Below are 112,134 nucleotides of genomic sequence, written 5' to 3' on the forward strand. Positions count from 1 at the left end.
AAACCCAGCACGCCAAAAGCGGCCCCCATGAAGAGGAACAGCCAGAGCGCCCTGAGAGCCGGCGCATCGTAGTGAGGCAGGCTGATCACCGCCCCCTGCCCCTTCATGTTCTGCAGCATCAGGGTCGCCATGATGGCGGAGATGCCCACCGCCTTGATGGCCAGAAAGGAGTAGCGAAACTGCGGGCGCATCTCCTCCATCACGAACAGGATCCCCGCCAGCGGCGCATTGAAGGCCGCGGCCAGACCGCCCGCAGCCCCGGCTGCCAGCAGGGCGTGCCCATGCTCCTTCGGCAGTCGGAAGATATCCGCCACCATCTTGCCGAGGTTACCGCCGATCTGCACCGACGGGCCTTCCCGCCCCAGCACCATGCCGGAGCTCAGGGTGCAGATGCCACCGAAGAACTTGACCGGCAACACCCGCCACCAGCGTACCGGACGCAGCTCGTCCATGGCCCCCTCAATCTCGGGAATGCCGGAGCCACCCGCCTCCGGCGCAAAGGTATGGGTCAGGAAACAACCAATACAACCCAGCAAGGCGCTGAAACCAAAGCCGAGCAGGCCGAGCTGCCACCAGGGGCGATCGGCCAGCAGGTCGACACGCTGCTGTGCCAGCCAGTGCACGCCGGACTCGAACAGTCCGCAGACCAACCCGGCCAGGGTGCCGACCAGCGCCGCCAACAGCAGCACCAGCAGGGGCATCTTGTCTTGATGAATGATCCGCCGCAGGACAGGGCCGCGGGGAGGCGAGAGCGGTTCGGAGGAGGAGAGAGCTTGTTGCGACATGAAAAAACCACATTCGTTTGCTGACGGAGGTGACGATCATCCGGCCTGCTGTCCGGCTGCCCAGCACCGGGCCTTTCTGCTATAGTCGGCCCGTTTCATTTAACACGGGGCAGTCCTTGGCCGGGGTCAAGAGCGCAAGCATACTCCAGCGCCCCCTGACTGCCGAGCCGCAATCGGCCACCTGCGCCTGTGTGACGACCAAAATCCCATTAAGGATGATCCATGTCAAAATCAGATCAGCTGTTTGAACAGGCCCGCCAGACCATTCCGGGCGGCGTCAACTCACCGGTCCGCGCCTTCAATGGGGTCGGCGGCACACCCCGCTTCATCGATCACGCCGATGGCGCCTACCTCTATGACGTGGATGGCCAGGCCTATGTGGATTACATCGGTTCCTGGGGCCCCATGTTGCTGGGTCACAACCACCCGGCCATCAAGGCCGCCGTCATCAAGGCGGTGGAGAAAGGGCTGAGCTACGGCGCCCCGACCGAGATCGAAGTGCTGATGGCCGAGAAGGTGCGCCAGATCGTGCCCTCCATGGAGCAGGTGCGGATGGTCAACTCCGGCACCGAGGCGACCATGAGCGCCATCCGGCTGGCCCGCGGCTACACCGGTCGCGACAAGATCGTTAAATTCGAAGGCTGCTACCACGGCCACGCCGACTCCCTGCTGGTCAAGGCCGGCTCCGGCGCCCTGACCCTGGGTCAGCCCAACAGCCCGGGCGTCCCGGCTGACTTTGCCAAGCACACCCTCACCTGCGTGTTCAACGATCTGGACTCGGTACGCGAAGCCTTCACCCAATACGGCAGCGAGATCGCCTGCATCATCGTCGAGCCGGTGGCCGGCAACATGAACTGCATCCCGCCGGTACCCGGCTTCCTGGAGGGGCTGCGCGCCATCTGTGACGAGTTTGGCGCCCTGCTGATCCTGGATGAGGTGATGACCGGCTTCCGCGTCTCCCTGCGCGGCGCCCAGGGCCACTACAACATCGACCCGGATCTCACCACCCTCGGCAAGATCATCGGTGCCGGCATGCCGGTCGGTGCCTTCGGCGGCAAGAAGAAGGTGATGCAGCACATCGCCCCGACCGGCCCTGTCTATCAGGCCGGCACCCTCTCCGGCAACCCGGTGGCCATGGCCGCCGGCCTCACCATGCTGGATCTGCTGCTGGAGCCGGGCCTCTATGAGCAGCTGAGCGCCAAGACCGCCCGGGTTGCAGAAGGGCTGAAAGCCGCTGCCGCCAAGCACGGCATCCCGCTTGCCATCAACTACGTCGGCGGCATGTTCGGCTTCTTCTTCACCGACGAGAGCGAGATCACCCGCTACGAGCAGGTGACCCGCTGCGACATGGAACGCTTCAAGCGCTTCTATCACCTGATGCTGGAAGAGGGCGTCTACCTGGCGCCGAGTGCCTACGAGGCGGGCTTCCTGTCGCTGGCGCACGGCGACGAGGAGATCGAACACACTCTGGCCGCCGCCGAGCGCAGCTTCGCCAAGCTGGCCGGCTAAGCCGCCGCGTGTCGCAAAAGGGCCCTTCACGGGCCCTTTTTCATTGCCGTTTCGGCGCCCTTCGGCCTCCCCCGGTGCGCCCGATGTTGGTGCAGACTTTGCGCAAATGGCACGGCTCTGTCACCAAACGGTGCATATCCCGCCCCTCCGTCCGTCATAAAACGGGCCCACAATTTGCACCCTGCAAGTTGGATGCAAACCCGTTTGAGCGAGGTGTATATGGCGGAAATGAGCCCCATCGATGTGCTGCGACGCTATCAGGAGTACGAAGCCGAACTGGCCCCCCTGCTGCTGGGACTGCTCACGGCATCACCCGATTCACTCAGCAGTTATCCCTTCATCCTGAACCAGGCACCCAGCCGGGAACCGCTCGGGATCCTGCCGCCGGTGCCGGCACCGCAAGCCCGTTTGCATCTAATCGTGAGAGGCCAGGGCCGTGAGCTGACCCTCTGCCTGAACCAGCTCATCGCCTGGCTGATGGGAGACAGGGAGCGACGCCGGGCCATGCCTTGGTTCAAGGGGGTTTATGTGGTGCTGAGTCTGGCGCTGTTTCTGATCGTCGCGACGCTCATCTGGCACGGGCTGGAGCAGCTCTATCTGCTGCTGTGCGGGGCGCAGCAGAACCGATTGGGGGCCTTCAGCGCCATCATCTTCCTGACCCTGGCGCTCGCAGTATTCGACTTGGGCAAGACCATTCTGGAAGAGGAGGTGCTGCTGCATAAGGACATCTTTCGCCACAGCGCGATTCGCCGCACCATTACCCGCTTCATCGCCGCCATCCTGATCGCGGTCTCCATCGAGGGGCTGTTGCTGCTGTTCAAGGGCTCGCTCGGCCAGAGCGAACTGCTCTGGCCGGCGGTGGGTGTGATGGGGTGTGCCGTGGGGCTGCTGCTGGCCCTCGGGCTCTATGTGTTTCTCGGGGCCAGGGCCGAAGCGGCGCTGGTGCAGGCCAGCCTGCGACCTCTGCCAGCCGGGGTTGTGGTACCCACCGCGCCGCCCGCCAAGAAGCGTACCTGGTCCAGGAGGTATAGATGACGATGAAGGCCTGCAATCACGTCAATACTCCACGGCCAGCACCGATACGCGCCGTACTGGCTAACCAGTGACGCCTGCCAGTCGGGGTTGCAGTTCCCGCCGCGCCGCCCGCCAGGAGGCGTACATGGTCCAGGAGGTATAGATGACGATGAAGGCCACCAGCCATTTGAGCATCGCCATGTCCATCGACTTGACCAGCATGGCCGCCAGCACCACGCCGACAGGGCCGAAGATGGCCACCGCCAGCACCGCCTTGGCATCGAAGGCCCCTTTGCGGATGAAGGTGCCCGCCGAGAAGACGCTGAGCACGGCGGTGGAGCCCATCATGATGGGAAACGCCGCCAGCGGATTCATGCCGAGCAGATAGACCAGGGTCATACAGGGGGCGAACAGGCCGATGCCCACGTTCATCAGCACGCCGAAGATGAAGTTGCCGAGCAGCGCGATCCCAAGCTTGTAACCGGTCAGCCCCATGGCATCGCCACCGAGGGGGAACAGCCCCAGCAGGCCCGCAAAGATGAGGCCGGCTACCACCAGCAGGGAGACCGCCATCACCAGCCGGATGGTCTGGCGATCGAACGAGGCGACGTGGCGCGCCCCCCAGGCCGCCCCGGCAGCCGCGGCCACCATCATGCCGATGAGGGTGAGCGGATCCACCTGCACGGCGCCGATGAAGATCAGCGACTGGGTGACCGTCGGCAACACGCACTGGCCGTTGAGGGTGCCCGGCAACAGCCGGTCGTCGATCAGCTTGAACTGCTTGTAGCAGGCAGTCTTCACCGCGAAGCTGCCGACCCCCAGGGTATCGAGAAAATTGGCGACAAAACCGATGGCCGCCACCGGCCAGAAGGGGGTCGATTCCAGCTCCCCCTGTTGCCGTTTGTGCCACCAGGCCCGTACCAGCATGAAGATGAACACCAGGGCGCAGATGATGAATATCAGGCGCAAAAGATTAATTAACATACAGAGTTCTCCAGCAACGGGCGGCGATTCTAAGGCAGCAAAAATAAAAAATCTTGGTCAGGATCAAGCATTCAGCCCATGCAAACGATTATCTGGAGAAACTCATGACGAGCACGCCCGAACGAATCTGCTAATACTTGTCTATGAGGGCCAGCAGGCCTGGGGCCACCGGTGGTAGTCATGGTCATTTCGCGACGACCACAGTCACCGGCGGGAAGTAGCCAAAAAGAAGGCCGGTATGCACCGACCTTCTTTTTTTATTGCTGACTCACCGGCGTTTTACCCGCCAGCCACTGCCAACCCGGCAGACGTGGCAGTCGCTGGGCGATCCAGCCGATCAGCGCATCCGACAGCCCGGTCAACAACAGCAGCGGCAGGCAAAGCAGGGTCAACGACAGGGCCCCCACATAGACATCCGTCAGCCAGTGGGCGCCGGAGAGGATGCGGGGCGCCGAGAACAGCGGCACCATCAGCAGCGCGGTCACCCCGGCCCAGCGCGGCAGATGGCGCAGGGCAAAGCCGGCGAAGATCATCAGGAACAGGGCGTGATCGCCGGGGAAGCTGTCGCTGGAGGAGTCCTTGGTCGGGATCCCGCTGAGCTGGGTCACCCGCAGCGCGTCCGCCACAGTCAGGGTCGGGCTGGGCCGACTGACCGGCAGCAGATGACCGAACTGGTTGATTACCAGAGCCCCCAGCAGCATGACGATCCCCATGGCCACCAGCCGGCGGCGTCCCTGCTCGTCCGCACGCCAGAAGCAGCGAGAGAGGATCAGCCCCATGCAGGAGAGCACCGCCAGATCGAACAGCCGGTTGTTGGTCACGGCCACCAGATTTGCCCACCACTGGGCCTGACCCAGCCAACCATTGACCAGATGGAAGACGGCGAGATCCCACTGATCCCAGGGGCCGTGATTGGGCAGAGCAGCCCAACTGATGGCGATGAGACCCCCCAACAGATAACAGGGTATAAATTTGCGCATACGAACTCTCCTCCCCGAAAAATGGGCCCGTATTTTAAGGTTCATCGCGTCTTTCCGGGGAAGGCGGCCTTGATTTTCAGGAAAAAGTATTCTGAGTCCCGAAACCCATAGGCCATGCGTTTTATCACCTTGATTCGATTATTCACCCCCTCCAACTGGCTGGTGTGCATTGGAAAGAGGGCGCTCGCTAAGATGCCTCGGATGTAACGCCGGAGGTTTCTGGCAAAATCCTTCAAGGGTGCCAGACCACTTTCCCTGGCGTGCCGCGTCCAGCCCCTCCACCGTCGCCAGCCTTCCCGGATGTCGGGGGCGTACCAAATTTCCTTCAAGGCATCCTTGAGTACATAGGCTGTGGCCAAGGGCTGATTGGCGGCCAGTAGTTCCTGCAATTGCACCTCTTGCCCTTCCTTGAGGTTCTCCCGATTGCGCAGCAGCAGCCAACGCGCTTGCTTGACCACCTTGCGAGCTGGCTTGTCATGCTGCAATGCGTTGGCCTGATCCACCCGGATACGGTCTATCACCTTCCGACCGTAGCCCGCCACGACATGGAACAAGTCATAAACCACCTCGGCTTGCGGACAGTGCTCTTTCACCTCCAGATCGAAGGCGGAGTTCATGTCCATGGCAACGGCTTCAATCTGTTGGCATTGTTCGCCCAACAGCTTGAAAAAGGGGCGAATGGCCTCCCGGCTATTACCGTGGCCCACCCACAACACACGAGTCCGTTCAGCATCCATGATCACAGTGGCATAACGATGGCCTTTATGCAGGGCGAACTCGTCCATCACCAGCCGTCGCACAGCGCCAGGTTCAAAGGTGCCAACACTGGCTTGGAGTCGGCGTATGTCGATGGTCTTGATGGTATGCCAATGCAGTCCGGTGAGCAGGTTGACATGACTGATGGGCATCAACTCAAGCAAGGCCTCAACCCAGCTCTGCAATCGTTGTGTGATGCGTGAACTGGGAGGCAACCACGCGATATGTTCAGACACCCGGCCGCAGTGCAGGCAGTCAACGCGACGGATGGGGACTTGCAGGCGAACCCGCAGTTCAAACAGATCGCGGTCACGGACTAGGCGGGTGCGACGATCGTGGACCAATGGGCAGGGCTGATGACACTTGCCACAAAGAGGCAGGTGGTTAGAACGAGGTTCAAGAGCGAAAGTAATTTGTGTGGCACAGCGGCTATGGACAGAAACGTCGTAGCCTGGCCAGAACGAGGCAAAATTAATATCATGCATAGTGACAGCAGGGTGAAGGAACCGGTTTGTTTGGCGACTACCAGTTTACCCGATCCCTGTCTGTCAACTTACCTTTCCCCACGCTTGCGCGAAGAACCTATTTTAAAGCATAAAAATAGTGACGTGAATCGCACAAACGGGGGAGGAAGGCGTCATGCCTCCTATCCGGAAAGTCGGCGCGTCCCCTGCCGGCTTGGCCTGTTGCAGCCTTGCGGCTAGTATGGAGTCCCTCTATTTCGCGAGATGACGAGAGCTATGCGCAGCTACCTTCGGATGATGCTGTTTGCCCTGGGCCTGCTGGCCGGCGCGCAGATCCCGGGTCTGATCGACCTCTACTACCAGCGGCTGGATGCCCGCCTGCAGCAGGCCAGCCTCAGCCTGGCCCCTTTTCAGGAGACGGCGGACCAGCACTTCAACGGCGATCTGACGGCCCTGGTCAACCACTACCGCACCAACCCGGATCCGGTATTCGCCAAAGATGCTGCCAGCCTGCAGCTGCTGGTCAGCCAGCGCCAGACCCTGCAGCAGGAGAGCGTCTACAAGCACCATCCCTGGTACCGGCAACTCTCCCACCTGCTGCTGCGCGCCGAGCCCCAGCTCTGGCAGGATACCCTGCAAAACTACAGCTACGTGGTGCCGCTCAAGCAGGCCGCCATCGTCTGCGGCATGGCGGCAGGCCTGCTGGCAGCCCTGCTTGGCGATCTGTTGCTCAGCCTGGTGCTGTTGCCGTTTCGCCGGCAGCAGCCCCGCACACGCTACGCGCCGCGCTGACGAGATCGATGCGGTGGCGCAGGCAGCCGGAAACAACAAAGGGGCCAGTGGCCCCTTTGTTGTTTCCGTCCGGTGTCACAGCTCGTATGGCAGCCGCGACTGGCTGACCAAACGCTGGAGCGCCTGCACCACCAGGGGATCGAACTGGCTGCCGGAGCGTGACAGGATATATTCCATGGTCTGGGCCAGCGACCAGGGCTCCTTGTAGGGCCGCTTGCTGAGCAGGGCATCGAACACGTCGACCACGGCCACGATGCGGGCCGACAGCGGGATCTGCTGGCCGGCCAGCTGCTCCGGGTAACCCTTGCCATCGAAGTGTTCATGATGGCCGCGAGCAATCTCGGCCCCCAGCGACAGATAGCTGGTGCCCTCCACCATCTCCCCCGCCTTGTGCAATATGCTGGCGCCGATGTCCGCGTGCTGCTCCATGATGACCCGCTCATCCGGTTCGAACCGGCCCGGCTTGTGCAGGATGTGGTCCGGCGTGCCCACCTTGCCCACGTCGTGCAGTATGCTGGCCATGCCGATCATGTCGACGAAGCCCGGTGTCAGCTCATCGGGATAGGCCCCCGCCTGCTGCAGCTCGGCCACGATGGCATCGGAGAGCTTCTGCACCCGCAGCACGTGATCACCTGTATCCGAATCGCGGAACTCCGCCAGCGCCGCCAGTGCCACCACGGTCGCCTCCTGGGCGCGCAGCAGCTGGTTGTAGAGATAGAGGTTGTCGTACGCCGCCGAGATGCGCTGACAAAACACGTCCAGCAGATCGCACTCGAGCGGATCGAGCGGCTGGGTGGGGGTAAAATTGAGCACGAACTCACGCCCGTTCTGGGCGGCGATATAGAGCGCATCCTGGGGATGCTCGAAGCGGTTGCAGCGGTTGGCCAGCGCACTCATCACCGAATCGTGCAGGGCCGGGAAGGCGCTGAGCGGCACATCGCTCAGCAAGGATTCATAGTCGCCGGTGGCTGCCAGGATCTCCAGCTCCTGCGAGCCGGGCCGGCGTTCGGCGCAGATGGCGCCTTCGGTGCCCACGTCGAGAATGGCGCTGATCTGCTTGAGCACGCCGGAGGCAAACTCCCGCAGCGAATGCAGATGATAGAGATCCCCCGCCCCCTCCAGTATCTTGCCGAGCCCCTGCCGACTCTTGTCGATGGCGCAGAGGGTCTCATAGGAGCGCAGGGAGGCGATGACGGTGGTATAGAGCTTCTGCACCGTCAGCTCGGTCTTGGTCTTGTAGTCGTTGATGTCGTAATCGAGGATCACCCGCTGCTCCGGGGCCTGCCCCGGTTGGCCGGTGCGCAGCACGATACGCACCAGACTGTTGTGCATCTCGTTACGGATCTGGTGCACCAGCCGCAGGCCGGCATCTTCGGTCTCCATCACCACGTCGAGCAGGATCAGGGCGATGCGCGGATTGGCCAGCAGCATGCGGGCCGCTTCGGCGCCGCTGTAGGCGTTGAGCAGTTCAAGCGGGCGGGATTTGTACTGAATGTTGGAAAGTGCCAGCCGGGTGGCATGATGAATGTCCGGCTCATCATCGACGATCAACACCTGCCAGGGGTTGATCGCCTTGGTCACCACGGCCTCATCGTCATCCAGCTCGATGATGTCGTCATCCAGCCAGAGCTCGTCCTTGTCTTGGGCACTGCTCATATCGTTCACGCCTCCAGGCGCTGCATGAGGGTACTGACAGTATGTACCATCAGGCAGCGATGGATCACAAGCCCCTGCACTTGCCCCCTCGTGCCCGCCCAGCGCCGGCCGACTTATTCGAACGGTTCGAGATAGGCCTGGATTGCCTTCCTCAGCCACGCCAACACCTTGCCATGATAGGCATTTTCCGACAGATAGACGCCATAGTCGCGCCACTGCAGGCTGAACTTGTGCTTCAAGGTCAGCAGCTCCCCTTGCCGCAGCTGGCTCTGGATCAGCGGTGACGGCAGCACGGCCCAGCCGAGGCCATCGAGCACCGCATCGCGCATCAGCTCGAAGCTCGACAGCCCGATGTGGTGGCCGCCGATGGGCAACAGGCTCTTGACCGAAAATTCGTCCACATAGGAGAGGGTGACCTGGGTATGACCGGTCAGATCCTGCTGCAATACCCGCTTCAGGCTGGCCAGCGGGTGGCTCGGGGCCACCACCATCAGGGTGCGGATCGGGTTGAGCACCTCGATGTTGAGACCGCTGCGCTCCTGCTCCTCGGTGATGAGACCGAAGGCGGCGTCGACAAACCCCTCCTCCACCAGCGCGGGTAGCTCCGGCGGCGAGGCCAGCACCAGCGAGATGCTGGTGCCGGGAAACTGGTGACGCAGCGCCCCCAGCATCTCCCGCCACACCGCCTCGGGAATGGCGTCATCCCGCGCCACCCGCAGCGCTACCTCGGCGCCGGAGGCGTAGTGTTCGCACTTGAGCTTGAGGCTGTTGGCGGCCTGCAGCAGCCGCTTGCAGTCATCCAGCACCTGCTCGCCGATCTCGGTCAATCGGCTCTGGTTGGCACCTCGTTCAAAAAGTTCGACGCCAAGCTCAACCTCAAGCGCCGCTATCGCCGTGCTGACTGCGCTGCGACTCTTGCCAAGCCGGCGCGCCGTATTGGCAATGGAGCCACTGCTGGCTGATTCCACAAAGAGTTGTATCTGGTAGAGCTTCATGATCTGGGTCGCGAGCAGGGTATCCGATATTCACCTTACCTTGCCCCCTTCTAGCAAGGCAAACCGTCAGCGTCTGAATTGTCGACGCTCAGCGATTCTGCCGCCTGAGCGGGCTGCGGCTATCATGGCCCCGTCGCAGCAACAAAAGGACATTTTATGTTATTCAATCGCATGCTCCTGGCCCGCATCTTTCTGACGGGCGCCATCCTGACCGAGGTCGCCGGGACCTCCAGCATGGCCATGATCCCGGAGAACGAGGCCGGCTGGCTCAACTATCTGCCGATGTGGCTGCTCATCTCTTTCTCCTATCTGTTGTTGGCCAAAGCCGCCAAAACAATCTCCATTGGTATTGCCTTCGCGCTCTGGGAGGGGCTGGGGATCGCGCTGATCACCGTCGTCTCCGTGCTGTTCCTCGACTACCACCTGAATGCTCAGGAGTTGATCGGACTGGCGTTGGCCATAGTGGGTATTGTTCTGGTGACAATGGGTGAAACCCATGACGAACCGACCACAGGTACCGGCAGCATCCGCCGTCTTGGCGCTGCCCATGACAAACCGGCCGCAGGCACTGGCAGTACTCGCAGCCTTGGCGCTGCCAAGGAGGCTGTATGCACCCGTTGATCATCGTACTGGGGGCGGCCCTGCTGGATATCGGTGCCAACATGGCGATCAACCGCTCGGTTGGTTTTCGTCACAAAGGCTGGGGATTTCTCGGCATCCTGCTGGTGCTGTGTGCCTTCACCCTGCTGTCGGAAGCGGTGAGCACCGGCAAGATCGATCTGGCCGTGGCCTACGCCACCTGGGGTGCCATCGGCATCCTGGGTACCGCCCTCGGTGGCTTGCTGCTGTTTGGCGAGCGGCTCAAGCCCATCGGCTGGGTCGGCATGCTGGTGATGGCCGTCGCGGTGACCCTGCTCACCACTGCCTGATAGCCCCGTTACGCACTGCACACCATGCAAAGAAGCCGCCCGGCTAACCGGGCGGCTTCTGCTTTTTATGGGCGATGCAGGCTTGCGGCAGGTCTGCCTCAGCGGCCCACTTCGTAGAGCTCCAGCGGCAGGCCGTCGGGGTCGGCGAAGAAGGTAAAGCGCTTGCCGGTCAGCTCGTCCACCCGCACCGGCTCCACCTCGATACCATGCCCCTGCAGATGGGCGATGACCCGGTCGAGCTCAGCGACCCGAAAGGCCAGGTGGCGCAAGCCGCACGCCTCCGGCCGGGAGGGGCGCAGGGGCGGCGCCGGGAAGCTGAACAGCTCCAGCTGGCTGCCGTCCGGCAGCGCCAGATCCAGCTTCCACGACTGGCGCTCCTCGCGCAGCGTCTCGGCGATGATGGGCAGCCCCAGCACCTGGTGGTAGAAGTGGCGCGAGCGCGCATAATCGCTGGCAATGATGGCCACGTGGTGGATGGCATCAAACAGGGGATGTGACATGAGCACTCCGGGCAAGCGGGCAGCCAGGGCTGCCCGCCGCGGTCAGTTGAAGAAACCGTTGAACCAGTTGTCCAGTGCATTGGCCGGGCTGGACACCGGACTGGCGCAGCCCATGGGCTCGGCCAGCCCGGCCAGCTTGGCCGGCACCTGCAGACTGCCGGGGCAGTCGCTGGTGACCCGGGTGCCGCTGGCGCGGGAGAAGCTGGCCCAGCTCACCCCTTGCGGCATGTTCATGGCCAGGCTGTTGACCCCGCGCTGGCTCATGTAGCCGCTGAACAGCTGCAGGGCACCGCTGGCACCGGTCAGGCCGGCCGGGGTGTTGTCGTCGCGACCGACCCAGATGCTGACCAGCTCGTTGTTGTCGAGCCCGGTGAACCAGGAGTCGCGCAGCTCGTTGGTGGTGCCCGTCTTGGCCGCCATGGTGGCGCCGGGGAACTTGGCACCGAGTGCGCGCGCCGTGCCCTGGCTCACCGTCTTGGTCATGGCGAACAGGGTCAGCCAGCTGGCCTGCTCATCGGTCACCCGCTTGGCCGCTTCATCATGCTGATAGAGCTTGCTGCCGTCGCTGTTGACCACCGCCCGGATCGCCGACAGCGGCTGGGTCAGCCCCTGGTTGGCGATGGGCAGGTACATCTGGTTCACCTCCATCGGCGAGAGCGCCACCGCCCCCAGCACCAGCGAGGGATAGGGCTGGATCTCCTGCTCCACCCCCAGCTTGTGCAGGGTGTCCACCACCTTGTCCAGCCCCACCTGCAGCCCCAGATTGACGGTCGGCACGTTGAGGGAGCTGGCCAGCGCATCCATCAGCGGCACGCTCTGGCGGAACTTGCGGTCGTAGTTTTGCGGGGTCCAGATCTGGCCATCCTTGCCGCGAATGCGGATTGGCTGGTCCTTGAGCGGCGTCCCCAGGGTCAGGCCGTTGGAGAGGCCGGTCAGGTAGACCGCCGGCTTCACCAGCGAGCCTATCTGGCGACGGGCATCCAGCGCCCGGTTGAAGCCGGCGTAGCGCGGATCCCGGCCACCCACCATGGCCACCACCTCGCCCTTGTGCCAGTCGGAGACCACCATGGCCGCCTCCAGCTTCTTCTTGCCGCGCAGCTTCTCGATCTGGGCCAGACCCGACTCCACCGCCTGCTCGGCGGCGTGCTGGGCGATGGGATCCAGACTGGTGAAGATCTTGAGGCCGGACTGCTTGAGCAGATCCGGGCCGAAGCGGCTCTGGATCTCCCGCTTGAGCAGGCCCATGAAGGCCGGGGTGCGGCCATAGCTCATCTGACCGCGGGTGATGATGCCGAGCGGCTGTTTGCTGGCCAGTTCATACTCGGCCGGTTGCAGGCTGCCGTGATCCATCAGCAGCTTGAGCACCAGATCACGACGCGCCTTGGCCCGCTCCGGGAAGCGCCAGGGATCGTAATAGGAGGGCCCCTTCACCATGCCCACCAGCAGGGCCACCTGATCGATGTCCAGCTCGTTGACCGGAATGCCGAAGTAGAAGTAGGAGGCGAGCCCGAAGCCATAGACCCCCTGGGAGAAGTTCTGCCCCAGATAGACCTCGTTGAGGTAGGCCTCCAGGATCTCGTCCTTGCTGTAGCGATAGTCGATCAGCACCGCCATGTAGGCTTCCTGCGCCTTGCGCCACAGGCTGCGCTCCCGGGTCAGGAAGAAGTTCTTGGCCAGCTGCTGGGTCAGGGTACTGCCCCCCTGCACGGTGCGACCCGCCAGCAGGTTGGCCGCCATGGCGCGCATGATGGCCACCGGCGAGACGCCGCCGTGCTGGTAGAAGTCGCGATCCTCGGTGGTGAGCAGGGTGATCAGCAGGCTGTCCGGCACCTCGGCGATGCGCACCAGCAGGCGGTCCTCTCGATCTTCGGTGTTGAGGCGATCGAGCAGCACCGGGTCCATCTGGGCGTAGCCGAGCTGACGCTGATTCTCCAGCGACTGGATCCCCTCCAGCCGCGCACCGTTGAAGGTGAGGCGCAGGCCACGGGCGGCATCGGCCCCGTCATGGAATTCGAACGGCCGGCGGATAAGCTCGATGCGGTTGCCGCTCACTGCATACTCGCCCGGGGTGTGGGGCTGGCGCACCTGCTTGTAACTCAGCATGTTGAGCTCGCGCAGCATCTGGGCCTGGGAGAGGCGCTGGCTGGGATAGAGTTCCAGCGGCCGGCTGTAGACCATCACCGGCAACTGCCACTTCTCGCCGTCGAAGCGTTCACGCACCTTGGTATCGAGGTAGATGCCAAACACCACCATGAAGGCCGCTCCCACCAGGGAGAGCTTGAAGCCCAGCCAGAACAGCGTGCGCCAGATGGTGCGTTTGGGCGCCGCCTTCTTGGGGGTGCGCTTGCGTCGTTGCGTTGCCATAAATCCTCTTTGCTTTCCTTTCTACTTGTTATGTCGCGTTCGCGAACGTCCGATCGGGCTTAACCAATTGGATCTGGATTCCGGGTTCGCTCCGCCAGACAGATGGATGTATCCCCCCTCATCCCCGGCCCTTCTCCCACAAGGGGAGAAGGGAGCAAACACCAACCTCGATCAGTTCCCTCTCCCTCTGGGAGAGGGCCAGGGTGAGGGTCATCTGCTGGAGTAGGGCTACGTTATTCCCTGCACCAACCTACATCCCCATCTTCTTCTTGGTGACCCTGGTTGGCATCGCCTCCAGCGGATTGTCCGGCCAGTAGTGGCGGGGGTAGCGTCCCTTCATCTCTTTTTTCACCAGCTCGTAGGAGCCGGCCCAGAAGGCGGCCAGATCGGCGGTGATCTGCAGCGGCCGCTGGGCCGGGGAGAGCAGCTCCACCACCAGCGCCACCCGGCCATCGGCCACGCACGGGGTCGCGGCCTGGCCGAACATCTCCTGAATGCGCACCGGGATCACCGGCGCCTGGCCCGGCTGATAGCGGATCCGCACCCGGCTGCCGGTCGGCGCGGTAAAGTGGCCAGGTAGCGCCTCGTCCAGCCGCTTGGGCAATGGCCAGGGCAGAGACTGGCGCAGGATGTCGCTCATATCGAGCTTTTTCAACTGCTCCAGCCGGGTCATGCCGCTCACCGCCGGCAGCAGCCACTGCTCGAGGTCGGCCAGCAGGCTCGCCTCGTCCATGGCTGGCCACCCTTCGTCGGGCAACCAGTCGCGGGCGCAGCGCAATCGGGCCAGCAGCCCCTCGCTGGCGTCATCCCAGGGCAGCACATGCAGCCCCTTGCGCCGGATGCCCTGCAGCAGGCAACGCCCCTTCTGTTCATCGGAGAGATCCGTCAGCGGCCGCTGGCTCAGCACCAGCTCGCCGAGCACCTGCTGGCGTTCGGCCCGCACCCGCTCCTCGCGCTCATCCCAGTCGAACCACTGGCGCTCACTCACCAACTCGGGCAGCTGGCGCACCAGTTCATCCAGCTCCACCGGCTCGGCGATGAAGATGCGGCTGCCGCGCTCGTTCTGGCCCATCTCAATGGCAATGAGCGCCCCCTGCCCCTGACAGGGGTGACCTTCTACCAGATCGCAACTCACCCCGCCACTGAGCTGATAGCGGCTGCCGCTGCGCAGCTTGCCGATGCGATCGGGCCAGGCGAGAGCGCACAGCAGCCCCAGCCATTGCCCCTGCGCACTGGTGGGGCGAGTGCCGAGCCGCTCGAACCAGCGGGCTGCACTCTGGCGCAGGGCCCCCTGGCGGCGGTGGAACAGCACGGAGAGGCGCTCCGATCCTCGCAGATCTTCTTCCAGCAGCGCCACCAGGAAAGCCGCATCGGCGACAATCCCTGTCAGACCCTCCGCCTCCAGCTCGCGCGCACGCAGCAGCATGCGGGCAAGCCGGGGATGAGTACCGAAGGCTGCCATGGCGCGGCCAGCCGGGGTAAGTTGTTGCTCACCCTCCTGCTTCATGGCGCCGAGGCTCACCAGCAGTCGCTGGGCGCTGGCGACGGCGGCGGCCGGCGGCATGTCCAGCAGCGGCAGCTCTTCGACCTTGGCCCCCCATTGGGCGGCGTCCAGCAGCAGACCGGTCAGCTCCTGGGTGAGGATGTCGGGCGGGCTCTGCTCGGCGAGGCGCTCCTGCACCTCGCTGCTCCAGAGCCGGTAGCAGACACCGGGGCCGAGACGACCTGCGCGGCCCGCCCGCTGGGTAGCGGAGGCCTTGGCGATGGGGCGGGTCTCCAGCCGGGTGACGCCGCTCTTGATGTCGAAGGAGGCACACCGCTCCAGCCCGCTGTCGACCACCACGGAGATCCCCTCGATGGTGAGCGAGGTCTCCGCCACATTGGTGGTGAGCACCAGCTTACGGCGCCCCGCAGGTGCCGGCTCGATGGCCGCTTGCTGGGCCGCCATGTCGAGGCGGCCGTAGAGGGGGGCGAGGGTCACCTCGTCCGGCAGCCGCCCTTCCAGCCACTGCGCCAGCCGCTCGATCTCTCCCTGGCCCGGCAAGAAGACCAGCAGGCTGCCGGCGTGAGCGGCCAGCGCCTCCAGCACCACGGCGCCGACCTGGGGCTCCAGCCACTGCTGGCGATTGGCGGGACGATAGTGGTAGTCGATGGGAAAAACGCGCCCCTCCGAGCGAACCACCGGGGCCTCCGGCAAAAGCCGCTCCAGCGCCATGCCATCCAGGGTGGCAGACATCACCAAGAGCTTGAGATCATCGCGCAATCCCTGCTGGCTCTCGATGGCGAAGGCCAGCGCGGTATCGGCGTGCAGACTGCGCTCGTGGAACTCATCGAAGATGACCAGGGAGACGCCGGTGAGCTCGGGATCCTGCTGCAGCATCCGGGTCAACACCCCTTCGGTGACGATCTCGAGCCGGGTGGCTGCGCTGGTGCGGCTCTCACCGCGCACCCGCAGACCGATGCGCTCACCCACCTTCTCCCCGAGCTGGCACGCCAGAAAGCCGGCGATGTTGCGTGCCGCCAGACGCCTGGGCTCCAGCATGATGATGCGGCCGGGCAGCCGGTTTTGGCGTACCAGCTCCAGCGGCAGCAGGGTCGATTTGCCCGCGCCGGGCGGCGCCTGCAGGATCACGCTGGCATGGTTGTCGATGGCGGCAAAGAGTGCGGGCAGCACCGACACTATGGGGAGGGAAGACAAAGGGATCTGCACCTTCTTGTTGCAAGTCGTAAAACGGCGCCTATTCTGCCACAGCCTGCCCGGCCACCGTGAGCGGATGTCGGCCGGCGAGACAGGATGCAGTGGCTGCCATAGAATGGGCCACCTTGTCTGCATGAAAGAGGCATGCTCACCCGAATGGCCAAACTCTTCTTTGCCCTGCCCGCCGAGGCGCTGGCACCCGATCTCGTCGCCTGGCGCGACCAACTGCCCTGGCCGGGTCAACCGGTACCCGCCGCCAATCTCCACCTGACGCTGGCCTTCCTCGGCGAAGCGGATCAGCTCACCACCACCCGCCTGATGGCCGCCGTTGAGCGCCAGCACTGCCCGCCGCTCACCATAGCGCTCAATGAAACCGGCTGGTTCGGCCGCGCCAAGGCCGCCTGGGTCGGCCCGACGGAGTGGCCCAACGAGCTCACCGTGCTGGCCAGGGCGCTGCGTCGCCACGGCGAGAAGCTGGGGCTTGGCAACGGCGAGCAGGGCTATCGCCCCCACGTCACCCTGTCGCGCAAGGCGAGCGAACCGCCGGCGCTGCTGCCCGCCCCCTATTTCGTGCTGCAGGCCGACCGCTTCTGCCTCTATCAATCCCTCTCCACCCCGGACGGGGTGCGCTACGAGCCCCTCGCCTGCTGGCCGCTGCGGGCCAGAGAGAAAATGGCATCCTGACCGGCGGCCATGCCCAGACTCATCGATTAAGAGAGCCATACCATGATCTTCGATCCCCCCCTGCAATCCGGGCTGCTGATCTCCCGTTACAAGCGCTTCCTGACCGACGTGCAGCTCGACAACGGCGAGGTGATTACCATCCACTGCGCCAATACCGGCGCCATGACCGGCTGTGCCGAACCGGGCACCCGGGTCTGGTACTCCACCTCAGACAATCCCAAGCGCAAGCTGCCCCACAGCTGGGAGATCGCCGAGAGCCCGGCCGGTCACTTCATCTGCGTCAACACCGCCCGCGCCAACCAGCTGGCCCGGGAGCTGATCGAACAGGATGCCCTCGCCCCGCTGCGCGGCTATGCCAGGCTGCGCACCGAGGTGAAATACGGCGAAGAGAACAGTCGCATCGATCTGCTGCTGGAGGATGACCACCGGCCTGCCTGTTATATCGAGGTGAAATCGGTGACCCTGCTCGACGAGCGGGAGCAACCCGGCATGGGCTACTTCCCCGATGCGGTCACCACCCGTGGTGCCAAGCACTTGCGTGAATTAATGGCCATGAAGGCGGCAGGCCACAGAGCCGTGCTGTTATTTATGGTTTTGCACTCCGGAATCGTGAGAATGCGCCCGGCAGCGCATATAGATCCGCACTATAGTCTGCTTATTGAGCAAGCAATTACGGCAGGGGTTGAAATTTTATGCTATCGACCCCATGTTGGGGTGCAGAGCATGGTGGCCCAAGATTTTATCCCGTTTGAATCTTGTCACCTGCTACCCGAGGGCAGCGAATAAATGTTGGAGTGGGTAACATTATTGGTACGGCTTGTTTGCCTCCAAGTTACCCTTCTGCTATAGATGTCGCCCTCAATTTATGGATGGCACGGGTAGCGTGCTGAATTAGGAGACAGGGCATGCCAACAGGCGAAAACAGGAAATCTCTGGGCCCCCTGGCCATTGCGGGTGTGGCGCCTTACCAGGAAAAACCGGGTGAGGAGTACATGAATGACCAACAAAAGGCACATTTTCGCAAGATCCTGGGAGCCTGGCGCAACCAACTGATGCAGGAAGTTGACCGCACCGTTGACCATATGAAGGATGAGGCTGCCAACTTTCCGGATCCCGTGGATCGCGCCGCGCAAGAAGAAGAGTTCGCTCTTGAACTGCGTACCCGCGACCGTGAGCGCAAGCTGATCAAGAAGATCGAGAAAACCTTGCTGCTGCTCGAAGACGATGACTTCGGTTACTGCGAACACTGCGGTATCGAGATCGGTATCCGCCGTCTGGAAGCCAGACCCACCGCCGACCTCTGTGTCGACTGCAAGACCCTGGCTGAAATCAAGGAAAAACAGATGGCCGGTTGATACCGACCTCTGGCATAGCAGAAAAAAGGGAGCTCGCGGGCTCCCTTTTTTATTGAGCTTTTGGCCGGGCCGTCCCAGAATGCAGCCTCAATGTCCCGTTTGCCCGAATCCGCATGCCCGTGAATACCATCCCCTCGTCCCAGACCCGCCCTTATATCGGCCGCTTTGCCCCCTCCCCCTCAGGCCCGCTTCACTTCGGTTCCCTGATCGCGGCGCTCGGCAGCTTCCTGCAGGCCAGGGCACGGCAGGGGCGCTGGCTGGTGCGTATCGAAGATATCGATCCACCGCGGGAGATGGCGGGGGCCGCCCCGCTCATTTTGCAGACCCTGGAGGCCCATGGCCTGCAGTGGGATGGCGAGGTGATGTACCAGAGCCGGCGCCACGGCCGCTATGACGAGATCATTGACCAGCTCTACCGGGCCGGCGATCTCTACTGGTGTCGCTGTACCCGGCGCGAAATCATGGCGAGCGGCGGCTTTTACAACGGTCACTGCCGCACCCTTGGTCTCACGGCGGAGGGTTGTGCCGCCCGCGTGCGCCAACACCACCCGGTGTACGATTTCGAGGATGGGCTGCAGGGCCGCATTACGGTGCCGGCGGCGCTGGCCGAGGAAGATTTCATCGTGCGCCGGCGCGATGGGCTCTATGCCTACAACCTGGCGGTGGTGGTAGACGACATGGATTGCGGCATCACCGAGATAGTGCGCGGTGCCGATCTGCTGGAGCCGACGGTGCGCCAGATCGCCCTCTACCAGACCCTGGGCGCCCCCGTGCCCGCTTGGGTGCATCTGCCGCTGGCGGTGCAGGCCGACGGTAACAAGCTCTCCAAGCAGAATCACGCACCGGCGCTAGCACAGGACGAGGTGCGCCCGGCCCTGTGGCAGGCGCTGCACTTTCTCGGCCAGTGCCCGCCCCCCGACCTGATGGCAAGCCGGGTGGACGAGGTCATCGACTGGGGCATCGCCCATTGGCAGCTGGCCCGGGTGCCTGCCAGCGAGAAGATTGCGCTGACAGCTGGCGTAAACGAATAGGCAGTTCAGGGGGGATTTGGGTGGAATCAGCGCGGTTTGCGATGATTTAGCCGGGATAATCCGCTTCAAACGAGATCAATTGCCAGCACGGTTTTTCATTTGGTTAGGCGTGAGCTATGATAGGCCGCTATTTTTTTGGCCTCCCGTCAATTTGAAGTCATAACGAGGTGTACCATTTTTTCCCAGATCGCAAACTTTTGCCGCAAAGTGCTCGGCAAGGAAGACGGCGAGCAGTCGGCGGAGTCCCCCATTCCGGCCCGCGTCGCCGGACAACGTCGTACCTTGAGCCGTGACCAGCACCCGATTTCGCGCAAAGAGATCAGCGAGAATGCACTCAAGGTGCTCTATCGCCTGAACAAGGGCGGCTACGAAGCCTACCTGGTCGGCGGCGGAGTCCGGGATCTGCTGCTCGGGAAGACGCCCAAGGATTTCGACATCGCCACCGATGCGACGCCGGAGCAGATCAAGTCACTGTTCAGCAACTGCCGCCTGATCGGCCGCCGTTTCCGGCTGGCCCACATCGTCTTTGGTCGTGACGTGATCGAAGTGGCCACCTTCCGCGGTCACCACCATCAGGTCAATACCAGCAAACATGTGTCGGCCCAATCCGATGAAGGTATGCTGCTGCGCGACAACGTCTACGGCACCATCGAAGAGGATGCCGAGCGTCGCGACTTTACCGTCAACGCCCTCTACTACAGCGCCAAGGATTTCACCCTGCACGATTTCGAGGGCGGGCTGGAAGACTTGGCCGAGCGCAAGCTGGAGCTCATTGGCGATCCCGAGACCCGCTACCGCGAAGATCCGGTGCGGATGCTGCGCGCCGTGCGCTTCGCCGCCAAGCTGGACATGACCATCAGCCCGCGTACCGCCGCCCCCATCAAGGAGCTGGCGCCGCTGCTGCAGGATATTCCGGCGGCCCGCCTGTTCGAGGAAACCCTCAAGCTGTTCCTGGCTGGCGATGGCCTGGCCACCTACAAGCTGCTGCGCGAATACGGCCTGTTCCAACAGCTGTTCCCGCAGGTGGCGGCGCTGTTTACTCCGCACGGCAACTCGCCCTACGAGCAGTTCATCGAGCAGGCGCTGATCGATACCGACACCCGGGTACGGGAAGACAAGCGCGTCACCCCCGCCTTCCTCTATGCCACCCTGCTGTGGGGCTGTGTCGAGGCCCGCGGCCGGGTGCTGGAGAACGAGAGCGGCCTGCCCTGGTATGACGCCTTCATGCTGGCGATCAACGAGGTGCTGGACAACCAGGTACGGATCATAGCCGTCCCGCGCCGCTTCACCACCGATGTGCGCGACATCTGGGCCCTGCAACAGCGGCTGACCCGCCGTCAGGGCCGCCACCCCGAGCGGGCCATGGAGCATCCCAAGTTCCGCGCGGCGTTTGATTTCCTGTTGCTACGCAACCGGGTCGAGCGCGGTCTGGGCGAGCTGGCCAGCTGGTGGGAACGCTACGTGGAGTCCAATCCGGACGTGCGCCCGCAGCTGCAACGGGAGGCGACCCGCCGCCCGGCAAGCGGTGAGCGCGGTCAGGCCGGTGAGGCCCGCAGCAACGATGGCGAGAAGCGCAGCAGCAACAGCCGCAACCGTCGTCGCCCCCGTCGCCGCAAACCGAAAGCGGCCGAGTGACAACTGACGTGATGACCGAGGTCTTCATCGCCATTGGTTCCAACCTGTCTGACCCGCTCGGTCAGGCTCGTCGCGCCGTCGCCGCCCTGGCAAGGTTGCCGGGATCCGTGCTGGTGCAGGCCTCGTCGTTTTACAGCAGCCGCCCCATGGGCCCTGCTGACCAGCCGGACTACGTCAATGCCGTGGCCCGGCTCAACACCCGGCTGACGCCGCTGGCGCTGCTGGATCAACTACAAAGCATCGAGCTGGAACAAGGACGTGTGCGCAAGGATGAGCGATGGGGGCCAAGAACCCTGGATCTCGATCTGCTGCTGTTTGGCGATCAGATCATCAGGCATGAACGCCTCATCGTTCCCCATTACGGCATGAAGGAGCGGGAGTTCGTGCTGCTGCCCCTGGCCGAGATTGCACCCGCTCTGGTACTGCCTTGCGGCACCCCACTCGCAGAACTGGTTGCCCGCTGCCCGCACAATGATCTTGCCATCATTGCCCCCGGTGCAGACGAACAGGAGCCTCTATGAGCAAGATCACCACCACCAACCTGTTGAAGATGAAGCAGGAAGGCCAACGAATCACCGCCATCACCGCCTATGATGCCACCTTTGCCAAGCTGTTCGACGACGAGGGCGCCCACGTGCTGCTCATCGGCGACTCGCTGGGCATGGTGCTGCAGGGGGGTCAGGATACCCTGGGCGTCAGCATGGATGAGATGGTCTATCACACCCGTTGCGTGGTGCGCGGCACCACCAATGCACTGGTGGTGACCGACATGCCGTTCATGAGCTATGCCACCCCGGAGCAGACCTATCAGAATGCCGCCCGGCTGATGGCGGCCGGTGCCCGCATGGTGAAGATGGAAGGGGGCGACTGGCTGTGCGACTCCATTCGCCACCTGACCCGCAACGGCGTGCCGGTGTGTGGCCACCTCGGCCTCACCCCGCAATCCGTGCACGTATTCGGCGGCTTCAAGGTGCAGGGACGCGACGAGTTCCAGGCTCAGGAGATCTACCGTCAGGCCCTCGAACTGCAGGCTGCCGGCATCCAGTTGCTGGTGCTCGAGTGCGTGCCCACTTCGCTGGCCGAGCGCATCAGCAAGGCACTGCGCATTCCGGTGATCGGCATCGGTGCCGGCCCCGCCACCGACGGCCAGATCCTGGTGATGCACGATGCCTTCGGCATCACCTCCGGCTATGTGCCCAAATTCACCAAGAACTTCCTGGCCGAGACCGGCGACATGCGCGCCGCCATCCGGCTCTATGTGAAGCAGGTAAGCGAAGGCACCTTCCCGGGCCCGGAACACTGCTTCAACTGATCCGATAGCGTGACGAGAGCGGGGGCCTGCGCCCCCGCTTCGCCCTCTGGTGCTGACTGAGCAACCCGTCTCTTGATGACTCATCCCAAGGTGACCTGTCGATGATGCTGCCCGTTGACACTCCTCTCTTACCCATGCGGGCCCATACCGCCCGCCTCTCTTTGATCTTTTCGAAGGTGAACTGCTGATGTTGGTCGTTAACAATCCCGCCGCTCTGCGTGAACAGATCGGCCAATGGCGCCGTGAAGGGCTCACAATCGCATTCGTGCCCACCATGGGCAACCTGCATCAGGGCCATCTGACCCTGGTGAAAGAGGCGCACCACCACGCCGACAAGGTGGTGGCCAGCATCTTCGTCAACCCGATGCAGTTCGACAAGGCCGAGGATCTCGCCAACTACCCACGCACCCTGGAGCAGGACTGCGCCGCGCTGGAAACGGCCGGGGTGGACATGGTGTTCACGCCGACCCCGGAGATCATGTATCCGCAGGGGCTGGCCAGCCACACCTTCGTCGAGGTGCCGGGCCTCTCCGGTCTGCTGGAAGGGGCGCTGCGTCCGGGCCACTTCCGCGGCGTCAGCACCGTGGTGACCAAGCTGTTCAATCTGGTGCAACCGGATGTGGCCTGCTTCGGCCAGAAGGATTACCAGCAGCTGGCGCTCATTCGCAAGATGGTGACCGACATGGCAATGCCCATCCAGATCGTCGGCGTGCCCACCGTGCGGGCCGAAGACGGGCTGGCGCTCTCCTCGCGCAACGGCTACCTGACCGCCGCTGAACGGGCCCTGGCCCCTGAGCTGGCGCGCACCATGAACTGGATCGCCGAGCAGATTGAAGAGGGTGACCATCACCTGCCCTCCCTGGTGGCCCAGGCCAGCCAGCGCCTCGACAAGGCCGGTTTTCGGACCGACGCCATCGACATCGTCGATGCCGCCACCCTGGAAGCGGCTACCGACCAGAGCGAGCAGCTGGTGATCCTGATGGCGGCGTATCTCGGCAAGGCCCGCCTCATCGACAACCGGGTGGTGACGCTGGCCCGCTCCTGAGCCGCTGCGCCACTGACAACAAAGCCCGCATGTGCGGGCTTTGTTGTTTCTGAGCGTTTCCAGCCTACTCGGCGGTGACCGGGTAACCCGCCCCTTTCCAGGCGAAGATGCCGCCCGGCACCCGATAGACCTGCTGATAGCCCTGGGTGACTGCCCAGGCGGCCCCGTTGTGGCTGCGGCCGCACTTGACGAAGCCGCAGTAGAACACCACCGGACGGGTCTTGTCGTCGCCCAGCAGGGCCAGCAGCTGCTCGGGCGTGCCGCTCCCCTCGACGATCTGGCTCCAGTCATCGCCGGACTTGGCCTCCTTCACGAAGGCAAAATTCTTGGCCCCCTGAATGTGCTCCTTCTTGTAGGAGTCCTCGAACGGCATGGTGTCGATGATCACCAGCGCCTCGCCTTTATCCATCCGGGTCTTCAGCTCCGCCACGGTCAGCAGCTGATAGCCACCCTGCTGGGTCTCCTGGGAGAGCTGTACCGCCGCCTGCTCCAGCTTGGTCTCCTGCTCGAACTGGTTGTCGCCACAGCCACCGAGGGCAAAGCTGGCCGCAATCAGTGAGGCCATCGGGGTGCGGGATTGCAATCTCATCATGTCACTGCTCCTTGGGAACGGTAAAAACGGGGCGGGAGTGGCGCAGCAAGGCGCCCGCAAGCGTCAACAGCAGCAGATCCCGCACGAGGGCCTGTGGCAGCGAGCTGAGATCAGCCCTGCCAAGACAGCCGCAAGAGATGTCGAGCCCGATGGCGATGCCATAGCCCAACACCGGAATAAACAGGGCGAGCAGCCCGATCACCAGCCAGAGCCCCCAGCGCCGGTTGGCGATCACCGCGAGCCCGGCGCAGAGCTCCAGCCCGATAAGGCCCCAGACGGCAAGGGGAATGAACGGCGACCAGAGCAGGCCGAAGGCGCCGATCTGCTCGGCGAACAGATCCGGCGCCGCCAGCTTGAACCCGGCGGAAGCGACGAAAAATCCCCCCAGCGCCAGCCTGACCAGCAGCCGCAGATACACGGCCATGGGATAGCTCTTTATCATCCATGCCCCCCACTGCCAACTCCCCGACCAGGCGTCACCATGCCCTAGCCGGCGGCCGGATAACGGGCCAGTTCGCAATACTCACCGTCTTCGTCACAACGAAAGACGGCGGCGGTTTCGCCGCGCTGGCACCACTGCTGCCACTCCTCGGGCGGGCAGTGCAGACGGATGGCGAGGCCGCAGCCGGCGCTGAGCCGGCGCGGTACGTCGCAGACCCGAAAGGCGTGGGGCTGCAGCTCCAGCCGCTTGCGCAGCCTGACCGTGCCGAGGGTGGAGTGGAACAGGTAGAGGAACTCTGCGTTCATGATTTGCCTCCCGTGCGAGCACGCGCACCGAACAGGGCCGCCCCCAGCGCACCGGCAAACTGGGCGTCCGGGTGGGTGGCCACGTCGCAGCCCAATCCTTGCGCCAGATAGTGGCGGAAGGTGGCGCAGTGGCTGACGCCGCCAGTGAAGAGCACGGTGGGTCTGGCACCAAGGCGGCCGATGAAGTTGGCGCTGCGCCGGGCCATGGCGCGGACGATGCCGGCCAGGATCGACTCAGCCGGAATGCCCGCCGAGCGTAGGCTGATCGCCTCCGACTCGGCAAACACGGTGCACATGCTGCTGATATCGTGGGGCTCGGCCCCTTGCAGCAGTTCGTCAAGCTGCTCGACCCGCGCTCCCAGAGTACGGGTGATCACTTCGAGAAAGCGGCCGGTGCCGGCGGCGCACTTGTCATTCATCAGAAAGTCGGTGAGATTGCCCTCGCCATCGAGCTGGATCACCTTGCTGTCCTGGCCGCCGATGTCGATGACGGTGTGTACCGACGGGCAGAGCAGGCGCGCCCCCAGCCCGTGGCAGGAGATCTCGGTAACCCGCCGATCGGCGAACGACGCCAGATCGCGGCCATAACCGGTCAGGGTCAGATGGGGGCGCTCTGGCAGCGCGGCCGAGAGCGTCTCCCAGCCTTGCTCGATGGCGGCCAGCGGACGAAAGGGGGTCGGCACCAGAAAGCGGCGGACGATACGCCCGCCGTCCCTGTGGTCGAACAGGATCCCCTTGGTCGCGGTGGAGCCCGAGTCAATCCCGATGGTGAGTGACACGGCACCTCCTCACAGCATTTCGATAAAGGCCGCCAGCCGGGTGGCCAGTTGTCCCTTGTCGGCGCTGGAGTAGTCGGTCTCCACCGCCATGTAGGGAATGCCGTGGCGATCGCGTACGTTGCGCTTGATGGCCAGCGACTCCACCGCATAGGTGTGACAGGCCTGCAGGATCACGTCGATCACCCCGTCCGCCTGATACTCCTCCACCATCTGGCTCAGCAGATTCATGCGCTGATGGTTGGGGGAGATGCAGGAGCAGCCGATGGCCAGATACTTGTCGGTCAACGCATCGAACAAGTCGCCCTCCTCGCTGACGCACTGCTCGGTCGCCTTGGCGCCGGTGCAGTTCTCGTAGCCTACCACCCAGCCGCCATGCTCCTCGATGAGACGCACCACCTTGTCAGCGGCGCCGCCGATGGGGCAGCCAGTGATGAGGATGCGCGGGCGGGCATCGAGCCGTTTGCCGTCGGCGTACTCGGCCTTGATGCGGCGGGTCATCTCCTGCAGCTCGCTGATGAGCTGCTCCTTGTCGAAGCGGAAGGTGGCGCCATAGACCACCTTGAGGATGTCGGTGCCGCTCAGGGCCGGCGGATTGAGCTGGCCCAGCCGGTAGAAGTCGGCCAGCGCGCGGCGCTCGCGGTTCTTCAGCACGATGGCGTCGCGCAGCGCCTGCTCGCTGATGGGTTGGCCAAACTGCTGCTCCAGCAACGCCTTGAAGCGGACGATCTCGCTGCGCCACAGGGTACGGGAGGCCTCGTCATCGGCGCGGTTGGGCAGCTGCATCACGTGCACCGGTTTGAACTCGGCCATGTACTCGTACATCTTCTTCTTGCCGTCGCAGGTGGTTTCCCCCACCACCAGATCGGAGAAGTAGAAGTAGGGGCACTTGTCGGTCTTGCCGAAACCGTAGCTGCTCTTGATCAGCGGGCAGAGGTTGCGGGGCAAGTCTTTCTCGGCCTCCTCGATGGTCTCGTCGCTGGTGGAGCAGAGCGATACCACCACGGCGCCGGCAGCCATCGCCACCTCCTGCGGCATGAAGGTGCAGTAGGTGCCGACCAGGGGGATCTGTCGCTCCTTAAGTGCCATCACGGCCAGAAAGCCCTGACGGCGGGCATCTGAAAAACTGTCGAAAATGGCTGGCAACTCGGTGATCAGTGACATAGGCGATCCTGCCCTGGTGAGAAAAAGAAGAGACGGAGGGCCTCCATTGCGCAGACCTTCCAACCGCGGGAATTATACCTTTGGGGGTAATCTGAAAATTGCGGTGGATCACAAGGTGCCGGATAAAACCTTGATAATAGGATGGTTATTTACCCTGTGCGAGATGGGGCCAGCGCAGGAGAGGGAAAAGAGGCAACAAAAAAACGGGCACCCCAGGGTGCCCGTTGCATTCTATCAGTGGCGCAGCCCGGTGCCGCGGGAGATGAGCCACCAGGCCAGACCGTAGAGAGCCACGATGAAGCCGATGATGATGAGATAGGCGGTGCCGAGCGGCACGTCGGAGATCCCGAGAAAGCCGTAACGGAACGCGTTCACCATGTAGATGATCGGGTTCACCTGGGAGACCCCCTGCCAGAAGGGTGGCAGCAGGCTGATGGAGTAGAACACCCCGCCGAGATAGGTGAGCGGCGTCAGCACGAAGGTGGGGATGATGCTGATATCGTCGAAGGTCTTGGCAAACACCGCGTTGATGAGGCCGCCCAGCGAGAAGAGGATGGCGGTCAGCAGCACGGTGAAGCAGACGCTGAACAGGTGGTGGATCTGCAGCGGCACGAAGAACAGCGACACCAGGGTGACGATGAGACCGACGCAGAGTCCACGCGCCACGCCGCCGCCCACGTAGCCGGCGATGATGACGTAGTTGGGCACCGGCGCCACCAGCAGCTCCTCGACGTTGCGCTGGAACTTGGCGCTGAAGAAGGAGGAGGCGACGTTGGAGTAGGAATTGGTGATCACCGACATCATGATGAGGCCGGGTACGATGAACTCCATGTAGGTGAAGCCGCCCATATTACCGATACGCGAACCGATCAGGTTGCCGAAGATGACGAAGTAGAGGCTCATGGTGATGGCGGGCGGCACCAGGGTCTGGATCCAGATCCGGGTGAAGCGGCTGATCTCCTTGGCCAGAATGCTCTTGAAGGCGATGTAGTAAGTGGTCAGGTTCATGCTTTTCTCCCCTCCTCGACCAGGGTGACGAACAGCTCTTCCAGCCGGTTGGCCTTGTTGCGCATGCTCAATACCTGCACCTGCTGGCTCGACAGCTGCTCGAACAGGCTGTTGAGCGACTGGCTCTTGTCCAGATCCACCTCCAGGGTGCGTTCGTCCTGCATACGGCCGTTGAACTCGGGCACGTTCGGCACGGCGGAGCCCGGCGCCAGATCCAGCATGAAGGTCTCGCGGCCCAGCTTGCCCAGCAGATTCTTCATGCTGGTGTTCTCGATCAGGCGGCCCTTGTCGATGATGCCGATGTTGCGGCACAGCATCTCGGCCTCTTCCAGATAGTGGGTGGTGAGGATGATGGTGACACCCTGCTCGTTGAGATCCTTGAGGAAACTCCACATGGAACGGCGGATTTCGATGTCCACCCCGGCGGTCGGTTCGTCGAGGATCAACAGCCTGGGTTCGTGCATCAGGGCGCGGGCGATCATCAGCCGGCGCTTCATGCCACCGGAGAGAGTGCGGGCCGGCATGTCGCGCTTGTCCCACAGGTCGAGCTGGCGCAGATACTTCTCGGCACGGATCTTGGCCTCGGCACGCGGCACGCCATAGAAGCCGGCCTGATGGGTGACTATCTGGATCACCTTCTCGAACTGGCTGAAGTTGAACTCCTGCGGCACCAGACCGAGCTGGGCCTTGGCCTCTTCCAGGTGAGTGTCGATGTCGTAACCGAACACCTTCACCTTGCCGGCGCTCTTGTTCACCAGCGAGCTGATGATGCCGATGGTGGTGGACTTGCCCGCCCCGTTGGGGCCGAGCAGCGCGAAGAAATCCCCCTGCTTGACGGTGAGATCGATGCCTTTAAGGGCTTCGACGCCCCCCTGATAGGTCTTTTTCAGGCCGCTGATTTCCAGTGCGTTCATTGCAACCCCTGTGATGGCGCATCCCATCTCGAGACAGAAAAGGCGGCCAAGGCCGCCTGCAGACAGAAAATGGCGCTCTGCCACCTCGCCCGTGATATTCCTGAACCTTGCTTACTCTTGCGGTACTACCTTGCCGATGAACTTCAGATTGCGGTACTTCTGGGCATAGTCGATGCCGCAGCCCACCACGAATTCATCGGGAATGGAGAAACCGATCCAGTCTACCGGCACCTGCACTTCGCGGCGGGACGGCTTGTCCAGCAGGGTGCAGATGGCCAGGGATTTCGGCTCGCGCAGAGAGAGGATCTCGCGCACCTTGTTGAGGGTGTAGCCGGTATCGATGATGTCTTCGACGATCACCACGTCCTTCCCTTTGATGTCGTCATCCAGATCTTTGAGGATGCGCACGTCACGGGTGCTGTGCATGCCGGAGCCATAGCTGGAGGCGGTCATAAAATCCAGGGTGATGGGCAGCTGGGTCTGGCGGCACAGGTCGGCCAGGAAGATGCAGGAACCACGCAGCAGGCCGATCATGACCACTTCGTCAGAGCCCTGATAACGGGCGGTGATCTCTTCACCCAATTTGGCGATCCGGGCGGCGACTTCAGCCTCGGAGATCATCACCTCGACAGTGTGTTTCATCACTTACTCCATAATGGCCAAAGCGAATTTGGCCGTTCATTAACGTCAAAACCGATGATTCTACCATTCAAGCCGAAGGGCGTCAGGCATACGTGATGCTTTTATCGGCTTATTTTAATTGATAGAGTTAGCAGGCCCTCGGGCATTATCGGTGACAATACTATAAACACCATAATCAATAACTATTAGATGAAAAAACTATGGAACCACGCGCAGAAATAAGACGTCGAACCCGGCTTTCGCCGGAGGCCCGACGCAATCAATTGATGGAATGTGCCATCGAGGTGTTCTCCCGTCGCGGCATTGGCCGTGCGGGTCATGCCGAAATCGCAGAACAGGCCAAGGTCTCGGTTGCTACCGTGTTCAACTATTTCAACACCCGTGAAGAGCTGGTGGATGAAGTGTTGGCCGAGATCGAACGTTTCGTGCATCAGATGCTGGAACAGGCCTACACCGGCCAGGGCCCGGTCAGCGACAGCATTCGCCGCCACGTGAAGCTGTTTGTAGACGCCGCCTACGATCAGCCTGACCACGCCAGCATCTGGCTGGAGTGGAGCTCATCGGTGCGGGAAGAGGTCTGGCCCCGTTACGCCAAGCTGCTGGACAAGGCTCTGGAGCGCATTGCACCCCACCTGCAACGCGCCATGGATGCCGGCGAGATCCAGAGCGTGCTGTCCGCCCAGGACTTGGCCCGCTCCCTGACCGGTTTTGGTTACGTCATGATGCAGATGATCAATCAGCCACAACGCCCGGACCGGGAAGAAGTGACCGATTTTCTGTTCAAGTACGTGACGGCCCCGATCCAGGCAGCCTAACCCGCTCCGTCAAAATAAAGCGGCGCCGAACTGTTCAGGTCGGCGCCGCTTTTGTTTGTCCGCTATCTCTCAGCTCACCCTTTGGCGTAGCCCCAGCGGCGAGTCAGATCGTGCTCGATCCCCAGATGGTCGAGGATCCTCGCCACCATGAAGTCCACCAGATCCGCGATGCTCTTTGGCTCATGATAGAAGCCCGGCGCCGCCGGCATGATGGTCACCCCGAGCCGCGCCAGCTTCAGCATGTTCTCCAGGTGGATCGCCGAGAAGGGGCTCTCGCGGGGCACCAGAATGAGCTGGCCGCGCTCCTTGATCACCACGTCCGCCGCCCGCTCCAGCAGGTTGTCGGAGGTGCCGTTGGCAATGGCCGAGACGGTCCCCATGGAGCAGGGGCAGACCACCATCTGTCTGGGTGCCGCCGAACCGGAAGCCACCGGCGAGAACCACTCCTCCTTGCCGCAGGCCACTATCTGCCCCTCGCTGGCGCCATATTGACGACAGAGATAGGCAGAGAGCTCTTTCGGCGAGCCGGGCCACTCCTGCTGCTGCTCGGTCTTGAGCACCACACGAGCCGCCGAGGAGGCGAGCAGGTAGACCCGATAATCCGCCTGCACCAGGCATTCCAGCAAGCGCATGGCATAAGGGGCGCCGGAGGCGCCGGTCAGCGCCAAGGTGATCGCTTTGTTCATAGCTGGCCGTGATAGTCCTTGAGGCGGGCGATCAGCTTGTCATGAATGCCGCCGAAGCCACCGTTGCTCATGATCAGAATATGATCGCCATCGCGGCACTCGGCCACCAGCCGGTTGATCAGGGTTTCCAGATCGTTGAACACCTTGGCCGGTCGGGTCATGTGGGCGGTCACCTCGCCAAGATCCCAGCCGATGTTGGGCGGCTGGAAGAAGAACACCTCGTCGGCGCCATCGAAGCAGCCGGCCAGCTCCTCCTTGTGGACCCCCAGCTTCATGGTGTTGGAGCGGGGCTCCAGCACTGCCAGGATACGGGCCTTGCCCACCTTGGCGCGCAGTCCGCCGAGGGTGGTCTCGATGGCGGTGGGGTGATGGGCGAAGTCGTCATAGACGCTGATGCCGGCTACCTCGCCTTTGAGCTCCATCCGCCTCTTGGGGGACTTGAACCGGCAGAGGGCCGCAATGCCGTGCTCCACCATCACGCCGGCATGGCGGGCGGCGGCAATGGCCATCAGGCCGTTGTTGACGTTGTGCTCGCCGATGCACTCCCAGTGCACTTCGCCCTGCTTCGCGCCGTCCAGCCACACCTCGAAGGCAGAGCCGTCGTCGGCCAGCTTGACCGCCTTCCACTGGGCGTCGTCCTGACCCACCAGCTCCACTTCGCTCCAGCAGCCCATCTTGCGCACGGCGGCGAGGTTCTCATCCCCCTTGGGGAAGAGCACCCGACCGTTGCTCGGCACGGTGCGCATCAGGTGGTGGAACTGGCGCTGGATGGCGGCGAGATCCGGGAAGATATCCGCATGGTCGAACTCCAGGTTGTTCATCACCAGAGTGCGCGGGTGGTAGTGGACGAACTTGGAGCGCTTGTCGAAGAAGGCGCAGTCATACTCGTCCGCCTCAATGACGAAGAAGGGGGCGGAGCCGAGACGGGCGGAGACCGGGAAGTTGCCGGGCACGCCGCCGATGAGGAAACCGGGCTCCAGCTTGGCGTATTCGAGCACCCAGGCCAGCATGCTGGCGGTGGTGGTCTTGCCGTGGGTGCCAGCGACGGCCAGCACCCAGCGATCCTGCAGCACGTGCTCCAGCAGCCACTGGGGGCCGGAGATGTAGGGCAGATTGCGGTCCAGCACATACTCCACACAGGGGTTGCCGCGGCTCATGGCATTGCCGACTACCACCAGATCCGGCGCCGGATCAAGCTGGGAAGGGTCATAACCTTCGGTCAGTTCGATGCCCTGTTGCTCGAGCTGAGTACTCATGGGGGGATAGACGTTGGCATCCGAACCGGTCACCCGGTAACCAAGCTGTTTTGCCAATACCGCCAGACCACCCATGAAGGTGCCGCAGATCCCGAGGATGTGAATGTGCATACCGCTGCCTTTTCCAGTAAAGGGAAGTGCGCATTCTAGCAAGGTGACGGCAATTTGGCAGACCCAAGCTGTGCGGTATCCACCAACTCTGTCGCAGTGGCCCTGAAATATGGTCATTTGACGCGACATCGCTATAATATCGGCCTGCAAACTTGACTCCAACACTCAAAGGAAACGTCATGAGCCTGAACCTGGTCCCGGCTGGCAAGAGCCTGCCCGACGACATCTACGTCATCATCGAAATCCCGCAGAATGCCGACCCGATCAAATACGAAGTCGACAAGGACAGCGGTGCCATCTTCGTTGATCGCTTCATGTCTACCCCGATGTTCTACCCGTGCAACTACGGTTACGTGAACGCTACCCTGTCTCTGGATGGTGATCCGGTCGACGTGCTGGTGCCGACTCCCTACCCGCTGCTGGCTGGCTCCGTCATTCGCTGCCGCCCGGTTGGCGTGCTGAAGATGACCGACGAATCCGGTGAAGATGCCAAGATCGTGGCCGTTCCGCACTCCAAGCTGACCAAACAGTACGATCACATCAAGGATGTGAACGACCTGCCCGAGCTGCTGCGCGCCCAGATCCAGCACTTCTTCGAGCGCTACAAAGAGCTGGAAGCAGGCAAGTGGGTCAAGGTTGAAGGCTGGGGCGACAAGGCCGCTGCCGAAGCCGAGATCATCAGCTCTGCCGAGCGTTACGCTGCCAAATAAGCGTATCTCTCGTGAAAAAGGCGCCTCAGGGCGCCTTTTTTATGGTTCTTCGCGCAAGCGTGGGGAAAGGTAAGTTGACAGACAGGGATCGGGTAAACTGGTAGTCGCCAAACAAACCGGTTCCTTCACCCTGCTGTCACTATGCATGATATTAATTTTGCCTCGTTCTGGCCAGGCTACGACGTTTCTGTCCATAGCCGCTGTGCCACACAAATTACTTTCGCTCTTGAACCTCGTTCTAACCACCTGCCTCTTTGTGGCAAGTGTCATCAGCCCTGCCCATTGGTCCACGATCGTCGCACCCGCCTAGTCCGTGACCGCGATCTGTTTGAACTGCGGGTTCGCCTGCAAGTCCCCATCCGTCGCGTTGACTGCCTGCACTGCGGCCGGGTGTCTGAACATATCGCGTGGTTGCCTCCCAGTTCACGCATCACACAACGATTGCAGAGCTGGGTTGAGGCCTTGCTTGAGTTGATGCCCATCAGTCATGTCAACCTGCTCACCGGACTGCATTGGCATACCATCAAGACCATCGACATACGCCGACTCCAAGCCAGTGTTGGCACCTTTGAACCTGGCGCTGTGCGACGGCTGGTGATGGACGAGTTCGCCCTGCATAAAGGCCATCGTTATGCCACTGTGATCATGGATGCTGAACGGACTCGTGTGTTGTGGGTGGGCCACGGTAATAGCCGGGAGGCCATTCGCCCCTTTTTCAAGCTGTTGGGCGAACAATGCCAACAGATTGAAGCCGTTGCCATGGACATGAACTCCGCCTTCGATCTGGAGGTGAAAGAGCACTGTCCGCAAGCCGAGGTGGTTTATGACTTGTTCCATGTCGTGGCGGGCTACGGTCGGAAGGTGATAGACCGTATCCGGGTGGATCAGGCCAACGCATTGCAGCATGACAAGCCAGCTCGCAAGGTGGTCAAGCAAGCGCGTTGGCTGCTGCTGCGCAATCGGGAGAACCTCAAGGAAGGGCAAGAGGTGCAATTGCAGGAACTACTGGCCGCCAATCAGCCCTTGGCCACAGCCTATGTACTCAAGGATGCCTTGAAGGAAATTTGGTACGCCCCCGACATCCGGGAAGGCTGGCGACGGTGGAGGGGCTGGACGCGGCACGCCAGGGAAAGTGGTCTGGCACCCTTGAAGGATTTTGCCAGAAACCTCCGGCGTTACATCCGAGGCATCTTAGCGAGCGCCCTCTTTCCAATGCACACCAGCCAGTTGGAGGGGGTGAATAATCGAATCAAGGTGATAAAACGCATGGCCTATGGGTTTCGGGACTCAGAATACTTTTTCCTGAAAATCAAGGCCGCCTTCCCCGGAAAGACGCGATGAACCTTTTTTATGGGCTGTTGCGGGCGCTGACCCGGCGTCACACCGGCAGGATCCCCCTGGATATAGATGTCGCGCCCATCCTGCCGATAGGACCGATAGTAGTCTCCTCCGCAGCGATAGCTGCCATCCTGATCGCTCATCAGCTCGCAATTCACCGGCAGCACCTCCAGCCACTTGATGGCCTGCTGGAAACGCAGCCACTCCTGCCACTCATGCTCCCGCGCCAACTTGTCCCGCAGGGCAAAGGTATCGGCGCTGGACATCCCCTGGTTGACGATGACCTGCCCCGCCGCGGCCGGCAAGGTGGCCAACAGCAGCAACAACGGTGTGATTCGCTTCATGACGGTTTCCTGCATGACTTATTTCCAGAATTAAATTAAAAGCCCGATCAACCTGTTATCAAAATCACAAATGCCAGACTCATCCAAAATCGGCCGGCTCACCTAGTTGTTTATTATCACCCCGAGCAGGATGCACATCATGAAACTGGCACAAGGTCTGTTGTTGAGTCTAGTGTTCGCGTCCATGGCCGGGGCCAACGAGGTCACCCTGAGCTGGCAGTGGCAATCGGCCGACGGCCAGCAGAAGCATCTGCTGCTGAACACGGATGAGCGGGTCATCTCCGCCAGCCGCCACGAGATGAGTCTGCTCGATGCCTCCCTCAACTATCCGCTGGAGACCCTCTACTCCTACATCAGCCCGCGGCTCTACAACAGCATCAACCTGATCAATCAGACCAGCCCGGAGACCGCCACCAAGTTTCGCAATCTGGAGCAGGCCTTCACTCTGCACGATGACAGCATGGAGTCGACCCTGTTCTGGCAGGCCTATCAGCAATATCAGGACGATGCCTTTTATCAGATGCGGGTGGTGCCCTGCGTCCATCCCGCCAATCGCAAGCTGCCCTGCGTGCGTCCCAACTATTCGCAGTTGTTCTACCAGTTCAAGGGCGACCTGAGGCCATTGGCGAAACAGTTCCTGGCCAAGGATCTGGCCACCAGCGTCGGCCTGCTGCAGGAGTGGCTGAGCGGCATTCCCACCCCACCCGAGCAGATGGACCACTTCGCGCCGCCGCTGCAAGCCTTGCAGAGCAACAAGGCAGACAGCGACGAGAAGGCGCTACTGATGGCCAGCCTGCTGGCCGAGCTGGCCCCCCAGTACATGCTCAGCATCATCTACCCGAACATCAGCATCGGCAGCGTCTCGCCGGCCTGGCTCGCCATCACCGCCGACAGTGGCCTGAAAGGGGATACCGTGGTGATCGGCAACCAGCGCCACATTCTGCTGACCGGCTCGCCCTTGCTGGCCCAGCAGATGACCATGGCCAAGATCCCCCTGGTAAGCGAACCGCTCTACTGAGGCCTATCCCCCACCCCCAGTCTGGCTGCAGGCCGCAGCCAGACTCCTCAAACCAGTTGATAAGCAATTGATTTTTATCGACTGCGTGCCATTCTAGCCGCCTTTGCCAGCCAGGCCCCGTGCTGGCGGGCAGGCAAGCGGGCCAATCACACGTTTATTTAACACTTCTTAAACAGATCCGATCAGTTTAGGATGAGTACTGCCCCATTCCCTCAATGCAAAAATCGTTATAACATAACAAAAGGAGTGTCATCAGGATGAAACATCTCGTACTTACTCTGGCGCTGCTGCCAACCTTGGCCCTGGCTCACAACATCAAGGAGTCGGCCCAGGTGCCGCTGGTCAACATCAACGACAAGGGTGAACTGGTTCTGAAAGAGAAAGAGATCAGCTATCAGCCCTGGCAAAGCAAGGTGCTGGCCGGCAAGGTCTTTCTGATCCAGCACATCGCCGGTCGTTCCAGCGCCAAGGAGCTCAACGCCCCCATGATCGAAGCGATCAAGGCGGCCAAGCTGTCCCACGACAAGTACCAGACCGTCACCATCATCAACAGCAATGACGCCATCTGGGGCACCTCCGGCTTTGTGAAGAGCAGTGCCGAAGACAGCAAGAAGGAATTCCCCTGGTCCGCCATGGTACTGGATGCCAAGGGCATGGCCCGCAACGCCTGGGATCTGGCGCCGGAAAGCTCGGCCATCATCCTGCTGGACAAAGAGGGCAAGGTGCTGTTTGCCAAAGATGGCCAGCTCGATGCCAACAATATCGCTACCGTGATGGGGCTCATCAAGTCCCATCTCTAAGTCAGAGAGAAGGGGCGCTGATGGCGCCCCTTTGATAGGGGTCTATGGGTCGTACCAAGCTGAAAATCTGGTTGCTGCTGCTGGGCTGGTTGTGGCTGCAACCGGTGCTGGCACAACATCCGCTGGAAGCCGACCTGCCCGGCCACAACCACGCCTGCGTCCTCTGCGCCCTGCATCTGGATGGCAAGCTGGCACTCACCCCAACCCTGGTCATCCCGTCTTCACAAGTGGTCATCGGCACGCTCGTTGATGCCGCTTTGCCCACACCTCATGCTACCCCGTCAGGCCAGTGCCGCATTCGCGCGCCGCCACTGTTTCATCGCTTATCCGGCTAAATCCATTTTTCAATAAATTTTTCAAAGGATTAACGATGAAAGCAGTCACCCTGTTACTGGCGGCCGCCGCGTTTGGCGTGCAGGCAAACCACGATGAACACGACAGTCACGGCCACGGCGCCCACGAGCACGGCCACGGTCACCTCAATCTGGTGCTCGATGGCAACCAGCTGATGATCGAGCTGCAGGCTCCCGCCGCCGATCTGGTGGGCTTCGAGCACGCCGCCAAGAGCGACGAGGAGAAGGTGCAATACGCCAAGGCCATGGCTCAACTCAAGCAACCCGATACCCTGTTTCGCTTCGACCCGGCCGCCGGCTGCAAGCTGACCCAGCAAGAGCTGCAGGCCGCCAAGGAAGATCACGACCATGACCATGACCATGACCATGACCACCAGAAGTCTGACGGCAAGCACGACGAACACCAGCACGACCATGCCGGTCACGCCGACATGGGCGCCATGTACACCTACACCTGCGCTACCCCGGCCAAGCTGACCGGGCTGGAGGCCACCCTGTTCAGCGTCTATCCGAGCCTGGAGAAGTTGAGCGTGCAAGGCATACTGCCCAGCGGCCAGACCGCAGCCGAGCTGACCCCCTCCGCCAACAAACTGAGCTGGTAACGCCATGAAAAATGCCGTGGTTGAGATCCGCGATCTGGCCTTTGCCTGGCCGGGTCACGAGGTTGTACTCGATCTGCCTGCCCTCACCATCAGCAAGGGAGAGCGGGTGTTCATCAAGGGACCGTCGGGCTCCGGCAAGTCGACCCTGCTCGGCCTGCTGGCCGGGATCCAGACCGCCAACCACGGCACCCTGGAGGTGCTGGGCCAGCCGCTGGCCCGGCTCTCTGGCCGTGCCCGTGACCACTTCCGGGCGGCCAATCTGGGTTACATCTTCCAGCAGTTCAACCTGCTGCCGTTTTTATCCGTGCAGGACAACGTCACCAGCGCCCTCACCTTCTCCCCCGAGAAGCGGGCCCGGCTGCAGGGCAGCCCGGCCGACGAGGCGCGCCGCCTGCTGCGGGAATTGCAACTGCCCGAGGAGGCGCTGCACAGACCCGTCCATGCCCTCAGCATCGGCCAGCAGCAACGGGTGGCCGCCGCCCGCGCGCTGATCGGCTCACCGCCGCTGGTGATCGCCGACGAGCCCACCTCGGCCCTCGATACCGACAACCGGGCCGCCTTCATCAAGCTGTTGTTCGAGGAGTGCGACAAGCAGGGCTCGACCCTGGTCTTCGTCAGCCACGACCCCTACCTCGAACCGCTCTTCCCGCGGGTGGAAAACCTGCAACAACTGAACAGGAGGGCCGCATGCTGATCCCCCTTCCTCACTGCATCGCCCCGCTCAACGCCAGGCGCCCCCATGCGGCACGACCACAAAACCGGAGGGCATCATGCTGAAACTCGCCCTGCAAAGCCTCTGGGCTCGCCGCCTCACCGCCGGGCTCACCCTGCTGGCCGTCGCCATCAGCGTCACCCTGCTGCTCGGAGTGGAGCGGGTACGCAACCAGGCGCGCGAAAGCTTCGCCAATACGGTGTCGGGCACGGATCTCATCGTTGGCGCCCGCTCCGGCCAGGTGAACCTGCTGCTCTACTCGGTGTTTCGCATCGGCAATCCCACCAACAACGTGGGCTGGGATGCCTATCAGGCCATCAAGAACCAGCGCGGCATTGCCTGGACCATCCCGCTTTCCCTTGGCGACTCCCACAAGGGGTTTCGGGTGCTTGGCACCAATGGCGACTACTTCACCCACCTCAAATATGGCCAGCAGCAGGCGCTGGAGCTACGTGAAGGACGAGCGTTCGACACGCCGTTCGAGGCGGTGCTCGGCGCCCAGGTGGCCAAGAAGCTCGGTTATCACCTGGGGCAGTCCATCGTCATTGCCCACGGCGCTGGCAATACCTCGTTCAGCCAGCACGACAACCTGCCGTTCAAGGTGGTGGGGATCCTGGCACCGACCGGTACCCCCATCGATCGCACCATCCATGTGCCGCTGGCCGGCATCGAGGCGATCCACCTGGGCTGGGACACCGGCCGTCACAGCAAGAACGTGACTGCCGAACAGGCGCTGGCCCAGGATCTCACCCCCAAGACCATCACTGCCTTCATGGTGGGGCTCAGCAACCGGATATTGGCGTTCCAGCTGCAGCGCAGCGTCAACACCTACCGGGGCGAGCCGCTGATGGCGATCCTGCCGGGGGCCGCCCTGCAGGAGCTGTGGAGCCTGATGAGCGTGGCGGAGACGGCGCTGTCGGTGATCGCCGGTTTCGTGGTGGTGGCGGGCCTCATCGGCATGCTGACCACCCTGCTGGCCGGTCTCAACGAGCGGCGCCGGGAGCTTGCCATCTTGCGATCCCTCGGTGCCGGCCCCGCCCACCTGTTCCTGCTGCTGGCACTGGAGGCAATGGCCCTCACCACCGCCGGCATCGCGCTCGGGGTGGCGGTGCTCTACCTGGGGCAGGGGCTTGCCACCCCCTGGCTGCTCAGCCACTATGGCCTGCAATTGAGCCTGGGGCTGCCGAGCGCCCACGAGTGGCTGCTGCTGGGGCTGGTCTGGCTGGCCGGCATGGTGATCGGCCTGTTGCCCGCGGCCCGCGCTTATCGCTACAGCCTGAGCGACGGCATGAGCATTCGCGTCTAGCCAGACGCCCATAAAAACGAGAAGGACAGATGATGAAGTGGAAAATTGTGGCGCTGCTGGCCGCCCTGCTGGCGCTGCCGGCCATGGCCGTGGAGTACAAGACCATCGACTGGGATGTGCTCATTCCCGCAGGTGAAAAACTGCTGCCGCCCCCCCAGGTGAGCCACGACGGCAATCTTGCCTCGGTGCCGCAGCCGGTGGGCGGGGTCAACCAGAAGCTGGACAACCAAGAGGTGCGCATCCCGGGCTTCGTGGTACCGCTGGAGGGGGATGCCAAGAAGATCACCGCCTTCCTGCTGGTGCCCTACTTCGGCGCCTGCATCCATGTGCCGCCCCCGCCCACCAACCAGGTGGTCTACGTGAGCTACCCCAAGGGGGCGCCGGTGGACGACCTGTGGGACGCCATCTGGGTGAAGGGCAAGATGCGCACGGTCAGCTCCAGCCACGAGATGGCCACCGCCTCCTACTCCATGGAGGCGGTCGAGGTGAGCGTCTACGAAGAGCAGTAACCAGGCACACACGGCCTCCCGCGGGAGGCCGTTTTGTTATCCGCGACGACCGGATCCCGGCCAGCCCCTGCCTGAGGGATTGCCCGCCATCCCGGTTGGAGTAACATTCAAGGCTAGACCTTGCGATCACGGAGCCAGCATGGCTGACCTGCCCCCGCCCAAGAAAGAGAGTTCCATCCTGAGCAGCCAGGAGCAGACCCTGCGCCTGGCCCGCAGCCGCGGTATCGACGGCATGCTCACCCGCAACAGCGACAGCACCTTCGAGCAGCGCGCCACCTTTCGCCAGCTGGCGGATCTGGCCGCCCGTCAGCGCAACCTGGAAGCCATCATGGTGATGGCCTCCCGCCACTGCGAGGAAACGGCCGCCGGCGGCGAGATGGACAGCGACTGGCTGACCCGTTTCCTGCAACTGGCGGAAGACATCAGCATGGTGCCCATGCAGCAGCTGTGGGGCCGCATCTTCGCCATCGAGATCGCCACCCCGGGCCGCTTCTCCATCCGCGCACTTTCCACCCTCAAGGAGATGACCCAGCGCGAGGCCCAGCTGTTCCAGCGCATCTGCTCCCTCTCCTGCCACTACGTCGGCAGCGATGAGCAGCGGCTGCTGCTGGGGCTGCACAAGGGGGCCAGCCTGCTCAGCCGCGCCCGGGTAACCCGGCTCGGCCTTGGCAAGTACCGCATCCCCTACAACGCCCTGCTGCAGCTGTTCGAACTCGGCTTGCTGCACCGGGGTGAGCTGGAATCCGGCCCGCTGCCCGCCGACGGGGTGGAGCTGGAGTTCGGCGATCAGCGCTGGCGCCTGCAGCGCAAGCAGGCCAACATTACCCTGCTCTACTACCGGCTGACCCCGGTCGGCAACGAGCTCGCCCAGCTGCTGCAAGAGCCGCCGCTGGAAGAGTACCTGCAGGATCTGAAAACCGTGCTGGTGCAGGGACTGCAGATAGAGACCATGATGCTGACCCCGCCCGCCGGGCCTGAGCCTGTCCCGGCCGACCCTGCTCCCTGATCCCCTGGAGCCCGCCCCGGGCTCCGTCGTTTCACGCACCGCCGCAGCATCTTGCGAAATAGTGGCCTGCCGTTGCCAAAACGGTTCTCGAAATGCGAATCCTTCTCCATTCCGCTGCCAATAATGGCCCTCCTGGCTGAGCCAGGCTGACTCGTTTCACCTTCATCACCCGCTATTCATAAAATAATCATCAGTCTCTGCGCACTGGCTCATGAGTTGCATTTGCCATACATCTTTCCAGCAACCCAGTTCCGGAGCCACCATGAGAATCAATCAACCCGTTACCCAGCGCGAACGCCTCTATCCGGAGCACCAGAGCCTGATCTCCACCACGGATCTGGAGAGCCGGATCACCTATGCCAACGACGAGTTTTGCCATATCGCCGGCTTCAATCTGGAGGAGCTGCAAGGGGAGCACCACAACCTGGTGCGCCACCCGGATATGCCCAAGCAGGCCTTCGCCGATCTCTGGCACCATATTCGGGCCGGCAAAAGCTGGATGGGGCCGGTGAAGAATCGCTGCAAGAATGGCGATCACTACTGGGTCAGCGCCTTCGTCACGCCGATCAAGGATGCCCACGGCAAGGTGGTGGAGTATCAATCGGTGCGTACCGCCCCCAGTGAGGAGATCAAGCAGCGGGCCGAGCGCATCTATGCCGGGCTGCGCGCTGACAAGGCCCCGCTGGCGCTCAGGCTACCAACCTTCTCCCACACCCTGGCGATCGGGCTCTGCCTGCTGCTGAGCCTGACGGCCATGGTGGCGCTGGGCTATCAGCAGGCTGCGCTCTGGCAGCTGGCCCTGGCGGCCATACCGCTGCTGCTGGCAGCCATGATCACCCATGCCCTGGCCCGTCGCCTCGGCAAGCTCGACAAGATGGCACGCAGCCGTTTCGACAACCCGCTGATGCAGTTGCTCTACACCAACAAGGTCGACAACATCGCCGCCATCGAGCTCGCCATGCTGATGAATCAGGCCGAGTTCAACGCCGTGCTGGCGCGCACTCAGCAGACCTGCAGCCGGATCCTGCGCTCGGCGGAGGGCGATCTGCGCAATGCCGAGTCCATCACCAGCAACCTGCAGCAACAACAGGCAGAGACCAATCAGGTCGCCACCGCCATCACCCAGATGGCCGAGTCAATCCACGAGGTCTCCCACAGCTCCACCGCCGCCTCCGGCCTGCTCGATGAAACCGCCGAGCTGTTCCGGGAGGGCAACCGCAGCGTGCAGGAAACCATAGGGGCGGTCGAGGGGATGCACAGCGAGCTCACCACCTCAAAAACGGTGATCCACACTCTGGCGGCACAGTGCCGGGACATCGACGGCATTCTCGATGTCATCAACAGCATCGCCAACCAGACCAATCTGCTCGCCCTCAATGCAGCCATCGAGGCAGCACGGGCCGGCGAGGCGGGTCGCGGCTTCTCGGTGGTGGCGGACGAGATCAGATCCTTGGCCATCAAGACTCAGTCCTCCACCGGCGAAATCCAGAAGATGATCACCCTGCTGCAGGCCAGTGCAGGCAATGCCGAACTGGCGATGGAGAAAGGGGGCGCGCTCTCCGCCAGCTGCCAGCAGAAGGCCTCCGCCACCGGCACCATACTGCAGCAGATCAACAGCATGCTGCAGCAGGTCGCCTCCGGCAGCAGCCAGATAGCCCAGGCCGTGCAGGAACAATCCCAGGTCACCGCCGATATCGACCGCAACGTGCTCAGCATCAAGACCCTGGCCGATGACTCAAGCCAAGGCAGCCAGCATGCCGTACAGGGCATCAACCAGCTGGTGCTGCAACTGAGCGAACTGGACCGGCTGGTGCGCCAGTTCCAGCAGCAGCCCGCCCCCCATCAATTCGACAACCCCAGACCCAGCGGCCAGGTAGTGCTGGCCCGCTGATCCCAAGACCGTGTGCTAACAACAAAAAAAGGGCCCCTGTCGTCACCGGCAGTGGGCCCATTTATCTCTTGTGGAAAAGACGATTCTGGCCGTATGGGTACGCCCATACCATCACTCCCCCAGCCTTGATGCCCTCCCCCTGGCTTCTGCACTACACCTCACTCAACAGTGTCACGGCCCTGCAGTTCATTCCCCCAGATACGCAGCGAGCATTGAGAAAGTACGGATGCTGAGATCCCCCCCACCGCCCACCCACCACCCCATGGCAGCTCAATTTATTGATCTTGCCCGAGAATTCATCCACTCCCCCTTCCCTAAAAGGCTCCGTTCGGTAACATGGCCATCAGACCCCTCTTGTCGGAGTCAGCCATGTACCAGACCAGAGCCACACCGCAGGGAAAGCGCAGCAGACTGGAGGCTGAAATTCAGGGGCGGTAGCCTTGCCCGACAAAATAGATAAACGAGTGGCAACACAAATACATTCTGATACCAGAGAGCGTTAGTTCTCAGATCATCGCCATAAAAGTGATAAAAATTATTTAAACGGTCGAATTATCGGATAAGTATCACCCTTAATTTCATCACTCTCAGGGGCCAAGATGAAAATCAGAGCGATATTTTTACTTTTGCTCCTTTTGACATTCATTAGTAACGCTGATGATATTACTACTCGCACAGCCAACAGGGATGATGGCTCGCCTATCTCCTATTATCTGGTCCAACATTCCCATGATGCAGAGACACTGTTGTTGATTCTGCAAGGATCTGATTGCAACAGCGTGCTTAACATAGGCTCGATACTTTCCGACTATAAAAATGTTTGGCCAGAAGCTGATGTTTTGCTAATCGAAAAGTATGGCATCAATCGCAAATTAAAATACAGTACCGATCCGGCACGCAAGGATTGTCCTGCTCAGTACCTTGAAAAGGACAGCCCTGCGCAGCGGGTTGCGGATATCAAAACTGTTCTCGATACCGTTAGAAAAGATGGGCAATACAAGGCATTTATCCTCTTGGGCGGCAGTGAAGGGGCCGTTATCGCCAACCTGGTGACCGCAGATGTTGACTATATCGATGCCACCATCGCCTTTAATGGCGGTGGCCGCTGGTTTATCGATGACGTCTCACACAGCATCGCTGCAGAGCATAAAAATCCCGAAGCGGCGAGAAAAGATATCGACGGTTTTAAAGGATTTTCCGAACATGTTCTTAACAGCAAACCCTTTGAGCTTGATGTGAGCGGACATGGTTATCATTGGTGGCAGCAGATGCTCTCCATCGATCAGCTTGATACCCTGCAAAACGTAAAATCTCCTTTGCTGATCATTCAGGGAGGGAGAGACATTTCGGTATCACCACAAAAAATAGATGAGTTGATGCAGCGTCTTACAGAACTCGGAAAGAGCAATATCGAGTATCGGCGTTACGAAGCACTGGATCATGGATTCAAAGACAGTGACGGACAAAGTCAGCGCAAAGAGGTCGTCGGCGATATGAATTTATGGTTACAGTCCAAGCTAGGCGCCCCGAAGAAGTTCAATCCCCACTGATTTAGACTTGCTGGCGATGCATTGATTTAACTCGTTTTATAACGACAGCCAGGATGGAGTGGATTCATAAAGTGGTGTCACTCATCAGTGCCCCTCCTCCTTCCAATCACGGTTATGCGAACAACCAATAGAGATATAGGAATGGTAATGGAACAGGAAAGTTTAGTTGAGATAGCAATTGAGTATTTCAAGAAAGTAGATGCAGGTGATCCCAGTTATCTTCACCTCTTCTCAGAGAATGTTGATTTTTTCTTCCCCAAATTTGGTCAAGCTAAAGGAAAGGATGCATTGGTTGAGTTTGGCAATAGAATTGGTAGCTCGCTCACCAGCATCTGGCACGACATTGATGGTTTTAAGATAACGACTGCTGGCAACACCGTGATTATCGAAGGGCAAGAGGGGGGAGTAATGAGTGATGGTACCTCTTGGCCGGATAATAATATCTCCATGGGCCGTTTTTGTAGTGTATTCGAATTTACAGGCTCGCTGATAAGCCGCATGTACGTGTATGTCGACCCTGACTTTCCGAGTAGAGATGCGGCAAGGATTGCTGTGTTGTCAGGGACAAATTGACAGGTGTTATATGCCTGGAGTAGAAATGGACAACATTCCATATTTGGCAATGGAAGAGCTGAAAGGACAATAGCTATAAAACAATTAAAAAACCGGAACTCCCTTGCTGGATTAAGATGGTAATCCTTGAGGTAGCCTCAAGAAACATCGGTACAAATAGAATTAGAACACCCACCATCTAAACAAGTCTTAGTATGGCTGGCTGTGGCTAAAATTATTACACCATAACAAAGATACATTGATATCAAATAGTGGTGTTATATATTTCGAGGCTTTTATGATACAAGTCATTTCTCAATCATTTAATGAAATGATCGCAACCTACATTCGGACGTTTGAGACTTTTTATCCAGCGAGAGGGAGTTCAGGTTTCACCGAAGCCAATCAAGTTCATATTTTCGTAAATGCCATAATAAAATGTCTCGATGATGATCACGCTGTGTCTTGGCTTGAATTTCCTTGGTTTGAGAAAAAACAGCACATTGATGCTTTTGTTTTTTCCCCTAAGCACAAGGCCGTTTTTTTCATTGAAGCAAAGCGCTTGTCACATACAAAGAAAAAACAAGAAATCATACAAGATATAGAGCGTCTTCATCATAAGGATAAACAGTTTCTTCGTGATAATGGTGTGACCGACTACGAAAGTGAATATGTGGTGGCTTTATCTGACGTCTGGCTTGAGACGAAATGGAAGCGTTCAATGCCTGAATGGTGGTGTGGGCGAAACAATGTACCAGAGCAAGTTATTGCACATGGTTCGCTTACTACTCCAGATAGCACTATTCACAATAGTTTGGTTGATATTAATTGGCAACAGAGCACCTCTTTTGCGTATTGGATAGGAGAGCATTGTAAAAACGTCAAAAACTATTGTTTATTGATGGCCACATCAAAAATATAACGGAGTATTTAAACGTGGTTCTCTGAAAAATAGCCCGTAGGTTCGAATTCCATATAAAAAAGGGGGCAAACGCCCCCTTTTTTATCAATATTCGGTCTAGGCAATCAACCTCAATCGATCATCCCCCGCAGCCTTAGAGCAGTCAGCAACTCATCCACCAAGGCTTCCACCGGCTTGCCGGCGTTGAGTAGGTGGATTTCCGGCTGCTCGGGGGCCTCATAGGCCGAATCGATACCGGTAAAGTTGCGAATTTCCCCGGCCCTTGCCTTCTTGTAGAGCCCCTTGGGGTCGCGCTCTTCGCACACGCTAAGCGGCGCATCGACAAACACCTCGACAAACTCCCCTTCACCCACGAGATGGCGCACCAGATCCCGCTCGGCACGGAACGGCGAGATAAAGGCGGTGAGCACGATCAGGCCCGCATCCACCATGAGTTTCGCCACTTCGCCGACCCGGCGGATATTCTCCTGACGGGCAGCGTCATCGAAGCCCAGATCGCCACAGAGGCCGTGGCGCACGTTGTCCCCATCCAGCAGATAGGTGTGCTTGCCTTGCGCGGCCAGCGCCTGCTCCAAGGCTCCCGCCAGGGTGGATTTACCCGCCCCGGAAAGCCCGGTGAACCAGATCACCAGCGGCTTCTGTCCCTTCTGCTCGGCCCGGCTCCGTTTGTCGACGGCATGGGCATGCCACACGATATTGCTCATCCAAAACTCCTTGCTTGGCGCTCACGCCTCAATGCTGAAACGGTCTGGCTCCCTGGAGCTCAGCCTCTGGCCACTCGCCACTGACGGGGCCATGGTCGTCGTGTATCTATATTCCCTGCCAGGCACCAGGCCCCCAGTTGCGCCGCCTTAAAACGGAAACAGCAGGGGCACCATGACGATCACCCCGAGGCTGTAGGCCAGGGAGACCGGCAGGGCCAGCTTGAGGTAGTCCGGCATCTTGTAGTTGCCTGCCGCATAGACCATCAGGTTGGTCTGGTAGCCGTAGGGCAGGATAAAGCTGGAGCTCGCCCCGAACAGCACCGCCAGAATGAACGGCATGGTGGAGACATCCATGCTGAGCGCCAGCTGGTAACCCATGGGGAAGGCCAGCGCCGCGGCGGCGTTGTTGCTCATCAGCTCGGTCAGCACCAGGGTGAACAGGTAGATGCCGATAAAGGCGATCAAGGGGCTAGCACCGTTGAACTCCCCCATCAGCCAGTCGGCGATGACCCGGGCCAGCCCGCTCTTTTCCAGCTGATCGGCGATGGCCAGCGCCCCGCCCACCACCAGCCAGATATCCAGCGGAAAGCGGCGGCGGATCTCGTCCAGGGTCAGGATGCGGGAGAACAACAGCACCACCAGCATCACCAGCAGCCCCTTGAAGAGCGGCACCAGATCGAGCACCGACAGCGCCAGCACCCCAAGGAACCCCGCCACCACGGCGGCGCTGCGCGTGGCATCGAGCCGGGTGGAGGCCTCCAGCCCGCTCACCACCACGAACTCGCGGGAGAGGGACTTGTTGCCCGCAAACTTGGGGCCGGGGGCCAGCAGCAAGGTGTCCCCTGCGTGCAGTTCAATCTGGCCGAGGCCACCGGTGAGCTGGGTCTCGCCCCGGCGCACCGCCAGCACTACCGCATCGAAGTGGGTGCGAAACTCCGCATCCTTGATGGTCTGCCCCACCAGCCGCGAGCTGTGGCTGACGATCACCTCCACCAGGTGCTGGCCGTTGAGCCGGTGCTGGCCGTAGAGATCCAGCCCCTTGAGCTCCTGCAGCACGCCGACGCTCTCCACATCGCCACAAAACAGCAGCATGTCCCCCTCATGCAGCTCGTGTTCCGGCTGCACCGGGCAGATCACCTGATTGCCCCGGATGATCTCGGCGAGATAGAGGCTTTTCAGGCTGCGCAGGCCGTTCTCCTTGACGCTGCGCCCGGCCATGGGCGAGCCGGGGCCCACCTTGGCCTCGAGAAAGTAGCCGGATTCGCGGCTCATCTCGGTGTCCTGCTCCGGCAGGTGGCGGGCAAACAGCAGCACGGCGACCAGGCCGGTCAGCAGGGTTCCCGCCCCCACCATGAAGAAGTCGAACATGCCGAGCGGCTTGGCCCCCATCTTGATGAGGAAGCTGTTGACGATGAGGTTGGTGGAGGTGCCGATCAGGGTCAGCACGCCGCCAAAGGTCGCCGCGAAGCACATGGGCAGCAGCAGCCGGGACGGCGCATGGTTGGGATTGCGTTTGACCGCACCCAGCATGGAGGCCACCACGGCGGTGTTGTTGACGAAGGCCGACAGGAAGGCGGTGGAGAACCACACCTTGACCAGCACCTTGTTGAAGGAGCCGGTGCCCACCAGGTTGGCGAACCAGCTCATGATCCGAGTCTTTTCCACCGCCAAGGAGACCAGCAGCAACAGCACCAGGGTCAGCAGGGCGCTGTTGGTGTAGCCCGCCACCACGGTGTTGATGTCCGCCAGGCCGCTCAGGTAGGTGATGAGCACGGCGCCCGAGAAGAGCAGCGCCGGCCGGAGTTTGCCCTGGATCAGCAGGGCGACGAGGGCAGCCAGCAGACCCAGCACCAGGGATTGTTGCCAGGTCATGGGCTTATTCCTTGCTTGCGTCGTTGCTGATGGTCAGCGCCTGCCAGTGGGGGAAGTGTTTGCGCACCAGAGCGTTGAGCTCCACTTCGAACTCGCTGTAGTGCCCTGTTGCCACTGTCGCGGCCAAGCCCTCCACTATCATGCCGGCACCGACGGTGACGTTGGTCAGCCGGTCGATCAAGATGAAGCTGCCGGTATCGCGGATCTCCTGATACGGGTCGAACGCCACCGGGTCGGTCAGGCTCAGCTCGCACAGGCCGATCTCGTTGAGCTTGAGTTCACTCGCATCCAGCTCATCGAGCTTGTTGATCTCGATGCGGTGGCGGATGGCCTCCACCTGGCCGCGACTCTTCTTGGTGGCCAGCTTGACGTCGTAGACCCGGCCCGGTTGCAGGGACTCCTCCCCCATCCAGACGATGTGGGCCAGCAGGTTCTGGGTCACCTGGGGCTTTTTCGCCGCGTCCACCAGCAGATCGCCACGGCTGATGTCGATTTCATCGGCAAAGGTGACCGTGATGGCCTGACCCGGCAGGGCGTAGTCCAGATCGCCGTCGAAGGTGACGATGCGGGTCACCGTGCTCTCTTTACCGGACGGCAGCACCGCCAGCTTGTCGCCGACCCGCAGGATGCCGGAGGCCAGGGTCCCCGCGAAGCCGCGAAAATCGAGGTTGGGGCGGTTGACGTACTGCACCGGCAGGCGCACCGGGTGACGCTCCAGCTCGCGCTCCACTTCGGCAGACTCCAGCAGAGAGAGCAGGGTTTCGCCCTGATACCAGGCCAGCTTGTCGCTTGGGTTGACCACATTGTCACCGTCCAGCGCCGAGACCGGCACGATATGGATGGTGTCGACGCTGAGCTTCTTGGCGAATTCGCGATACTCCAAGCTGATGCGCTCGAACACCTCCTGGCTGAACTCCACCAGATCCATCTTGTTGACCGCCACCACGAACTGCTTGATGCCAAGCAGGCTCGCGATAAAGCTGTGGCGACGGGTCTGATCCAGCACCCCCTTGCGGGCGTCGATCAATATGATGGCCAGATCGCAGGTGGAGGCGCCGGTGGCCATGTTGCGGGTGTACTGCTCGTGGCCCGGGGTATCCGAGATGATAAATTTGCGCTTGGCGGTGGAGAAATAGCGGTAGGCCACGTCGATGGTGATGCCCTGCTCGCGCTCGGCCTGCAGACCGTCCACCAGCAGCGCCAGATCCAGCTTCTCGCCGGTGGTGCCAAGCTTCTGGCTGTCGGACTCCAGTGCCTTCAACTGATCTTCATAGATCTGCTGGGAGTCGTGCAGCAGGCGGCCGATGAGGGTGCTCTTGCCGTCGTCCACGCTGCCGCAGGTGAGAAAGCGCAGCAGGCTCTTGTGTTGCTGGGCGTGCAGGTAGGCTTCAATGCCCTGTTCGCTGATGGCGGTCTGAATGTGGTTGTTCATGTTGCGATTCCTTAGAACATTTTTTTAGAAATAGCCCTGACGCTTCTTCTGCTCCATGGAGCCGGCCTGATCGTGGTCTATGAGCCGCCCTTGCCGCTCGCTCGAGGTGGTGAGCAGCATCTCTTCGATGATCTCCGGCAGGGTAGTGGCAGCGGATTCGATGGCACCGGTCAGCGGGTAGCAGCCGAGGGTACGGAAGCGCACCAGCTCCTGCTTCACTTCGTCTTCCGGGCCGATGGGCATGCGCTCGTCATCCACCATGATCTTGATGCCGTTGCGCTCCACCACCGGGCGATGGGCCGCAAAGTAGAGCGGCACTATGTCGATGTTCTCGAGGTAGATGTATTGCCAGATGTCGAGCTCGGTCCAGTTGGAGAGCGGGAACACCCGGATACTCTCCCCCTTGTTGACCTGGCTGTTGTAGACGCGCCACAGCTCCGGGCGCTGGTTTTTCGGATCCCAGCGATGAGACTTGTCGCGGAAGGAGTAGACCCGCTCCTTGGCACGGGACTTCTCCTCGTCGCGGCGGGCACCACCGAAGGCGGCGTCGAAGCCGTATTTGTTGAGCGCCTGCTTGAGCCCCTCGGTCTTCATGATGTCGGTGTGCTTGCCGCTGCCGTGTACGAAGGGGTTGATGCCCATGGCGAGGCCGTCCGGGTTCTTGTGGACGATCAGATCCAGCCCGTACTTTTTGGCAGTCTCATCGCGAAACTTGATCATCTCCTTGAACTTCCAGTCGGTGTCGACGTGCAGCAAGGGGAACGGGATCTTGCCCGGATAGAAGGCCTTGCGGGCCAGGTGCAGCATGACGGAGGAGTCCTTGCCGATGGAGTACATCATCACCGGGTTTTCAAATTCGGCAGCCACCTCGCGGATGATGTGGATGCTCTCGGCTTCCAGCTGCTGCAAGTGGGTCAGTCTTTCACGGTCCATGTCTGGGTCCTCGGTTCATTGCTAACGCGCCTGGTCAGGGCGCGGTGTTGGTTCAGGTCGGTGCCGCCATGGCCGCACCGTCAAATCGATGGATGTCGCCGCCGGCGCTCAGGCCAGGCTCACCAGCTTGAGGTCGCAGGCGCCCTGCTGTTGCCCCTCGCCAAACCAGGCGAGCCGCTCGCGCAGGGCCACCACTTCGCCAATGACGATGAGAGACGGGCTCACTGCCTGCTGGGCCAGTTCGGCCAGCTCTGCCAAGGTGCCGGTCAGCACCCGCTGGCGGGCGGTGGTGCCGCGCTCGATGATGGCGATGGGAGTAGCGCTGCTGCGGCCATGGCTCACCAGTTGCTGCTGGATGTGCTCGGAGCGCATCAGCCCCATGTAGATGACCAGGGTCTGGCTGGTAGCGGCGAGCTGCTGCCAGTCGGGCTCATTGCCCTCTTTCTGACAGTGGCCAGTGATAAAGACGGCGCTCTGGGCATGGTCGCGGTGAGTGAGCGGAATGCCGGCATAGGCAGTGGCACCGGCGGCGGCCGTGATGCCGGGCACCACCGAGAAGGGGATGCCTTCGTCGGCCAGCACTTCCAGCTCTTCGCCGCCACGGCCGAACATGAAGGGATCGCCCCCCTTGAGCCGCACCACCCGGTTGCCCGCTTTGGCGAACGTAACCAGCAGGCGATTGGTCTCCTCCTGCGGCACGCTGTGGGCGCCGGCCTTCTTGCCGACCGACACCAGGGTGGCATCGCGGCGCACCAGGTCCAGGATCTCGGGCGAGACCAGCTGGTCATAGAGCACCACTTCGGCCTGCTGAATTTGTTGCAGCGCCTTGAGGGTCAGCAGGCCCGGATCGCCGGGGCCCGCCCCCACCAGCACCACTTCCCCCACTTCGCTTTTCGCCTGGTCAAGCCCCTCGTTCAGCCACTGCTCGGCCCCTTGCCAATCTTCTTTCTCAATCAGACCGGCCAGGGTGTTGGAGGCAAAGGCACGCTCCCAGAAGCGACGACGGTCGGAAATGGAAGAGAGCACCCGCTTGGCCTGGTCGCGCACCCGGCCGGAGAGCTCGGCCAGAGCGCCGAGATGGCGGGGCAGCAGGCTCTCCAGCCGCTCGCGCAGCAGACGTACCAGCACCGGCGCCTTGCCGCCGCTGGAGACGGCCACCATGATGGGGCTGCGATCGATGATGGAAGGAAAGATGAAGCTGGAGCGCTTGGGGTCGTCCACCACGTTGACGAACAGACCGAGCTGGTTGGCGCTCTGATAGACTAGGGCGTTCACCTCGAGATCGTCGGTAGCGGCCACCACCAGGATCTGGCCGGCCAGATGGGCCGGGGTGAAGCGCTCCGCCAGATGGGTGAAGCGATCGGCAAATTGGTGGAAGTCGGGTTCCAGCTCGGGGGAGACCAGGGTCAGCCTGGCACCGGCCGCCAGCAGCAGGCGCGCCTTGCGCAGGGCCACTTCGCCCCCTCCCACCAGCAGCACCGGGCGGCCGTCCAATTTGGCAAACATCGGCAAATAATCCATTTCGGCCCATCCCTCGGAACACGACTAATATGGGGCGACTATAGGCAGGGCTGCTTATCCCTCAAAATAATAAAAAATGCTTTTTAATGCATTTTAGTAATTAACAAAGCCGTATGATGACAAAGGCGAAGCAAGGCGCTTGTGGTGCCAGGCGCAAGGCCATAGGCTAGTGAAAGTGTTTCATAAGGAGCTTAATAATGAATGAGTCATTGATTGTGCTGGGGATCTTCGTGTTTCTGGTGCTCGCTACCCTGAGCGCCGGCATCAAGATAGTGCCGCAGGGCTACAACTGGACCGTGGAGCGCTTCGGTCGCTACACCCGCACCCTGGTGCCTGGCCTCAACCTGTTGATCCCCTATGTGGACAGGGTCGGCCACAAGATCATCATGATGGAGCAGGTGCTGGACATCCCGGCGCAAGAGGTGATCTCCCGCGACAACGCCAACGTCACCATCGACGCCATCAGCTTCGTGCAGGTGGTAGATGCCCGCAAGGCGGGCTATGAGGTCAACGATCTCACCAGCGCCATCCGCAATCTGACCATGACCAACATGCGGACCGTGCTCGGCGCCATGGAGCTGGACGAGATGCTCTCCCAGCGCGACACCATCAACGAGAAACTGCTGCGCACCATGGATGCCGCCACCGCCCCCTGGGGCATCAAGGTGACCCGCATCGAGATCAAGGATGTACGTCCGCCGCTGGCACTGGTCGAAGCCATGAACGCCCAGATGAAGGCCGAGCGCCAGAAACGGGCCGAGGTACTGGAAGCCGAAGGGGTGCGCCAGTCCAAGATCCTGAAAGCGGAGGGGGAGAAGCAGTCCCAGATCCTCAAGGCCGAGGGTGAGCGTCAGGCCGCCTTCCTCGCCGCCGAGGCGCGCGAGCGGGCCGCCGAAGCGGAAGCCAAAGCGACCCACATGGTCTCCAAGGCCATTGCCGAAGGGGATCTGCAGGCCATCAACTACTTCGTGGCCCAGAAATACACCGAGGCGCTGGCTCGCATCGGCGAAGGCCCCAACAGCAAGGTGGTGATGATGCCGCTGGAGGCGGGCAGCCTGATCGGCGCCGTGGCCGGCATGGCCGAGCTGTTCAAGGATGGCAAGGGCGGCAAGTCATGACAGCCCTGTTCGAGGGGCTGACCCACTGGCACTGGCTGGGACTCGGCTTCGCGCTGCTGGCCATCGAGGTGCTGGGTTCGGTGGGCTTTCTGCTCTGGACCGGCATCGCCGCGCTGGAAGTGGGCCTGCTGCTGCTGGTCTGGCCCTTCGGCTGGCAGGCGCAGTTGCTGCTGTTTGGCCTGCAATCCCTGCTCACCACCTGGGCCTGGTGGCGCTGGCAGCACCGCCGGGATCGCTCCAGCCGGGATGCCGCCGCCCCCATCAACGAGCGGATGCAGGGCTATCTGGGCCGCGAGCTGGTACTGCTGGATGACGTTACCCAGGGGATGAGCCGAGTGCACCTGGACGACACCGCCTGGACGGTGCGCTGCAGCCAGCCGCTGAGCGCCGGCAGCAAGGTGCGGGTGACGGGACATGACTCCCATATCCTGCTGGTGGAACCGCTGCCCTGACACAGGGGCAAGGCGCCATTGACCGCCAACGACAAAGGGCTCCTCAGAGCCCTTTTCGCTGTCTTGCAAACTGTGAGCGAGGGTCTAGAAGGCGTCGCTGTCGAGGGCGGCGCGCAGCAGATCCTTCCAGCTGATGATGCCGACCAGGGCGCCGTTTTCCAGCACCGGCAAGCAGGAGACGTTCTTCTCCAGCATCATCTTGACCCCGTCCCGCACCGTCAGCTGGGGAGCGATGGTGATGGGGTGGCGGCTCATGATCTGGTGGGCGCGCCGGTTGAGGGTCTCGGTGTCGCGGCTCATCTCGGCCTCGGAGTCCAGATAGGGGCTGATGGCGCGGAACAGATCCCGATCCGAAATGACCCCTACCAGCTCCTCCTCTTCCAGCACCAGCAGGTGGCGAAAGTGAGCCTGCTCGAAGATCTCCTTGATGACATTGAGCCGGTCATCCATGGAAACGGTGGCGACCCGGGTCGTCATGATGTCCCTGATAAGCATGCTAACCTCCCCAACCCTGACTGATTGCTCTGTTATGGCATGTTTTTGCCCCCCCAGCCAGTGGTTGCCCCCCGCCTCAAGTGCAAATCTGCGCCGTTTCACGTAAGATCCGCGCCAGTTTTTCTCCTCCATTTGAGCCAAGCAGACCAATCCATGATAGTTGCCAGTCAAATCGAACTGATCCGCGGCGGCCGCAAGCTGCTGGACAACGCATCCGCCACCATTCATCCCGGCCACAAGGTGGGTCTGGTGGGCAAGAACGGCTGTGGCAAGTCCACCTTTTTTGCACTGGTACGGGGCGAGCTGGCCATCGACAGCGGCACCTTCAGCCTGCCCGCCGGCTGGCAGATTGCCGGCGTGGCGCAGGAGACCCCGGCGCTGGACTGCTCCGCCCTCGACTACGTGATCGACGGCGACAAGGAGTTCCGCGCGCTGGAGGCCCAGCTGGCCCAGGCCGAGCAGGATGACAATGGCCTGCTGGTGGCCGAGCTGCACGGCCGGCTCGACACCATAGGCGCCTACAGCATTCGTGCCCGCGCCGCCGAATTGCTGCACGGCCTCGGTTTCAGCGACGAGCAGCTGAGTTCGCCGGTGCGCAGCTTCTCCGGTGGCTGGCGCATGCGCCTGAACCTCGCCCAGGCGCTGCTGTGCCGCTCCGATCTGCTGCTGCTCGATGAACCGACCAACCACCTGGATCTCGACGCCGTCATCTGGCTGGAGAAGTGGCTCAAGGCCTATCAGGGCACGCTGGTGCTGATCTCCCATGACCGCGACTTCCTCGATTCGGTCATCAGCCGCATCATCCACATCGAGAACGGCAAGCTCAACGAATACACCGGCGGCTACTCCGACTTCGAACTGCAGCGCGCCGAACACCTGGCCCAGCAGCAATCCATGTACGAGAAGCAGCAACGCGAGATGTCCCACATGCAGGCGTATGTGGACCGCTTCCGCTACAAGGCCTCCAAGGCCCGCCAGGCCCAGAGCCGACTGAAAGCGATGGAGCGGATGGAGAAGATCCTGCCTGCCCACGCCGACTCCGAGTTCAGCTTCGAGTTTCGCGAGCCGTCGGCCCTGCCGACCCCGCTGATTGCCATGGAGAACCTCTCTGCCGGTTACGGCGACAAGGTGATCCTGGAGAAGATCAAACTCAACCTGGTGCCCGGTTCGCGTATCGGTCTGCTCGGTCGCAACGGCGCCGGCAAATCCACCTTCATCAAGATGCTGTCGGGCTCCAACCCGCCGCTCTCCGGCAAGCTCGAGGTGAGCGCCGGGGTCAGCATCGGCTACTTCGCCCAGCATCAGCTGGAGACCCTGCGCCTGGACGACTCGCCCCTCGATCACCTAGTGCGCCTCGCGCCGGACAAGACCGAGCAGGAGCTGCGCAACTACCTCGGCAGCTTTGGCTTTCACGGTGACAAGGCGCTCGACAAGGTGGCCCCCTTCTCCGGTGGCGAGAAGGCGCGGCTGGTGCTGGCCCTCATCACCTGGCAAAAACCCAACCTCTTGCTGCTGGATGAACCGACCAACCACCTGGATCTGGAGATGCGCCACGCCCTGACCATGGCGCTGCAAGGCTTCGAGGGCGCCATGGTGGTGGTCTCCCACGACCGGCACCTGCTGCGTACCACCACGGATGACTTCTATCTGGTGCACGGTGGCCGGGTCGAGCCGTTCGACGGCGATCTGGACGACTACCACAAGTGGCTCGGCGAGCAGGAGAAAGAGGCCAACGCCAAACCGGACGACGGCCCTGTCTCTGCCAACTCGGCGGTGGCGCGCAAGGATCAGAAGCGGCGCGAGGCGGAATTCCGGCAAGCGACCCGGCCGCTGCGCCAGAAGCTGGAGAAGCTCGAAACCAGCATGGAGAAACTGCAGGCCAAGCTGGCCGCGGTGGAAGAGCAGCTGGCCGACCCCGCCATCTATGAAGAGAGCGCCAAGCAGAAGCTCTCCGAGCTGCTCAAGTCCCAGGGCCCCATCAAGGAGGAGCTGGAAGGGGTGGAGCTGGAGTGGATGAGCCTCAGTGAGGAGCTGGAAACCATGGAGCAGGCCTTCCTTGCGTGACGAACAGCTGATGGCGAGCGAGCGGATCGCCGCCCACGAACTGCCGGGCCCGCTCGACTTCTGGCAGTGGAGCGGCGAGGTGTACGGCGCGCGCAGTCAGGACTGGCTCAGCGTGCAGGCGCAGGGGGGCAACGTCAATCTGGCCCTGTTGCTGCACCGGCTGGATCAGTGCGGGATCCCGGTCGATCTGACCGACCTGCAACCGGCGTTGGTGCAGACCGAGGCGGTACTCGGCCCCTGGCGCACCCTGCGTTCGAGCGCCAAGGCGCGGCTCGGCGAGCAGGAGTATCAGGCCATGCTGGCCCACGAGCTGGAGCTGGAGCGACTGCAACAGGGAGTGCTGCTGCAGACCCTGCGCAGCCTCACCCTGTTTCGCGGCAACAGCCGCAACCTGTTGAACTATCTATTGTTACTGGGGGCCCAGCAGGGCCCCCTCAGAGACCTAATATGCTGAGTTATCGCCACGCCTTTCACGCCGGCAACCACGCCGACGTGCTGAAACACGCCGTTCAGGCCCTGATCATCGAGTCCCTCAAGAAGAAGGAGAAACCCTTCATCGTGCTGGACACCCATGCCGGCGGCGGTCTCTACGACCTGCGCGGCGACTGGTCGCAGAAGAAGGCGGAGTATGCCGACGGCATTGGCCGGCTGTGGGACGAGCGGGCCCAGTGGTCTGCCATGGCCCCCTATCTCGGCGTCATCGAGGAGATGAACCCAGCCGAGGGAGAGCACGGCGGCCAGCTGCACTACTACCCCGGCTCGCCGGAGCTGTCGCGCCGCCTCGCCCGCGAGCAGGACAAGCTGGCGCTGATGGAGCTGCACAACAACGAGGTGGAAGACCTGCGCGCCAACATGGGTTACGACCCCCGCGTCGCCGTCCACCACCGTGACGGCTTCGAGGGGCTGGTGGCCCTGCTGCCGCCCACCCCGCGCCGCGGCCTGGTACTGATCGACCCGCCCTATGAGCTGAAGGAAGATTACTTCGCGGTGGTCGATACCCTGAAAAAGGCGCAAAAACGCTGGGCCACCGGCATCTACGCCCTCTGGTATCCCATTCTGGGGGAAGAGGCAGACAAGTCCCGCGACATGCTGCGCGCCATCAAGCGCGAGAACTTCGGCAACGTCTTGGTGGCCGAGCTGGAAGTGGCCGGCCAGACCACCGATTGGGGCATGAACGGCTCAGGCATGCTGATAGTGAGCCCCCCCTGGCTGCTGGACGAGCAGATTGAAGCCTTCCTCAAACCCCTCTGTGCCAAGCTGGCGCAGGGCGCCGGCGCCCAGTACAAGGTCGAGTGGCTCAACAAGGTTGAAGCGTAACCCCTTGCATCACTCGCACACCACCAAGGGCCTGCCACTGCAGGCCCTTTTTATTGGTCATGGCGGCCCGCCCCCACCGCGCTGGCAAGCCGCTCCGGCAGCCGGCTCGCCAACCAGTCGATGGCCATTCTGGTCTTGAGCGGCAGGTGCGGGCTGTGGGGCCAGAGGGCATTGATGGGATAACGCCTGCCCTTGAGGGAGCCCAGCACTTCGCACAGCTCGCCCCGCTCAAGGTGCGGGCGCACCAGCCAGGTCGGCAACCAGGCGAGGCCAAAGCCCGCGATGGCCGCCTGGGTGATGGCGTGCAGATCGTCCAGCAGCAGGCGCCCCGTCGGCCGCACCGATTGCCACTGGCCATCCAGCTGCCACTGCCACGCCAGCACCCGCCCCTGTCGCAGATAGGCGATGCCCTCGTGCTCGGCCAGATCCGCCAACGTCATCGGTTCGCCCCGCTCGGCCAGATAGCTGGGGGCGGCGCAGAGCGTCATGCCGTGCTCGCCGAGCCGGCGCGCCGCCAGATCCAGACGGTCCGGCGGCTCCCCGTTGCGGATCACCAGATCGAGCCCCTCCTCCACCAGATCCACCTTGCGATCGCTGAACGACAGTGACAGCGCCAGCCCGGGATGGGCCTGCGCCAGCTCGAGCAGCAGGGGCGCCACGCACAGCTGACCGAACAGCACCGGCATGGAGACCTTGAGGCTGCCGTTGAGGGTCAGCTTGTTGCTGGCCAGCGCCGCCTCGCCGAGGCGCACCTCCTCCAATGCCCGCAGGCAGTGGAGATGGAACAGCGCCCCCTCCTCGGTCAGGCTCTGGCTGCGGGTGGTGCGGTGAAACAGCTGGACGCCGAGACGCTGCTCGAGCCGGGCAATCCCCTTGCCCACCGCCGAGCGGGTGAGGTGGAGCCGCTCGGCGGCCTGGGCAAAACTGCCCGCCTCCACCACGCTGGCGAACAGATCGAGGCCATTGAGGCTGTTTGCCATCTATTGCATACCTTGTGGAACCAATATGGCGAAATAGTATCAGCACTGCGGAAAAAAATGACTGATAAGCTCCCTCCATCCCCACACTTTGTCAGATGGAGTTCACCTCATGAGTCAGATCCTGCTGCTGCAATCCAGCCTCAACGGCCCCGCGTCCCGTACCAACCAGCTGATGGAGCGCTTTCTGCAAGCGCGCCGGGAGCAGGGCCACCAAGACCAGGTGGTGGTGCGCGACCTGCCCGCCCTCGCCCTGCCACCACTGGACAGCGCACTGTTTCACGCCCTGCGGGGGGCCGAGCCGACCAGCGAGGCCATCCGCCAAGGGGTGGCGCTGTCGAACCAACTAATTGCCGAGCTCAAGGCCGCCGACCTGCTGCTGATCGGCGCCCCCATGTACAACCTCAACGTACCGACCCCGCTCAAGAACTGGTTCGATCTGGTGGCGCGAGCCAGGGTCACCTTTCGCTACACCGACAGCTACCCCATGGGGCTGGTGGAGGGGGTAAAAGCCCTGGTGTTCAGCAGCCGCGGCGGCGTGCATCAGGGCCAGGCGACGGATGCGGTCACCCCCTACCTCGAGTCCGTGCTCGGCCTGATGGGCATCGCAGAAGTGGAGTTCGTCTACGCGGAGGGGATGGACCTGCGCCCCCACGGGGCGGAGCAGGGCATGCGCCAGGCCCATGAGCGGATCGCCGCCCTCAGCCAGTGAGCCCCTCGCCCGCCTCTTGCCGCCCCCACCGGCAGCTGAGCGGGAGACGCGCAAATAAAAAAGCCCCGTCACGGGGCTTTTTCCATGCAGGCCAACCTCACGTTTTGCCCGGGAGATCCCGCCAGAGCGCCAGAATGAGCAGCGCCAGCAGGGCGAAAGGCGGGGCCAGACTGAGCAGCATGCACAGCACAGTGATCAGCGCCGGATGTTCGCTCTTGCGGCGGGCCAGTCGCCAGGCCACGACGCCGACGATGATCATCAGCAACAGGATGAACTGCCCCAACAGGGTGGCGTTGATATTCATCTGCATGAAAGCTCCTTTTTCATGGCAAAGGCTCACTCTAGCGCCGCTGTGGCCCCAGGCAACTCCCAATCCGGTGAGGGCGTTCTCACTTGATAGGTCGTCCCTATCCAACCATTAGATGAGAATAGTTTTCATTTAATGGGATTTCGGGGGATACTCTGCTCATCACCAGAGGGAACCGCCATCATGAAAAAGACCATCAGCTTTGCCGTTTTGCACTTCACCGTGGCCTTCACCGTGGCTTACCTGCTGACCGGTGAACTGCTCACCGCCAGCCTGATCGCCCTGATAGAGCCCGCCGTCAACACGGTCGCCTTCTACTTCCACGATCTCGGCTGGCACAAACTCAAGCCCCACCACAGCCTGCAGGCCAAGACCAGCAGCTTCGCCCTGGTGCACTTCTCGGTGGCCTTTGGCGTCGCCTACCTGCTGAGCGGCGAGCTGCTCACCGGCGGCGTGATGGCGATGATCGAGCCTGCCATCAACACAGTGGTGTTCTTCTTCCACGAACGGCTGTGGCGCGCCCGCCAGCAGCTGGCACTGGCCTGAGGGAGGGGCTGCGGCCCTTCCCCACGCCTGAACAAGCTTCTCTCCCCCGGCAAGGGCCCCCCTTGCCGTACTGACCAATTTGTTGATCCCGCCCCAACATTTATCACCTCGCCCTTCCCCTGCGCCCCTCTCTCGCTACCATACCCGAATGGCAATCCAAGCCGCATCGGAGTCATCCATGAGCCCTCTCCGCCACCCCCGTTGGTTACAAAGCAGCAGACTGGAGGCTGAAATTCAGGGGCGGTAGCCATGCCATCGGCTTGCCAACTCCTGTCGATCACAGCGAGGGGCGGCCGGCGACTCATCCACAACATGTAAAGCAAGGTGGTGTATGGAAACACAAACTCTGCATCGCGGTCGGCTGATCGACCATCTCCAGCTGGTGGTGAAAGACCTGGCCGCCAGCCAGCGCTTTTACACGGCCGCACTCGCCGCCCTCGACATCCCCATAGGCGGCACCGGTGAGGGTTATTTCTGGGCAGATGAGCTGTTTGTCACGGCTGTAGACAGCCCGGCGGCGCTGGGGGTATTGACCGGCCGCCATCACCTCGCCTTTCAGGCACAAGACAGGGCCATGGTGGATCGCTTCTATCAGGCTGCGCTGGCCAATGGCGGCCAGGACAACGGCGCCCCCGGCGAGCGGGTCTATCACCCCGGCTATTACGCCGCCTTTGTCCTCGATCCGGATGGCAATAATATCGAGGCGGTTTATCACGGCGAGGCAACACGCAGTGTGGAATCGGTAGAAATTCAGTTTTAGAAGAAGAATGGAACGCTAGTGACGTGGACGTTGTTGTGGTGCAATGAGGTGGCTACGCCTAGCAAAAATAGTATTTCCATAATTTTTTATTACAGTGTTTTACAGCATTCACGTCTATATGGAATTACGCGATTAGCTCCATTTTCCATCTGACTACTGTGAAGCTGAAAGGAACATTAAAATGCATGAGCAAAAAATAGATGATAATTGTATATTACTTTGTTCAGATTGTTTTGAGGATGAAGGGCTTAGTGTTGATTCATACAAAATTGGCCTTGAGTCATCAGAAGAATGCCCACAATGCAAAAGTAACAGCGGCAAAAAACTTACTAAAGAGCTTATCTTGGGATTAGCTTGGCGTTTCTTTGTCAGTGGAACAACTATTCGCTGTGACTATGGCGCAGCACCAGTAATTCAAACCAATGAGCATCACTATGGAAAAAGTGATATCCGGCCATCGCCTTGGCTTGAAAGAGATATAAAACTGATTGAAAATGCTGCTAAAATTGGCTTTTTTCACTACGGACCACGATTGTGGATGGTTGGCGAGATTGAACCGCTTAAGGAGCTGCAAATAAATGGCAGCCGAGCGAGAGTTATTCAGCGTGTAATCAAGGAGTATCCTGAGAGATTGATGCCTAGTGGTATGAAGTTTTATCGACTCAGAATTAATCCTAAGAACCCTGCTAATCATACAGAGTATGACAGTCCTCCTATTGAGTTTGCGGGAAATGGACGTTTAGACTCTGTTGATTTATCAGTTATGTACGGTTCCCAGGATATTGATGTTTGCATACATGAATGCCGGGCTTCCACAGAGGATGAAATATATGTCGCAACGTTTGAAACCACTAGAGATCTACACCTTTTAGATCTGACTCATGTTTTAGAGGAGGATGTGACGGAGTTCGAGAGCTTAGATATGGCTATACATATGTTGTTTCTTGCCAAGTCTCACTCTTATGAAATATCCAGAGATATAGCTAAGGCAGCACAGAACGCTGGTTTTGATGGGGTTGTTTACCCTTCATTTTTCAGCCTAATTAGAACAGGTGGCCACCCATTTGAAACGAGCTATGGTCTATCCTTACGACGTTACCACCCAGAGCGAGAAAAATATGCGAATGCTTTCACTGTAAAAAATTTTGCACTGTTTGGGTATCCCTTACAGTCCGGCTTGGTGAAAGTAAAATCTATCAATCGGCTTATAATTACCCAAGTCGGATATCAAGGACATTTTGGCCCAATAGAGTATTAAGTGAACATTAAGCAGCTAATATAAAAATTCTCTGCTAAATACGAAAAATCAATCAGTTCACTCATAATCACCCGCTAAGCAAGATGTTATTATATGTTATGTTATGTTATGTTATGTTATGTTATGTTATGTTATGTTATGAAATTAATTAAGGGGATAAACATGAAAACATGGCAAACTCAAATTGGCGGATGGGGAAGTATTGTTTGGTTAGCATCCTTTCAGTTTATGGAGTACGCAAATAAACATGGCTATCATGAAGTGAGTAACGGTATCTTTGGTTATACTCTTGGTTTTGTTACTGCTTTCGCCGGTTATCTGTTTTGGGAGGTAATTCATGGCCGTTGGAAATCCATTCTTGGTGAGGATAGAGGATTTATGAGAATCGTATCAGCCATGCCTCTCCTTGGGCTGTGTATTTTAGGCGCATTAGGTTTTATTAATGCAATATTTAATTCAATGCCATGGTTTTACAATATAAGTTTTGCGGTTGCTGGTATTGTAGTCACTCAAGGTTTGGTACCAATTATTAATCACATTGATGGGACTGCTTCCTAAGGCTCTTCGATGCCACTATAAGCTGGATTTATAGGTTTTCCGCTGATGACCAAACTTTTTCTTATAGCGGCTATCTCCAGCCTGAAAGAGGTTACTTACCGGCCACAGCCCGTAGATTCGAACAGTCGCGAATAAAGCAATCAATAGAGATATTCTGATAGCTCCCTGACTTTCCCTCCACCAACGACAAAAGGGCTAATAATAGGCCATAAAGAACCTATGACTATTGAATCTATCGAAACTGAACTACTCAATGAACTGAGGGCAATAGATAATTACCTCAACAAAGATAGAGTAATATATAACGAAGTGCGTGGAGCCCTAAATATAATACAAAACAAAAGCAAGCCCCATTACCATAAAATAAAACACAAGCTATTTATGGACTTCAGAATGATTGATGACCACCAAATAGATTAGATGACCCGCAACTTGATTTTCATCTGGATAGAGCTTATAAACTTGCAGCAATTTTAGAACATGCAGTCATTTAATATAATTTATCTTTCCAAACCCTATACTATACAACAGTCATCCCAACAATTAATGCTTTGGAATATTTTTATGTAAAACGACCCATTTAGAATCCCGACAGATGATGAAATAGCCATTGCAGAGAGAAAACTAGGCATCACATTTCACAATGACTATCGATGCTTTTTAAAATCTGGTAGTGATGTCGCAAACGCAATTTTTGAAGCAGCAGTTATTCTGCCCGGTGCAGACCGCCTTGATATTTTTGAAATGGCTAGAATAGCTTGGGAAATTATAGGTGTACCGAGAGATTTATTGCCTTTCATTGAGGATAATGGTGACTATTTCTGCATATCAAAAACAGGAGAAGTCATCTATTGGTCTCATAATGGAATCTCTAATGAAAAATGGCCGAACATGTCTGCATGGCACAATCAAGTTTGTATAAATCTTGAGTGACCAAAAATGCTCGCAACCACCATCTCGATAGCAGAATTTACTGACACGGAGGCGGTTCTGTCATTCACTGATTAAGCCCGTAGGTTCGAATAGCGCAGCGTATTCGGACAATCGCGAATATCCCCGCCAATACATCACCAAGGATCGGGAGATCCCCTTGTGGGGCTTGTATCAGTCACCCTGATGCAACCCAAGGCTCGTCGGTGCCACTATAAGCTGGATTTATGGATTCTCCGTGAATGACCCAACTTTTGCTTATAGTGGCTGTCGCTGACCTGAAAGCGCTCACTTACCAGCCGCAGGGCGCTTGCTATATATTCTCCCACTTCTACGACACGCCGAGGAGGCGTTGATATGCAGTCACAGACTCACACTTTTATCATCAATGGCAGCCCAATGCCCTGCCTGCAGGCCGGTTCCGGTAAGCCGCTGCTGCTGATCCATGGCGCGCTGGCCAACCACACCCTCTGGCTCGAACATATCGAGCAGCTCTCGCAGCACTACACCGTTTATGCCCCCACCCTGCGCCACTTTGGCGAGGCGGGCAAAGAGGCGCCTTTCGGCCTTGAGACCCATGCCGACGATCTGCTGGCGCTGCTGACACAGCTGGCGTGCGGGCCTGTCCATCTGGTCGGCTGGTCTTATGGGGCGGATGTGGCGCTGACCGCTGCCTTGCAGGCACCAGAGCGCGTCCGAAGCCTCTATCTGGTGGAGCCGGGCTGCCCGGGAGCGCTGGATGAGCAGGGGCTCGCCGCCTTTTTGGCCGATGCCGGCGCCATGTTCGACCCCGTGTTTGGTCAGGTTGAAGCTGGGCAGTTGCAAGAGGCGGTGGCCACCCTGATCGATGGCTCGGGGGGCCGCCCAGGCTACTTTGCCGCGCAATCCCTCAAGTGGCAGCAGGCCCAGCTGGCAGAGGTCGCCAGCCTTCCCAAGCAGCTGAGCCAGAACGAACGGCCGGATTGGTCGCCGTCGCGGCTGGCCGGGCTCGGGCTGCCCATCTGCATCGTGCAGGGCGCGCAGACCAGAGCGCTGTTTGCGCAAGTGTGCGAAGCACTTGGCAACGCCATCCCCGCCTGCCAGCGCCTGCAGGTGGCGAATGTTGGCCACCTCTACCCCATCGAGCAGCCCGCGCTGTTTGTGCAGCAGCTGCAGCGCTGGCTCGCCGCGCAAGGGTAGGCAGAGACCCTTGCCGACCGGCCTGCTCTGCACACAGCCGCGCCACAGGCTATGCCCAACTAAGTGCCATAAAAAAGCCCCGCGATGCGGGGCTTTTTGTTATCGACAGTAACTGACTCAGTTGACGGCAACCGGCTGACCCAGCGCATCCGGCGGGGTCTGGAACTCACGCTCGGCGTCGTCGAAGCGATCCAGCATGGCTTTGAAGGGGGCCTTGTCCAGCAGGCTGAATACCAGGATCGCCAGGCCGGAGAAGAGGAAGCCCGGGATGATTTCATAGAGCCCCAGCCAGCCAAACTGCTTCCAGACGATGACGGTCAGGGCACCCACCAGCATGCCCGCCAGGGCGCCGTTGCGGGTCATGCGCGACCAGAGCACGGAGAGCAGCACCACGGGGCCGAAGGCGGCACCAAAGCCGGCCCAGGCGTAGCTCACCAGCCCCAGCACCCGGTTCTCCGGGTTCATGGCAACGGCGATGGCGATGAGCGCAATCACCAGCACCATCATGCGACCGACCCACACCAGCTCTTTCTGGGAGGCGTTCTTGCGCAGGAACGGCTTGTAGAGATCCTCGGTGATAGCGCTGGAGCAGACCAGCAGCTGGCAACTGAGGGTACTCATTACCGCCGCCAGGATGGCGGAGAGCAGCACACCGGCAATCCAGGGGTTGAACAGGATCTTGGAGAGCTCGATGAAGACCCGCTCCGGGTTGCCGGTGACGCCGGCCGCCTGTTCGGTGAAGGTGGAGAAGTAGGCCAGGCCGAAGAAGCCGATGGCCACGGCGCCACCCAGGCAGAGCACCATCCAGGTCATGCTGATGCGACGGGCATTGGCCATGGAGTGGTGGGAATCCGCCGCCATGAAGCGCGCCAGGATGTGGGGCTGCCCGAAGTAACCCAGGCCCCAGGCCATCAGCGAGATGATGGCGATGAAGTCCAGGTTCTTGAACATGTCGAGGTTGCTGGCGTTCTGCGCAGCCACCTGCACCATGGCGGTGTCGATGCCGCCCACCGCGATGATGACGAACACCGGGGTGAGGATCAGGGCGAAGATCATCAGGGTGGCCTGCACCGTATCGGTCCAGCTCACCGCGAGGAAGCCGCCGAAGAAGGTGTAGGTGATGGTGGCCGCGGCACCGACCCAGAGGGCGGTGTCATAGCTCATGCCGAAGGTGCTCTCGAACAGGCGGGCACCAGCCACCACGCCGGAAGCGCAGTAGATGGTGAAGAACAGCAGGATCACCAGGGCGGAGAGGATGCGCAGCACCCGGCTCTTGTCCTCGAAACGGTAGGTGAAGTAGTCCGGCAGGGTCAGGGCATTGCGGTTCTTCTCGGTATGCACCCGCAGCCGGCCGGCGACCCAGCGCCAGTTGAGGTAGGCCCCCAGGGTGAGGCCGATGGCGATCCAGCTCTCGGAGATACCACCGATGAAGACGGCGCCCGGCAGGCCCATCAGGAGCCAGCCGCTCATGTCGGAGGCGCCGGCGGAGAGGGCGGTCACCCAGCTCCCCATCCGGCGGCCGCCGAGAATGTAGTCGTCAAAGTTGCGGGTGGCGCGATAGGCGATGAAGCCGATCAGGACCATCCCGAGGATGTACACCAGAAAGGTGATGAGCATGGGTGTGCTGGCTGTCATTCAAAACTCCGTTATGTGACGTGTGTACCCGTTCTGACGACGGGCTCTTCCTTAAAAAAACCGCCCTAGCTTAATCAGCAGATCCCATGACCTCAACCTTTTTTAACAAACAGAAAACACAATATAAACGTTTCATCTTTAACCAACAGACCAGCTTTGCCCCGTTCCGCCAGATTTTATCCTGACGCAGCAACTGCTTATCCGCCGGGCACGATCAGTGGCAGAGCCCCGCCACGGCCGCAAAAAAAAGCCCCGACCAGAGGTCGGGGCCATGTCGGCAAGCACCAATCAGCGATTGATCGCGATCGGCATGCCGCTGCGCTGCTCCAGCGCCTGCTTGACCAGCTGGGAGTCGCTGTCGGCGTGGGCGATGAAGCGGGTCACCGCCGGGGTCATCGGCAGCGGCGCAGGCAGGCTGGAGTTGAACTCCTCCTGATTGCGGGAGAGCGGCTGATGCACTTCCAGGTAACGGCGACCATCCGGCTCGACACTGGCCTTGATCGGCTGGTTGACGAACTGGACGCGGGTACCGACCGGTACCTTCTTGAACAGGTACTCGATGTCGTCGTTGCGCAGGCGCACGCAGCCGTGGCTCACCCGCAGGCCGATGCCGAACTGGGCGTTGGTGCCGTGGATGGCGTACATCTTGCCGATGTAGAGCGCGAACAGCCCCATGGGGTTGTCCGGGCCGGCCGGCCATACTGCCGGCAGGCTTTCGCCACGGGCGGCGTATTCGGCATGCATCTTGGCGGTCGGGGTCCAGGTCGGGCCCGCCTTCTTGCGCTGCACGCTGGTCACCCAGTTTTCCGGGGTGTCGGTGCCGAGCTGGCCGATGCCGATGGGCAGCACTTCCACCACCTTCTTGCCTTTCGGGTAGTAGTAGAGGCGCATCTCGGCCACGTTCAGCACGATGCCTTCACGGGGCGCATCCGGCAGGATCAGCTGGTGCGGCACGATCAGCTTCTCGCCGGTCTGCAGCAGCAGGGGATCCGCCTTGGGGTTGGCCTCCAGCATGTTGGTCAGCCCCAGCTGGAATTTGGCGGCAGCGGCCTCCAGCGGCTGGCCGTTTTCTTCGGCCGGGACCACGTATTCCAGATTTTCACCCACCAGGCGGCTGTTGGCCGCAGGCAGGGCGTATTCAACAGCGAGCGCAGGCGCGGCGCCCAAGAGGAGGCTGCAGCACAGCGCGGCCGCAGTAGTGTGGAGGAGCTTCATAACTTTCCTGTAATGGATGACGTGGTTCAAGACTCTGGGCTGACCCGGGAGCGGCGGGCGATCCGGGGGGCGAAGAGAAGGCCGCCATTTTTCTCCTCTGCCGGACAAATTTCAACTGACAAGTGGCGGCGGGTCGGCGATTAATATCGCTTTTTTTATCCGCCGCCAGCCCCTGCCGGTCGGTCGTTTACCCCTTTTGCCAGGCGCGCATATCGTAACCTGTGGGAGATTGGTGCAACCGCAGATGAAATTGCTCAATGATGGCAAAGATGTGGTCGAAAATGTCGGCCTGGATCCCTTCGTAATCGGCCCAGGCGGTGGTCGCCGTGAAGCAGTAGATCTCCAGCGGCAGGCCGTCCGAGGTCGGTGCCAGCTGGCGCACCATCAGGGTCATGTCCTTGCGAATGCCGGGGTGGGCGCGCAGGTAGGCGTCCAGATAGGCGCGCAGGGTGCCGAGGTTGGTGAGGTGACGACCGTTGATGGGGCAGCTGATGGCGTCGCTCAGCTGCTGGTTGTAGGCGCTCAGCTCCTGCTCCTTGCGGCTCAGATAGGGCGCCAGCAGCTGGGCCTGCTTGAGCTGCAGCTGCTCGTCCGCCGTCAGGAAACGCACGCTGGTCATGTCGATGTTGACGCTGCGCTTGATGCGCCGGCCACCCGACTCTGTCATCCCTTGCCAGTTCTTGAAGGAGTCCGAGATGAGGGCATAGGTGGGGATGGTGGTGATGGTCTTGTCCCAGTTCGACACCTTGACCGTGGTGAGACCGATGTCGGTCACCTCGCCGTCGGCGCCGTACTTGTCCATCTGCAGCCAGTCACCGACGCTCAGCATCCGGTTGGCGGAGAGCTGGATGCCGGCCACCAGCCCGAGGATGGGGTCCTTGAACACCAACATCAGCACTGCGGTCATGGCACCCAGACCGCTGAACAGGAACAGCGGCGACTTGCCGAGCAGCAGGGCGATCATCAGGATGCCCACCAGGATGCTGCCCACCAGCTTCACCCCCTGGAAGATGCCGCGCAGGGGTAGATCCCGCCCGAGCCGGGTGTAGCGGCTCACCGACAGCATGCAGTCGAGCAGGGCGAACAGGGAGAGCAGCAAGAACAGCAGGATCCAGAGCTGGGCCACCATCTCGATCAGTTGCAGGCTGTCGGAGTTGCGCGGCAGCCAGATCTCGGCCTGGCCGAGCAGCACGGCCCCCTGCAGCACGAAGGCGAGCCGGTAGAACAATCGCTGCTGCAGTTGGGGCGGCAGCCACACCTGCTTGGTCTTGCCGAGCACGCCCACCAGCCGCACCAGCAGTACCCGGTGCAGCAGCATGTGCAGCAGCAGCGAGGTGAGCACGATAAAGCCCAGAGCGATCACCAGCCCCATCATGCCGGTTACCTCCAGCCCGAGCCCGGCCAGCCAGCGAAAAAACATCTCCTTCATCCCATTCTCCTGTGCGTGAAACTGCGGTCAGGGTACGTATCTGCCACCCCATGTCAAATGACAGCCGGCGCCACGGTCGCCACAAACGACAACGCCCGGCAGGGGCCGGGCGTTGTCTGGGAGCGAGGGGGCGTTAGCCGACCAGGCTCAGGGCATCGCGGGCGATGACCAGCTCTTCGTTGGTGGGCATCACCAGCGCCAAGCGGCTGCCTTCGGCGGTGATAGGGCCTTCACCGCCCAGCACAGCGGCGTTGTTGGCTTCCTTATCGATCTTGAAGCCGAACAGGGCCAGACGGGCCAGCACCATCTCGCGCACCATGGCGGCGTTTTCACCGATACCACCGGTGAACACCAGGGCGTCCAGACGACCATCCATGGCGGCAGCGTAGGCGCCGACATACTTGGCCACCCGGTAGGTGAACACGTCCAGCGCGCGCTTGGCACCGGCATCGGTGGCGTAGTTGGTGGTGACATAGCGGCAGTCGCTGCTCGCCTCGGTCATGCCCAGCAGGCCGGACTCGCGGGTCAGGGTGTGGTTGATCTGCTCCACGCTGTAACCGAGCTGGTCGTGCATGAAGAAGACTACAGCAGGGTCTATGTCGCCGGAGCGGGTGCCCATTGCCAGCCCTTCCAGCGGGGTCAGGCCCATGGAGGTGTCGACGGATTCGCCGCCACGGATGGCGCAGACGGAGGCACCGTTACCCAGGTGGCAGTTGATGATGTTGAGCTCGGAGAGCGGCTTGCCCAGCGCCTTGGCGGTCTCTTCTGCAATGAAGCGGTGGGAGGTGCCGTGAGCGCCGTAACGACGGATGCCGTTCTCTTTGTAGAGCTTGTAGGGCAGCGCGTAGAGATAGGCTTCCTGTGGCAGGGTCTGGTGGAAGGCGGTGTCGAACACGGCCACATTCTTCTCTGCCAGCGCCGGGAACACCTTGAGCGCGGCACGGATGCCGATCAGGTGCGCCGGGTTGTGCAGGGGGGCGAACGGAATGGCGGCTTCGATGCCGGCAATCACGCCGTCATCGATGCGAACGGAACGGGAGAACTGCTCGCCACCGTGCACGATGCGGTGACCGATGGCCACCAGCTGCTCGGCCAGGGTCGGATCCTGCGGCAGGATGTGACCCACGATGTGGTCGAGGGCCTCCTGGTGCGCGGCGCCCGCGCCCAGCATGGCTTCGCCCTTGACCCCGTGGAGTTTCCATTTGATACGTGCATCATCCAGATTGAAGCATTCGGCCAGGCCGGACAGCATGTCCTCACCTGTTTCGGCGTCCATTACGGCAAATTTCAGGGAAGAGCTACCGCAGTTAAGGATCAATACCAACTTGCTCATGTTCTACATCTTCCTGTGCTTCGGCTTTATGCCGACAGTGTCGTGTCATCCAAAGTGGATGGGATTCCCCTGCCGGGGGCTTATGGTCGCAGGAAAGTGCGCCCAATTTTTTAATATGTTAAGTGCAAATCCGGATCATTCCGGGCACTCGTCTCAGCCAGGCTGCGCCAGCGGTCACAGGCCGGCCAGCAGATCCCGGTGCACCTTGACCACCAGCTTCTTCACCTGAGCCGGCTGGTTGGGGGTACAGAGGGGGCGATGCAGTTCTCCCGGCCAGAAGATGGCGAAGTCGCCGGGCTGCAACGCCAGATAACTGGTCTGTTCGTCCTCAACGAACCAGAGGTCGGGATGGGGATGATCGGCGCCTTCGGCAACATAGCCATGGGGCCCGACCCCGATCCACTCTTCACCACGCAGCAGCAACTGGATATCCAGATACTGCTGATGGAACTCGCCACGGCGATCCGCAGCCGGCTCGGTCAGCTCTTCGCTCACCAGGCAGAACAGCTTGAGGCCGTCGATCTCCTGCTTGCCAAGCGGCGCCTGCAGCCACTGTTCGACGCTTTGCACCACCTCGACCATGATGCGGTCCAGCGGGGCGGGCAGCGGCGTGCGCTGCAGGGTGTTCAGACTGCCGGTGATCATGGCGCTTCCTTAGGTGTATTCAGGCGACATCTTAGCCGCAAAATGAAAAAGGACCCTGTTGAGGTCCTTGTGTCACACCGCCTGCAATCCGTGCAGACAGAGATAGAGCATTTGCTCGTATCAAGCGGGATGAGTGCACTGTTACACACTCATCCGCGGCTTGCCAAGAGGCACAAGCGCGTTCGCCCAGTGATCGTACCAGCTGAAACAATATTATTCACTACTCCAGCACCGTCGACTTTGACCAGACGCAAAAACGGGAGCATCTGCTCCCGTTTTTTTCGCATCACCCGGTGATAACCGGTGCCATTCAAGCCTTGCCGGCGTTCTCCACCGGCTTGGCGTACATGGCGCGCCAGATGGCCTTGTGCTCTTCCGGCACCTCCGACTGACGGCTCAGGAAGGCAGCCTGCTCGATGGTGTTGGCCTTGCCGGACACATCTGCAGCCAGGTAGTTGCCCGGGAAGAGCCGGTAGTTGCCCCAGATGGCCTTGTCGATCAGCGCAGCCAGTTCATCCGGATCGCTGAAGCCCTCGGTGATGGGGGCGCCGAAGGAGACGTGTACCCGCCCCTTCTGGCCAACGATGCCGGCGACGATGCTCTCGATGTCCTCGAACTCGCCCTTCTCGTAGCTGCCGTTGACCGACTTCTCGTACAGCTCGCGCGCCTTGGCCTTGTCGGTGGGATCCAGCTCGTAGCTGATGCTGACCGGCACGATATTGAGGCTGCGCATGTAGTCGACGAACTCGATCTTCTGCTTCTTGCCATCCACGTAGAACATCTTGAGGATGGCCGGATCTGTCTTGTCATCGCCGTTCTTGGCGCGCCCTTCCTTCTGGGCGATCCAGATGGAGTGGCCTTCGTGCACCGACTGGCCGATGTAGGCCGACAGCTCGCCGAGCGCCTTCATCATCTCCCGCGGCCCCTTGGCGGAGCGCTTGACGATGAAGCTCTTGTTGAGCTTCATCAGCTCGGTGGCGCAGGGTTTGCGCAGCAGGTTGTCGCCGATGGCAATGCGCACGGTATCGAACCCGTGGGTGTGCAGCCCCCAGTTGACGAACGCCGGATCCATGGCGATGTCCCTGTGGTTGGAGACGAACAGGTACCCCTGCTCCTTCTTCAGATGCTCGAGCCCGGAGAAGGTCACCCCCTGGGTGGAGGTGGCGATCATCCGGCTCATGTAGCGGGTCACCCCCATCTGCACCTGATGGATGGTGGTCACCTTGGACCACTTGTAGCGCAGGAACTGGCGGATCAGCGGGCGGATGGCCCAGCCCAGCCAGCTCATCAAGGAGCCGAAACGATACTTGGCGATGGCGCCGACAAATTCATCATCCCGGATCAGCCGTTCGATGGCTGCCGGCACTTCCTCATCGCGGTAGGGGCGAATGTCCGCGAATCTATCTACTTCAGTCACAGTGTCAGCCTTGCAGGTAAGGAGTCGCGGCCAGCGCGCGCTGGCCGGAAAATTCAGGGCGCAATTTTACACGCTTTTATGCCGAGGGGTATGTGGCGTGCGTAGATAGTGAGATCTGACCAGTGAAATGAACAAATGGCCCCGTTCGGGCCATTCTTTTTTACTCTTCCACCGTGAACGAGAGCATCATGCCGGTATCCTCGTGCTCCAGCAGATGGCAGTGGGCCATGTAGGCCCGCTCCTTGGGCGCCGTGTGATCGAAACGCACCAGCACCTCGCTGCGCCCACCCTCCACCTTGACGATGTCCTTCCAGCCGGCGCGATGCGGGGCCACCGGCTGACCGTTCTCGCTCAGGATCCGGAAACGGGTGCCATGGATATGGAAGGGGTGCAGCATCATGTCCCCCTCCCCCGAGATGATCCAGCGCTCGGTGCGGCCGCGCTTGACCGCAAACTGCGGGTCGTTCATGGCGAAGGCCTGGCCGTTGATGCGGTTGCCGCCGTGCAGATCCAGCGGCTTGGCACTGCCCTTGTCCTCCTGCATCCCGGCCATGGTGTCGTGCTGCATCTCCCCCGCTGGCATGGCCATGTCGCCATGATCCATCCCCGCCATCCCATCGCCTTGCCCGTCCATCTTCATCCCGGCCATGGTGCCCGTATAGCCGTGGGCCATGCTCATGCCCGCCATGGCGCCGTGGCCGTAGAGGCTCATCAGCGCCTGCATCCCCTGCCGATCCAGCTCAGGATCCATCGACAGGGTCAGGGTGCGGCTCGGCAAGCCCTGGGTGGCCGGCAGCGCCGGCAGCCGGGCCAGGCTGTCCGGCAAGCGTCCCTTGCCCTCAATGAGGGAGGGCCGGATCCGTAGCAGCGGCAGGGCCGCATCGAACGGCGCCAGGGTCATCCCCATCTGGCGTACCGGCAGGGTGAGCAGGTCGAACGCCTTGCCGTTGCGGGCATCCACCATCACCTCGAAGCGCTCCCCCGGCAGCAACGCCAGCTCGCTCAGCGCCACCGGCTCCGCCAGCAGGCCGCCATCGCTGCCGATCACATACAAGGGGCGGCCGTCACTGGTCGCCAGCTTGAGGGAGCGGGCATTGCAGCCGTTGAGCAGCCGCAACCTCAGCCAGCCGCGGGGCGCGTCGTGGGTCGGATAAACGGCGCCGTTGGTCAGCATCAGATCGCCGAACCAGCCGACTGCGGCGCTCATCACGTCCAGCTGGTAGTCCACCTGATCCCGCCCATCGAGCCGCTTGTCCTGCAGCACCAGCGGGATATCGTCCACCCCCCAGCGCTGGGGCAGCGGCAACCGCAGGCTCTCCTCGTCGTCGAGGATGAAGAGCCCGGCCAGCCCCATGGCCACCTGATGGCCGGTCTGACCGTGGGTATGAGGGTGATACCAGCAGGTGGCCGCCGGCTGCTCGATGCGAAACGCCGCCTGCCACTCTTTGCCGGAAGGGATACTGGCCTGCGGGCCGCCATCGGCGGTGCCAGGCACCTCCAGCCCGTGCCAGTGAACAGTAGTGGTCTCCGCCAGCTGGTTGGCGACCCGGACTCGCACCGCCTGCCCCTGACGGGCACGCAAAGTGGGGCCGAGCAGGTTGCCGTTGTAGCCCCAGCTATGGGTCGGCTGGCGTCGCCACTGCATCTGGCCCTGCTGGGCCCTGAGCTGGAACACACCGCTGGCGTCCGCCTCCAGCAGCGCAGGTATCGGCAGGGCTGGGCGCTCGGCGGCAACCGCCCGCCCCCACCAGGGCAGGGCACCGGCGATACCGACGGCGGTGGAGAATTTGAGAAAATCGCGACGCTGCATGAGTCACTCCTCGTTGGCCAAAGCGGACCTTCAGCCTAAGCAGCAACCCTGCGGCAAGGTCAAGCCCTGCCGAGCCGGCAGCCGGACAATTTCTGGCTTATCCGCTTGCCAGTAGAGCCATGGTCGTCAAGCCAGCGCCAGGCTTACCGCCGCCTCGGCGTGGATGGCCATGGTTGCGTCGTAGAGCGGCACCGTGGCGCCGGCATTTTCCAACCCACTATCTGCCTCACCTGCTTGCCAGCAGGCCCCTGTCGTCAAGCCAGTGCCAGAGTGACTGCCGCCTCGGCGTGAATGGCGGTGGTATCGTAGAGCGGCACCGCGGCCTCGGCCTCCCCCACCAGCAAGGCTATCTCGGTGCAGCCGAGGATCACCGCCTGGGCTCCCGCGTCGGCCAGTGCGCTGATGATGGCCAGATACTCGGCCCGCGATGCGTCGCGAATGTCGCCAAGGCACAGCTCGTCATAGATGATGCGGTGTACCCGCTCCCGCTGCGCCTCGCCGGGCACCAGCACCTCCAGCCCGAACTTCTCCTGCAAACGCCCCTTGTAGAAATCCTGCTCCATGGTGAAGCGGGTGCCGAGCAGGCCGACCCTTTGGATCCCGTCCGCTTGCAACTGACGTGCGGTGGCATCGGCGATATGGAGCAGCGGGATATCGATGGCGGCCTCGATCTCGGGCGCCACCTTGTGCATGGTGTTGGTGCCGATCAGCAGAAAGTCGGCGCCACCGGCCTGGATGGCCCGCGCCTCGGCCGCCAGCAGGCGGGCGGTGGCGGGCCAGTCCCCGATGTGCTGCAGCCGCTCTATCTCGGCAAAGTCGACGCTGCTCAGCAGCACCCGCGCCGAGTGCAGGCCGCCGAGCCGCTCGCGCACGCCCCGGTTGAGCGCCTGATAGTAGCTGACGGTGGATTCCCAGCTCATGCCACCCAGCAGACCGATACATTTCATGGGACCTCCTTGTGCAAACCAGACAGAGGGCGGCGCGCGTCATCGCACCGCCCCGTGAATAAAAAAGGCCCCGCAGGGCCAACAAGACAGCCGGTAAAGGCCCGGGCACAGGCCCGGACTAAATCCAGATCATCAGCACGCAGGCCGCCGTGGCGACCCCCATGCCGAGATTGAAACGACGCCAGCCTCTGGCGGTGCGGATGAGGCGGCGCACCTGGGCACCGAACAGCACCCAGAAGGCCCCGGTATAGAGGCCGGTCACGAAGAAGATGCCGAGCACCCAGATGGCGGAGGGCCAGTAGGCCTCCCCCGCTAGGGTGAAGCCGCTGATGGCGGAGAGCGCCATCATCCACGCCTTGGGGTTGAGCAGCTGCAGCATGGCCCCCTGATGGGCCGGGATCAGCGGCCGGTTGCCCTCGGCCGGGCCGCTGGCGGTCGCCACCTTCCAGGCCAGCCAGAGCAGGTAGGCCGAGCCGATGAGCTTGAGCCCGTCGTGCAGCAGCGGCACCTGCTCGAACATCACCCCCAGCCCCAGCGCCGTGGCCAGGATCATCAGGTTGATCCCCCCCACCACGCCCACCAGCAGGGGCACGCTGCGGCGAAAGCCCTGGGCCGCACCGGCGCTGGTGAGCAGCATGTTGTTGGGGCCCGGCGTGCCACAGGTGATGAGGGCAAAGCCCGCCAGGGGAAGCAACCAGTTCAGATCCATCTCAACCTCTTGATGATGCAGGGCGCCGACTCGGCGACAAGCCTTCTAATATGCAGAGCCGGTGCCCGTCAGACAAGGCCGCAGATGCACTTTCTTCGCATCTTTATGCGGCCCCTGGCAGCACTCAGTACCAGAGCATCACCACGCAGAGCGCGGTCAGCGCCCCCAGGCTGCCGTTGAGCCGGCGCCAGCCTCTGTCAGAGTTGATCCAGCGGCTGAGCTGATGACCGAACAGCACCCAGGCAAAGCAGACTGGCAATCCCGCCATGGGGAAGACGGCCATGATGCCCCACAGACTCGGCCAGTAAGCACTGCCCGGCAGACTGAACAGACTGATGGCGGAGATCCCCATCATCCAGGCCTTGGGGTTGAGGAACTGAAAGCCCAGCCCCTCCAGCAGGGTCAGCGGGCGCGAACGTCGCTCCGGATCACCGGGGGCACCGGCCACCGCAATGCGCCATGCCAGCCACAACAAATAGAGGCTGCCCAGCACCTGCAGGCTCAGCTTGAGCAGCGGCCAGCGCTCGAACAGGGGGTAGAGCCCCAGCGCCAGCACCAGTTGCAGGACGGGTTGTCCCACCACGACACCGATCAGATGGGGCAGGGTGCGACGCACCCCGAAGTTGGCGCCGGAGGCGGTCAGCATGAGGTTGTTGGGGCCCGGCGTGCCACAGGTGAGCAACGCAAAGCCAAACAGGGTGGCATACCATTCGATCGTCATCTTTGTACTCCTGAACTGCACACATTGTATCGATACAATGCGCCGCTTTTGGTTGTTATCGGGTTCAAAATCACGCTATATTGCCGATACATTTCGATCAATGGATTTATTGTCACCATGACAATCTGGACCCCGAACCTCACCCCCTTCGCCGGCCCCCTCTACCTCAAACTGGTGAAGGCCATCGAGCAGGCCATTCAGGACGGCTCCCTGCCGCCCGAGACCCGGCTGCCCACCCACAGGGCGCTGGCGGACAGGCTGGGGGTTACCGTCGGCACCGTCACCCGCGCCTATGGCGAGGCGGAGCGGCGCGGGCTGCTGGCCGCCCGGGTGGGGCACGGCACCTGGGTCAAGGGGGAGCATGAGGATCCGGCCAACGCCTGGGTGATCCGCAAGGAGGAGGGACACCGCATCGAGTTGTGGCAGAACCTGCCGGTGCAGCTGGATCGGGCCGCCATCATCCGCCCCATGCTGGCGGAAGTGGCGGACGGAGATCTCAACGCTCTGCTCGGTTATGACAAGGAGGCGGGCCAGCCGAGCCAGCGCCAGCTCTTTATCGACTGGCTGGCCGAGCAGGGAGTGGCGGGCAGCGAGGAGTATCTGCTGTTCAGCCACGGCGCCCAGCACGGCATCATGCTCTCCCTGCTGGCCACCGGCTGCGTGGGGGAGACCCTGTTCTGCGAAGGGCTCAGCTACCCCGGCATGCTGGGCAACGCCCGTCAGCTGAAGAATCAGGTGGTGGGGCTGGCGATGGACGCAGAGGGGCTGCTGCCCGACGCGCTGGAGGCGGCCTGCCGCACCCGCCGCGCCAAGCTGCTCTACCTCACCCCCACCCTGCAAAATCCCACCACCGCCACCATGAGCCTGGCGCGGCGCGAGGCCATCGTCGCCATCGCCCGTCGCCACGACCTGCTGATCATCGAGGATGACGTCAACGGCCTGCTGCCCCAGCAACCGGTGACACCGCTGGTCAATCTGGCGCCGGAGCGCGTCATCTATCTGGGCAGCCTGGCCAAGATCGCCTGTGGCGGCCTGCGGGTCGGCTTCGTGCTGACCCCGCCGGCCCTGCGCGGCGCCTTCGCCCAGGCGATGCGACTGTCGAGCTGGATGGTGAGCCCGCTGCTCATCGAGCTGGCCTGCAAGCTGGTGAGCCAGCGCCAGATCATGCCATTGGTCGAACAGCAGCGGCAGATCCTGGCACGTCGCGGCGAGCTGCTGCGCCACCTGTTGCCGGGGGCCTGCTGGCAGGCCGGCTCCATGCACGCCTGGCTGCCGCTGCCGGAACCCTGGCGCAGCCAGGAGTTTGCCGAGGCCGCCAACGCCCTTGACGTCGGCGTGGCGAGCGGGGAACACTTCGCCGCCGGCCAGTTCGCCGCGCCGCAGGGCGTGCGGCTGAGCCTGAGCCAGCCGGCCACCGACGCCCGCGTCGCCGAGGGGCTGGAGCGGCTCGCCGGTCTGCTGCGCGCCGCGCCGCCCACCAATACCCTGCTATAGTCAGCCCCGGCCCAGCCCATCCGTGCGCTCAAAGGAGAGCCCATGTACCCGACCCGCGCCCCCTTGTTGCTCCTCACCCTGCTGCTGGGGGGCTGCGCCTCCCCCGCTCATCAACAGCTGGGGGCCGCGCTGAGCGGGTTGGAGGGGGAGTTGCAACGGCTGGAAGAGGAGCTGGCGGCCATGAACGGCCTGCACTATCAGAAGGCGATCGATGCCCCCCTCAGCCTGCGCCGCCGGCTGAGCGCCCCCGTCCCCACGGCGGAAGGGTTGCTACCGAGCCGCAGCACGCTGACAGACGGCCCCCTGCTGCGCTACGACTATCGGCTGCCGACCGGCATGGCCAGCCTGCCACTCGCCGAGCCCTGTCTGCGCTACGAATTCGAGCTGCGCCACCTGGGCCGCCTCGGCCAACTCGCCCTGCACTGGCAGGGGGCGGCGGGTTCGGGGGAGCAACGGATCCAGCAGCGCGACTGCCCCTTCTCGGCCAAAGGGCCCGGTCTGCAGTAGGCCCGCCGCCGGCCGACCTGCCCCTATGGTCAGTTGAAAGGGACGTAGGCATCTTGTAGCGTGCCAGCATCCCGACTCCTGCTGGAAGCGCCCATGAAATTGACTCCCCTGTGGCTGGCCCTGTGCAGCCTGCCCGCCCTGGCCTGCGGCCCGGATGGCTGCGAGACGCCGCTCACCCTACAACTGACCGCCGCCCAGTGCCATCTGAACGGGCTGCCGTTCCTCTCCCCCGACAACGACACCCGCACCAACCTGGCGCTGCTGCTGGCCGATGAGCAGGCCTTCTCGCTGCCCAAGGCGCCGCTGCCGCTGCCCTTCGCCATCGAGGATCTGCTCAACCCGGCCCTGCTCAACCCGACCCAAGCCGAGCCGGCCCCCGCCGTGCCGGATCCCCTGCTGGCGCTGGCCGCCGGTCTCGGCATCGAGCAGAGCACCACCCAGGCCGCCCTGGAGCGAGCCGCCGGCTGGAGCGAGGGGCGCTGCATCAGCAACAATCCGGTTGCGACCGAAGCCTTCCTGCAGGCGCTGGTCGACACCTCGGCGCTTGGCGCCGACGAGCGCAGCCAGCTGGCCCGCCAGCGGCTGGCCATGCTGGGCCAGTGCGCCCAGAAGATCGAAACGGCGCCGGAGGACAAGGCCATGCCGCTGTCGGCCGCCGGCCAGGGCTTTGCCGACTACCTGGCCGCCAGCCGACTCTTCTATCAGGGGGAGTTCGCCCAGGCCGATGCGCTGTTTGCCGCCCTCGCCGGGCAGGATCAGCCCTGGCTGAAAGAGACGGCGGATTACATGCGGATCCGGGTCGCCCTCAACCAGTCCCAGCAAAGCGCCTTCGATGACTGGGGCACCCTGGATCGCAACCAGATTGACCAGGCGGCCGTGCAGCGCGCCGAGCAGTTCATCGCCGACTATCGCAGCCGCTACCCAGAGGGGCGCTATCTCGACTCCGCCAACGGGCTGCTGCGCCGGCTCGCCTGGTTCAAGGGGGACGAGGCGGCGTTGGCCAGCCTGTTCCAGCAGGCGAGCCGCCAGCCGGGCAACCCGGAGCTGCTCAACGAAATAGACCTCAAGCTGCTGATGCAGCCCGGCTTCACCGGCTCATCCGCCATGCCGCAGCTGACCCTGGTGCAGGATCTGCGCCGGCTGCGGCTGCACGAGAGCTGGGACGAGTGGCAACCGCTGCAAAGCGGCGAGCTGACGCAGCAGAACGCCCAGTTTGCCAGCAACCCGGCCTGGCTCGCCTACCTGCAGCAGGCCGAGCGCTACTATCTGGCCAAGGATTATGCCGCCGTCATCGCCGCCGCTCCCGCCCTCGGCGAGGGGCCACTCGACAACCTGGCGTTCAGCCAGCAGGTGCTCAAGGGCATGGCGCTGGCGGCCAGTCAGGCGCTGCCCGAGGCGGAGCAGCAGTGGCGCGCCCTGCTCGCCAGCCAGCCCACCCCCTTGCAGGATCAGTTGTTGCAACTGGCGCTGGCCATGACCCTGGAACGGGCCGGCCGGCTGGAGCAGGTGTTCGCCAAGGAGAGCCCCATCCAGAGCGATCACTACCGCATTCCCCTGCTGGAGTACGTGGCGCCGGCCCCGCTGCTGCGCCGCATGGTGCAGGATGAGCAGGCCTCCGACACCCTGCGCCAGCGCGCCGGCCACACCCTGCGCTACAAGCAGCTGACCCACAGCGACTACCGGGGCTTCCTGCAGGATCTGGCGCTGGCTCCGCTGGCTACCCCGTTCGACTGGCAAGGGAGTCAGGAGTATCAGTGCCCGGCGCTCACGGCGGTGGTCACCACCCTGGCGGACAACCCAAAATCGCCCAGGGCGCTCAACTGCCTCGGCGAGTTTTTCCTGAGCCAGGGACTGGACTGGGATCCGCTTCTGCAGCGGCCGGGCGCCGACACCCTGGCGGGCAGCCGGGATCTGTTTGCCGGCCAGCAGCACAGCCGGCTCGACTGGTATCAACAGGTGATCGCCAGCCCCAATGCCGCCAAGGAGGAGAAAGCCTACGCCCTCTACCGCGCCATCAACTGTTACGCCCCGAGCGGCAACAACAGCTGCGGCAACCAGGAGATCCCACTCAGCCAGCGCAAGGGCTGGTTCAACACCCTCAAACGCCAGTACGGAACGAGCCAGTGGGCCAAGCAGCTCAAATATTACTGGTGATGCTGGCGCTGCTGAGCGCCGAGGCCAGCGCCGCCGTCGAGGCGAGCCACTACCGCCAGTTCTGGCTGTGGGCCGGGGTCAGGCCCCAGCCGGTGCTGCAACAGGCCGAGCGGCTCTATCTGCATCAGGGGGAGATAGGCCCGCTCGATGCGCGCCAGCCCGTGCGCTTTCAGGGGCAGGGCATAGCGCCGAGCAAGCTGCCGGTAAAGGAGCTCTGGCTCGCCTACCGGGTGGAGCGGCTCGACTGGGATGAGACCCTGCTCAAGAGCCTGACCAACCAGCTGGCGGCCTGGCAGCGCAAGGGCAATGAGGTGCGCGGCGTCCAGATCGATTTTGATGCCCGCACCCACCGGCTGGCGGACTATGGCGACTTCCTGCGCCAGCTCCGCCGCCAGCTGCCCGCCGACTGCGCCATCAGCATCACCGGCCTGCTGGACTGGACCCGCACCGGCGATGTGGCGACCCTCAACGCCCTCGCCGGCGTGGTCGACGAGCTGGTGGTGCAGACCTATCGCGGCCGCCGCACCGAGCCGGGCTACGCGCGCTACCTGCAGGCGCTGACGCGGCTGACCCTGCCCTTCAAGGTGGGGCTGGTGCAGGGAGGCGAGTGGGATCCAACGTGGGAGAGCAGGCTGGCCGACTCGGCGGCCTATCGCGGTGCTGTGGTGTTTCTCATCAACCCGCCAGGTGCCTGACGCCGGGGAAGAATTGACCGCCCCCAGGCTGGCGTCGAGCGTGGTAGCTCTTTGACTCCGGCAACATGCCATACTTGTCCGTACCCTGAACCAGCCAAGGAGCGCCAAGGATGCAGATCCTCCTGATCGAAGATGATGCCATGCTCAGCACGGCCCTCTCCCGAGGGCTGAATGAGCAGGGGATCACCCCCGCCCAGCTGACCCACTGCAAGGAGCTGGCAACCCTGCCCACCCTGCTGCGCCAGCAGTCGTTCGATGTGGTCATCTGCCGCCAGTATCACCATCAGGCCCGTGAGGGGGTGCGCTTGCTGCAGGAGGCCCACTATCTGGGTCTGCTCGAACCGGGCTGCGTGCTGCTGTTGCTGGACGAGGATCACGATCAGCTGCAGTTTCCTCCTTCCGACCTCTACTTTCCGCTGTTGCTGCCCATGCCGTTCACCGCCGATCAGCTCACCGCCAGCCTGCGCGAACTGGTGCAACTGACCGGGCTGACCCGCACCCTGCCCGCCCCGATGAAGCTCAGGGAGTGGCAGGTCAGCTGCGCCCTGTGCGAGGACCTGCTCTATCAACAGCAGAAGCACCGGGAGCTGGGGCCGCTGCTGGACCGGATCAAGGGCTACATGCTGCTGCAGCATCAGGATCACTTTCACGCCGCCCAGCACTACGCGGTCTGCACCACGGAGCACGACGCCTGGTGGCCGCGCAAGGGGTTGATCCATGCCCTGCTGGGGCTTAACAAGCTGGAGAGTGCGCGCAAGGATCTGGCCCGCAACCGGGAACGGCTGCCTGCCCCCCTGCAACTGGAGCTGGCGCTGGCCTGTCTGCTGCACGAGCGGCAATGGGAAGGGGCCTGGGACGTGCTCACCCTGCTGTTGCAAAAGCAGGCCTGGCAACCGGAGTGGCGCCAGGCGGCCATTCTGCTGGCGCTGCTGCTCAAGGACGAGGGCAAGGCGCTGGAGCAAGCCAACGCCCTCAGCCTGCGCTTCTTCGGCGATCACAAGTTCCGGGTGTCCATCGATAACTTCATCCTCAATGCCAGCCTGGCGGTGCTCTGGCACTATCCGAGCGCCGCCCGGATCAGTGCCTTGCAGCAGGAGTATCGCTACCTCAGCCAGGCGGTGACCCTGCGGGCCCACGAGGAGGCCCTGCTCAAGGCGCTGATGCTGAGCCTGGACTACCGCTTCGACGAGGCCCTGTTGCTGCTCGCCAAGCACCCGCCGGAGAGCGCGCGGGATCACCACCTCAACCAGCTGCTCGGCTTTGCCGTCAGCCAGTTCTGCGGCCTGCCCCACCACGCCCAGCGCTACCTGAGCCAGCTCAGCCAGTATCAGGCCAGGGTCGCCCCGGCCCCGCTGGTGCAGCAGCTGTTCAAGCAGGTCATCGGCGATTTCATGAAACAGCTGGAGCGGCGCGAACTGCGGCTGACCTACCTGCGCCAGGAACGGCAGCGGGCCAGCGCGGCGGGCCAGCACCAGCTGGCCGTGCAGTATGCGCTGACCCTGCAGGAGGAGTTCCCCGCCCTGCCCGGCGATGCCTGGCAACTGCTGGAGTTGCTGCAACTGTGCTGGCCGGCCGGCATGGCCGCCCCCAGGGTGGCCCTGCTGGTGGATCGGCTGGAACGGCGACTCAACCACAGCGCCTCCTTCATGGAGCACCACGCCGAGGAGTACCACAAGACCCTGCTGCAGATCCGCTCCCACCTCAATCCCCGCCTACCCACCACGCCCCCCAACTAGGCCCGGTCAGCCGGGCCGCGGTTACAGCAGCCCGCGCACCAGGATGCCGGCGATCAGCAGCGGCGCCACCAGCCGCCAGCACCAGAGCAGGCAGCCGCGCAGCAGCGGCGACAGACCGGCGGGCAGCACGGACTCACCCAGTCGCCAGCCCAGCAGCAGGGTCAGCACCAGGCCGAACAGCGGCATCATCAGGTTGGAGGTGAGGTAGTCCAGCAGATCGAAGATGGTCTTGCCGAACAGGGTCAGCTCGCTCCAGGGGCCGAACGACAGGCTGACCGGAATGCCGGAGGCCATGATCAGCAGGGTCAGCACCCGGCAGGCACCGCGCCGCGACCAACCCCACTCCTCGGTGGTGAAGCGCACCAGATGCTCCAGCATGGAGATGGAGGAGGAGAGCGCCGCCACCAAGAGCAGCAGGAAGAACACCACCGCCAGCCCCTGGCCGAACGGCAGATGGTTGAACACCGCCGGCATGGTCATGAAGGTGAGGCCTGGCCCGGCAGTGGGATCGATGCCGGTGGAGGCGAGCACCGGGAAGATCATCAACCCCGCCAGCACCGAGATGAGGCTCGCTAGGGTCACGACCCAGACGCCGGAGCGCAGCACGCCCTCGCTGCTCGGCAGATAGGCACCATAGGTGGTGTGCACGCCAAGACCGATGGAGAGGGAGAAGAAGGCCAGCCCCAGCGCGTCCAGTACGCCCTGACCGGTCAGCATGGAGAAGTCCGGCAGCAGGAACTGACGCACCCCGGCCATGGCGCCCGGCATGGAGAGACCAGTCACCACCAGCAGCATCATCATCACGAACAGGGCCGGCATCATCCAGCGCAGCGCCCGCTCCACCCCCTTCTGCAGGCCTCCCTGCACGAACCACCAGGTGAGCCCGGCAAACACCAGATGGGTCAGCACCGGCCACCAGGGGTGGCTGACATAGCCATTGAACAAGGCGGTCAGCGCCGTGCCCTCGCTCAGGTTGAGCTGCCCGCTCACCGCCAGCGCCGCGTAACCCACGGTCCAGCCGCCCACCACGCTGTAGAAGCTGTAGATGAAGAAGCCGCACAGGATCCCCATGTACCCCATCCAGCGCCAGTTCGGCCCCACCAGCTTGTGGAAGGCACCGAGCACCCCGCGCTGGCTGCGACTGCCGAGCAGGGTCTCACCCACCAGCACTGCCACCCCCAGGGTGAAGCTGAACAGCAGAAACATCAGCAGGAAGGCACCGCCGCCGTTGGTGGCCGTCACATAGGGAAACTTCCAGATGGCGCCAAGGCCGATCGCCGAACCGGCGGCTGCCAGCACATGACCGATACGGGAAGACCACTGAACCTGGCTCATACAACCTCCGGGCAAGACAACATCACATCGATACTCCATGGGTAACCGCGCTGGGCGGGGCAACAAAAAAGGCCGCCTGGTGGCGACCTTTGCAATGAACATTCAGACAAACTGCGCGTGCAAGGTCACCTCTCTTGCGAGCTAAAAAATCGACCGAACAGGGCAACGCGACGTGACATGAATAATCTGATCTGAATGCTGAAAAGGGATCACAGCCTAAACCATGGAAAGAAAAATTGACACAACATGACCAAACTTTTTTTCATGCGGCCAAAAAAAGTTTGTTTTCACCCGGCCGGCGCCAAAAATCAGCGCCGCAGCCTCCCCGCCCACGGCCTTGAACGATAATAGTCTTAGCTTGGACGGGGTCGACATGACCGATGGGGCCGACCTGCCCTGCCACTCCCTTGCGCAACATGGATGTACCGACGTGACGCACCTGACCGGATACTGGATGAAATGGCTGCTGCCCTGGCTACTGTTGCCCGGCCTGGCGCACGCCACGCAACCCCCGCTGACCCTGCTCAGCCACGAACTGCCCCCCTTTACCCACACCAGCGGCGGCAAGCTCGGCGGGCTGGCGGTGCAACTGGTGCAGGAGGCCCAGCAGGAGATGGGGGTCGACTACCCCATCAAGATCTACCCCCTCAAACGGGCGCTGGCGCTGACCAGGGTCGAGCCCGGCTTCGCCCTGTTCGTCATTCTGCGCACGCCCCAGCGGGAACCCCAGTTCAAGTGGGTGGGGCCGCTGTTTCTGAACCGGGTGGTGATCTACCAGACCAGGGGCAGCCAGCCGCTGACCGATCTGGCCCAGCTGCGCCAGCTGGCGCGGGTCGGCGTGCTGCTCGGCAATGCCGATGACGAGCTGCTCACCCGCGAGGGCTACACCAACCTAGTGCGCTGCCAGACCATAGAAGACGCCATCGAACGACTGATGCTCGGCAAGATAGATGCCTTCCCCATGGGGGAGCAGATCATGCCGGCCATCCTGGCCAAGATGAAGTTCTCCCCCCGCAGCGTGGTGAACTCAGGGCTGCTGCTGCAGGAACACTGGCTCTACATCGTCTTCTCGAAGAGCGAGGATGACGCCGTGATCGCCCGCTGGCAGGCGGCCATCGACAAGGTCAGGGACCGTCACCAACAGGCGCAGCAGCCCATCCGCCAACCCTGATTACACCAGCCCGCGCACCAGGATGCCGCCGATCAGCAGCGGTGCCAGCCAGCGCCAGCAGCCCATCACCAGGGTACGCCAGTGCAGCGCCAGCCCGGCGGGCAGCGCCTGACGACCCAGTTTCCAACCCAGCAGCAGGGTGAGCGCCAAGCCGAACATGGGCATCATCAGGTTGGAGGTGACGAAATCGAGCAGCTCGAAGATATTCTTGCCAAACAGGGTCACCTGCGCCCAGGGTCCGAACGACAGGCTGACCGGAATGCCGCCCGCCATCACCAGCGCGGTGATGAGGCCGCAGGCGGCCCGCCGTGACCAGCCCAGGCTTTCGCTGACGAAGCACTGCAAGTGTTCCAGCAGCGAGATGGCCGATGACAGCGCCGCCACCACCAGCAAGGCGAAGAACACCACCGCCAGCCCTTGGCCGAACGGCAACTGCTGGAACACCGCCGGCATGGTCATGAAGGTGAGACCCGGGCCGGAGGCGGGATCGATGCCGGTCGCCGCCAGCACCGGGAAGATCATCAAGCCCGCCAGCACGGCGATGAGGCTTGCCAGCAGCACCACCCAGAGGCTGGAGCGGCCAACCCCCTCGCTGGAGGGCAGGTAGGCGCCATAGGTGGTGTGAATGCCAAGGCCGATGGAGAGGGAGAAGAACGCCAGCCCCATGGCGTCGAGCACGCCGGACATGCCGAGCTTGCTGAAATCCGGCATCAGGAAGTGACGTACCCCGGCCATGGCGTTGGGCAGGGTAAGGCCGAAGGCCACCAGCATCAGGATCATGATGAACAGGGCCGGCATCATCCAGCGCAGGGTGCGCTCCACCCCCTTCTGCACGCCTCCCTGCACGAACCACCAGGTGAGCCCGGCAAACAGCAGGTGGGTCAGCACCGGCCAGAGCGGATCCCCCACATAATCGTTGAAGCGGGCGGTGAGGGCCGCGCCGTCACCCTGCTGCAGACTGCCCACCAGCGCCATGCCGGTATAGCCCAGGGTCCAGCCGCCCACCACGCTGTAGAAGCTGTAGATGAGCAGGCTGCTGAGCAGCCCCATGGCGCCGACCCAGCGCCAGCGCTTGCCCATCAGTGCACCGAAGGCCCCCACCACCCCGCGCCGGCTCAGGCTGCCGAGCAAGGTCTCCCCCATCAGCACCGCCACCCCCAGGGTGAAGCTGAACAGCAGAAACACCAACAGGAAGGCGCCACCGCCGTTGGCGGCCGTCACATAGGGGAACTTCCAGATAGCGCCGAGACCGACTGCGGAACCGGCGGCGGCCAGGATATAACCGAGCCGGGATGACCATTGGGACTGCTTCATAAGAACTCCAACCGTGGGGCCCGCCACAAGAGGCCCAGAATGACGCTCAGAGTACGGGGGGGGCTGCGCAATCACAACGCCGCTTATCTGGCTAAAACGCGGATTATTGGCAGCATAACCTAATTAAATTCCATTTAACGCGCAATCCTGCCAACAAATAAAAACCGGAGCAATTTTGCTCCGGTTTTACAGGGTGGTGAACCAGCTTTGGGGACTAGATCACCCCCAGCTCCCGCAGCCGCTCCATCAGGTAGCTGTGGGCGGTGTGACGCTCGGAGAGCACCACGTCCGGGCGCGGATGGAGGAACAGCGGCAGGGAGATGCGAGACTTGCTGGCGCTGCCGCCGGTCGGGTTGATGACCCTGTGGGTGGTGGAGGGGTAATAGCCGTGGGAGGCCTCCTGCAACATGTCACCGATGTTGATGATCAGGGTGCCAAAATCGCACGGCACGTCCATCCACTCGCCATCGGAACCCTTCACCTGCAGGCCCGGCTCGTTGGCGGCAGGCAGTATGGTCAGCAGGTTGATGTCTTCATGAGCGGCGGCGCGGATGGCACCCGGCTCCTCGGTGCCGTCGAACGGCGGGTAGTGCAGCACCCGCAGCAGGGTCTTCTGGCTTTCTTCGATCATGGAGGAGAGCGGGCAGCTGTAGTGGGCGGCGATGTCGCTCGGGGTGTACTGCTCGACCCAGCCCAGCAGCTCGGCCGCCAGGTTGTTGGCGAGGCGGTAGTACTCCATCGCCTGCTCTTTCAGCTCCGCCGGCATCTGGCCCCAGGGGTAGAGGTGGAAGTACTCCTTGATGTCCTTCTGGCTGTGGCCCTTGGCCACCTCGGACACGGAGGGCGGGAAGTAGCCGTCCTGGGTCTCGCGATTGAACAGGAAATCCTGCTTCTGCTCGCTCATGAAGAAGCGATACCAGTTGTCATAGATGGACTGCACCAGCTCTTTCGGGATGGGGTGATTGGTCAGTACCCCGAAGCCGGTGGTCCGCAGGGATTCGGTGAAGCGCTGCGCCGCATCGGGCGAGCGGTAATCGACGGTCAGGACTTTCATTATTTTTGTTACGCGCCAGTTAAAAGATGGCGCAGTTTACCCCGTGACCGGCAACAAGGAAAGGGCGCGGGTCGTCACGCCGCCAGCCCGCGCAAATAGTGACAAACCGCTCAGAAAACGGCGCCGGCCAGCACCGTTTTTCATCCCTTGTCCTGCCCCGGCATCCTCTCTAGAATGCCCCCATCATCCCTCTCGGAGCCCGTTGTCCATGTCCCCCAAGATCCTGTTGCTGACCCTGCCTTTCCTGCTCGCCGGTTGCAGCTCGCTGTCGGAAGAAGAGTGCCGCACCATGAGCTGGTACAACCTGGGTTATCAGGACGGTGAGCAGGGCAAGACCCGGGCCGCCACCCGCGACTACGTCTCGACCTGCGGCGAATACGGCCTCAAGGTGGACGAAGCGGAGTGGAAGCGGGGTTATGCCAAGGGGCTGGAGCTCTACTGCATTCCGGAGCTCGCCTACAGCAAGGGCAAGTCCGGCGCCGAGTATCAGGGAGTCTGTCCCAACGATGCCAGCTTCCTGACCCAGTACGATCGCGGCCGCCAGGAGTACCTGGTGGAGAAACAGCTCAGCGACCTCAAGAGCGACATGGAGCGGACCGAGCGCGACATCGAGACGCTGGAGCGCCAGATCCGCAACGAGAACGACAGCAAGCAGCGCGACTACTACCGCGCCCAGCGCGAGCGCGCCATCCGTCACTACGAGGGGCTGCGCCGTGACTACAACCGGATCCGCTTCCCGGATCGGGTGATCCAGTTCTCCTTCGGGAACTGACCAACAAAAAAGGGGCCGACATGGCCCCTTCCTGTTGCTGTTTCTGTCCCTCAGGCGGGCAGAACCCAGCGCTGCAGCGCCAGTGCGATGCCGTCTTCGTTGTGATCGGCGGTAACCCGATCCGCCAGCGCCTGGATCTGTGACGCCGCATTGCCCATGGCCACCGCCAGCCCCACCTGCTCGAACATGCTGATGTCGTTGTTGTTGTCACCAAACGCCACCACGTTCTCCATCGCGATCCCCTCGCTCGCCGCCCACTGGGCCAGCCGGTTGCCCTTGCTGCAGCCGGGTTGCACCAGCTCCACCGCATAGGGCGCCGCCCAGTCACGGGTAAAGGGCAACTGTTCGACCACCTTAGCCATGAAGTGATGGAGCAGGGCGGGATCCTGGTTGAACAGCTCCAGCTTCCAGACCGGCCGGCTGAGCCAGCTCGCCAGATCCTCCGCCGGCAGCAGGGAGATCTTGAGATGATCCGGCTGGCTCGCCGACCAGCGGCGCATCCGGGTCACATGCTCCTCGCAGCCGAGGTAGCCGATCCCCTCGTCGAGGTGGAACAGCGCCCCCATCTGGTGCGCCTGCACCTGCGCCAGCAGCCGGCTGAGGGGAGCCACCGCCAGCGGATCCCCGACCAGGATCTGCTCCTGCACCGGATCATAGAGGTAGGCGCCGTTGCTGCAGATGATGGGAGTGTCGAGGGCCAGCTCGTGATGGAAAGGACGGGCCGTCATGAAGTGACGCCCCGTCACCAGCAGCACCTTGATGCCGTGGGCACGGGCCTGGGCCAGCGCGGCCCGGGTGGCGGACGAGATCTTGTGATCCCGGGTCAGCAGGGTACCGTCCATGTCCAACGCAATGGCCTGAAAACGACTCATATCACCTCCAAAATGTCGAAACGGCTGGGGTACCATACAGTCCCGCTTCCAGTGCAATGGCCTGAAAACGACTCATGTCACCGCCAACATGTCGAAACAAATGCAGCGCCATACCAACCCGCTTTCAACGTAATGGCCTGATAACGATTCATGCCACCGCCCAAGGCTGAGCATAGCGGGGAGCACCGGGCGATCGGGCAAGCGAAGCAAAGAGCCATACCGTCCCAGAGTCGGCGCCACGATGCAAGCGCCGCTTGCCCCCTCCGCGTCGTTCTGTGATCCCGTCAGCCAGCTTCGACCTGAACGTCGAGCCGCTGCCGCCGATCCGCCGCCCGGCGCAGGCCATAGAAGCCGACAGCACAGAGCAGGCTGCACAGCGCCGCCAGATAGAAGGGCCACTCGGTGCCTGCCAGCAGCACCAGACTGCCGACCACCACCGCCAGGATCTCGCTGCCCACCGCCAGCCCGCGATAGAGCCCCATCGCCTGCCCCTGCTGCTCGGCATGGCTGCGGTTGGAGACCGCCACCGAGGTCGCCAGCTCTCCCAGACTCATGCCGATGCCGGTGGGAATAAAGGTGAGAGCCAGCCCCCACCAGTGGCCGGGCAGCACGAACATCAGCATGCCCGCCGCCATCACCAGATGACCGGCCACCCCCAGACTGCTGCCACGCCAATGACGAGCCAGGCGTGAGCCCAGCCAGGATCCCAGGATCATGGGCACGCTCACCAACACGGCGGCCTGCGCCAGCTGCACCGGATCCCAGGCCAGCCGCTCCACCAGCCAGACGTTGAAGTAGGTGAAGTAGAGCTGCACCGCGCCGTAGCTGAGCAGAGTCAGCACGAAGTAGGGCAGCAGCGCCGGTTGCAGCAGCAGCTGGCGGGAAGAGAGGGCCGGTGCCGGCTGCTCACTGCAGGCCGCCGCCGGCCGATTGGGCAGCAGCCAGAGCACCAGCAGCAGGTTGACCAGGGTCATGGCTACCGCCAGCCAGGCCGCCAGGCTGTAATCGCCGGACACCACAGCGGCATAGCCGCCGATCATGGGGCCCACCACCCAGCCCAGGTTCATGCCGATGTTGATCCAGGCGAAGCTGCGCGCCTTGGTTTTGGCGGTGCTCATGTCGGCCGCCATGGCCTGCACGATGGCGATGTCACCGTTGAAGAAGCCCTCCACCACCCGGCTCAGCAACAGCAGCGGCAAGGATCGCCAGGCGATCCCCAGCGCCATCAGGGCGTAGCCCACCAGCACGCCCACCAGACAGAGGGTCAGCACCGGCTTGCGGCCATGACGATCGGAGAGCTTGCCGAGCCAGGGAGCCCCTACCAGTTGAAACAGTGGATAGAGCCCCATGATGACCCCCAGCCACACCTTGCGGCTCCAGTCCGACGCTGCCGGCGTCAGCATGCCCTGGGCCGGATCCAGCAACAGCGGCGCCAGCACCGGAGACGGCAGACTGAAGCCCGCCACCGCCAGCGTCACCGTCATCACCAATACCCACAGGCTGGCCTGCCCCTTGATCCCTTCCATGTCCGCCCCATTAAATAAAGTTATTGGTTTATTTATGTTGGCAATCAAACCAGATTAAGTAAAGCGAATTGTTGATTTAAAAAATCCCCCTCCCCATAATGCTCTTATCCATGCCAGAACCGCGGCCGCACCTGCCGACGATGAGAGCCTTGCCATGAACGCCAGCACCGACAAGATATTGTTTCTGCTCAAGAGCCACGGCCCACAGAGTGCCGCCGAGCTGGGAGAGCAGTTGCAGATGACCTCCATGGGCGCTCGCCAGCACCTGATGACGCTGGAGGCCGACGGCTGGGTGAGTTTCAACGACGAGGCCCGCGGGCGCGGTCGACCGGTACGCTTGTGGCATCTGACCGAGCAGGCCTGGCAACGCTTCCCCGACAGTCACAGCGAACTGACGCTGCAGCTTATCGACAACATCCAGCAGCTGTTTGGCGAAGTGGGCATGGAGCGGCTGATCGCCCAGCGGGAGCAGCAACAGCTGGCCCGCTATCAGGCCCAGCTGACCCAGCCGACGCTGGCCGACCGGCTGGCGGCACTGACGGCGCAGCGCACGCGAGAGGGCTATATGGCGGACTTTCGCCAGGAGGAGGATGGCAGCTGGCTGCTGTGGGAGAGCCACTGCCCCATCTGTGCGGCGGCGCGGGCCTGTCGGGGTTTTTGTCGCAGTGAGCTGGAGATGTTTCGCCGCTTGCTGGCACCGGCCGGGGTGGAGCGGGAGCAGTATCTGCTGGAGGGGGATCACCGCTGCCTCTATCGCATCAGGCCGCAGCCCTGATCCGCAAACGCCAGAAACAACAAAGCAGGCGCCGGGATGCCTGCTTTGTTGCCTTCGGGGAGGGGATGCTCTCGTTCCAGCCCGTCCTTGCCCGATAAGGTGAGACGGCTGATGGGGTTGTTGACCCGGTAAGGTCCTTCACCACAGAGACCGGGTTGGGTTTCTGTCTTGCCACCGGAAGATGTAACCATGGTATCCCTGCCGGCACGGTGAGTGGTTGCGAAGTAGCATGTATTTTCAGTTGTTTTTGCAATAGTTCACCCTTAATCTAGGAAAAGTGAATTAGTAATTGCAACGAGGAACGGAGAATGCTGAAACTTGATCGCATAGACAGGCATATTCTGAAGTTGATGCAGGAGAATGGCCGCATCAGCAACCTGGAGCTGGCCGAGCTGGTCGGGCTCTCCCCCTCCCCCTGCTCCCGCCGGGTCAAGGCGCTGGAGGATGCCGGTCTCATCGACACCCACGTCACCCTGCTCAACGCCCGCCAGCTGGGGCTGACCCTCACCGCCTACATTCACATCTCCATGGACCGGCACACCCCGGAGCGGTTCGAAAATTTTGACCGCGCCATCAGTGAGCTGCCCGAAGTGCTCGAGTGTGACCTCATCACCGGCAACGACGCCGACTACCAGCTCAAGGTGGTGGTGCGGGACATGGAGCACTACCAGCACTTCCTGCTGGACAAGCTGACCCACATTCCGGGGGTGACCGGGGTGCGCTCCAGCTTCGTGCTGCGCCGGATCAAGCACAAGACGGCGCTGCCGCTCAACCATCTGGGCTGACCACCGGCCCTGATCGGCGGGCCAGACCAGATAAAAGAAGAGGAGGCCACTGGCCTCCTCTTCTTTTATCTGCAGTCAGCGACCTGTACTCAGACCGCTACCTGGCTGACATCCTGTACCTGCAACAGCCAGCCGGCCTGCTCCTGCTGGGGCTCGCCGCTGACCCGCAGCCGCTCACCGGTCGGCACCCACTGCCCCTGGGGCAGGGAGACCAGCAGGCTCTCGCTGCCGTTGTCGAACAGCCAGCGATCTTCACCCAGCGACTCGATCAGATAACCTTCCATCTCCACTCTGGACTCGGCTTGCCAGGATGGCGCAACGGAATCACGGCTCTCGATGAAATCCCCCTGAACACCAAAACTGGCCAGCCCCCACAGAATGGAGAGCCCAACCAACGATGATTGCATCTCGTCTCTCCTCTTTTGGAACTGTAGGGCCAGTATGGGAAGAGAAAACTGAGCGCACCATGAACAAGATGGCAAAGTGCCGACGGGATCGCGAAAAAAACCGGCCAGTCGGCCGGTTGTGTCATTTTATGGCGCCTGGATCACACTATTTGGCGGCTTCCTCTGCCATCCGTGCGGCTCTTGGCTTATTCGTCCACATGGCAACACCGCGATGATCCGCGCAGATCCCCTCCTCCACCACGGCCCGCACCCGGGTACCGTCCTTGCAGATAGCCTGCCAGGCATCGGCATCGTCGATGGCCATCGAAGGGGCATGGGAACCGGTACTGCAGGCGGTCAACAATAGGGTAAACAGGGGCAACAGGAGTTTCATGGGGTGGATCCTCAGGCTGGATGGATGGGCCGCACTCAGCGCCCCAGTTGCGCCGAAATGCGATCGCAGAGCTGCTTGAGCTGGGCCAGTTCAGCATCGGCCAGATCCACCTGATTGCGCAAGTTGTCCGCCAGACAGCACTCCCTCACCTCCTGCTGCAACTGACGGCCCGCCTCGGTCAGGCCAATGCATTTTTGCCGCTCATCCTCGCTGGAGACGGTGCGGGTCAACCAGCCCTTGCTCTCCAGCCGCTTGACGATGGGGGTCAGGGTGCCCGCATCCAGCCCGGTCTCCTGACCTATCTCCTTGAGGCTGACCTCGTCCCGCGCCCACAGCGACAACATCACCAGATACTGGGTGTAGGTGAGATCCAGCTTGTCCAGCAGCGGCCGATAGGCCCGCATCACTGCGTTGGAGGCGCTGTAGAGGGCAAAACAGACCTGCTTTTTCAATTCACTCATGGGGCACCTCGCTGACGACTGGGGCCAGTATACCCCAGGAAAATCGGGGGTCGAATAATTTGCACACAAAATAGTTGTCAGCCCGCACTTTCGGGATTAGTCTGGATTTACTTTGCACACAAACAAAATCAGAGACCCCGACATGAAGACGCTCTATCGCACTCAAGCCATCGCCCAGGCCGGCCGCAACGGTGAGGTTCACACCCTGGACAACAACCTGCAGCTGGCACTGGCCCTGCCAACCGCCCTCGGCGGCAACGGCAAGGGCAACAACCCGGAGCAGCTGCTGGCCGCCGGTTATGCCGCCTGCTTCTCCAATGCGCTGATCCACGTGGCCCACAAACTGGGCGCCCCTCTCTCCAGTGCTCCCGTCACCGCCGGAGTCGAGTTGCTGGCGCTGGACGATGGCCGCTTCAACTTCGCCATCACGCTGGACGTAGCGCTCGCCGCGACCCAACCTGAACAGGCGGCGCAGGCCGAGCTGATAGTGCGGCTGGCCTACCAGACCTGCCCCTTCTCCAACGCCATGCGGGGCAATGTGGTCACCCGGCTGCTGCTCAACGGCGCCCCGCTGGATGAGACCGTATGACCCGGTTCAGCCTCAACCCCTTGGAAATAGCCATGCTGGCGACTCGCAGGTTGCCAACCCCCCTTACACTGGAGAAAAAACCATGAATCAGTCCAGCCATCAGATCCAGCTGCTGCGTCGCCCGGTCGGCCTGCCCAGCCTGGCCGATTTCACCCTGACCGAGGTGGCCCTGCCCGAGCTGCAAGAAGGAGAGGTGCGGGTCGCCAACCAGTGGTTGTCAGTGGATCCCTACATGCGCGGTCGCATGAGCGAAGCCAAGAGCTACGTGCCCCCCTTCCCCCTCAACGGCCCCCTCGATGGCGGCGCCATCGGCGTGGTGGAAGCCTCCCGTCACCCGGACTTCGCAGTGGGCGACCGGGTGAGCAGCATGCTGGGTTGGCGCGATTGCTTCGTCACCAACGGCGCCCAGCTGACCCGCCTGCCCGACACCCGCTTGCCACCCCAGCTCTTTCTCGGCGCCCTCGGCATGCCGGGCATGACCGCCTGGACCGGGCTCAACCGTATCGCCAAACTGCAGGCCGGGGAAACCGTGCTGGTGTCGGCCGCCTCCGGCGCCGTCGGCTCCATGGTGGTGCAGCTTGCCAAACGGGCGGGGGCCCGCGTCATCGGCTCCACCGGGTCGGCCGACAAGGTGGCCTACCTCAAGAGCCTGGGGGCCGACGAGGTGATCAACTACCGTGAGACCCCGGATCTCGATGCCGAGCTGGCCCGGCTGGCTCCGGAGGGGATCCACGTCTACTTCGAGAACGTGGGGGGCGCCATGCTGGACGCAGCCCTCAACCACATGGTGGTGCACGGTCGCATCGTAATGTGCGGCCTCATCGAGCAGTACAACGGCCAGAGCGAGGCGAGCGGCCCGCGCAACCTCTCCCAGGTGATCCGCAAGCGCCTCACCATGCAGGGGCTGATCGTGTTCGATCACTGGCAGCACTACGGCGAGTTTCTGGCCGAGGTGACCCCGGCCTTCGACGCCGGCACCCTGCAGGCCGAAGAGACCGTCTATCAGGGGCTCGCCAGCATGCCGCAGGCCTTCATCGGGCTGTTCGAGGGGCGCAATACCGGCAAGATGCTGGTCAAGCTGGCGTGATCCGCAGCACTGGCGCCTGACGCCGCAGACTGCTTGCATGACGGGCCCATCCGCCCTAAGGTGGGCCCGTTTTTTATGGTGCAATTCGCAGTTTGTGCAAGGAGCCGCTCATGGGTTCCCTGCTTGTCTCGCGTCATCCCAGCAAGGAGCCCTTCTTATGTCTACCCCTATCCCCACGTCGGCGGTCGATGACAGAGTGATCCTGACCAACCCATTACCCCCCTCAGCAAGGAGCTCTTCTTATGTCTACTCCCTATCCCCGCGTCGGTGTCGGCGTGATCCTCACCAACCGCCAGGGCCAGGTGCTGCTTGGCAAGCGCAAGGGCAGCCACGCCCCCTACTGGTCCATCGCCGGCGGTCATCTGGAACTGGGAGAGACGTTCGAATCGGCAGCGATCCGGGAGGTGGCCGAGGAGACGGGTTTTCAGATCAGCAACCCCAGCGTCATCGCCGTCACCAACAACCTGGAGACCTGGCGTGAGAGCGGCCTGCACTATGTCTCGGTCACCCTGCTGGCCGAGGTAGAGGGAGAGCCCCAGCTGCTGGAGCCGGAGAAGTGCGAAGGCTGGGTCTGGTGCGATCCGCGCAATCTGCCCGAGCCCCACTTCGATGCCAGCCGCCAGTCTATTGCCTGCTGGCTTGCTGGCCGTTGCTATCTGCCACAACCAGGCCAGCCGACGGAGTGATCATTGCCTGCCGGCTAACAAGGCGCGGCAACCTGCCAGCAGCCCCCTGATTTGTCATAAAAAAGTCACCGCTTTGTCATATCATCGGGGCGATGATGACAACGAGGGAGTGAGGACGTGGGGCAGGTGTTTATTCAGTTTTTATGGTTGGGCTGTGTCAGCTTCGGCGGACCCGCCGCCCATATCGGCTACTTCCAGCGCACCTTCGTCGAGCGACTGGGCTGGCTGACCCAGGCCGAATTCGCCCAGTTGCTGGCCCTCTGCCAGCTGCTGCCGGGCCCCGCCTCCAGCCAGCTAGGCTTTGCCATCGGCCGCCAGCGGGCCGGGCTCGCTGGGGCGCTGGCCGCCTTCGCCGGTTTCACCCTCCCCTCCTTTCTGCTGTTGCTGGCCGCCGCCATCGGTCTGGGCCAGCTCGGCAACAACATCTGGCTCGATGCCGCCCTGCACGGCCTCAAGCTGCTGGCGCTGGTGGTGGTCGCCGATGCGGTGCTCACCATGAGCCGCCAGTTCTGCAAGACCACGCGCAATCAGGGGATCATGGTCGCCACCGCGGCCGCCCTCTGGTGGCAGCCCGGCCTGCTCACCCAGCTCGTCATGCTGGCAGGCGCTGCCCTGCTCTGTGCCCGCGTCGGAGAACCGCAAACACCAGGCCCACAGCCCTCACCCGCCCAGTCCATCCCTGTGCACCAACCCCACTGGCCCACCCTGCTGCTGTTTGCCCTGCTGTTTGTCGGCCTGCCACTGCTGGGAGGCCCCGTCGGCCAGCTGGTCGCCGACTTCTACCGGGCCGGCAGCCTGGTGTTTGGCGGCGGTCACGTGGTGCTGCCCCTGCTGGCGGAGAGCGTGGGCCACAGCCTCAACCAGCAGCAGTTTCTGACCGGCTACAGCCTGGCCCAGCTGGTGCCCGGCCCCATGTTTACCCTGGCGACCTATCTCGGTGCCCAGTTGCTGCCGGCCACCCCGGTGGGCGGCGCCCTGCTGGCGACCCTGGCGCTGTTCCTGCCCGGCTTTTTGCTGCTGTGGGCCATGGGCCCCTGCTGGCAGAGCTGGCTGGCCCGCCCTCGCCTCGCCGGCGCCGTCGCCGGCATCAACGCCGCCGTGGTGGGTCTGCTGCTGGCGGCGCTCTATCAGCCGGTCTGGCAGAGCGCCGTGCTGGCCCCCACCGACCTGGCACTGGCCGCCGTCGGCTTCTATCTGCTGCGGGGACTCAAGCTGCCCATTCTGGCGCTGGCTACCCTGCTGGTGGTCGCCACCCTGCTGCTGGCCTGATAGGCCCTGGCAGCGGCCACAAAGAAACGGCCCCCTGCCAAGGCTGGGGGCCGTTTTTGCATGCATGCCGGGCGCCAGACTCAGGACTCGGGATCGAAATCCAGACTCAGGCTGTTGACACAATAGCGCTGACCGGTTTCGGTCGGCCCGTCCGGGAAGACGTGGCCGAGGTGGGAGCCGCACTGGCTGCAGGTGATCTCCACCCGCTTCATGCCGTGGCTGCCATCCTCGGTGTAGGTCACGGTCCCCTCGATGGCCCGATCGAACGAGGGCCAGCCGCAGCCCGAGTCAAACTTGGCATCCGAGTGGAACAGCACCTGCTTGCAGCAGACGCACAGGTAGTCGCCGCTCTTGCGGTTGTGGAGCAGGGCGCCGCTGTAGGGACGCTCCGTGCCCTTCTCCCAGCAGACGTGATACTGCTCGGCGCTCAACTGCCGGCGCCACTGCTCGGGGTTGAGGGTGTTGCCGCTCATACTGACTCCTTGCCGTGAATATCGGTGCCCAGCATACCCAGTCAGGGCGCCGCGCTCTACCCCGCCAGCGGGAACTGTGATCCGCTTGGCAACACGACGGCAACATCCGGGGTGGCGACCACCCCCTCCTCGGCCAGTGCCACCGCACTCAGGGCGACCCGCTCCAGCAGCTTGAGGGAGTGGGCCCGGCCCACCGCCACCTGCCGCTTGATGTCATCGGGCAGGAACGGCAGCCCGTCGTTGGTGGCGGTATCGATGGTCTGGATCCACTCCAGCCCCTCCCCCGGCGGCGGCAGACGGAACTGGATGTCGTAGTCGCTGGCGTTGAACAGTACATACCAGCGCTCCCCGCCGCAGCCGATCATGCCGATGTCCATGGCAAACGCCTGCCCCATGGGGGCGTGCCAGTCCTGATCGGTGAGCTGATGGCCGTCCGGGTGATACCAGTTGACCTGGTGGCAGCTGCTGGGGGCGCCGTTCCAGCTGTCGTCGCTCAGCTGCAGATTGGAGAAGACGGTGGACTCCGCCCGCAGCGCCAGCATCTGCTGGGTGAAGGCGAGCAGCCGCTCATCCTCCGGCCGCCACTGCCAGTTGACCCAGCTGATCTGGTTGTCCTGGCAGTAGGCGTTATTGTTGCCGAGCTGGCTGCGGCCCATCTCGTCGCCGGCGAGGAAGTGCGGGGTGCCTTGCGACAGCAGCAGGGTGGCGATCAGGTTGCGCTTCTGCTGCTGGCGCAGGTTGTTGACCCGCGGATCCAGAGTCGGCCCTTCCACCCCGTGGTTGTTGGAGAGGTTGTTGCCGTGGCCGTCCCGGTTGTCCTCACCGTTGGCCTGGTTGTGGCGCTGGTTGTAAGAGACCAGATCCTCCAGGGTGAAGCCGTCGTGATAGCAGAGGTAGTTGACGCTGGTATGGGGGGAGCGCCAGTTCTTCGGGAACAGATCCCGTGAGCCGACCAGCCGGGTGGCAAAGTCCCCCATCTTGCCCGCATCGCCGCGCCAGAAGGCGCGCACCGTGTCGCGGTAGCGGTCGTTGATCTCCAGCCATTGGCTCGGGAACTGGCCGAGCCGGTAGCCGAACGGGCCGATATCCCAGGGCTCGGCGATGAGCTTGACCCGTGCCAGCTCGGGGTCCGCCATCATGGCCTTGAAGAAGGCCCCCATGGGGTCGAACTCGCCCGCCTCGCGCGCCAGGGTGACCGCCAGATCGAAGCGAAAGCCATCCACCTGCATCTCGGTGACCCAGTAGCGCAGGGCGTCGAGCACCAGCCGCAGGCTGTTGGGGTGATCCAGATTGACGCTGTTGCCGCAGCCGGTGACGTTGGCGTGGCGAGTGTAATCGGGGCCGTGGGCGCCCGCCTCGAAGGCGTAGTAACCGGCGTTGTCAAAGCCCTTGAAGGAGAGCATGGGGCCGTCGAAGCCCGACTCCGCGGTGTGGTTGTAGACCACATCCAGGATCACCTCGAGCCCGGCCTTGTGCAGCTCGCGCACCATGGTCTTGAACTCGGTCACCGCCTCCTGCGCCGCATAGCGCGGCTCGGGGGCGAAGAAGGCGATGGGGTTGTAGCCCCAGTAGTTGGTCAGCCCCAGCTGCTCGAGCCTGGGCTCGGACATGAAGGCTGCCACCGGCATCAACTGCACCGAGGTGATGCCGAGGGATTTGAGATGCTCGATGATGAGCGGGTGGCAGATGCCCAGATAGGTGCCGCGCAGCTCGCTCGGCACCCCCTGATGCTGGCGGGTGAAGCCCTTGACGTGGGTTTCATAGATGACGGTGCGGGCCGGCTCGATGGCGGGCTTGCCCACCCCCTGCCAGTCGAAGGCGTCATCCACCACCACGGACTTGGCCACCATGGCCGCGCTGTCACCCTGATAGAGGGCATCATCCCAGTGGGTCGGGCGACTGAGCGCCTTGGCATAGGGGTCGATCAGCAGCTTGTCCGGGTCGAACAGCATCCCCTCCTGCGACGTGCCGTGCACCCGGTAGCCGTAACGCTGACCGGCCTTGACGCCGCGCACATGGCCGAAGCGGTACTGGCCGCGCCGGCCGGGCAGCTCGAGGCGGGCCAGCTCCCGCTCCTGCTCGTCGAACAGGCAGAGCTCCACCTTGTCCGATTGCGGCGCCCAGACGCAGAAGTGACAACCCGTCTCGTCGAGCAGGGCCCCCAGCGGATGGTCCTGCCCCTTTTCCATTGCGAACATCAAGACTCCTGTTTGATGAACAAGGTCGCGAGCGGCGGCAGATCCAGCACTATGCTGTGCGCCATCCCCTGCCAGGGGGTCGGCTCGGCGACGAAGACCAGACCCACATCATAGTTGCTGCCCCAGTAATGCTCGCTGTCGGTGTTGAGCACTACCCGGTAGTGACCGGCCGTCGGCACCCCGAGCCGGTAGGCAAGCCGCGGCACCGGCGTGAAGTTGCAGGCCACCACCAGCGGGTTGGCCCCCTGCTTGTCGGCCCGCAGCCAGGCAAAGATGCTGTTGTCGGCGTCGTTGTGATCCAGCCAGCGGAAGCCGTTCTGCTCATAATCCGCCTGATACAAGGCAGGTTCATGACGGTAGAGGTGGTTGAGATCGTGGATCAGCCGCTGCTGGCCGCCGTGCTTGGGATACTGCAGCAGGTGCCAGGGCAGCTGGGCATCGTGATTCCACTCGTTGCTCTGGGCGATCTCGGTGCCCATGAAGTTGAGCTTCTTGCCGGGATGGGCATACATGAAGCCCATGTAGGCGCGCAGGTTGGCCGCCTGCTGCCACTCGTCCCCCGGCATCTTGTAGAGCATGGAGTGCTTGCCGTGCACCACCTCGTCGTGGGAGAGCGACAGGATGAAGTTCTCGTCATAGTGGTACACCATGGAGAAGGTCATGTCGTTGTGGTGGTAGCGACGGTGAATGGGCTCTTTCTGCATGTAGGTGAGGGTGTCGTGCATCCAGCCCATATTCCACTTGAAGCCAAAACCCAGGCCCCCCAGGAAGGTGGGACGGGAGACCCCGGCAAAGGCGGTGGACTCCTCGGCGATGGTCATGGCGTGGGGGTACTTGCCGTACACCTCCTCGTTGGTCCACTTGAGCAGACTGATCGCCTCGTAGTTGTGGTTGCCGCCATCGACGTTGGGCACCCACTCGCCGGCGTTGCGCGAATAGTCCAGATAGAGCATGGAGGCGACCGCATCCACCCGCAGGCCGTCGACGTGGAACTTGTCGAGCCAGAACAGGGCGCTGGCCACCAGGAACTGGCGCACCGTATTGCGACCGAAGTCATAGATGTAGGAGTTCCAGTCCGGGTGCCAGCCGCGGCGCGGGTCCTCGTACTCGTAGAGCGGGGTGCCGTCGAAGCGGGCCAGCCCGTGGGCATCGGACGGGAAATGGGCGGGCACCCAATCGAGGATGACGCCAATGCCGGCCTGGTGGCACTGATCCACGAAGTATTTGAAATCATCAGCCGTGCCGTAGCGGCTGGTGGGCGAGAACATGCCCACCGGCTGATAGCCCCAGGAGCCGCTGAACGGGTGCTCTGAGACCGGCAGCAGCTCGATGTGGGTGTACTCCATCCCCTTGACGTAATCCACCAGCTCCACCGCCAGCTCGCGCCAGCTCAGGCTGTCGCCGTTGGGGTGGCGCTTCCAGGAGCCGACGTGCAGCTCGTAGATGGAGAGCGGCTGCTCGCGCTTGTCGTTGAGCTGGCTCTCGCGCCAGGTGGCATCCTGCCACTGGTACTGGTCGTGGTCATAGACCACGGAGGCGAACGACGGATACTGTTCGCAGTAGAAACCGACCGGGTCGCTCTTGTGAGGCAGACGATGACCGGCAGGATCCTTGAGTTCAAACTTGTAGCGATCTCCGGCCTTGAGGCCCGGCACGAACAGCACCCAGTGACCACACTGGCTGCGCTGCATGGGGTGGCGGCGGCCATCCCAGAAGTTGAAATCACCGATCAGGCTCACGGCGGTGGCGCTCGGTGCATAGACGGCAAAACGCACCCCCTCCACGCGCACGCCAAGGTGCTCAACGCTGCGCAGTTGTGCGCCAAGCGTGTGGTAGATGTTTTCCGGCTGGGAGGTCAGTTCTGCCAGACCGGCCCAACCCGCATCCTGAAACTGGTAGGGGTCGACGAACTCGGCTTTGGCATCGGGATAGTCGGCGAGCAACTGGTAGGGAAAGGGATTCTTGCGGCGGGTGAAAACAGTTTCAAAAAGGCCCGATTCATCGGAGGGCGCCAGGGTGGCAACGATTTTGCCCGACTTGAGATCCCTGACGCGCACCTCGAGGGCATCCGGCAACCAGGCGGTCAGTTTGAGGCCAGGCCCATCCGGGTTGGCCTGCAGGCCTAAATGAGAGAAGGGATCGGCACAGCGGGCAGCAACCAAACGTTCAACGAGCATCGAGATTTCCTTTCATAGCTGAGCATCCGCTCCGGCCAGGGCCGAAGCGGATGTAAGTGAGTCACGTTTTGTCGGCAGTGGCTCAACGACTGGCCTCATCACGGGCCTGGCTCATCTTGCCTGCCAGCGCCTTGAGCGCTTCATTGGCAAAAATATCCTCCAGATCGGTGGACAGCTTGCGACGCCAGTTGGGGTATTCATAACTGGTGCCCGGCACGTTGACCGGCTTGTCCATCTCCAGCCAGTCTTCCAGCTGGGTGCTGAACAGGGCGCAGCTGCCGCGGGACATATGCAGTTGCAGACCATGGTTAAGCTCGGTATTCATGCCGACCCAGTTCACGTCATGGCTGATGTCGTCAGAGATTACCCCATGGGCATGCAGGCTGTCGAGGATCCGCTGCTTGGCCTGGTGGCGATCAGCATACAGGGTCTTGAGCACGTCTTCATCCGGATACAATCCCAACTCGCGACCCAGCGCCAGATCGTCGCAATGCCAGAAGCCCTTGAGGGTCGGCATGTCGTGGGTGGTCAGGGCAGACATCGCCTGCTCGGTGTAGTGAGCGGGGGAGATGAAGCCGCCATCGGCCTTGGAGCGCTCGAAGAAGAACACCTTGTAAGAGTGGACGCCGTTCTCTTTCAGGGTCACGTCTATGCCTTCCGGTACAGTCCCCAGATCCTCGCCGATCAGCAGGCACTGATTACGATGGGATTCGAGCGCCAGGATCCCCAGCAGATCGTTGACCGGATAATAGATGTAGGCCCCCTTGGCGGCAGACTCTCCGGGCGGCACCCACCACAGGCGCAGCAAGGCCATCACGTGGTCGATGCGCAGCGCGCCGCAGGAGCGCATGTTGGCGCGGAACAGATCCACCATGGGCTGATAGGCCGCCTCGAACAGCTGGTTCGGATTCATGGGGGGCAGGCCCCAGTTCTGGCCAAGCGGGCCCAGGATGTCGGGCGGCGCACCGACCGAGGCTTTCGGGCAGTAGAGATCCCGGTTGGCCCAGATCTCGGTGGAGCCTTCGGAGACGCCCACCGCCAGATCACGGTAGATCCCCATCACCATGCCGGCCGCCTTGGCGCGGGCATCGGCTTGCGCCAGCTGCTCATCGGCCAGGAACTGCAGATAGAGATAGAAGTTCACATCCTGCTGGTGCGCGGCGACCCAGGTGGCCACCTCGGGGTTGTGGTAATCGCGGTACGCATCGGGCCATACCGGCCAGCCCCAGGCGTTTTCGCCCTTGCCATAGAAATGGGCCTGCAGGGCATCGAAAGCCGCCTGCTGTTGCAGACTGTCGCCACCGGCCGCCACAAAGGCATCGAGACTGGCCTGGCGCTCGGCACTGAAACTGGCTTGGTCGAACACCTGACGCAGCATGCCGATCTTGGTATCGATGACGCCGGTATAATCCACATTGCTCTTGGCACGCAGTTCGTTCAGGTGTTGCTGGAAGGCCGGATTGGCTACCTCCGCCTTGAGCCGATCGTTGGCCAGAAACTCGGGCACAGCTTCCACGTTGATATAGGCCACATTGAGCCAGCGACGGGAAGAGGGGCTGTAAGGGCTGGCACTCTCGGGGTTGGCTGGATAGAGGGCATGAATGGGGTTCAGGCCGACGAAGTGGGCCCCCCAGGCGGCCGCTTTCTCGACCAGCTGGCCGAGATCGCTGAAATCGCCTATGCCCCAGTTGTGGCGGCTGCGCAGACAGTAGAGCTGCACGCTCGGGCCCCACACCTTGCGGCCTTCGGCGATGGGAGCCTGCTTGTAGCACGCCTTGGGCGCGACGATGAGACGCATGCTGGCAAGTGGCTCATCGTTGCCCTCCTCCAGCAGGGTCAGCTGGTGATAACCAAGCTCTGGCTGTACATCCAGCGCCACGCGATAGGCCTGGCACTCCATCTCTTCGAATTCGGCGACGCCAACCAGCTCACCCTCGATGGGGGTGAGCTGACCGGACAGCACAGTCCCCTGTTCCAGCACGAGCTGCCAGGTGAGGGCATCATTGACGAAATCGATGGGCAGGCGAACGTCGAGGGTGATGGGCTCACCGCTGCGGACCACCATCACGGGATCCAGCGCGCGCAACCAGTGCTGGCGATGCTCCTCTTCCAGCTGCTCGGTCAGGGCGACCTCGTCATCGACGCGATAACCCATGGCGCCCAGCATGGCGGCCTTGCTCTCTTCGGATACCTGGGCCGGGTGGCCCCAGGCATCAACATACTCACTGGCGATGCCTTTGGCGGCAGCCAGCTGTTCAATCAGGGTGGTCATAGTTTGAGAATTCCCGCTGTGGATTCTATCTATACTATTTTGATTAATTTTTATGGGTGGTACTTGAACAGTGGCTTTTCGGCCATGCTAAACCGCGCACATTTTTACACATCTGCCTGGCTGGTTGTGTGACCGAACAGGCACTATTGTTGATCTCTGTGACGCGAACCAGCCGATGACATTTTCGACAAAAGTTGGTAGTCAGTTACATAAACCGAAAATAAATTTCACAGTTTTTCATGATATAGCGCAATTTCAGACAGATTGTTGGTTGACTCACGGGGGAGTTCTAGTAAATTTACAAACGGAATTTTCTTTGACTACTGAACAGTTAGGTAACCAAATATGACTATCAAAGTAGGTATTAACGGTTTTGGCCGCATCGGCCGTTTCGTCTTCCGTCTGGCCGCTGAGCGTGCTGACATCGAAGTGGTTGGCATCAACGACCTGATCGACGTTGACTACATGGCTTACATGCTGAAGTACGACTCCACTCACGGCCGCTTCAAGGGCACCGTTGAAGTCAAAGACGGCAACCTGGTTGTCAACGGCAAAACCGTACGTGTTACCGCTGAGCGTGACCCGGCCAACCTGAAATGGGATGCCATCGGTGTTGACGTTGTTGCCGAAGCCACCGGTCTGTTCCTGGACGACGCGACTGCTCGCAAGCACATCGCTGCCGGCGCCAAGAAAGTTGTTCTGACTGGCCCGTCCAAAGACGCTACCCCCATGTTCGTCATGGGTGTTAACGACGCTACCTACGCTGGCCAGGACATCGTTTCCAACGCTTCCTGCACCACCAACTGCCTGGCCCCGATCGCCAAGGTTCTGAACGATACCTTCGGTATCGAATCCGGCCTGATGACCACCGTCCACGCTACCACTGCTACCCAGAAGACCGTTGATGGTCCGTCTGCCAAAGACTGGCGCGGTGGCCGCGGTGCGGCTCAGAACATCATCCCGTCCTCTACCGGTGCTGCCAAGGCTGTTGGCGTTGTTATCCCGGAACTGAACGGCAAACTGACCGGTATGGCTTTCCGCGTACCGACTCCGGACGTGTCCGTTGTTGACCTGACCGTCAACCTGAAGAAAGCGGCTACCTACGCTGAAATCTGTGCAGCCATGAAAGCAGCCTCCGAAGGCGCCATGAAGGGCGTACTGGGCTACACCGAAGATCAAGTGGTCTCCACTGACTTCCTGGGCGAGCGTCAGACTTCCGTGTTCGATGCCAAAGCCGGTATCGCGCTGAACGACAAGTTCGTTAAAGTTGTATCCTGGTACGACAACGAAATGGGCTACTCCAGCAAAGTTCTGGACCTGATCGCTCACATCTCCAAGTAATTTGGGATGCGCAATCAAGTAGCTTGAAAAAGGCGGCCATTGGCCGCCTTTTTGTATTCTGGACCATGGATTTTCCGCCCCTATCTTCTGAATGTGCGCGAGCACAGGAGTCCTCATGCAACCGACACGCTCTCTGACTGCCCACTGTACCCTCAGCCACAATGCGGCTGGTCAGCCCCTGCTCACCATCGACAATGGCGATGCCAAGGCCGAGATAAGCCTGTTTGGCGCCCATGTGTTGCGCTACCAGCGCCACGGCGAACCCGCCTCGATCTGGCTCAGCGACAAGGCCGTGCTGGATGGCAGCAAGCCCATCCGCGGCGGCATTCCCATCTGCTGGCCCTGGTTTGGCCCGGCCCCCGCCCGTGTCGGTAGCGGCAAGCCCTCCCACGGCTTTGCCCGCACCAGCCTGTGGACGCTGGACGGTGTCTCCGATCACGGTGACGGCACGCTCGTCCATCTGTCTCTGCGTGACAACGAGGCAACCCGTCAGCTCTGGCCTCATGCCTTCGAGCTGGAGCTGGACGTGCTGGTCGGCAAGGAGCTGGCTCTGGTACTGACCACCCGCAACACCGGCAAAGCGCCGCTCGTCTACAGCGGCGCCCTGCACACCTACCTGCAGATAAGTTCACCGGAGTCAGTGAGCATCAGCGGCCTTGGCGAGCCCTACGCCGACAAACTGACCGGCCAGAATGGCCAGCAGCAGGGCCCTCTGACCCTGAACGGCCCGCTGGATCGGGTCTATTGGCAGCCTGCGGCCCACGTCAGCATCCAGGATGGCGAACGCGAGACCCGGGTGGTCAGCGGCAACCACGACAGCGTGGTGGTCTGGACTCCCTGGCTGGAAGGTGCCCGCGCCATGGCCGACATGAGCGATGATGGTTATCGCACCATGCTCTGCGTCGAAGCCGCCATCGCCAGCGAGGCAGGCGTGACCGTAGCACCGGACGAAGAGCACAGCTTCTCCACCGTGATCATCTGAACCTGATGAGGTTCAGATAAATAAAGAGGGCTCCCACGGGAGCCCTCTTTGCATCTCTTCATCACCCCAGTCAGGCATTGCCCTGGGTCTTGAGCCTGAGCTCGGCGGCGAAGTTGAGCATGCGGTCGAGCGGGATCAAGGCCTTCACCCGCAGATCCTCGTCCACCAGGATCTCGTGGCGCTCGGCGCCATCGGTGAGGGCCTCCTTGATGGCCACCAGACCGTTCATCGCCATCCAGGGGCAGTGGGCGCAACTGCGGCAGGTCGCGCCATCGCCACCGGTCGGCGCCTCCACCATCTCTTTCTCCGGGCAGGCCTGCTGCATCTTGTAGAAGATGCCGCGATCGGTCGCCACGATCAGCTTCTGCTGGGGCAGCTCCTTGGCCGCCTTGATCAGCTGGCTGGTGGAGCCCACTGCATCAGCCAGCTCGATCACCGAGGCTGGGGACTCCGGGTGGACCAGCACGGCGGCATCCGGATTCTGCTCCTTCAGCTCACGCAAGGCACGGGCCTTGAACTCGTCGTGGACGATGCAGTGGCCCTGCCAGCGCAACATCTCGGCGCCAGTCTTCTTCTCGATGTAGGCACCGAGGTGACGGTCCGGGCCCCAGATGATCTTGTGACCCTGGCTGTCCAGATGTTCGACGATTTCCAGCGCGATGCTGGAGGTGACCACCCAGTCCGCCCGCGCCTTCACCGCCGCCGAAGTATTGGCATAGACCACCACGATATGATCGGGATGGGCGTCGCAGAAGGCGGAGAACTGTTCGATGGGGCAACCCAGATCAAGCGAGCACTCGGCCTCCAGCGTCGGCATCAGGACTCGCTTGTGGGGGCTCAGGATCTTGGAGGTCTCTCCCATGAAGCGCACCCCGGCGACGATCAGGGTCTGCGCCTCGTGATCACGGCCAAAGCGGGCCATCTCGAGGGAGTCGCCGACGAAACCACCGGTCTCCTCCGCCAGCGCCTGGATCTCGGGATCCGTGTAGTAGTGGGCGACCAGCACCGCCTTGCGCTCCTTGAGCAGTGCCTTGATGTCTGCGATCAGGGTCGTCTTTTGCTCGGCGCTCAGGGGAAGGGGCTTGGCCGGAAACGGATAGTCCATCTCGACTACCGGCGGGACATTGTTCAGTGCATTGCTCATTGCGACTGTTCCATCAACGCTTGGAAAGGCAAAAATTATAACCAGAAGCCGCGCACAAACCCATCAACAAATCCGGTGCTGCGCAAGTGTCCGAATATACTCAAGTAATTCGTTGTCATTCTTGCCAAAGGAGTTGTCGAATGAAACAACGTTCCCTCAAAACCAAGCTGCTGCTGCTCACCATGGGGCTGTTTCTCGCCAGCGGCCTCGCCATGACCCTGATGCAGTCCTCCTCGCTGAACACCCTGCGCAGCAACATCGTCAGCCAGACCCGGCAGGCGCTGGAGCAGGAAGTCTCCCGTACCCTGCAGTTCCAGGCCGAACGCTATGCGGTGCAGATCGCCGACCTGCTGCAGCAGTCCTATCAGGTGCCGCTGGGCATGGCGGCCCAGCTGGAGGGCAGCATGGCGCAGCCGGACAGGCTGCTGAGCCGCCCCCAGGTCGAGACGCTGCTTCACAGCCGACTGCAGCAAGCGGGCGGCATCAGCTCCATCTATGCCCAGTTTGAACCCGACGGGTACGACGGCCAGGATGCCAGCTGGCAGGCCGGCACCTCCCACTCCGTCGTCGGCAAGGGCAGCCTGGAGATTTATTTCACCCGCGACCAGGGTGGCCAGATCAGCCAGCAGCCGGTGGATGCCGCCACCAGTGCCGCCAAATACGACACCTCGGTCAACGAGTTCGGCATCCGCAACAGCGAATGGTACCTGTGCGGCCGCGACACCCTGCGCCCCTGTCTGATGGAGCCCTACCTCTACGAGATAAGCCCCGGCAACAAGATGCTGATGACCAGCCTGACGGTGCCCGTTCTCAAAGCCGGCAAGTTTGTCGGCATCACCGGCGTCGACATGAACCTGCCCATCTTCCAGCAACTGGCCGAGAACCTCGGCAAGAGCCTGTATGACAACCAGGCCGAGGTCACTCTGGTCAGCAAGATGGGCCTCATCGTCGGCAGCAACCGTCACGCCGACAAGCTGGGACGGCCGCTGACGGAAGCCGGCCTCACCGCCCCCACCGGCCAGGAGCAGGACACCGAGACCGACTTCATCCTGCAACAGCCGGTCAGGATCGATGCCGCCGACACCCAGTGGTGGCTGATGCTCAAGGTGCCCAAGGCGCTGGCACTCAGCCAGGCCAACACCATCAGCAACCAGCTTGGCGATTTGCTGCAGGCCACCCAGCAGCAACAGCTGATTGCCATCGTCGTCATCACCCTGCTGGCGCTGGCGCTGCTCATCTGGTTCATCCAGACCATCACGGCTCCCCTCTCCCTCATCAGCCGCCATGTATCCCACCTCTCCAGCAACGAGGGGGACCTGACCCAGCAGATGAGGATAGACACCCACCAGGAGCTGATCGAGCTGGGCGGCCACCTCAACGCCTTCCTAGGCAAGTTGCGCGGCATGGTGCAGGGCAGCAAGCAGATCGGCCAGCAGGTGCACCAGCAGGCCCAGGGCATGAAGCAGACGGCCGACACCATGCGCAGCAGTCTGGACGAGCAGAGCCTGGAGCTGGAGAGCGTAGTCAGTGCCATGCATCAGATGAGCACCACGGCGGTCAGCGTGGCGGGCTATGCCGAGCAGGCAGCCCTGGAGTCGGAAACGGCCACCCATCACATCAGCACGGCCCAGCAGACCCTGAGCCGGGCCCGCACCGAGATCCACACCCTGGTTGAAGACATGCACCTCGCCGACAAGGCCGTCGCCCAGGTGGCTCAGCGCAGCACCAACATCAGCCGCATTCTCGACGTGATCAGAGCCATCGCCGAGCAGACCAACCTGCTGGCACTCAATGCGGCCATCGAGGCGGCGCGGGCCGGCGATATGGGGCGCGGCTTTGCCGTGGTAGCGGACGAAGTGCGGGCGCTGGCCAACAAGACCCGGGAGTCCACCGACGAGATAGGTCAGCTCATCGGCAGCCTGCAGACCGAGGTCAGCAGCAGCCAGCAGTTGATGAGTACTGGCATCACTCGCTCGGCCAGTACGGTGGAAGGAACGGAGCAGGCCTTTGAGGCCCTCAATCAGGTGGTCACCCAGATCCAGCAGATCCACGATCACATCAGCCAGGTGGCCACGGCGGCCGAGCAGCAGAGCGCCGTCAGCGACACCATCAACCAGAATCTGATGCGGATCGGCGACGCCGCCACCACCCTGGGGCAGGAGGCCAACGCCAGCCATCACCTGAGCGAGCAGCTTGAGCAGGCTGCCACGGCACTGGCGACCCAGCTCGAGCGACTGAGAACCTGACGCCGAACGGCCATAAAAAAAGCCCGCATTGCTGCGGGCTTTTTCAATCTGGTGGTCGTTACTGGGATCGAACCAGTGACCCCCTCCTTGTAAGGGAGGTGCTCTCCCAGCTGAGCTAAACGACCTGGGATTCTTGAAATGATGGTGGGTCGTGCTGGATTCGAACCAGCGACCAATTGATTAAAAGTCAACTGCTCTACCGACTGAGCTAACGACCCATCTAAATCATTTTTACAAACTTGGTGGTCGTTACTGGGATCGAACCAGTGACCCCCTCCTTGTAAGGGAGGTGCTCTCCCAGCTGAGCTAAACGACCTGGGATTCTTGAAATGATGGTGGGTCGTGCTGGATTCGAACCAGCGACCAATTGATTAAAAGTCAACTGCTCTACCGACTGAGCTAACGACCCATCTAAATCATTTTTTACAAACTTGGTGGTCGTTACTGGGATCGAACCAGTGACCCCCTCCTTGTAAGGGAGGTGCTCTCCCAGCTGAGCTAAACGACCTGGGATTCTTGAAACGATGGTGGGTCGTGCTGGATTCGAACCAGCGACCAATTGATTAAAAGTCAACTGCTCTACCGACTGAGCTAACGACCCATCTAAATCATTTTTACAAACTTGGTGGTCGTTACTGGGATCGAACCAGTGACCCCCTCCTTGTAAGGGAGGTGCTCTCCCAGCTGAGCTAAACGACCTGGGATTCTGAAATGATGGTGGGTCGTGCTGGATTCGAACCAGCGACCAATTGATTAAAAGTCAACTGCTCTACCGACTGAGCTAACGACCCATCTAAATCATTTTTACAAACTTGGTGGTCGTTACTGGGATCGAACCAGTGACCCCCTCCTTGTAAGGGAGGTGCTCTCCCAGCTGAGCTAAACGACCTGGGATTCTTGAAATGATGGTGGGTCGTGCTGGATTCGAACCAGCGACCAATTGATTAAAAGTCAACTGCTCTACCGACTGAGCTAACGACCCATCTAAATCATTTTTTACAAACTTGGTGGTCGTTACTGGGCTCGAACCAGTGACCCCCTCCTTGTAAGGGAGGTGCTCTCCCAGCTGAGCTAAACGACCTGGGAATTCTTGTGGCCAGATTGGTGGGTCGTGTAGGGATCGAACCTACGACCAATTGATTAAGAGTCAACTGCTCTACCGACTGAGCTAACGACCCACACCGACTTGCCTGACACACTGCTTGCCTTGGCAAACAGTTTAAAACTGGTGGTCGCTACTGGGATCGAACCAGTGACCCCCTCCTTGTAAGGGAGGTGCTCTCCCAGCTGAGCTAAGCGACCTGGGAATGCTGTCTCCACCTGGTGGAGAGAATGGTGGGTCGTGCTGGATTCGAACCAGCGACCAATTGATTAAAAGTCAACTGCTCTACCGACTGAGCTAACGACCCTCACCACGACCAGGACCGACTG

107 protein-coding genes, 14 tRNA genes and 1 pseudogene (1 of these 122 only partly in view) are annotated in these 112,134 nt (G+C 62.0%); 56 read left to right on the forward strand and 66 right to left on the reverse strand.

The annotated features are described in order from the left end of the window. Nucleotides 1-785, reverse strand: the 5' portion of a protein-coding gene (gene clcA, locus C2U40_RS17640; RefSeq protein ID WP_103829297.1) for a H(+)/Cl(-) exchange transporter ClcA. Its footprint begins 610 nt before the window's first position; the window shows 785 of its 1,395 coding nt (coding positions 1-785); its start codon is at nt 783-785; its stop codon lies beyond the left edge, outside the window. Nucleotides 786-1,007: 222 nt separating this feature from the next. Between clcA and hemL the strand changes: the two genes are divergently transcribed. Both hemL and C2U40_RS17650 read left to right on the forward strand, forming a co-directional pair. Continuing rightward, nucleotides 1,008-2,294 (forward strand): glutamate-1-semialdehyde 2,1-aminomutase, encoded by a 1,287-nt coding sequence (hemL, locus tag C2U40_RS17645; RefSeq protein WP_103829296.1) that lies wholly within the window; start codon nt 1,008-1,010, stop codon nt 2,292-2,294. Between the two features lie 219 nt (nt 2,295-2,513). After that, entirely contained in the window at nt 2,514-3,329 is an 816-nt protein-coding gene (locus tag C2U40_RS17650; RefSeq protein ID WP_103829299.1) for a hypothetical protein, read from the forward strand. A 60-nt stretch (nt 3,330-3,389) separates the two neighbouring features. Here the strand turns inward: C2U40_RS17650 and C2U40_RS17655 are convergent, their stop codons facing one another. The 3 genes from C2U40_RS17655 to C2U40_RS17665 all read right to left on the reverse strand — a co-directional run bounded on the left by C2U40_RS17655 (nt 3,390) and on the right by C2U40_RS17665 (nt 6,513). Beyond that, complete coding sequence (locus tag C2U40_RS17655) at nt 3,390-4,292, reverse strand: sulfite exporter TauE/SafE family protein (protein WP_029304893.1); 903 nt, start codon at nt 4,290-4,292, stop codon at nt 3,390-3,392. Between the two features lie 257 nt (nt 4,293-4,549). Continuing rightward, complete coding sequence (locus tag C2U40_RS17660) at nt 4,550-5,272, reverse strand: phosphatase PAP2 family protein (RefSeq protein ID WP_103829295.1); 723 nt, start codon at nt 5,270-5,272, stop codon at nt 4,550-4,552. A 41-nt stretch (nt 5,273-5,313) separates the two neighbouring features. Further along, nucleotides 5,314-6,513: an ISL3 family transposase gene (locus C2U40_RS17665; RefSeq protein WP_158656423.1), complete on the reverse strand. Its 1,200-nt coding sequence runs from the start codon at nt 6,511-6,513 to the stop codon at nt 5,314-5,316. 243 nt (nt 6,514-6,756) lie between these two features. Here C2U40_RS17665 and C2U40_RS17670 point away from each other — a divergent pair, with 243 nt between their 5' ends. Further along, a complete protein-coding gene (locus C2U40_RS17670; protein ID WP_181014946.1) occupies nt 6,757-7,284 on the forward strand; it encodes a DUF2937 family protein in 528 nt (175 codons plus the stop codon). Nucleotides 7,285-7,359: 75 nt separating this feature from the next. Here the strand turns inward: C2U40_RS17670 and C2U40_RS17675 are convergent, their stop codons facing one another. Together C2U40_RS17675 and C2U40_RS17680 are read right to left on the reverse strand one after the other, a co-directional pair. Next, nucleotides 7,360-8,940 (reverse strand): response regulator, encoded by a 1,581-nt coding sequence (locus C2U40_RS17675; protein ID WP_103829041.1) that lies wholly within the window; start codon nt 8,938-8,940, stop codon nt 7,360-7,362. A 113-nt stretch (nt 8,941-9,053) separates the two neighbouring features. Further along, nucleotides 9,054-9,935, reverse strand: coding sequence for a LysR family transcriptional regulator (locus C2U40_RS17680; RefSeq protein WP_011707270.1), 882 nt, complete (start codon nt 9,933-9,935; stop codon nt 9,054-9,056). 156 nt (nt 9,936-10,091) lie between these two features. On the opposite strand from C2U40_RS17680, the gene C2U40_RS17685 reads away from it, so the two are divergent. After that, nucleotides 10,092-10,556, forward strand: coding sequence for an SMR family transporter (locus C2U40_RS17685; protein ID WP_103829042.1), 465 nt, complete (start codon nt 10,092-10,094; stop codon nt 10,554-10,556). Further along, nucleotides 10,544-10,864 (forward strand): SMR family transporter, encoded by a 321-nt coding sequence (locus C2U40_RS17690; protein WP_011707272.1) that lies wholly within the window; start codon nt 10,544-10,546, stop codon nt 10,862-10,864. The genes C2U40_RS17685 and C2U40_RS17690 overlap by 13 nt, the downstream gene beginning before the upstream one ends. A gap of 98 nt (nt 10,865-10,962) precedes the next feature. On the opposite strand, the gene gloA2 is transcribed toward C2U40_RS17690, so the two are convergent. The 3 genes from gloA2 to hrpB all read right to left on the reverse strand — a co-directional run bounded on the left by gloA2 (nt 10,963) and on the right by hrpB (nt 16,426). Continuing rightward, nucleotides 10,963-11,364, reverse strand: a complete 402-nt coding sequence (gloA2, locus tag C2U40_RS17695) for an SMU1112c/YaeR family gloxylase I-like metalloprotein (protein WP_103829043.1) — start codon at nt 11,362-11,364, stop codon at nt 10,963-10,965. Between the two features lie 42 nt (nt 11,365-11,406). After that, nucleotides 11,407-13,728 carry a penicillin-binding protein 1B gene (mrcB, locus tag C2U40_RS17700; protein WP_016351880.1) on the reverse strand — a complete coding sequence of 774 codons (2,322 nt, stop codon included), beginning with the start codon at nt 13,726-13,728 and terminating at the stop codon, nt 11,407-11,409. A 250-nt stretch (nt 13,729-13,978) separates the two neighbouring features. Further along, nucleotides 13,979-16,426, reverse strand: a complete 2,448-nt coding sequence (gene hrpB / locus C2U40_RS17705; protein WP_103829044.1) for an ATP-dependent helicase HrpB — start codon at nt 16,424-16,426, stop codon at nt 13,979-13,981. 156 nt (nt 16,427-16,582) lie between these two features. On the opposite strand from hrpB, the gene thpR reads away from it, so the two are divergent. The 8 genes from thpR (at nt 16,583) to panC (ending at nt 23,488) form a co-directional block, all read left to right on the forward strand. Then, nucleotides 16,583-17,110: an RNA 2',3'-cyclic phosphodiesterase gene (gene thpR / locus C2U40_RS17710; protein WP_181014948.1), complete on the forward strand. Its 528-nt coding sequence runs from the start codon at nt 16,583-16,585 to the stop codon at nt 17,108-17,110. Between the two features lie 42 nt (nt 17,111-17,152). Further along, a complete protein-coding gene (gene sfsA, locus C2U40_RS17715; protein WP_103829046.1) occupies nt 17,153-17,896 on the forward strand; it encodes a DNA/RNA nuclease SfsA in 744 nt (247 codons plus the stop codon). Between the two features lie 119 nt (nt 17,897-18,015). After that, on the forward strand, nt 18,016-18,465 hold the full coding sequence (gene dksA / locus C2U40_RS17720) for an RNA polymerase-binding protein DksA (protein ID WP_005304459.1): 450 nt from the start codon (nt 18,016-18,018) through the stop codon (nt 18,463-18,465). A gap of 113 nt (nt 18,466-18,578) precedes the next feature. Further along, nucleotides 18,579-19,496 carry a tRNA glutamyl-Q(34) synthetase GluQRS gene (gene gluQRS / locus C2U40_RS17725; protein ID WP_181014947.1) on the forward strand — a complete coding sequence of 306 codons (918 nt, stop codon included), beginning with the start codon at nt 18,579-18,581 and terminating at the stop codon, nt 19,494-19,496. 135 nt (nt 19,497-19,631) lie between these two features. Further along, on the forward strand, nt 19,632-21,131 hold the full coding sequence (gene pcnB / locus C2U40_RS17730; protein ID WP_017411017.1) for a polynucleotide adenylyltransferase PcnB: 1,500 nt from the start codon (nt 19,632-19,634) through the stop codon (nt 21,129-21,131). Between the two features lie 11 nt (nt 21,132-21,142). After that, nucleotides 21,143-21,652 (forward strand): 2-amino-4-hydroxy-6-hydroxymethyldihydropteridine diphosphokinase, encoded by a 510-nt coding sequence (gene folK / locus C2U40_RS17735; protein WP_011707280.1) that lies wholly within the window; start codon nt 21,143-21,145, stop codon nt 21,650-21,652. Then, entirely contained in the window at nt 21,649-22,443 is a 795-nt protein-coding gene (gene panB / locus C2U40_RS17740) for a 3-methyl-2-oxobutanoate hydroxymethyltransferase (protein ID WP_011707281.1), read from the forward strand. The genes folK and panB overlap by 4 nt, the downstream gene beginning before the upstream one ends. Nucleotides 22,444-22,630: 187 nt before the next feature. Next, complete coding sequence (panC, locus tag C2U40_RS17745; protein WP_103829047.1) at nt 22,631-23,488, forward strand: pantoate--beta-alanine ligase; 858 nt, start codon at nt 22,631-22,633, stop codon at nt 23,486-23,488. Nucleotides 23,489-23,552: 64 nt separating this feature from the next. Here the strand turns inward: panC and C2U40_RS17750 are convergent, their stop codons facing one another. From C2U40_RS17750 to hpt, 8 genes are all read right to left on the reverse strand, one after another. Next, the gene (locus tag C2U40_RS17750; RefSeq protein ID WP_103829048.1) at nt 23,553-24,080 is read right to left on the reverse strand and encodes a rhodanese-like domain-containing protein; all 528 of its coding nucleotides are present in this window, start codon (nt 24,078-24,080) and stop codon (nt 23,553-23,555) included. A 1-nt stretch (nt 24,081) separates the two neighbouring features. Further along, nucleotides 24,082-24,504, reverse strand: coding sequence for a MauE/DoxX family redox-associated membrane protein (locus tag C2U40_RS17755; RefSeq protein ID WP_233768788.1), 423 nt, complete (start codon nt 24,502-24,504; stop codon nt 24,082-24,084). A gap of 62 nt (nt 24,505-24,566) precedes the next feature. After that, nucleotides 24,567-24,827 (reverse strand): DUF3343 domain-containing protein, encoded by a 261-nt coding sequence (locus C2U40_RS17760; protein WP_103829050.1) that lies wholly within the window; start codon nt 24,825-24,827, stop codon nt 24,567-24,569. Then, entirely contained in the window at nt 24,824-25,606 is a 783-nt protein-coding gene (locus tag C2U40_RS17765) for an acyl-CoA dehydratase activase (RefSeq protein ID WP_103829051.1), read from the reverse strand. The genes C2U40_RS17760 and C2U40_RS17765 overlap by 4 nt, the downstream gene beginning before the upstream one ends. Before the next feature lie 9 nt (nt 25,607-25,615). Next, nucleotides 25,616-26,767 (reverse strand): double-cubane-cluster-containing anaerobic reductase, encoded by a 1,152-nt coding sequence (locus C2U40_RS17770; protein WP_103829052.1) that lies wholly within the window; start codon nt 26,765-26,767, stop codon nt 25,616-25,618. 234 nt (nt 26,768-27,001) lie between these two features. Then, complete coding sequence (locus C2U40_RS17775; protein WP_103829053.1) at nt 27,002-27,775, reverse strand: ABC transporter permease; 774 nt, start codon at nt 27,773-27,775, stop codon at nt 27,002-27,004. Then, nucleotides 27,772-28,689, reverse strand: a complete 918-nt coding sequence (locus tag C2U40_RS17780) for an ABC transporter ATP-binding protein (protein ID WP_016351893.1) — start codon at nt 28,687-28,689, stop codon at nt 27,772-27,774. Before C2U40_RS17780 ends, C2U40_RS17775 begins: the two co-directional genes overlap by 4 nt. 111 nt (nt 28,690-28,800) lie before the next feature. Next, the gene (hpt, locus tag C2U40_RS17785) at nt 28,801-29,331 is read right to left on the reverse strand and encodes a hypoxanthine phosphoribosyltransferase (protein WP_011707288.1); all 531 of its coding nucleotides are present in this window, start codon (nt 29,329-29,331) and stop codon (nt 28,801-28,803) included. A gap of 200 nt (nt 29,332-29,531) precedes the next feature. On the opposite strand from hpt, the gene C2U40_RS17790 reads away from it, so the two are divergent. Next, entirely contained in the window at nt 29,532-30,146 is a 615-nt protein-coding gene (locus tag C2U40_RS17790; RefSeq protein ID WP_011707289.1) for a TetR/AcrR family transcriptional regulator, read from the forward strand. Nucleotides 30,147-30,220: 74 nt separating this feature from the next. Here C2U40_RS17790 and C2U40_RS17795 read toward each other — a convergent pair whose 3' ends face one another. Next, on the reverse strand, nt 30,221-30,832 hold the full coding sequence (locus tag C2U40_RS17795) for a flavin prenyltransferase UbiX (RefSeq protein WP_103829054.1): 612 nt from the start codon (nt 30,830-30,832) through the stop codon (nt 30,221-30,223). After that, nucleotides 30,829-32,199: a UDP-N-acetylmuramate:L-alanyl-gamma-D-glutamyl-meso-diaminopimelate ligase gene (mpl, locus tag C2U40_RS17800; RefSeq protein WP_103829055.1), complete on the reverse strand. Its 1,371-nt coding sequence runs from the start codon at nt 32,197-32,199 to the stop codon at nt 30,829-30,831. Before mpl ends, C2U40_RS17795 begins: the two co-directional genes overlap by 4 nt. A 179-nt stretch (nt 32,200-32,378) precedes the next feature. Between mpl and ppa the strand changes: the two genes are divergently transcribed. Beyond that, nucleotides 32,379-32,909 (forward strand): inorganic diphosphatase, encoded by a 531-nt coding sequence (gene ppa, locus C2U40_RS17805; protein WP_011707292.1) that lies wholly within the window; start codon nt 32,379-32,381, stop codon nt 32,907-32,909. Between the two features lie 141 nt (nt 32,910-33,050). Further along, on the forward strand, nt 33,051-34,250 hold the full coding sequence (locus C2U40_RS17810) for an ISL3 family transposase (RefSeq protein WP_158656423.1): 1,200 nt from the start codon (nt 33,051-33,053) through the stop codon (nt 34,248-34,250). Nucleotides 34,251-34,252: 2 nt separating this feature from the next. Here the strand turns inward: C2U40_RS17810 and C2U40_RS17815 are convergent. After that, nucleotides 34,253-34,606: pseudogene (locus C2U40_RS17815) on the reverse strand (hypothetical protein); the annotation flags it as partial. A gap of 124 nt (nt 34,607-34,730) precedes the next feature. Here C2U40_RS17815 and C2U40_RS17825 point away from each other — a divergent pair. The 12 genes from C2U40_RS17825 (at nt 34,731) to C2U40_RS17880 (ending at nt 45,812) form a co-directional block, all read left to right on the forward strand. After that, nucleotides 34,731-35,609, forward strand: coding sequence for a hypothetical protein (locus C2U40_RS17825; RefSeq protein ID WP_024945756.1), 879 nt, complete (start codon nt 34,731-34,733; stop codon nt 35,607-35,609). A gap of 257 nt (nt 35,610-35,866) precedes the next feature. Next, the gene (locus C2U40_RS17830) at nt 35,867-36,409 is read left to right on the forward strand and encodes a YtfJ family protein (RefSeq protein ID WP_103828183.1); all 543 of its coding nucleotides are present in this window, start codon (nt 35,867-35,869) and stop codon (nt 36,407-36,409) included. 44 nt (nt 36,410-36,453) lie between these two features. Continuing rightward, on the forward strand, nt 36,454-36,744 hold the full coding sequence (locus tag C2U40_RS17835; RefSeq protein ID WP_077096929.1) for a hypothetical protein: 291 nt from the start codon (nt 36,454-36,456) through the stop codon (nt 36,742-36,744). 35 nt (nt 36,745-36,779) lie between these two features. Beyond that, complete coding sequence (locus C2U40_RS17840) at nt 36,780-37,364, forward strand: DUF2796 domain-containing protein (RefSeq protein WP_103828182.1); 585 nt, start codon at nt 36,780-36,782, stop codon at nt 37,362-37,364. 4 nt (nt 37,365-37,368) lie between these two features. Next, nucleotides 37,369-38,058: an ABC transporter ATP-binding protein gene (locus tag C2U40_RS17845; RefSeq protein ID WP_101616995.1), complete on the forward strand. Its 690-nt coding sequence runs from the start codon at nt 37,369-37,371 to the stop codon at nt 38,056-38,058. 76 nt (nt 38,059-38,134) lie between these two features. Next, on the forward strand, nt 38,135-39,382 hold the full coding sequence (locus C2U40_RS17850) for an ABC transporter permease (protein WP_103828181.1): 1,248 nt from the start codon (nt 38,135-38,137) through the stop codon (nt 39,380-39,382). A 29-nt stretch (nt 39,383-39,411) separates the two neighbouring features. Then, nucleotides 39,412-39,891 (forward strand): DUF3299 domain-containing protein, encoded by a 480-nt coding sequence (locus C2U40_RS17855; protein ID WP_011707301.1) that lies wholly within the window; start codon nt 39,412-39,414, stop codon nt 39,889-39,891. Between the two features lie 139 nt (nt 39,892-40,030). Continuing rightward, nucleotides 40,031-40,897, forward strand: coding sequence for a TIGR03899 family protein (locus C2U40_RS17860; RefSeq protein WP_103828180.1), 867 nt, complete (start codon nt 40,031-40,033; stop codon nt 40,895-40,897). Nucleotides 40,898-41,159: 262 nt separating this feature from the next. Continuing rightward, the gene (locus C2U40_RS17865; RefSeq protein WP_103828179.1) at nt 41,160-42,788 is read left to right on the forward strand and encodes a methyl-accepting chemotaxis protein; all 1,629 of its coding nucleotides are present in this window, start codon (nt 41,160-41,162) and stop codon (nt 42,786-42,788) included. Between the two features lie 599 nt (nt 42,789-43,387). Further along, nucleotides 43,388-44,338: an alpha/beta hydrolase family protein gene (locus C2U40_RS17870; protein WP_103828178.1), complete on the forward strand. Its 951-nt coding sequence runs from the start codon at nt 43,388-43,390 to the stop codon at nt 44,336-44,338. Between the two features lie 147 nt (nt 44,339-44,485). Next, nucleotides 44,486-44,911 carry a nuclear transport factor 2 family protein gene (locus tag C2U40_RS17875; protein WP_103828185.1) on the forward strand — a complete coding sequence of 142 codons (426 nt, stop codon included), beginning with the start codon at nt 44,486-44,488 and terminating at the stop codon, nt 44,909-44,911. Between the two features lie 277 nt (nt 44,912-45,188). Next, nucleotides 45,189-45,812, forward strand: a complete 624-nt coding sequence (locus C2U40_RS17880; RefSeq protein ID WP_080697637.1) for a hypothetical protein — start codon at nt 45,189-45,191, stop codon at nt 45,810-45,812. 110 nt (nt 45,813-45,922) lie between these two features. Here the strand turns inward: C2U40_RS17880 and cysC are convergent, their stop codons facing one another. From cysC to cysG, 5 genes are all read right to left on the reverse strand, one after another. After that, nucleotides 45,923-46,516: an adenylyl-sulfate kinase gene (cysC, locus tag C2U40_RS17885; RefSeq protein ID WP_103828177.1), complete on the reverse strand. Its 594-nt coding sequence runs from the start codon at nt 46,514-46,516 to the stop codon at nt 45,923-45,925. A gap of 147 nt (nt 46,517-46,663) precedes the next feature. After that, entirely contained in the window at nt 46,664-48,388 is a 1,725-nt protein-coding gene (locus C2U40_RS17890; protein ID WP_103828176.1) for an SLC13 family permease, read from the reverse strand. A gap of 4 nt (nt 48,389-48,392) precedes the next feature. Beyond that, the gene (cysN, locus tag C2U40_RS17895; RefSeq protein WP_017411042.1) at nt 48,393-49,820 is read right to left on the reverse strand and encodes a sulfate adenylyltransferase subunit CysN; all 1,428 of its coding nucleotides are present in this window, start codon (nt 49,818-49,820) and stop codon (nt 48,393-48,395) included. A gap of 24 nt (nt 49,821-49,844) precedes the next feature. Continuing rightward, a complete protein-coding gene (cysD, locus tag C2U40_RS17900; protein ID WP_039214485.1) occupies nt 49,845-50,753 on the reverse strand; it encodes a sulfate adenylyltransferase subunit CysD in 909 nt (302 codons plus the stop codon). 108 nt (nt 50,754-50,861) lie between these two features. After that, complete coding sequence (gene cysG, locus C2U40_RS17905; protein ID WP_103828175.1) at nt 50,862-52,274, reverse strand: siroheme synthase CysG; 1,413 nt, start codon at nt 52,272-52,274, stop codon at nt 50,862-50,864. Nucleotides 52,275-52,471: 197 nt separating this feature from the next. On the opposite strand from cysG, the gene C2U40_RS17910 reads away from it, so the two are divergent. Continuing rightward, nucleotides 52,472-53,392 (forward strand): SPFH domain-containing protein, encoded by a 921-nt coding sequence (locus tag C2U40_RS17910; protein ID WP_011707311.1) that lies wholly within the window; start codon nt 52,472-52,474, stop codon nt 53,390-53,392. Continuing rightward, nucleotides 53,389-53,844, forward strand: a complete 456-nt coding sequence (locus C2U40_RS17915; protein ID WP_041218350.1) for an NfeD family protein — start codon at nt 53,389-53,391, stop codon at nt 53,842-53,844. Before C2U40_RS17910 ends, C2U40_RS17915 begins: the two co-directional genes overlap by 4 nt. 84 nt (nt 53,845-53,928) lie before the next feature. Here the strand turns inward: C2U40_RS17915 and C2U40_RS17920 are convergent, their stop codons facing one another. Continuing rightward, nucleotides 53,929-54,339 (reverse strand): CBS domain-containing protein, encoded by a 411-nt coding sequence (locus C2U40_RS17920; protein WP_011707313.1) that lies wholly within the window; start codon nt 54,337-54,339, stop codon nt 53,929-53,931. 153 nt (nt 54,340-54,492) lie between these two features. Here C2U40_RS17920 and C2U40_RS17925 point away from each other — a divergent pair, with 153 nt between their 5' ends. The 3 genes from C2U40_RS17925 to C2U40_RS17935 are packed head-to-tail and all read left to right on the forward strand — an operon-like array spanning nt 54,493 to nt 57,720. Continuing rightward, on the forward strand, nt 54,493-56,403 hold the full coding sequence (locus C2U40_RS17925) for an ABC transporter ATP-binding protein (RefSeq protein ID WP_011707314.1): 1,911 nt from the start codon (nt 54,493-54,495) through the stop codon (nt 56,401-56,403). After that, a complete protein-coding gene (locus C2U40_RS17930) occupies nt 56,396-56,857 on the forward strand; it encodes a DUF2390 domain-containing protein (protein WP_016351916.1) in 462 nt (153 codons plus the stop codon). Before C2U40_RS17925 ends, C2U40_RS17930 begins: the two co-directional genes overlap by 8 nt. Further along, nucleotides 56,851-57,720 carry a 23S rRNA (adenine(2030)-N(6))-methyltransferase RlmJ gene (locus tag C2U40_RS17935; protein ID WP_103828174.1) on the forward strand — a complete coding sequence of 290 codons (870 nt, stop codon included), beginning with the start codon at nt 56,851-56,853 and terminating at the stop codon, nt 57,718-57,720. The genes C2U40_RS17930 and C2U40_RS17935 overlap by 7 nt, the downstream gene beginning before the upstream one ends. A 50-nt stretch (nt 57,721-57,770) precedes the next feature. On the opposite strand, the gene C2U40_RS17940 is transcribed toward C2U40_RS17935, so the two are convergent. Further along, entirely contained in the window at nt 57,771-58,700 is a 930-nt protein-coding gene (locus tag C2U40_RS17940; protein WP_103828173.1) for a LysR family transcriptional regulator, read from the reverse strand. A 109-nt stretch (nt 58,701-58,809) separates the two neighbouring features. Here C2U40_RS17940 and C2U40_RS17945 point away from each other — a divergent pair, with 109 nt between their 5' ends. Further along, the gene (locus tag C2U40_RS17945; RefSeq protein WP_103828172.1) at nt 58,810-59,409 is read left to right on the forward strand and encodes an FMN-dependent NADH-azoreductase; all 600 of its coding nucleotides are present in this window, start codon (nt 58,810-58,812) and stop codon (nt 59,407-59,409) included. Between the two features lie 97 nt (nt 59,410-59,506). Here C2U40_RS17945 and C2U40_RS17950 read toward each other — a convergent pair whose 3' ends face one another. After that, nucleotides 59,507-59,713, reverse strand: coding sequence for a hypothetical protein (locus tag C2U40_RS17950; protein ID WP_181014843.1), 207 nt, complete (start codon nt 59,711-59,713; stop codon nt 59,507-59,509). A gap of 186 nt (nt 59,714-59,899) precedes the next feature. Between C2U40_RS17950 and C2U40_RS17955 the strand changes: the two genes are divergently transcribed. From C2U40_RS17955 to C2U40_RS17980, 6 genes are all read left to right on the forward strand, one after another. Further along, nucleotides 59,900-60,262, forward strand: a complete 363-nt coding sequence (locus C2U40_RS17955; RefSeq protein WP_045526198.1) for a DUF2061 domain-containing protein — start codon at nt 59,900-59,902, stop codon at nt 60,260-60,262. Between the two features lie 331 nt (nt 60,263-60,593). Next, nucleotides 60,594-61,022, forward strand: coding sequence for a VOC family protein (locus tag C2U40_RS17960; protein WP_103828170.1), 429 nt, complete (start codon nt 60,594-60,596; stop codon nt 61,020-61,022). Between the two features lie 181 nt (nt 61,023-61,203). Further along, a complete protein-coding gene (locus C2U40_RS17965; protein WP_104467495.1) occupies nt 61,204-62,280 on the forward strand; it encodes an RES family NAD+ phosphorylase in 1,077 nt (358 codons plus the stop codon). Between the two features lie 162 nt (nt 62,281-62,442). Further along, the gene (locus tag C2U40_RS26215) at nt 62,443-62,838 is read left to right on the forward strand and encodes a hypothetical protein (protein ID WP_133295832.1); all 396 of its coding nucleotides are present in this window, start codon (nt 62,443-62,445) and stop codon (nt 62,836-62,838) included. 630 nt (nt 62,839-63,468) lie between these two features. Beyond that, the gene (locus tag C2U40_RS17975; protein WP_230599375.1) at nt 63,469-63,771 is read left to right on the forward strand and encodes an SMI1/KNR4 family protein; all 303 of its coding nucleotides are present in this window, start codon (nt 63,469-63,471) and stop codon (nt 63,769-63,771) included. 354 nt (nt 63,772-64,125) lie between these two features. Beyond that, nucleotides 64,126-64,947: an alpha/beta fold hydrolase gene (locus C2U40_RS17980; RefSeq protein WP_016351924.1), complete on the forward strand. Its 822-nt coding sequence runs from the start codon at nt 64,126-64,128 to the stop codon at nt 64,945-64,947. 117 nt (nt 64,948-65,064) lie between these two features. Here the strand turns inward: C2U40_RS17980 and putP are convergent, their stop codons facing one another. From putP to C2U40_RS26570, 10 genes are all read right to left on the reverse strand, one after another. Continuing rightward, a complete protein-coding gene (putP, locus tag C2U40_RS17985; RefSeq protein WP_103828168.1) occupies nt 65,065-66,582 on the reverse strand; it encodes a sodium/proline symporter PutP in 1,518 nt (505 codons plus the stop codon). A gap of 288 nt (nt 66,583-66,870) precedes the next feature. Next, entirely contained in the window at nt 66,871-67,797 is a 927-nt protein-coding gene (locus C2U40_RS17990) for a L,D-transpeptidase family protein (RefSeq protein WP_016351926.1), read from the reverse strand. A 187-nt stretch (nt 67,798-67,984) separates the two neighbouring features. Next, complete coding sequence (locus C2U40_RS17995; protein ID WP_011707327.1) at nt 67,985-69,226, reverse strand: mechanosensitive ion channel family protein; 1,242 nt, start codon at nt 69,224-69,226, stop codon at nt 67,985-67,987. Nucleotides 69,227-69,359: 133 nt separating this feature from the next. Further along, on the reverse strand, nt 69,360-70,559 hold the full coding sequence (locus tag C2U40_RS18000; RefSeq protein ID WP_024945799.1) for an acetate kinase: 1,200 nt from the start codon (nt 70,557-70,559) through the stop codon (nt 69,360-69,362). Nucleotides 70,560-70,733: 174 nt separating this feature from the next. After that, nucleotides 70,734-71,204 (reverse strand): YhcH/YjgK/YiaL family protein, encoded by a 471-nt coding sequence (locus C2U40_RS18005; protein ID WP_049048167.1) that lies wholly within the window; start codon nt 71,202-71,204, stop codon nt 70,734-70,736. Nucleotides 71,205-71,514: 310 nt separating this feature from the next. After that, entirely contained in the window at nt 71,515-72,621 is a 1,107-nt protein-coding gene (locus tag C2U40_RS18010; protein ID WP_011707330.1) for a 1-acyl-sn-glycerol-3-phosphate acyltransferase, read from the reverse strand. 160 nt (nt 72,622-72,781) lie between these two features. Continuing rightward, nucleotides 72,782-74,431 (reverse strand): multicopper oxidase CueO, encoded by a 1,650-nt coding sequence (cueO, locus tag C2U40_RS18015; RefSeq protein ID WP_103828167.1) that lies wholly within the window; start codon nt 74,429-74,431, stop codon nt 72,782-72,784. Between the two features lie 254 nt (nt 74,432-74,685). Continuing rightward, nucleotides 74,686-75,378: an aspartate/glutamate racemase family protein gene (locus tag C2U40_RS18020; RefSeq protein WP_103828166.1), complete on the reverse strand. Its 693-nt coding sequence runs from the start codon at nt 75,376-75,378 to the stop codon at nt 74,686-74,688. 118 nt (nt 75,379-75,496) lie between these two features. Next, nucleotides 75,497-76,087: a LysE family translocator gene (locus C2U40_RS18025; RefSeq protein ID WP_017766272.1), complete on the reverse strand. Its 591-nt coding sequence runs from the start codon at nt 76,085-76,087 to the stop codon at nt 75,497-75,499. 124 nt (nt 76,088-76,211) lie between these two features. After that, on the reverse strand, nt 76,212-76,808 hold the full coding sequence (locus tag C2U40_RS26570) for a LysE family translocator (RefSeq protein WP_016351932.1): 597 nt from the start codon (nt 76,806-76,808) through the stop codon (nt 76,212-76,214). A gap of 117 nt (nt 76,809-76,925) precedes the next feature. On the opposite strand from C2U40_RS26570, the gene C2U40_RS26575 reads away from it, so the two are divergent. The 5 genes from C2U40_RS26575 (at nt 76,926) to C2U40_RS18050 (ending at nt 83,394) form a co-directional block, all read left to right on the forward strand. After that, a complete protein-coding gene (locus C2U40_RS26575) occupies nt 76,926-78,302 on the forward strand; it encodes an aminotransferase-like domain-containing protein (protein ID WP_181014842.1) in 1,377 nt (458 codons plus the stop codon). A 42-nt stretch (nt 78,303-78,344) separates the two neighbouring features. Continuing rightward, nucleotides 78,345-78,809, forward strand: a complete 465-nt coding sequence (locus C2U40_RS18035) for a hypothetical protein (protein WP_103828164.1) — start codon at nt 78,345-78,347, stop codon at nt 78,807-78,809. Between the two features lie 93 nt (nt 78,810-78,902). Then, entirely contained in the window at nt 78,903-80,963 is a 2,061-nt protein-coding gene (locus C2U40_RS18040; protein ID WP_233768789.1) for a hypothetical protein, read from the forward strand. Beyond that, nucleotides 80,933-81,658, forward strand: coding sequence for a DUF3142 domain-containing protein (locus C2U40_RS18045; protein ID WP_103828162.1), 726 nt, complete (start codon nt 80,933-80,935; stop codon nt 81,656-81,658). Before C2U40_RS18040 ends, C2U40_RS18045 begins: the two co-directional genes overlap by 31 nt. Before the next feature lie 110 nt (nt 81,659-81,768). Continuing rightward, nucleotides 81,769-83,394: a hypothetical protein gene (locus C2U40_RS18050; protein WP_103828161.1), complete on the forward strand. Its 1,626-nt coding sequence runs from the start codon at nt 81,769-81,771 to the stop codon at nt 83,392-83,394. 21 nt (nt 83,395-83,415) lie between these two features. On the opposite strand, the gene C2U40_RS18055 is transcribed toward C2U40_RS18050, so the two are convergent. Beyond that, a complete protein-coding gene (locus C2U40_RS18055) occupies nt 83,416-84,729 on the reverse strand; it encodes a sodium-dependent transporter (protein WP_049048160.1) in 1,314 nt (437 codons plus the stop codon). A 454-nt stretch (nt 84,730-85,183) separates the two neighbouring features. On the opposite strand from C2U40_RS18055, the gene C2U40_RS18060 reads away from it, so the two are divergent. After that, nucleotides 85,184-85,900, forward strand: coding sequence for a substrate-binding periplasmic protein (locus C2U40_RS18060; RefSeq protein ID WP_103828160.1), 717 nt, complete (start codon nt 85,184-85,186; stop codon nt 85,898-85,900). Here the strand turns inward: C2U40_RS18060 and C2U40_RS18065 are convergent, their stop codons facing one another. Then, nucleotides 85,901-87,214: a sodium-dependent transporter gene (locus tag C2U40_RS18065; protein WP_103828159.1), complete on the reverse strand. Its 1,314-nt coding sequence runs from the start codon at nt 87,212-87,214 to the stop codon at nt 85,901-85,903. A gap of 214 nt (nt 87,215-87,428) precedes the next feature. Further along, nucleotides 87,429-88,268, reverse strand: a complete 840-nt coding sequence (locus C2U40_RS18070) for an isopenicillin N synthase family dioxygenase (protein ID WP_024945812.1) — start codon at nt 88,266-88,268, stop codon at nt 87,429-87,431. Nucleotides 88,269-88,476: 208 nt separating this feature from the next. Here C2U40_RS18070 and C2U40_RS18075 point away from each other — a divergent pair, with 208 nt between their 5' ends. Further along, nucleotides 88,477-89,040 (forward strand): DUF2799 domain-containing protein, encoded by a 564-nt coding sequence (locus tag C2U40_RS18075; RefSeq protein WP_011707344.1) that lies wholly within the window; start codon nt 88,477-88,479, stop codon nt 89,038-89,040. 50 nt (nt 89,041-89,090) lie between these two features. On the opposite strand, the gene C2U40_RS18080 is transcribed toward C2U40_RS18075, so the two are convergent. Continuing rightward, complete coding sequence (locus C2U40_RS18080; protein ID WP_103828158.1) at nt 89,091-89,912, reverse strand: Cof-type HAD-IIB family hydrolase; 822 nt, start codon at nt 89,910-89,912, stop codon at nt 89,091-89,093. Nucleotides 89,913-90,196: 284 nt separating this feature from the next. Beyond that, nucleotides 90,197-91,438: an MFS transporter gene (locus tag C2U40_RS18085; RefSeq protein WP_103828157.1), complete on the reverse strand. Its 1,242-nt coding sequence runs from the start codon at nt 91,436-91,438 to the stop codon at nt 90,197-90,199. 154 nt (nt 91,439-91,592) lie between these two features. Here C2U40_RS18085 and C2U40_RS18090 point away from each other — a divergent pair, with 154 nt between their 5' ends. Further along, nucleotides 91,593-92,213 (forward strand): helix-turn-helix transcriptional regulator, encoded by a 621-nt coding sequence (locus tag C2U40_RS18090; protein WP_103828156.1) that lies wholly within the window; start codon nt 91,593-91,595, stop codon nt 92,211-92,213. On the opposite strand, the gene C2U40_RS26220 is transcribed toward C2U40_RS18090, so the two are convergent. Continuing rightward, complete coding sequence (locus C2U40_RS26220) at nt 92,189-92,404, reverse strand: hypothetical protein (protein WP_146054375.1); 216 nt, start codon at nt 92,402-92,404, stop codon at nt 92,189-92,191. The two genes, C2U40_RS18090 and C2U40_RS26220, sit on opposite strands and share 25 nt — an antisense overlap. A gap of 117 nt (nt 92,405-92,521) precedes the next feature. Here C2U40_RS26220 and C2U40_RS18095 point away from each other — a divergent pair, with 117 nt between their 5' ends. Next, on the forward strand, nt 92,522-92,998 hold the full coding sequence (locus C2U40_RS18095) for an Lrp/AsnC family transcriptional regulator (RefSeq protein ID WP_103828155.1): 477 nt from the start codon (nt 92,522-92,524) through the stop codon (nt 92,996-92,998). An 89-nt stretch (nt 92,999-93,087) separates the two neighbouring features. Here C2U40_RS18095 and C2U40_RS18100 read toward each other — a convergent pair whose 3' ends face one another. The 3 genes from C2U40_RS18100 to C2U40_RS18110 all read right to left on the reverse strand — a co-directional run bounded on the left by C2U40_RS18100 (nt 93,088) and on the right by C2U40_RS18110 (nt 94,239). Continuing rightward, nucleotides 93,088-93,405: a hypothetical protein gene (locus tag C2U40_RS18100; protein ID WP_005304873.1), complete on the reverse strand. Its 318-nt coding sequence runs from the start codon at nt 93,403-93,405 to the stop codon at nt 93,088-93,090. A gap of 145 nt (nt 93,406-93,550) precedes the next feature. After that, the gene (locus tag C2U40_RS18105) at nt 93,551-93,778 is read right to left on the reverse strand and encodes a hypothetical protein (RefSeq protein ID WP_103828154.1); all 228 of its coding nucleotides are present in this window, start codon (nt 93,776-93,778) and stop codon (nt 93,551-93,553) included. Between the two features lie 35 nt (nt 93,779-93,813). Further along, entirely contained in the window at nt 93,814-94,239 is a 426-nt protein-coding gene (locus tag C2U40_RS18110; protein ID WP_016351946.1) for a MarR family winged helix-turn-helix transcriptional regulator, read from the reverse strand. 142 nt (nt 94,240-94,381) lie between these two features. On the opposite strand from C2U40_RS18110, the gene C2U40_RS18115 reads away from it, so the two are divergent. From C2U40_RS18115 to chrA, 4 genes are all read left to right on the forward strand, one after another. Continuing rightward, entirely contained in the window at nt 94,382-94,828 is a 447-nt protein-coding gene (locus tag C2U40_RS18115; protein ID WP_181014841.1) for an organic hydroperoxide resistance protein, read from the forward strand. An 82-nt stretch (nt 94,829-94,910) separates the two neighbouring features. After that, nucleotides 94,911-95,915 (forward strand): NADP-dependent oxidoreductase, encoded by a 1,005-nt coding sequence (locus C2U40_RS18120; protein WP_103828152.1) that lies wholly within the window; start codon nt 94,911-94,913, stop codon nt 95,913-95,915. Nucleotides 95,916-96,157: 242 nt separating this feature from the next. Then, complete coding sequence (locus C2U40_RS18125; RefSeq protein ID WP_016351949.1) at nt 96,158-96,601, forward strand: nucleotide triphosphate diphosphatase NUDT15; 444 nt, start codon at nt 96,158-96,160, stop codon at nt 96,599-96,601. Between the two features lie 117 nt (nt 96,602-96,718). Beyond that, nucleotides 96,719-97,870, forward strand: coding sequence for a chromate efflux transporter (gene chrA / locus C2U40_RS18130; RefSeq protein ID WP_103828151.1), 1,152 nt, complete (start codon nt 96,719-96,721; stop codon nt 97,868-97,870). 80 nt (nt 97,871-97,950) lie between these two features. Here the strand turns inward: chrA and msrB are convergent, their stop codons facing one another. The 4 genes from msrB to malQ form a co-directional block, all read right to left on the reverse strand. Further along, nucleotides 97,951-98,343 carry a peptide-methionine (R)-S-oxide reductase MsrB gene (gene msrB / locus C2U40_RS18135; protein WP_103828150.1) on the reverse strand — a complete coding sequence of 131 codons (393 nt, stop codon included), beginning with the start codon at nt 98,341-98,343 and terminating at the stop codon, nt 97,951-97,953. A gap of 56 nt (nt 98,344-98,399) precedes the next feature. Continuing rightward, nucleotides 98,400-100,541 (reverse strand): glycogen debranching protein GlgX, encoded by a 2,142-nt coding sequence (glgX, locus tag C2U40_RS18140; RefSeq protein ID WP_103828149.1) that lies wholly within the window; start codon nt 100,539-100,541, stop codon nt 98,400-98,402. Next, nucleotides 100,541-102,718, reverse strand: coding sequence for a 1,4-alpha-glucan branching protein GlgB (gene glgB, locus C2U40_RS18145; protein WP_103828148.1), 2,178 nt, complete (start codon nt 102,716-102,718; stop codon nt 100,541-100,543). The genes glgX and glgB overlap by 1 nt, the downstream gene beginning before the upstream one ends. An 82-nt stretch (nt 102,719-102,800) precedes the next feature. Continuing rightward, a complete protein-coding gene (gene malQ, locus C2U40_RS18150) occupies nt 102,801-104,990 on the reverse strand; it encodes a 4-alpha-glucanotransferase (RefSeq protein WP_181014840.1) in 2,190 nt (729 codons plus the stop codon). 345 nt (nt 104,991-105,335) lie between these two features. Between malQ and gap the strand changes: the two genes are divergently transcribed. Both gap and C2U40_RS18160 read left to right on the forward strand, forming a co-directional pair. After that, a complete protein-coding gene (gap, locus tag C2U40_RS18155) occupies nt 105,336-106,331 on the forward strand; it encodes a type I glyceraldehyde-3-phosphate dehydrogenase (protein ID WP_103828146.1) in 996 nt (331 codons plus the stop codon). Between the two features lie 115 nt (nt 106,332-106,446). Continuing rightward, entirely contained in the window at nt 106,447-107,313 is an 867-nt protein-coding gene (locus C2U40_RS18160) for a D-hexose-6-phosphate mutarotase (RefSeq protein WP_103828145.1), read from the forward strand. Between the two features lie 70 nt (nt 107,314-107,383). On the opposite strand, the gene nadA is transcribed toward C2U40_RS18160, so the two are convergent. Continuing rightward, nucleotides 107,384-108,457: a quinolinate synthase NadA gene (nadA, locus tag C2U40_RS18165; protein WP_045789014.1), complete on the reverse strand. Its 1,074-nt coding sequence runs from the start codon at nt 108,455-108,457 to the stop codon at nt 107,384-107,386. A gap of 140 nt (nt 108,458-108,597) precedes the next feature. Between nadA and C2U40_RS18170 the strand changes: the two genes are divergently transcribed. Next, nucleotides 108,598-110,703, forward strand: a complete 2,106-nt coding sequence (locus C2U40_RS18170; protein ID WP_103828144.1) for a methyl-accepting chemotaxis protein — start codon at nt 108,598-108,600, stop codon at nt 110,701-110,703. A 49-nt stretch (nt 110,704-110,752) separates the two neighbouring features. Here C2U40_RS18170 and C2U40_RS18175 read toward each other — a convergent pair. From C2U40_RS18175 to C2U40_RS18240, 14 genes are all read right to left on the reverse strand, one after another. Further along, nucleotides 110,753-110,828 (reverse strand) — tRNA-Val (locus tag C2U40_RS18175). A gap of 17 nt (nt 110,829-110,845) precedes the next feature. Beyond that, nucleotides 110,846-110,921: transfer RNA gene (locus tag C2U40_RS18180), tRNA-Lys, on the reverse strand. A gap of 22 nt (nt 110,922-110,943) precedes the next feature. Beyond that, a tRNA-Val gene (locus tag C2U40_RS18185) sits at nt 110,944-111,019 on the reverse strand. A gap of 17 nt (nt 111,020-111,036) precedes the next feature. After that, a tRNA-Lys gene (locus C2U40_RS18190) sits at nt 111,037-111,112 on the reverse strand. A 23-nt stretch (nt 111,113-111,135) separates the two neighbouring features. Continuing rightward, a tRNA-Val gene (locus tag C2U40_RS18195) sits at nt 111,136-111,211 on the reverse strand. Nucleotides 111,212-111,228: 17 nt separating this feature from the next. After that, a tRNA-Lys gene (locus C2U40_RS18200) sits at nt 111,229-111,304 on the reverse strand. 22 nt (nt 111,305-111,326) lie between these two features. Beyond that, a tRNA-Val gene (locus C2U40_RS18205) sits at nt 111,327-111,402 on the reverse strand. A 16-nt stretch (nt 111,403-111,418) separates the two neighbouring features. Further along, a tRNA-Lys gene (locus C2U40_RS18210) sits at nt 111,419-111,494 on the reverse strand. Between the two features lie 22 nt (nt 111,495-111,516). Next, nucleotides 111,517-111,592 (reverse strand) — tRNA-Val (locus C2U40_RS18215). A gap of 17 nt (nt 111,593-111,609) precedes the next feature. Beyond that, nucleotides 111,610-111,685 (reverse strand) — tRNA-Lys (locus tag C2U40_RS18220). Nucleotides 111,686-111,708: 23 nt separating this feature from the next. Next, nucleotides 111,709-111,784 (reverse strand) — tRNA-Val (locus C2U40_RS18225). A 21-nt stretch (nt 111,785-111,805) separates the two neighbouring features. Then, nucleotides 111,806-111,881: transfer RNA gene (locus C2U40_RS18230), tRNA-Lys, on the reverse strand. Nucleotides 111,882-111,929: 48 nt separating this feature from the next. After that, a tRNA-Val gene (locus C2U40_RS18235) sits at nt 111,930-112,005 on the reverse strand. A 31-nt stretch (nt 112,006-112,036) separates the two neighbouring features. Further along, nucleotides 112,037-112,112 (reverse strand) — tRNA-Lys (locus C2U40_RS18240). Nucleotides 112,113-112,134 lie beyond the last annotated feature (22 nt).

This window comes from Aeromonas sp. ASNIH4 (genome assembly GCF_002934425.1).
Lineage (GTDB): Bacteria > Pseudomonadota > Gammaproteobacteria > Enterobacterales > Aeromonadaceae > Aeromonas > Aeromonas hydrophila.

Excerpts from the sequence above, each read along its gene's own strand:
- panC (WP_103829047.1), top strand. The coding sequence starts at position 22,631 with ATGTTGGTCGTTAACAATCCCGCCGCTCTGCGTGAACAGATCGGCCAA.
- C2U40_RS17995 (WP_011707327.1), bottom strand. The coding sequence starts at position 69,226 with ATGAAGGAGATGTTTTTTCGCTGGCTGGCCGGGCTCGGGCTGGAGGTA.
- malQ (WP_181014840.1), bottom strand. The coding sequence starts at position 104,990 with ATGACCACCCTGATTGAACAGCTGGCTGCCGCCAAAGGCATCGCCAGT.
- C2U40_RS17855 (WP_011707301.1), top strand. The coding sequence starts at position 39,412 with ATGATGAAGTGGAAAATTGTGGCGCTGCTGGCCGCCCTGCTGGCGCTG.
- C2U40_RS17755 (WP_233768788.1), bottom strand. The coding sequence starts at position 24,504 with ATGGCCGTGTATCTGCGGCTGCTGGTCAGGCTGGCGCTGGGGGGATTT.
- C2U40_RS18055 (WP_049048160.1), bottom strand. The coding sequence starts at position 84,729 with ATGAGCCAGGTTCAGTGGTCTTCCCGTATCGGTCATGTGCTGGCAGCC.
- cysN (WP_017411042.1), bottom strand. The coding sequence starts at position 49,820 with ATGAACAACCACATTCAGACCGCCATCAGCGAACAGGGCATTGAAGCC.
- C2U40_RS18005 (WP_049048167.1), bottom strand. The coding sequence starts at position 71,204 with ATGATCACCGGCAGTCTGAACACCCTGCAGCGCACGCCGCTGCCCGCC.
- C2U40_RS17665 (WP_158656423.1), bottom strand. The coding sequence starts at position 6,513 with ATGCATGATATTAATTTTGCCTCGTTCTGGCCAGGCTACGACGTTTCT.
- C2U40_RS17780 (WP_016351893.1), bottom strand. The coding sequence starts at position 28,689 with ATGAACGCACTGGAAATCAGCGGCCTGAAAAAGACCTATCAGGGGGGC.
- C2U40_RS18095 (WP_103828155.1), top strand. The coding sequence starts at position 92,522 with ATGCTGAAACTTGATCGCATAGACAGGCATATTCTGAAGTTGATGCAG.
- C2U40_RS18085 (WP_103828157.1), bottom strand. The coding sequence starts at position 91,438 with ATGGAAGGGATCAAGGGGCAGGCCAGCCTGTGGGTATTGGTGATGACG.
- C2U40_RS17870 (WP_103828178.1), top strand. The coding sequence starts at position 43,388 with ATGAAAATCAGAGCGATATTTTTACTTTTGCTCCTTTTGACATTCATT.
- C2U40_RS17955 (WP_045526198.1), top strand. The coding sequence starts at position 59,900 with ATGAAAAAGACCATCAGCTTTGCCGTTTTGCACTTCACCGTGGCCTTC.
- C2U40_RS17950 (WP_181014843.1), bottom strand. The coding sequence starts at position 59,713 with ATGAATATCAACGCCACCCTGTTGGGGCAGTTCATCCTGTTGCTGATG.
- C2U40_RS18060 (WP_103828160.1), top strand. The coding sequence starts at position 85,184 with ATGAAATGGCTGCTGCCCTGGCTACTGTTGCCCGGCCTGGCGCACGCC.
- nadA (WP_045789014.1), bottom strand. The coding sequence starts at position 108,457 with ATGAGCAATGCACTGAACAATGTCCCGCCGGTAGTCGAGATGGACTAT.
- dksA (WP_005304459.1), top strand. The coding sequence starts at position 18,016 with ATGCCAACAGGCGAAAACAGGAAATCTCTGGGCCCCCTGGCCATTGCG.
- folK (WP_011707280.1), top strand. The coding sequence starts at position 21,143 with ATGACCGAGGTCTTCATCGCCATTGGTTCCAACCTGTCTGACCCGCTC.
- C2U40_RS18070 (WP_024945812.1), bottom strand. The coding sequence starts at position 88,268 with ATGAAAGTCCTGACCGTCGATTACCGCTCGCCCGATGCGGCGCAGCGC.
- C2U40_RS18170 (WP_103828144.1), top strand. The coding sequence starts at position 108,598 with ATGAAACAACGTTCCCTCAAAACCAAGCTGCTGCTGCTCACCATGGGG.
- C2U40_RS18025 (WP_017766272.1), bottom strand. The coding sequence starts at position 76,087 with ATGGATCTGAACTGGTTGCTTCCCCTGGCGGGCTTTGCCCTCATCACC.
- C2U40_RS17940 (WP_103828173.1), bottom strand. The coding sequence starts at position 58,700 with ATGGCAAACAGCCTCAATGGCCTCGATCTGTTCGCCAGCGTGGTGGAG.
- C2U40_RS26220 (WP_146054375.1), bottom strand. The coding sequence starts at position 92,404 with ATGGTTACATCTTCCGGTGGCAAGACAGAAACCCAACCCGGTCTCTGT.
- C2U40_RS26575 (WP_181014842.1), top strand. The coding sequence starts at position 76,926 with ATGACAATCTGGACCCCGAACCTCACCCCCTTCGCCGGCCCCCTCTAC.
- C2U40_RS18160 (WP_103828145.1), top strand. The coding sequence starts at position 106,447 with ATGCAACCGACACGCTCTCTGACTGCCCACTGTACCCTCAGCCACAAT.
- C2U40_RS17925 (WP_011707314.1), top strand. The coding sequence starts at position 54,493 with ATGATAGTTGCCAGTCAAATCGAACTGATCCGCGGCGGCCGCAAGCTG.
- C2U40_RS18105 (WP_103828154.1), bottom strand. The coding sequence starts at position 93,778 with ATGAAACTCCTGTTGCCCCTGTTTACCCTATTGTTGACCGCCTGCAGT.
- C2U40_RS17795 (WP_103829054.1), bottom strand. The coding sequence starts at position 30,832 with ATGAACAAAGCGATCACCTTGGCGCTGACCGGCGCCTCCGGCGCCCCT.
- C2U40_RS17990 (WP_016351926.1), bottom strand. The coding sequence starts at position 67,797 with ATGAAGCTCCTCCACACTACTGCGGCCGCGCTGTGCTGCAGCCTCCTC.
- C2U40_RS18000 (WP_024945799.1), bottom strand. The coding sequence starts at position 70,559 with ATGAGCAAGTTGGTATTGATCCTTAACTGCGGTAGCTCTTCCCTGAAA.
- sfsA (WP_103829046.1), top strand. The coding sequence starts at position 17,153 with ATGATCTTCGATCCCCCCCTGCAATCCGGGCTGCTGATCTCCCGTTAC.
- cysG (WP_103828175.1), bottom strand. The coding sequence starts at position 52,274 with ATGGATTATTTGCCGATGTTTGCCAAATTGGACGGCCGCCCGGTGCTG.
- C2U40_RS17750 (WP_103829048.1), bottom strand. The coding sequence starts at position 24,080 with ATGATGAGATTGCAATCCCGCACCCCGATGGCCTCACTGATTGCGGCC.
- C2U40_RS17980 (WP_016351924.1), top strand. The coding sequence starts at position 64,126 with ATGCAGTCACAGACTCACACTTTTATCATCAATGGCAGCCCAATGCCC.
- C2U40_RS17960 (WP_103828170.1), top strand. The coding sequence starts at position 60,594 with ATGGAAACACAAACTCTGCATCGCGGTCGGCTGATCGACCATCTCCAG.
- C2U40_RS17760 (WP_103829050.1), bottom strand. The coding sequence starts at position 24,827 with ATGAACGCAGAGTTCCTCTACCTGTTCCACTCCACCCTCGGCACGGTC.
- panB (WP_011707281.1), top strand. The coding sequence starts at position 21,649 with ATGAGCAAGATCACCACCACCAACCTGTTGAAGATGAAGCAGGAAGGC.
- C2U40_RS18065 (WP_103828159.1), bottom strand. The coding sequence starts at position 87,214 with ATGAAGCAGTCCCAATGGTCATCCCGGCTCGGTTATATCCTGGCCGCC.
- C2U40_RS17670 (WP_181014946.1), top strand. The coding sequence starts at position 6,757 with ATGACGAGAGCTATGCGCAGCTACCTTCGGATGATGCTGTTTGCCCTG.
- putP (WP_103828168.1), bottom strand. The coding sequence starts at position 66,582 with ATGACAGCCAGCACACCCATGCTCATCACCTTTCTGGTGTACATCCTC.
- C2U40_RS18075 (WP_011707344.1), top strand. The coding sequence starts at position 88,477 with ATGTCCCCCAAGATCCTGTTGCTGACCCTGCCTTTCCTGCTCGCCGGT.
- C2U40_RS17660 (WP_103829295.1), bottom strand. The coding sequence starts at position 5,272 with ATGCGCAAATTTATACCCTGTTATCTGTTGGGGGGTCTCATCGCCATC.
- C2U40_RS17790 (WP_011707289.1), top strand. The coding sequence starts at position 29,532 with ATGGAACCACGCGCAGAAATAAGACGTCGAACCCGGCTTTCGCCGGAG.
- C2U40_RS17770 (WP_103829052.1), bottom strand. The coding sequence starts at position 26,767 with ATGTCACTGATCACCGAGTTGCCAGCCATTTTCGACAGTTTTTCAGAT.
- C2U40_RS18040 (WP_233768789.1), top strand. The coding sequence starts at position 78,903 with ATGAAATTGACTCCCCTGTGGCTGGCCCTGTGCAGCCTGCCCGCCCTG.
- C2U40_RS17910 (WP_011707311.1), top strand. The coding sequence starts at position 52,472 with ATGAATGAGTCATTGATTGTGCTGGGGATCTTCGTGTTTCTGGTGCTC.
- glgX (WP_103828149.1), bottom strand. The coding sequence starts at position 100,541 with ATGTTCGCAATGGAAAAGGGGCAGGACCATCCGCTGGGGGCCCTGCTC.
- C2U40_RS17945 (WP_103828172.1), top strand. The coding sequence starts at position 58,810 with ATGAGTCAGATCCTGCTGCTGCAATCCAGCCTCAACGGCCCCGCGTCC.
- C2U40_RS17830 (WP_103828183.1), top strand. The coding sequence starts at position 35,867 with ATGAAACATCTCGTACTTACTCTGGCGCTGCTGCCAACCTTGGCCCTG.
- C2U40_RS17810 (WP_158656423.1), top strand. The coding sequence starts at position 33,051 with ATGCATGATATTAATTTTGCCTCGTTCTGGCCAGGCTACGACGTTTCT.
- hpt (WP_011707288.1), bottom strand. The coding sequence starts at position 29,331 with ATGAAACACACTGTCGAGGTGATGATCTCCGAGGCTGAAGTCGCCGCC.
- cysC (WP_103828177.1), bottom strand. The coding sequence starts at position 46,516 with ATGAGCAATATCGTGTGGCATGCCCATGCCGTCGACAAACGGAGCCGG.
- C2U40_RS18100 (WP_005304873.1), bottom strand. The coding sequence starts at position 93,405 with ATGCAATCATCGTTGGTTGGGCTCTCCATTCTGTGGGGGCTGGCCAGT.
- C2U40_RS18090 (WP_103828156.1), top strand. The coding sequence starts at position 91,593 with ATGAACGCCAGCACCGACAAGATATTGTTTCTGCTCAAGAGCCACGGC.
- cysD (WP_039214485.1), bottom strand. The coding sequence starts at position 50,753 with ATGGACCGTGAAAGACTGACCCACTTGCAGCAGCTGGAAGCCGAGAGC.
- C2U40_RS17650 (WP_103829299.1), top strand. The coding sequence starts at position 2,514 with ATGGCGGAAATGAGCCCCATCGATGTGCTGCGACGCTATCAGGAGTAC.
- mpl (WP_103829055.1), bottom strand. The coding sequence starts at position 32,199 with ATGCACATTCACATCCTCGGGATCTGCGGCACCTTCATGGGTGGTCTG.
- ppa (WP_011707292.1), top strand. The coding sequence starts at position 32,379 with ATGAGCCTGAACCTGGTCCCGGCTGGCAAGAGCCTGCCCGACGACATC.
- C2U40_RS26215 (WP_133295832.1), top strand. The coding sequence starts at position 62,443 with ATGAAAACATGGCAAACTCAAATTGGCGGATGGGGAAGTATTGTTTGG.
- C2U40_RS17775 (WP_103829053.1), bottom strand. The coding sequence starts at position 27,775 with ATGAACCTGACCACTTACTACATCGCCTTCAAGAGCATTCTGGCCAAG.
- C2U40_RS17655 (WP_029304893.1), bottom strand. The coding sequence starts at position 4,292 with ATGTTAATTAATCTTTTGCGCCTGATATTCATCATCTGCGCCCTGGTG.
- C2U40_RS18115 (WP_181014841.1), top strand. The coding sequence starts at position 94,382 with ATGAAGACGCTCTATCGCACTCAAGCCATCGCCCAGGCCGGCCGCAAC.
- msrB (WP_103828150.1), bottom strand. The coding sequence starts at position 98,343 with ATGAGCGGCAACACCCTCAACCCCGAGCAGTGGCGCCGGCAGTTGAGC.
- C2U40_RS17915 (WP_041218350.1), top strand. The coding sequence starts at position 53,389 with ATGACAGCCCTGTTCGAGGGGCTGACCCACTGGCACTGGCTGGGACTC.
- C2U40_RS17965 (WP_104467495.1), top strand. The coding sequence starts at position 61,204 with ATGCATGAGCAAAAAATAGATGATAATTGTATATTACTTTGTTCAGAT.
- C2U40_RS17890 (WP_103828176.1), bottom strand. The coding sequence starts at position 48,388 with ATGACCTGGCAACAATCCCTGGTGCTGGGTCTGCTGGCTGCCCTCGTC.
- C2U40_RS17825 (WP_024945756.1), top strand. The coding sequence starts at position 34,731 with ATGAAACTGGCACAAGGTCTGTTGTTGAGTCTAGTGTTCGCGTCCATG.
- gluQRS (WP_181014947.1), top strand. The coding sequence starts at position 18,579 with ATGCCCGTGAATACCATCCCCTCGTCCCAGACCCGCCCTTATATCGGC.
- C2U40_RS17860 (WP_103828180.1), top strand. The coding sequence starts at position 40,031 with ATGGCTGACCTGCCCCCGCCCAAGAAAGAGAGTTCCATCCTGAGCAGC.
- C2U40_RS17850 (WP_103828181.1), top strand. The coding sequence starts at position 38,135 with ATGCTGAAACTCGCCCTGCAAAGCCTCTGGGCTCGCCGCCTCACCGCC.
- C2U40_RS18020 (WP_103828166.1), bottom strand. The coding sequence starts at position 75,378 with ATGAAATGTATCGGTCTGCTGGGTGGCATGAGCTGGGAATCCACCGTC.
- C2U40_RS18050 (WP_103828161.1), top strand. The coding sequence starts at position 81,769 with ATGCAGATCCTCCTGATCGAAGATGATGCCATGCTCAGCACGGCCCTC.
- cueO (WP_103828167.1), bottom strand. The coding sequence starts at position 74,431 with ATGCAGCGTCGCGATTTTCTCAAATTCTCCACCGCCGTCGGTATCGCC.
- C2U40_RS17840 (WP_103828182.1), top strand. The coding sequence starts at position 36,780 with ATGAAAGCAGTCACCCTGTTACTGGCGGCCGCCGCGTTTGGCGTGCAG.
- thpR (WP_181014948.1), top strand. The coding sequence starts at position 16,583 with ATGGCCAAACTCTTCTTTGCCCTGCCCGCCGAGGCGCTGGCACCCGAT.
- C2U40_RS26570 (WP_016351932.1), bottom strand. The coding sequence starts at position 76,808 with ATGACGATCGAATGGTATGCCACCCTGTTTGGCTTTGCGTTGCTCACC.
- C2U40_RS17875 (WP_103828185.1), top strand. The coding sequence starts at position 44,486 with ATGGAACAGGAAAGTTTAGTTGAGATAGCAATTGAGTATTTCAAGAAA.
- gap (WP_103828146.1), top strand. The coding sequence starts at position 105,336 with ATGACTATCAAAGTAGGTATTAACGGTTTTGGCCGCATCGGCCGTTTC.
- C2U40_RS17880 (WP_080697637.1), top strand. The coding sequence starts at position 45,189 with ATGATACAAGTCATTTCTCAATCATTTAATGAAATGATCGCAACCTAC.
- hemL (WP_103829296.1), top strand. The coding sequence starts at position 1,008 with ATGTCAAAATCAGATCAGCTGTTTGAACAGGCCCGCCAGACCATTCCG.
- gloA2 (WP_103829043.1), bottom strand. The coding sequence starts at position 11,364 with ATGTCACATCCCCTGTTTGATGCCATCCACCACGTGGCCATCATTGCC.
- C2U40_RS17835 (WP_077096929.1), top strand. The coding sequence starts at position 36,454 with ATGGGTCGTACCAAGCTGAAAATCTGGTTGCTGCTGCTGGGCTGGTTG.
- C2U40_RS17685 (WP_103829042.1), top strand. The coding sequence starts at position 10,092 with ATGTTATTCAATCGCATGCTCCTGGCCCGCATCTTTCTGACGGGCGCC.
- C2U40_RS17690 (WP_011707272.1), top strand. The coding sequence starts at position 10,544 with ATGCACCCGTTGATCATCGTACTGGGGGCGGCCCTGCTGGATATCGGT.
- mrcB (WP_016351880.1), bottom strand. The coding sequence starts at position 13,728 with ATGGCAACGCAACGACGCAAGCGCACCCCCAAGAAGGCGGCGCCCAAA.
- C2U40_RS18080 (WP_103828158.1), bottom strand. The coding sequence starts at position 89,912 with ATGAGTCGTTTTCAGGCCATTGCGTTGGACATGGACGGTACCCTGCTG.
- C2U40_RS17845 (WP_101616995.1), top strand. The coding sequence starts at position 37,369 with ATGAAAAATGCCGTGGTTGAGATCCGCGATCTGGCCTTTGCCTGGCCG.
- C2U40_RS18125 (WP_016351949.1), top strand. The coding sequence starts at position 96,158 with ATGTCTACTCCCTATCCCCGCGTCGGTGTCGGCGTGATCCTCACCAAC.
- C2U40_RS17865 (WP_103828179.1), top strand. The coding sequence starts at position 41,160 with ATGAGAATCAATCAACCCGTTACCCAGCGCGAACGCCTCTATCCGGAG.
- C2U40_RS18120 (WP_103828152.1), top strand. The coding sequence starts at position 94,911 with ATGAATCAGTCCAGCCATCAGATCCAGCTGCTGCGTCGCCCGGTCGGC.
- glgB (WP_103828148.1), bottom strand. The coding sequence starts at position 102,718 with ATGCTCGTTGAACGTTTGGTTGCTGCCCGCTGTGCCGATCCCTTCTCT.
- C2U40_RS18110 (WP_016351946.1), bottom strand. The coding sequence starts at position 94,239 with ATGAGTGAATTGAAAAAGCAGGTCTGTTTTGCCCTCTACAGCGCCTCC.
- C2U40_RS17920 (WP_011707313.1), bottom strand. The coding sequence starts at position 54,339 with ATGCTTATCAGGGACATCATGACGACCCGGGTCGCCACCGTTTCCATG.
- C2U40_RS17680 (WP_011707270.1), bottom strand. The coding sequence starts at position 9,935 with ATGAAGCTCTACCAGATACAACTCTTTGTGGAATCAGCCAGCAGTGGC.
- C2U40_RS17935 (WP_103828174.1), top strand. The coding sequence starts at position 56,851 with ATGCTGAGTTATCGCCACGCCTTTCACGCCGGCAACCACGCCGACGTG.
- C2U40_RS18035 (WP_103828164.1), top strand. The coding sequence starts at position 78,345 with ATGTACCCGACCCGCGCCCCCTTGTTGCTCCTCACCCTGCTGCTGGGG.
- C2U40_RS17675 (WP_103829041.1), bottom strand. The coding sequence starts at position 8,940 with ATGAGCAGTGCCCAAGACAAGGACGAGCTCTGGCTGGATGACGACATC.